This window comes from Burkholderia arboris (assembly GCF_038723655.1).
In the GTDB taxonomy this organism is placed as follows: Bacteria; Pseudomonadota; Gammaproteobacteria; order Burkholderiales; family Burkholderiaceae; genus Burkholderia; species Burkholderia arboris.
Window position 1 is genome coordinate 3,004,477 of the sequence record NZ_CP109821.1, and the last position, 113,308, is coordinate 3,117,784.

Genomic DNA, 113,308 nt, shown 5'->3' on the forward strand with positions numbered 1-113,308 from the left:
TCGCCGATCGACGTGATGCGCGTGAACGGCAAGATCTTCGTGATGTCGGGCGACGTCGAGATCGAGAAGCACGACCACGAACACGAGGACGACGACGGTCACTCGCACGGCGGTGGCGGCGGCCACGGCCATCACCACCACGGACACGCTCATCCCGGGCATTCGCACGATGTTTGAATACGACTTCATGATCAACGCCTTCGCGGCGTCGGGCATCGTCGCGGTGCTCGCGGGCATCGTCGGCTACTTCCTGGTGCTGCGCGGGCAGACCTTCGCGGGCCATGCGCTGTCGCACGTCGGCTTCACGGGCGCGACGGGCGCGGTGCTGCTCGGCATCTCGCCGATCTGGGGGATGGTCGGCTTCACGCTCGCGGCCGGGATCGGGATGGGTGCGCTCGGCGAAAAGCTCGCGGGCCGCGACGTCGCGATCGGCGTGATCCTGTCGGGCGCGCTCGGCTTCGGCCTGCTGTTCCTGCATTTCTATACGTCGTTCGCAACGCAGGTCACCGCGCTGCTGTTCGGCAACGTGCTCGCGGTCAGCCACGACACGCTCGCGGTGCTCGCGGGCATCGGCGCGGTGAGCCTCGCGGCGCTCGCGCTGATCGCACGGCCGCTCTTGTTTGCATCGCTGCAGCCGGAACTGGCCGAAGCCAAGGGCGTGTCGTTGCGCACGGTGTCGATGCTGTTCCTCGCGGTGTGCGCCCTCGCGGTGGCCGCGGCGACGCAGATCGTCGGCGTGCTGCTCGTGTTCACGCTGCTGGTCGGGCCGGCTGCGGCCGCGCAGAACGTGTCGACGCGGCTGTCGATGGGCGTGCTGCTCGCCGCGCTGTTCGCGCTGTTCGAGGCGTGGGCCGGCATCGTGCTCGCCTATCACACCGACTGGCCGACCAGCTTCTGGATCACCGCGCTGTCGGCACTCGTGTACGGCGCGAGCCTGTTGCGGCGCAACTGATCGCCGCCCGACGGATCGCCGCCCGACGCAAATGAAAACGCCGGCGTGCCCGAGGGCAGCGCCGGCGTTTTTTCATGCGTCCGCGAGTTCGCGCAGAACGCCGTACGCGTTATCTGCGTCCCTTCCCGCTCACCGGGCCAGCACCCGCGCGTGATGCGCGAGGTGATCGGCGATGAACGTCGAGATGAAGTAGTAACCGTGGTCGTAGCCCGGATGACGGCGCAGCGTCAGCGGCTGGCCGGCCTTCGCGCACGCGGCCTCGAACACGTCGGGATTCAGCTGGTTCGCGAGGAATTGATCGGCCAGCCCCTGGTCGACGAGGATGCCGTCCGCGAACTTCGGCGCATCGGCGCGCGCGACGAGTTCGCTCGCGTCGTGCGCCTTCCATGCGTCGCGATCGTCGCCGAGGTAACCCGAGAACGCCTTCTCGCCCCACGGGCAGCGCGTCGGCGCGGCGATCGGCGCGAACGCCGACACCGACCGGTACAGGACCGGATGACGCAGCGCGAGGGTCAGCGCGCCATGCCCGCCCATCGAGTGACCGAAGATGCCGAGCCGCGCACCGTCGATCGGCAACTCGGCCGCAACAAGCTCGCGCAGTTCGCCCGTCACGTACGATTCCATCCGGTAATGCGTGGACCACGGTGCCTCGGTCGCATCGACGTAGAAGCCCGCGCCGACGCCGAAATCCCATGCCTCGGTCTCGCCCGGCACGCCCGCACCGCGCGGGCTCGTGTCGGGCATCACGAGTGCGATGCCGTGCTGCGCCGCGTATTGCTGCGCGCCGCCCTTGATCGCGAACGTCTCGTCGGTGCACGTGAGCCCCGCGAGATAGAACAGCGCCGGCACGCGGCCGTGCGCCGCCTGCGGCGGCAGGTACACCGAGAACTTCATCGGCAGGCCGATGGCCGCCGAATCGTGACGGTAGAAGCGCTGCTCGCCGCCGTGGCACGCATGCGAGGAAACGAGTTCGAGCATGGCGATGCGCTCCCGGTCAGTACAGCACGACCGAACGGATCGACTCGCCGGCCTTCATCAGGTCGAAGCCTTCGTTGATTCGCTCGAGCGGCAGCGTATGCGTGATCAGGTCGTCGATGTTGATCTTGCCTTCCATGTACCAGTCGACGATCTTCGGCACGTCGGTACGGCCGCGCGCGCCGCCGAACGCCGAGCCCTTCCACTCGCGGCCCGTCACCAGCTGGAACGGACGCGTGCTGATTTCCTCGCCCGCTGCCGCCACGCCGATGATGAACGACTGGCCCCAGCCCTTGTGCGTGCACTCGAGCGCCTGGCGCATCAGCTTCACGTTGCCGACGCACTCGAACGAGTAGTCGGCGCCGCCGTCGGTCAGTTGCACGATGTGGTCGACGACGTTCTCGACTTCGTTCGGGTTGATGAAGTGCGTCATCCCGAACTTCTTCGCGAGCTCGACGCGCTTCGGATTGATGTCGACGCCGATGATCTTGTCCGCACCGACCATCTTCGCGCCCTGGATCACGTTCAGGCCGATCCCGCCGAGGCCGAACACGACGACGTTCGCGCCCGCCTCGACCTTCGCCGAATACACGACCGCGCCGACGCCCGTCGTCACGCCGCAGCCGATGTAGCAGATCTTGTCGAACGGCGCGTCCTCGCGCACCTTCGCGACCGCGATTTCCGGCACCACGATGTAGTTCGAGAACGTCGACGTGCCCATGTAGTGGAACAGCGGCTTGCCGTCGAGCGAGAAGCGCGACGTCGCGTCGGGCATCAGGCCCTTGCCCTGCGTCGCGCGGATCTTCTGGCACAGGTTGGTCTTGCGCGACAGGCAGAACTTGCACTCGCGGCATTCGGGCGTGTAGAGCGGAATCACGTGATCGCCCTTGCGCAAGGTGCCGACGCCGGGGCCGACGTCGACCACCACGCCCGCGCCTTCATGGCCGAGGATCGCCGGGAAGATCCCTTCCGGATCGGCGCCCGACAGCGTGTAGTAGTCGGTGTGGCAGATGCCCGTCGCCTTCACTTCGATCAGCACTTCGCCTGCGCGCGGCCCTTCGAGATCGACTTCCTCGATCGTCAGCGGCGCACCCGCCTTCCATGCAATCGCGGCTTTCGTTTTCATCGTGTCACTCCTGTGTGTCTGTGAGGTCGGCCCGCACGCGCGTTTCGGCGCCCGCCGGGTTCCATGCAAAGCTGTCGAAGCCGTGCCGCGCGGCATCGCGCGCGACACGAAGAAAGCATCCCGTGCTCGCCATGATGGCCGGTCCCGCCACGCACCGCGTGCGGGAAACGGCCGCCGGCTTGCCACGATGCGTCATCGCTGACGCAAAAGAACAAGTGTTCGAGTTTAAACGCCCGCCGTGAACCATGCATCCGTGCGCGCGTACAGATCGATGAAGCGCGCGTGGCGCGCGGCCAGCAGGCGGTCGTCGCGCGGCGCGGCGACCGGCGACGCGGCCGGCGCCAGCGCGCGCAACGCGTCTTCGCGCCAGTGCCCGATCGCGACGCCCGCGAGCAACGCTGCGCCGCGCGTCGCGGCATTCGGGCAATCGATCGCGTACAGCGACGCGCCGAGCGCGTCGGCGAGCAACTGGCGCCAGCGCGGATCGACCGAGCCGCCGCCCGCGAGACGCAGCGTCGCCACCGGGTCGCCGCGCTCGGCATCGCGGATCGCATCGAGCCCCGCGCGCAACGCGAACGCGACGCCTTCGAACGCGGCGCGCATCATCGCGCCGCGCGTATCGCCGAGCCCGAGGCCGAGCCAGCCGCCGCGCGCATCGGGGTTCATCCACGGCGAACGCTCGCCCGTCAGGTACGGCAGGAAGCACAGCCGTTCCGACGCCGGCTGCGCAAATGCATCGTCATACGCGTCGGCCCATCCCGCATAGCCGAGCCAGCCGCGCACGGCTTCGAGCGCAAGCCCGACGTTCTGCATCGCGGCCATCGTGTAATAGCCGCCGCCGGCCGCGGTGCGATAGCGATGCAGTCCGCGCCGCGCGGGCGGCAGCGCATCCGCGAGCACGACGATCTGGCCGCCGCTGCCGGTCGTCAGCAGTGCGTCGCCTGCGGCGAGCAGCCCGCTGCCGAGTGCCGCGCAGGCGGTGTCGGCCGCGCCCGTCGCAAGCGGCACGCCGGCAGGCAGCCCGAGCGCGGCGGCAGCCTGCGCGCCGAGCGTGCCGCAGCGCGCAGTCGACGCCATCACCGGCGCGAAGCGGTCGGCCGGCAGGCCGAGCGCGTCGATCAACGCGAAATCCCACGCGCCATCGGGTGTCGCAAGCGCGGTCGCGCACGCGTCGCTCGGATCGGCCGCGACGTCGCCGCCGAGCGCGATGCGCAGCCAGTCCTTCGGCTGCACGGCCCAGCGCGCGGTGCGCAGCGCATCGGGTTCGTGCGCGGCCAGCCAGCGCAACAGCGGGCCAGCCATGCCGGGCGCGACGGGATTCGGTGCGACGGGCCAGGCGGCCGTGTCCGCTTCGCGCACCGCGCGCGTGTCGGGCCACAGCAGCGCGGGCCGCACCGGCTGCCCGGCCGCGTCGATCAGCACGGCGCCGTGCATCTGGCCCGAGAAACCGATCGCCGCGACCTGCGCGCGCTCGCCGGCCGGCAGCCGCGCGGCTGCGCGCACGAGCGCCTGCCACCACGCGTCGGGCGCGATCTCGGCCCAGCCGGGCTGCGGTGCCGACAGCGCATAAGGTTCGCTCGCGACTGCCCGCTCGACACCATCGGCATCGAGCGTGACGAGTTTGACGGAGCCGGTGCCGAGGTCGATTCCGAGCAGGCGCATGACGGATAGGCAAATTCGTATGAACGGATCTCGATGATAACGGGATCGCGATGTGCGCCCCGGTTTTTGCCACCACGCGGACGCGTCGAAAGTACGGCCGGCCGCCGGGTTTCACCGGGCTGCACCTTGCGAGCAAAAGCGGCCGTTCGCGGGTTAACCCGGCGCGATTTTTCGACACCCCTTTTTGCCACTATGCGCATCGCCCGATACACACCATAAAGCGGCCTATATTTGACATGGGGGCCGGCGCTATTTTGAAGGGCTATAAAACCGGGGAACCTCACTCCTGCGGCTGTTTCCCGATGATCGACACCCTGTTCCATGCCGAATTGGCATATCGAACCAGCAAAGAACGGAATAGTACCCAGCGCTCTTGTTGCGTGGATTCATTCCGCATAACTTCGTATCACCCCGAAAACAAGATCATGGAGTGAGACAGATGCAATCGAACACGGTCCATCCGTGCGATGAAGTGCTGCCGACCGGCAAGCTGGTTACGCTTGGCCTGCAACACGTCCTCGTCATGTACGCCGGCGCTGTCGCCGTGCCGCTTATCGTTGGCGCGGCGCTCAAGCTGCCGAAAGACCAGATCGCGTTCCTGATCAGCGCCGATCTGTTTTCGTGCGGCATCGCCACGCTGATCCAGACGCTGGGCCTGTGGATCTTCGGGATCCGCCTGCCCGTCATCATGGGCTGCACGTTCGCGGCAGTCGGCCCGATGATCGCGATCGGCACGAACCCCGGCCTCGGGATTCTCGACATCTTCGGTTCAACGATCGCGGCCGGCATCATCGGCATCGTGCTCGCGCCGATGATCGGCAAGCTGTTGCGGTTCTTCCCGCCAGTGGTCGTCGGCACCGTGATCGCGGTGATCGGGTTGTCGCTGATGGAAGTCGGCATCAACTGGGCGGCCGGCGGCGTCGGCAACCCCGAGTACGGTAGCCCCGTCTATCTCGGCCTGTCGCTGCTCGTGCTGACGCTGATCCTGATGATCAACAAGTTCGGCCGCGGCTTCATCGCGAACATCTCGGTGCTGCTCGGCATCGTCGCCGGCTTCGCGATCGCGTTCGCGATCGGCCGCGTCAATACCGACGGCGTCGCGCACGCACCGTGGGTCGGCATCGTGATGCCGTTCCACTTCGGCATGCCGCACTTCGACCCGCTGTCGATCGTGACGATGGTCACGGTGATGTTCGTCACGTTCATCGAATCGACCGGCATGTTCCTCGCGGTCGGCGACATGGTCGATCGCCCGGTCAACCAGGAACGCCTGGTGCGCGGCCTGCGCGTCGACGGCCTCGGCACGCTGATCGGCGGCATCTTCAACTCGTTCCCGCATACGTCGTTCTCGCAGAACGTCGGCCTGATCGGCGTGACGGGCGTGAAGAGCCGGTTCGTGTGTGCAACGGGCGGGGTGATCCTCGTGCTGCTCGGGCTGTTCCCGAAGATGGCGCAGGTCGTCGCATCGGTGCCGCCGTTCGTGCTCGGCGGCGCAGGCATCGTGATGTTCGGGATGGTGGCCGCGAACGGCATCAAGGTGCTGTCGAAGGTCGACTTCGTGAACAACTCGCACAACCTGTTCATCGTCGCCGTGAGCGTCGGCATGGGCCTCGTGCCGGTCGTGTCGCCGCACTTCTTCTCGAAGCTGCCGCCCGCGCTCGCCCCGATCCTGCACAGCGGCATCCTGCTGGCATCGGCCACGGCGGTGATCCTGAACATCGTGTTCAACGGCGTGAAAGGAGAAAAGGATGCGCGCTGCGACATCCGCCGCGCCGGACACGACTTCGACGGGCGTCCCGCCGACGTGCACCACTGATCGCCCCGCGCCGGACGACGGCGCGAAGCGGTAACGCAAAACGCCACGGCATGCCGTGGCGTTTTTGCTTGGTGGGTGCCGGACAGGACCGGCGCACGGGCGATCGCGCCTTGCCCGTGAATACTGGTCGCAGCACGCTGCGCTGGATACCGATGGTCGCGCGGACTGGCGTGACTGGCGTGATTGGCATGTACGGCCCGAACGGCATGTACGGCGCAAGCAGGACGCGACGCACCCATCGTCACGACAACGATCCTCTCCCGCACGATTCGACAGTACAAAAGAAAACGCCACGGATTTGCATCCGTGGCGTTTCGCTTACGCGTACAGCCGGTTCGAAGAACAAGCGCGGTTTCCCGCGCCTGCCCTTCCTTGCGCTTACCCGTTCGTCGCTGCCGCCGACGCCGCCGCCGGAGCGGCCGCCTTGTCGTAGTCGACCGGTGCATCCGGCGCGCGCGGCGTCTCGCCGGCGCGCTGGACCCACCCGCCGCCCAGGGCGCGGTACAGGTCGACCAGGTTCGTCCAGCGCGCCAGACGCGCGCTGATCAGCGTCTGCTGCGCCGAGTACAGGTCCGTCTGCGCGGTCAGCACCGACAGGTAGCTGTCGACGCCGTTCTTGTAACGCAGGTCCGACAGATCGAAACGGCGCTGCTGCGCGTGCTCGTTGCGCTCCAGCGCCGCGATCTGCTGGTCGTACGTGCCGCGTGCGGCCAGGCCATCCGACACTTCGCGGAACGCCGACTGGATCGCCTTCTCGTAGTTCGCGATCTCGATGCGCTTCTGCACGTGCGCAAGATCGAGGTTCGCGATGTTCGCGCCGCCCTCGAAGATCGGCAGTGCGATGTTCGGCGCAAACGACCACGCCGCCGTGCCGGCCTTGAACAGGCCGCCCAGCGTCGGGCTCGCGGTGCCGAACGCCGCCGTCAGCGAGATCTTCGGGAAGAACGCCGCACGCGCCGCGCCGATGTTCGCGTTCGCGGCCAGCAGCGTCTGCTCGGCCTGCATCACGTCCGGACGGCGCGTGAGCAGATCCGACGGCAACCCGGACGGCACGTCCGTCAGCAGGTTCTGCGCGTCGAGCGGCATGCCCGCCGGCAGGTCGTCCGGCAGCGGCTCGCCGATCAGCAGCACCAGCGCGTTCAGCGCCTGTGCGCGGGCACGCGCCTGCGCCTGCTGGTTTGCAAGCGCCGTCTCGACCACCGTCTGCGCCTGACGCAGCTCGAGCTCGGAGCCCGTGCCGTTGTCGAACTGCAGCTTGGTCAGGTCGTACTGCGCCTGAGCGGACTTCAGCGTGTTCTCCGTGACCTGCAGCAGGTCGTCGGTCGACAGCAGCGTCAGGTATTGATCCGCCACCTGCGACACCAGCGAGATCTCCGACGCCTGCCGCGCATACGCGGTCGACAGGTACTGCGCGAGCGCCTGGTCCTTCAGGCTCTGCACGCGGCCGAACAGGTCGAGTTCCCACGATGCGGACAGCCCGACGTTGTAGCTGCGCGTGATCAGCGGCTGCTGCGTCGTCGACACACCGGCCGGCAGGCGCTGGATGTTGCCCGTGCCCGTACCGTTGAGCGTCGGGAACAGGCCCGCGCGCGTGATCTGGTACTGCGCGCGCGCCGCCTCGATGTTCAGCACCGACACGCGCAGGTCGCGGTTGTTCTTCAGCGCGATCTCGATCAGCCGCTGCAGGCGCGGATCGACGAAGAATTCGCGCCAGCCGATGGCGGTCGCCGCCTGGCCGTTCGCGCTGCGCGCGCCGGCCGCACCCGGCTGCGTCGCGTAGACGCCGCCGGCCGGGTACGCCTGCGCGACGGGTGCGTCGGGCCGCTTGTAATGCGGCGCCATCGTGCAGCCCGTGGCAAAAAGCGCGGCGGCCAGTGCGACCGCGGTTGCAGTCAAAGCGTGTTTTTGCATCATCACTGTCCCTTGTTGCCTTCGTCGCCGTTGCCCGGCGTCTCTTCGTGCTTCGCATGCTCCTGAGCCAGACGCAATGCCTCGTCGGCATCTTCCCGCTCGCCGCTGAAAATCGCACGGATCTTCACGAAGAACATCGGGATCAGGAAGATTGCGAGGAACGTTGCCGTGAGCATCCCGCCGATCACGCCCGTGCCGATCGCATGCTGGCTCGCCGAGCCCGCACCGTTGCTGATCGCGAGCGGCATCACGCCGAGAATGAACGCGAGCGACGTCATCAGGATTGGACGCAGCCGCTGGCGCGCCGCTTCCAGCGCGGCTTCGACCGGCCCCATCTTCTCGGTCACCTGCAACTCGCGTGCGAATTCCACGATCAGGATCGCGTTCTTCGCTGACAAGCCCACCGTGGTCAACAGGCCGACCTGGAAGTACACGTCGTTTTCGAGGCCGCGCATCGTCGCCGCGAGCAGTGCGCCGATCACGCCGAGCGGCACCACCATGATCACCGAGAACGGAATCGACCAGCTTTCATACAGTGCCGCGAGACACAGGAACACGACGAGGATCGAGATCGCGTACAGGATCGGCGCCTGCGAACCGGACTGGATTTCCTGGAACGACAGGCCCGTCCACGAATAGCCGATACCGACCGGCAGCTTCTTCGCGAGCCCTTCCATCGCGGTCATCGCCTGACCGGTCGACTTGCCCGGTGCGGCCTGACCCTGGATTTCCATCGCCGACACGCCGTTGTAACGCTCGAGCTTCGGCGAACCGTACGTCCAGTGACCGGTTGAGAACGCGCTGAACGGCACCATCCCGCCCGACCCGTTGCGCACGTACCAGATGTTCATGTCTTCCGGCGTCATCCGGAACGGCGCGTCTGCCTGCACGTAGACCTTCTTGATCCGGCCGTCGGTGTCGAGGAAGTTGTTCACGTACTTCGACGCCCACGCGATCGAGAACGTCTGGTCGATCGCATCCGCCGTCACGCCCAGCGCATTCGCCTTCTCGCGGTCGATGTCGACCTTGTACTGCGGCGTATCGTTCAGGCCGTTCGGACGGACACCCTGCAGCGTCGGATCCTTCGAGGCCATCCCGAGCAGCTGGTTACGCGCGGCCATCAGTGCATCGTGGCCGAGACCGGCATTGTCCGTCAGCTCGAAGTCGAAGCCCGCAGCCGTGCCGAGTTCAGGAATCGACGGCGGGTTGAACGGGATCACGATCGCGTCCTTGTAGCCCGCGTAACGCCCGAACATCCGGCCGATCAGCGCCTGCACCTTCTGGTTCGCATGCTGACGCTGCGAGTAGTCCTTCAGGCGCACGAACACGAGACCGGAGTTCTGGCCGCGGCCCGCGAAGCTGAAGCCGTTGACCGTGAACGCCGACTCGACGATTTCCTTCTCGTCCTTCAGCAGGTAGTCGGAAATGTTCGCGAGCGTCTTCGCGGTCGTTTCCTGCGTCGAACCCGACGGCGTCTGCACGATCACGAACATCAGGCCCTGGTCTTCATCAGGCAGGAACGACTTCGGCAGGCGCACGAACAGCAGCCCGACCGCGACGATCACGACCAGATAGATGATGAGCCAGCGGCCCGAGCGCTTGATCACGTGGTGCACGCCGACGTGGTACTTGTCGCGGCTGTTGTTGAACGTGCGGTTGAACCAGCCGAAGAAACCCTTCTTCTCTTCGTGATGGCCCTGCGGGATCGGCTTGAGGATCGTCGCGCACAAGGCCGGCGTCAGGATCAACGCAACCAGCACCGACAAGATCATCGCCGTCACGATCGTCAGCGAGAACTGCCGATAGATCGCACCGACCGAGCCGCCGGAGAACGCGACCGGCACGAACACGGCCGACAGCACGAGCGCGATACCGACCAGCGCGCCGGTGATCTGGCCCATCGCCTTGCGGGTCGCCTCCTTCGGTGACAAGCCCTCTTCCGCCATCACCCGCTCGACGTTCTCCACCACCACGATCGCATCGTCCACCAGCAGGCCGATCGCGAGCACGAGGCCGAACATCGACAGCGTGTTGATCGAGAAGCCCACCATCGACATGACCGCGAACGTACCGAGCAGCACGACCGGCACCGCGATCGTCGGGATGATCGTCGCCCGCAGGTTCTGCAGGAACAGATACATCACGAGGAACACGAGCACGATACCTTCGAGCAGCGTCTTGACCACTTCCTCGATCGACAGCTTCACGAACGGCGTCGTGTCGTACGGGTACTTCACGACGAGACCGTGCGGGAAGAACGGCGCCAGTTCGTCGATCTTCGCGCGCACGGCCTTCGCAGTGGCGAGGGCGTTCGCGTTGGTCGCGAGCTGGATACCGAGTGCCGCGGTCGGCTGACCGTTGTACTTCGTGTCGAAGTTGTAGTTTTCGCCGCCGAGCTCGATCTTCGCGACGTCCTTCAGGCGAACCTGCGAGCCGTCCTGGTTGACCTTCAGCAGGATGTTGCCGAACTGCGCAGGGGTCTGCAGCAGCGTCGATTCGGTGATCGTCGCCTGCAGCATCGTGCCCGGCGTGGACGGCGTGCCGCCGATCTGGCCGCCCGCGATCTGCACGTTCTGCGCGGCAATCGCGGTCGACACGTCGACCGGCGTGAGGCCGTAGTTGGTCAGGCGGTTCGGGTCGAGCCAGATCCGCATCGCGTACTGCGAGCCGAACAGCGTGACGGTACCGACGCCGTTCAACCGGCTGATCGGATCCTTCACGTGCGACGCCACGAAGTTCGCGAGGTCGTACTTGTTCATGCTGCCGTCTTCGGAGTTGAAGGCGAGCACCAGCAGGAAGCTGCTGCTCGACTTCGTCACCGACAGGCCGAGCTGCTGCACGACCTGCGGCAGAACCGGCGTCGCGAGCGACAGCTTGTTCTGCACCTGGACCTGTGCGATGTCGGCGTTGGTGCCCGGCGCGAAGGTCAGCGTGATCGTCGCGTTGCCCGAGTCGTCACTCGTCGACGACATGTACAGGAAGTTGTCGAGACCGCTCATCTGCTGCTCGATCACCTGCGTCACCGTGTCTTCCACCGTCTTCGCGGAAGCGCCCGGGTAGTTCGCGGTGATCTGGATCGATGGCGGCGCGATCGTCGGATACTGCGAGATCGGCAGCGTGAAGATCGACGCGACCCCGGCCAGCATCAGGATGATGGCGATCACCCACGCGAAGATCGGGCGATCGATAAAAAACTTTGCCATGAAACAGGCTCCCTGTTATTGCGCGCTCGAAGCAGCGGCAGCACTCGCCGGCGCGGCGCCCGATGCAGCGGCACCGGAAGCAGCAGCGGCGCCGGAACCGGCGGCAGCCGGTGCGGCGGAGGCGGCAGCAGCGCCCGGTGCGGCATCGGCCGCCGGCGCGAGCTGGGCGGCAACCGTCTTCACGGTCGCACCCGGGCGCACCTTGTCGACGCCCTGAACGATCACGTGATCGCCCGCTTGCAGACCGCCTTCGACGACCCAGTTCGGGCCCTGCATGCCGGTCGTCTTCAGCGGACGCGGCTCGACCTTGTTGCTGGCGTTCACCACCATCGCGACCGCCTGGCCCTTCTGGTCATGCGTGACGCCGATTTGCGGCACCAGGAACGCGTTCTCGTTCACGCCTTCCTCGATCCGTGCGCGCACGAACATCCCCGGCAGCAGCACGCGGCCCGGGTTCGGGAAGACCGCGCGGATCGTCACCGAGCCGGTGGTCTGGTCGACCGTCACGTCCGAGAACTGCAGCTTGCCCGCTTCCGAGTAGGTCTTGCCGTCTTCCAGGATCAGCGACACCTTCGCCGCGCCCGGGCCGCTCGTCTTCAGGCGGCCGCTCTGCACGTCCTGGCGCAGCTTCAGGCCGTCGAGGCTCGACTGCGTGAGGTCGACGTACACCGGATCGAGCTGCTGCACGGTCGACATCAGCGTGGCCTGGCTCGCCTGCACGTACGCGCCCGGCGTCACTTGCGAAATGCCGACGCGGCCGGTGATCGGCGACACGACATCCGTATAGCCGAGGTTGATCTGCGCGGTGTCGACCGCCGCCTTGCCGGCTGCGACGTCGGCAGCGGCCTGCCCTTGCGTGGCCACCGCGTTGTCGTAGTCCTGCTTGCTGACCGCGTTCGCGGCGACCAGCACCTTGTAGCGCGCGACCAGCGCGTTCTGCGTGACGAGGTTCGCCTGCGCCTTCGCGAGCGTCGCCTTCGCGCTGTTCAGCGCGGCGACGTACGGCGCCGGGTCGATCTTGTAGAGGCGCTGGCCGGCCTTGACGTCGGTGCCTTCGGTGAATTCACGGCGCAGCACGATGCCGTCGACCCGTGCGCGGACCTGCGCGACGAGGAATGCACTGGTGCGGCCCGGCAGGTCGGTGAAGACCGGAACGGCTTGCGGCTGGACGGTGACGACGCCGACTTCCGGCGTTTGCGGCGGCGGTGCCGATTCTTTTTTTCCGCATGCAGCCAGGAAAACCGCGGCTGCCGCGACAGTGATCAAGCGGTATGGAACCCGTTCGACGCGCATGGAGCGACCTCTGTGTATAGCCAATGGAATAAGTGCAGCACCCGGCGGGAGCGCAACACGGATGCGCCTCGCGGCGCAGATCGAACACCTGAATTACTGGACTACTAGATACAGCACGTCGGCACGAGACCTCCGTGCCGACGGGGATGCCGCGAACTGCGGACAGGTACTTTGGCGGGAATCAGCAGAGTGGGATATTAACTGATTGCCACTTGGGTCATTCGATCGTAGGGTGGTATTGTATATACATTCACGAATGTATGTAAAAAGCCCGTTTGTGCCCTGCCGACGGTCCAGTCTTACGGATTGTTACCAGTGGCAAGCATAGCCCGTCTCCATGACGGCTGCGAGGGTTGCAGACCCTATATTCACCTACGACCGATCCATTCAGGCCTGCACATGGTCAGACGTACCAAGGAGGAGGCGCTCGAGACGCGCAACCGCATTCTCGACGCCGCCGAGCACGTGTTCTTCGAGAAGGGTGTGTCGCACACATCGCTCGCGGATATCGCGCAGCACGCCGGCGTGACGCGCGGCGCGATCTACTGGCACTTCGCGAACAAGAGCGAACTGTTCGACGCGATGTTCGACCGCGTATTTCTGCCGATCGACGAACTGAAGCGGATGCCGCTCGACGCGCCGGGCGGCAATCCGCTCGAGAAGGTCCGGCAGATCCTGATCTGGTGCCTGCTCGGCGTGCAGCGCGACTCGCAGCTGCGGCGCGTGTTCAGCATCCTGTTCATGAAGTGCGAGTACGTCGCGGACATGGAGCCGCTGCTGCAGCGCAACCGCGCGGGGATGAGCGAGGCGCTGCACACGATCGACGCCGATCTCGCAGTGGCCGTGCGGCTCAAGCTGCTGCCCGAGCGGCTCGATACGTGGCGGGCGACCCTGATGCTGCACACGCTCGTCAGCGGCTTCGTGCGGGACATGCTGATGCTGCCCGACGAGATCGACGCCGAGCAGCATGCGGAAAAGCTCGTCGACGGCTGTTTCGACATGCTGCGCTACAGCCCGGCGATGCTGAAGGACGGCGACTGACGGCGCGGCCGCCCCCGCCCCTCCGGCCGGGTCAGGCCGCCTTCGCGCGATGCGCGCGGGCCCGCCGGTTCGACGCGGCCACCGAATCGCGCGCCGGCACCGGTGCGCCGGCCAGTCCCGCGATCCACGCGTCGGTCGACATCACCGCCGCGAAATTCGACTGGAACACCACCGTGTACGCGCGGTGAATCTCTTCGGCACTCGCCGCCCCCGCTTCGTTCTCGTAAGGCAGCGCACCCGTCGCGTCGTCCAGGTATTCGACCTTCAGCCCCGCATGCGCCGCGTGATAGACCGTTGCGGCATTGCAGTTGTGCGTCATGTAGCCGGCCACCACGAGCGTGTCGATCCCGTGCGCGTCGAGCCACGCAGCGAGACCGGTGCCGGCGAACGAACTCGCCTGCGCTTTCTCGATCAGGTGCGCGTACGGCCGGCTGGCGACCACCGCGTGCAGCGCGACGCCGTCGCTGCCGGGCGCGAAGATCGGCGCGCCGGCCGGTGCAACGTGCTGGACCGCGATCACCGGCACGCCGGCCGCATGCGCGGCGTCGATCGCGCGGCCGATGTTCGCGAGCGACACATCGAGCGGCGGATACTCGATCGGCAAACTGCCCGTCACGTATTCGTTCTGGACGTCGATCACGATCAGCGCACGGCGGGCAGCAGGCTGGGAAACGGAAGACGGGACGGCGTTCGACATGGCGGGCTCCTGGTCCGGGGGCGCTGCCCCGCCCCGGAACGGGACAGCCAGCAGCGCGATGCGATGCATTGTCGAGCCGCGTCGCCGGTGCGGACAGTGGCCCGATAGCCATTCTTCGATAGAATCGGGCCATCGCCCATCCGGAGCCCGCCATGACCGCCGCTGCATCACCCGCGTCGCCCGCTTCGCCGTTCGCCCCGCCCGTTCCGACCGCACCGACCGTCGTCGCCGTAATCGCATACGACGGCATCAGCCCGTTCCACCTGTCGGTGCCGTCCGTCGTGTTCGGCAAGGAACGCGACGCAGCCGCGTCGCCCGTGTTCGAGTTCCGCGTCTGCTCGGCCGAGCGCGGCCCGCTGTCCACGACGGGCGGCTTCACGATCACCGCGCCGTACGGGCTCGACGCACTCGACGATGCGGACATCGTCATCGTGCCGGCATGGCGCGACCCGGACGAAGCGCCGCCCGACGCGATGCTCGATGCCGTCCGCGCGGTCGCCGCCCGTGGCGCGCAACTCGTCGGGCTGTGCCTCGGCGCGTACGTGCTCGCCGCGGCAGGCCTCCTCGACGGCCGCCCGGCCACCACGCACTGGGCGTGGGCCGACGATTTCGCGCAACGCTTTCCGCGCGTGAAACTCGATCCCGACGTGCTGTACGTGGACGACGGCAACCTGATGACGTCGGCCGGCACGGCCGCGGGGCTCGACTGCTGCCTGCACGTCGTGCGGCGCCGCTTCGGCTCGGACGCCGCGAACCAGATCGCGCGCCGCCTCGTGATCCCGCCGCACCGCCAGGGCGGGCAGGCCCAGTACGTGCCGCAGCCGGTCGCCGCCCACCCGCGCGATGCGCGGCTCGCGGGCCTGCTCGACTGGGTGCGGGCGCATCTCGACGCCGCGCACAGCGTCGATTCGCTCGCCGAACGCGTGCTGATGAGCCGCCGTACGCTCACGCGCCACTTCCGCCAGGCGACGGGCACGACCGTCACCGCGTGGCTGCAGGCCGAGCGGCTCGCGCGTGCGCAGCACCTGCTCGAAACCACCGGGCAATCGATCGACGCGATCGCGCAGGCGGCCGGCTACGGCTCTAGCGTGTCGCTGCGCCAGCATTTCGCGGGCGCGCTCGGCACGTCGCCATCTGCCTATCGAAGGGAATTTCGCGGCGCCGCGGCCTATGCCGATGCGGGACGGTAACGCCCGCCTCGCGGTCGGCGCGCAGGCCGTGAAGTGGAACCGGGGGAACCGGCCGGCCGCTCAGGCGCCGTTGATCCAGCGCGCCGCATAAAGCAGCAGCGCGACGAACACGATCATCGCCGCCCATGCCCAGACGGGCACCGTGCCGGAACCGCGATGCGGGAGCGCACTGGCGGCACGACCGGTCAGCGCGCCGCCGAGATGCGGCGGCAGCGAACGCTTCGTCGCGGCCACCAGCGATGCCGGCCGCAGGAACACGTGCTGGCGCCGCTGCGCGTGCGAGCGCGCGCGATTCGGCGCGAGGCCGTGCTTCGCCTGCACGACTGCGCAAAACTCGCGGAAGAAGGTGTCGGTCCACTCGCGCAGCGCATTGTCGATCTGCCGCCCCGGCAGCTCGGCCAGCGGCCCGCTCGCCGTCGCCCAGACGACATACTCGATGCGCGTGGCGCTCGCGTCGTCGTCCGGCATCAGCACGAGTTCGACCTGGCCGCGCAGCGCGCCGAGGCCGTCGGCCCGCGCCTTGAAGTTGAGCACGCGGCGCGGCTGCCCCTCCGCATCGCCGTGCTCGGCGGCCGCGTGCGCGCGCACGTCGTAGCGGGCGCGCAGCGGCCCGAGCGGCACCGTGATCGTCAACGCGAACTCGCCGTGTGCGAGTTTCACGAACGATTCGCAATGGTCGAAGCTCGCCCGCAGCAATGCGAGATCTTCAAGCGCATCCCGCACGACAGGCGGCGCGAGCGGTACGCGTAACGTGTCGTTCAGTTCCATGACGCCTCCCCGATGAACGCGCGCCGCATCAGGACGTCTCGACGAGACTGTCGATCCGTGCGGCATCGAAGGCGACGTAGTGCGCAAGCACGGACGCCGCCTCCTTCGGTTCTTCGTAACTCCATGCGGCGTTCTCGATCACGCCGTCTTCGGTCTGCAAATCGAAGTGCACGGCTTGCCCCCTGTACGGGCAGGCCGTCGTGGTGCCGGATTTCACGAGCCGGCGCATGTTGACGTCGCTGCGCGGCAGGTAATGGATGTCCGGGAGCCCCGTTTCGCGCACGGTCAGCGCGCCATGCGAATCGGCATACGTGATGCCGCGATGAATCACGCGCACGCGATGACGGTTCGGCACGATTTCGAGTCGAGGGTCGGCTGCATCGGACATCGTTTCTCCTTCGGGCGGCCGGCGGGCCGGGGGCAGGAAACGAAAAAAGCCACGGCACGGGTGCCGTGGCTTTCATTATGGGCGAAACTTCGTCCGATTGCGCGACCCGCGCCCGGGCCGCGCGCGGCGTGCTACTGCGCGCTCCACTGGAACGCGGTTTTCGCGCCGCCCTTCGCGCCGACTGTGACGGCGCGCGACTCGTCGTTGCCCTGGTACGACGCATGCACCGTATAGCGCCCGGGCGGCACCTGCACGAGCATGTACGGCCCGCGCGCGTCGGTCTTCAGCACCTCGGCACCCTTGCCGTCGACGATCCGCACATGGACGTCGGCCAGGAACTCGCCGCCCTTGCCGGTGAAGCGCAGCGCCAGCGGCCACTTCGCTTCGTTGCGCTGGAACGCCGTCGATTCGTCCTGCCCGACGCCGCCGGACACGAAGGTGACGTCGCCCTGCTGGCGCGCGGCGGGCAAGCCGTCCGACTGCGCGTACGCGCCGGTCGCACCGGCTGCGAGGCCGGCGGCCAGCGCCGCCGCGACGGCAAATCGGGACACGTTGCGTAGATATTGCATGGCTCTCTCCTTGGGGTCGGAACACATACGGGGCGCTGCGTCACGCGACCGAGCGGCGGCGGCGCCCGCCGCGGCCGGCCTGGCCGGCCGTCGGCCATACCGGTCAGCTCAGGTCGACCGGCACGAAGATCTGTGCATTATCGCGCTGGATCAGCAGAGCAAGACTGTTGCCCGCTCCCTTGACCGCGTCGCGCAACTGCTCGGGGCTCGTGACCGGGCGGCCGTTGACCGCGAGGATCACGTCGCCGGGCTGGATGCCCGCGTTGGCGGCCGGCCCGCCGGCCTGCTGCACGATCAGCCCGTGCGACAGGTTGTCGGCACTGCGCTCCTGCGGCGACAGCGGCCGCACCGCGACGCCCAGGCGGCCCTGCTCGACCGGCCCGCCGTCGTTCGACGCGAGCTTCGCATCGGCCATCGCGCCGAGCGTCACGCTGAGCGACTTCTTCGACTTGTCGCGCCAGATCTGCAGGTCGGCCTTCGAACCGGGCTTCAGGTTCGCGATCTGCGCGGGCAGCGACGTCGAATCGGCGACCGGCGAACCGTTGACCGACAGGATCACGTCGCCCGGCTGCAGGCCGGCCTTCGCGGCCGGACCGTTCGGGTCGACCGAGCTGACGAGCGCGCCGTCCGGCTTCGGCAGCCCGAACGAACTCGCGAGCGTCTGGTTCAGCCCCTGCACGGCGACGCCGAGGCGGCCGCGGCTCACGTGGCCCGTCTTCACGAGCTCGTCCTTCACCTTGATCGCCTCGTTGATCGGGATCGCGAACGACAGGCCCTGGAAGCCGCCCGTCTGCGAGTAGATCATCGAGTTGATGCCGATCACCTCGCCCTGCAGGTTGAACAGCGGGCCGCCCGAGTTGCCGGGATTCACCGGCACGTCGGTCTGGATGAACGGCGTGTAGTTCTCGTCCGGCAGCGCGCGCGACTTCGCGCTGATGATGCCCGACGTGACCGTGTTGTCGAAGCCGTACGGCGAGCCGATCGCGACGACCCACTGGCCGACCTTGCTCTGCGCCGGATCGCCGATCTTCACGGTCGGCAGGCCGCTCGCGTCGATCTTCAGCACCGCGACGTCGGACTGCTTGTCGGCGCCGACGACCTTCGCCTTGTATTCGCGCTTGTCGGTCAGCTTGACCGTGACGACGTTCGCGCCGTCGATCACGTGCGCATTGGTGAGGATGTACCCGTCGGAACTGATGACGAACCCGGAGCCGAGGCTCGCGCTCGGCTGGTCGTCCGGCTGCGCGTCGCCGCCCATGCCCGGCACCTGGCCGTAGAAGTGCTTGAAGAACTGGTAGAACGGGTCGCTCGGGTCGATCGGCAGCTGCGGCTGCTGCACGCGCCGCGACACCTGCTTCACGACGTGCTTCGCGCTGATGTTCACGACCGCCGGGCCGTAGGTCTCGACGAGCCCGGAGAAATCGGGGATGCCGGTCTTGGCGGCCGCTTCGGCCGGCATCAGTGCGGCAGCCTGCGCGGGCGTGATGATCTGCGGATCGGCGCGACGGGTGCCGGCGAAATAGCCGGCCGACAGGGCGGCCGCCACGGCGACCGCGACGGCGCCGCGCGCAAGGAATCGGGTGTTCATCGTAGGACCTCCTCTTTGTTAGGACGCAGCGTAACGACCCTGACTTAAAGGAGGCTTAATCAGCCTTAAGCGGGGCTTAAGCGGCCGCCGGCGCCCGCCCCGGCGGCACGCTTCACACGGATTCGGACGGTTGCGGCGCCTGGGCCGGCATCTCGGCATCGCGGAACACGACGCTGACGAGCAGGCCGCCCGCGGCCGCATCGCCGAGCGACACCGTCGCGCCCTGCTGCGCCGCCACGCGCTTGACGATCGCAAGCCCGAGGCCGCTGCCCGACACGTCGGTGCGTGCACGTGCCGTGCTGTCGCGATAGAAGCGGTCGAACACGCGCTCGCGCTCGTCCGCCGGAATGCCGGGCCCGCTGTCGCCGATCTGCACGCACGCGCGGCCGGCCGCGTCGCTCGTCAACGACACGTCGATGCGGCCGCCGTCCGGCGTGTACTTCACCGCGTTGTCGAGCAGGTTGCCGAACATCACGCGCAGCGCGCCGACGTCCGCAACGACGCTCGCCGCACGCGTTTCCTCGAAGCCGAGATCGATGTTGTGCCGCTGTGCGAGCGGCGCATGCGCGGCCACGCATTCGGCGAGCAGCGCCTGCAGGTCGACCGGTTCGCGCATCGTCGCGCCGTCCGGCTCGGCGCGTGCGAGCGCGAGCAACTGCTCGGTGAGGCGCGTCGCGCGCGACACGCCGTCCTGGAGATCCGCGACCGCCTCGCGGCGCGATGCATCGTCCTTCGCGCGGGCGACCAGCTGCGCCTGGATCTGCACGGCCGCGAGCGGCGTGCGCAGCTCGTGCGCGGCGTCGGCGACGAACGCCTTCTGCGTATCGAGCGCGGCCGACAGCCGCGCAAGCAGCCCGTTCAGCGCGCGGACGAGCGGCTGCACCTCGAGCGGCAAGCGCGCGTCGGGCAACGGATCGAGCGCTTCCGGCCGGCGCGCCTCGACCGCGCGCGTCACGCGACCGAGCGGCGCGAGCCCGCGACCGACGATCACCCACACGGCAGCACCGAGGAACGGCAGCAGCACGATCAGCGGCCACAGCGTGCGCAGCGCGACGTTCGCCGCCAGCCGGTTGCGCACCGACAGCGGCTGCGCGAGCTGCACGACGTTGTCGCCGACGATCGCACCGTACACGCGCCACTCGCCGCGATCGGTGCGCTCGGTCGAGAAGCCGAGTTCCGCCCGCGGCGCGATCGGCGCACGCGGATGCGAGAAGTACATCAGCACGCCGTTGCGGTTCCAGATCTGGATCACGATGCCTTCGTCGCCGTTGGTGCGCGAGCCGAACACCTGCGAGAACGGCTCCGACGGCAGCGCCGCGGCGATTTCCTGCAGCTGGTAGTCGAACAGTTCGTTCGCTTCCGCGAGCGCCTGCCGGTAGATGAGCCAGCCCGCGATGCCCACGCCCGCGACGACGATCGCGAGCAGCCAGATCAGCAATTGATGACGAATCGACCTCACGCGTCAGCTTTCCTTGACGACCATGTAGCCGAGCCCGCGTACGTTGCGGATCAAGTCCGAACCGAGCTTCTTGCGCAGCGCGTGGATGTAGACCTCGACCGTGTTGCTGCCGATCTCCTCGCCCCAGCCGTACATCTTTTCCTCGAGCTGGCTCTTCGACAGCACCGCGCCCGGCCGCGCGAGCAGCGCCTCGAGCAGCGCGAACTCGCGCGCGGACAGCGCGACGGGCACGCCGTCGAGCGTCACCTGGTGCGAAGCGGGATCGAGCGTCAGCGCGCCGTGGCGGATCAGCGACTCGCTGCGCCCGGCCTGGCGGCGGATCAGCGCGCGCATCCGCGCGCCCAGTTCGTCGAGGTCGAACGGCTTGACGAGGTAGTCGTCGGCGCCCGCGTCGAGCCCCTTCACGCGGTCGGCGACGGCATCGCGCGCGGTGACGATCAGCACCGGCAGCGACAGCCCGCGTGCGCGCAGCGTGCGCAGCACGTCGATGCCGTCGCGCTTCGGCAGGCCGAGATCGAGCAGCAGCAGATCGTACGTCTCGCCGCCGAGCGCCGTGAGCGCCGCGTCGCCGTCCTGCACCCAGTCGACCGCAAAGCCGTCCGAGCGCAGCGCCTTGCGCACGCCCTCGGCAATCATTCGATCATCTTCGACAAGCAGTATCCGCATCGGGACAGGCATCCATGGAGCGAGTCAAACACGCCGACCATTGTAGCGCCGCGAATCGCGTGCGCGGCACCCTGCAATGCAACAGTAAGGCGGACTGCAAGGGGGTTGCGCGGACTTGTCTCTACAATGTGCGCTTCGGCGCCGCCGCGCGCCCTGCCCGAACCCCTGCTTTTCCCGTATTCGCCCATGCCGATTTCCGATCTTTCCACCCGGTTCGCCCCCCGCGCCCGCGTCTGCCTGCGCGCAGCAGCCGTCGTCGCCACCTGCACGGCCCTCGCGTTCGCGCCGTCCGCGCAGGCCCGCAAGAAGTCCCACAAGGAAGCGCGCAAGGCCGTCGTCGTGTCGCCGGCCGCGCGCGCGGCCGGCCTGCCGGCGTCCGTGCTCGTCGCGCTGCAACGCGCGAAGGTGCCGGCCTCGGCGATGAGCGTCGTCGTCGAGCGCGTCGGCGATCCCGAACCGCTGATCGCGTGGAATGCGAGCCGGCCGATGCTGCCGGCCTCGACGATGAAGCTGGTGACGACCTTCTCGGGCCTGTCGATCCTCGGCCCCGACTACCGCTGGCGCACGACCGCGTACGCCGACGGCACGATCGACCCCGACGGCACGCTGCAGGGCAACCTGTACATCAAGGGCACCGGCGATCCGAAGCTCGTGCCCGAAGAGCTGATCGACCTCGTCGACAAGCTCCGCAAGGCCGGCGTCAAGCGCGTGGCCGGCGGCCTCGTGCTCGACAAGAGCTATTTCGCGGCGTCGACGCGCGACCTGCCGTCGTTCGACGACGACGCCAGCGCGCCGTACAACGTCGGCCCCGATCCGCTGCTGTACGCGTTCAAGGCGGTGTCGTTCACGGTCACGCCGGGCGACGACGGCAAGGTGGCCGTCGACGTGCTGCCGCCGCTCGCGGACCTGTCGATCGACAACCAGCTCGTGGAAGGCTCGGGCTCGTGCAGCGCGGCTGCCGCGGCCGCGCGCCCGACGCTGACGGCCGGCGGCGGCATCATGACCGCGTCGTTCGCCGGCGACTACCCGCTGCGCTGCGGCGCGCACACGACCAACCTCGCGATCCTCGATCACACGACGTTCTTCGCGCGTGGCTTCCTCGCGCTGTGGCAGCAGGACGGCGGCACGATCGCGGGGCCCGTGAGCGAAGGCAAGGTGCCGACCACCGCGCGGCCGCTCGCCGTGCATCACAGCCCGGTGCTCGGCAGCATCGTCTACGACATCAACAAGTTCAGCAACAACGTGATGGCGCGCAACCTGTTCCTGACGATCGGCGCGGTCAGCGGCAAGCCGCCCGCGACGCCCGAGCAGTCGAGCCGCGCGATCCAGGCGTTCCTGCAGAAGAGCGGCATCGCGATGCCCGACCTCGTGCTCGAGAACGGTTCGGGCCTGTCGCGCGAAGAGCACGTGAGCGCGCTGTCGCTCGCCGCCCTGCTGCAGGCCGCGAACGCGAGTCCCGTCGCGCAGACGTTCGTCGATTCGCTGCCGATCGCCGGCATCGACGGCACGATGAAGAACCGCCTCACCAACGCCGGCGTGCTCGGCAACGCGCACATCAAGACCGGCACGCTGCGCGACGTGCGCGCGATCGCCGGCTATGTCGGCGGGGCCGACGGCAACAGCTACATCGTCGTCAGCTTCATCAACAACGATCACGCGGAAGGCGCGCGCGCCGCGCACGACACGCTGCTCGAGTGGATCTACGCGGGCGCGCACTGAAGCGCAACGCCGCCCGCAGCGGGTCGCCCTGACGGGCGACCCGCGCAGCCCCGCACCACCTCGCAGGCGGAATTCGGCGCTGCGCGGTTTGAAACGCCCCCCGCCGCCCGCGCACGACGCCCTGCCCGAAAACCGTCCCCACAAAACAGGGCCACACCGCCCGGCCCCGTGCCGCGCGGCTTCCGTAGAAACCCTGTCCTCAGAGGGAACCCTCTACGCTGCCCCCTCGCCTTGCGCGTGGCGATTGCGTAGGCTGTTGGCCTGACCGATATCTACAACGGGCCACACGCCCGGCCTCATGGCTTGCAGGGGAAAGAAGGAGACACGCCCATGCGATTCGACGTCGAATTGCTTCTGCTCGCGCTGGCGCCCGTCTTCCTGCTCTGCATCGCGTGGGAGGCCTGGCACCTCGCCCGCACACGTGCGCAGGACCATGTCTACGCATGGCGCGACACGCTGTGCAACGCGGCGCTCGCCCTGATGCACCAGGGCGCCGACAAGATCGCGTGGCTGTTCGTGATCCCCGTCTATGCGTACTGCTACCAGCACTATCGCCTGTTCACGTGGCACGACAGCTGGCTGTCGTTCGCGGTGCTGTTCGTCGCACAGGATTTCCTCTACTACGTATTCCATCGCGCGAGCCATCGCGTGCGCTGGCTGTGGGCCGCGCACGTCGTGCACCACTCGTCCGAGCGGATGAATTTCTCGACCGCGTTCCGCCAGAGCCTGATGTACCCCGTCGCGGGCATGTGGGTGTTCTGGCTGCCGCTCGCGTTCGCCGGCTTCCCGCCGCAACAGGTGGTCGGCATCGTGCTGATCAACCTCGCGTTCCAGTTCTTCGTGCACACGCAGGCGATCGGCAAGCTCGGCTGGCTCGAGTACGTGCTGAACACGCCGTCGATCCACCGCGCACACCATGCACGCAACGCGCGCTACATCGACCGCAATTACGCAGGCGTCCTGGTGATCTGGGATCGCCTGTTCGGCAGCTATGTCGAGGAGACGCCCGACGATCCGCCGCAGTACGGGATCGTCGAGCGGCTCGGCTCGAACAACCCGCTCGTCGCGACGTTCCACGAGTGGGGTTCGCTGGCGGCCGACGCGTTGCACGTCGACGGATGGCGCAACAAGCTGCGCGCGATTTTCGGCCCGCCCGAATGGGCGAGCGCTTATCATGCGCAGATCGCCGAGGCCGCGAACCAGGATCCGCGCACCGTCCCGCTGGCAGCTGCGCGTGACCAATAAACCGTTTTAGCCAACGGCCGCCGCGCAGCCCGGAACCGAGCAGGCACGCGGCAGATGAGAAACACATCAGGCCATATCTACGAGGAGATCGAACGATGCAGACACAACAACACGCACCTTCCCGCACCCGTCAGCGCATGCTGCGCACCGCGCAGGTCGCGATCGCCGGCGCCGCGCTCGCGCTGCTCGCCGCGTGCGGCGGCGGTGACGACAACAACAGCAGCAGCGCATCGAACACGCCGCCGTCGGGCGTGAAGATGCAGGTCGTGTCGTTCGGCGACAGCCTGTCCGATGCGGGCACCTACTCGCAGATCAAGCTCGGCTTCGGCGGCGGCCGCTTCACGACCAACCCGGGCCAGGTGTGGACGCAGAACGTCGCGCAGTACTACGGCGACACGCTGCAGCCCGCGAACCAGGGCGGCTTCGGCATCCCGCTGCAGGCCACCGGCGGCCTCGGCTACGCGCAGGGCGGCTCGCGCGTGACGCAGCAGCCGGGCATCGGCCACGCGGACGCCAGCGTGCCGAACGCCGACTTCGCGCAGGCAACCACGACGCCGATCGCCGACCAGGTCAAGCAATACGTGTCGCAGCACGGCAGCTTCAACGGCGGCCAGATCGTGCTGCTGAACGGCGGCGCGAACGACATCTTCTACCAGGTCGCGGCACTGCAGGCCGGCGCGATCACGCCGACGCAACTGCAGCAGAACATCGGCGCTGCCGCGCAACAGCTCGCGGGTCTCGTGCAGCAAATCGTCGCCGCCGGCGCGACGCACGTGTTCGTGTCGAACGTGCCGGATATCGGCGGCACGCCGCTCGCGCTGCAAGGCGGCACGCAGACGACCCTCACGCAACTGTCGATGCTGTTCAACGGCACGCTCGCCGCGACGCTGCAGGCACTCAAGGTCGACACGACCAAGTACGTGCTGCTCGACACGTTCACGTGGCAGGACGGCATCCTCGCGAACTACAAGGCGAACGGCTTCGCCGTGTCGAACACCGACACCGCCTGTAACCTGAAGGCGATGGTGCAGGCCGCCACGCAGTACGGTGTCGCGAATGCAACCGCATTCGGCTCGTCGCTGTTCTGCTCGCAGCAGACCTACACGGTCGCGAACGCGGACCAGACCTACATGTTCGCCGACACGGTCCACCCGACGACGCGCCTGCATGCACTGTTCGCGCAGTTCGTCGAACAGCAGATCGCGAAATCCGGCGTCGGCAAGTAAGCCGCCGGCCACGCGCCCAAACGAAAACGCCCGACCGGTTTGCCGGTCGGGCGTTTTCTATTCGTCAAGCGAAACGGGTGTCAGTCGCGTGCTTCGAACGCGGCCGCCGCGCGGCCGAGGCGATCGTTGACCGCGATCCATTCGACCGTTTCGGGCAGCTTCTCGACGAGAATGCGCGCAACCTGCGCACGATCGAGCGCACGCAGCATCCCGTACAGGTCGCGCGCATAGGCTTGCGGATCTTCCGGCGCCGCGACGAAATGCACGCCGTCGGCCTGCGCCCAGCGCCCCGCGCGCGACGCACGGGCGACGAGCGCGACGCGTTCGCCGTCGGTTTGCGCAGCCGCGAGCAGCGGCTCGAGCGCGTCGAACGGCAGCAGCGCGAGCGGCGTGCGCGGCGCGTAATGCGCTTTCAGCGTACCCGACGCGCGCGGTGCGGTCGCATCGCTGCCATCCGGCAGCTGCGGCGCACGGCCGAGCACGTCGGCGATCTGTTGCGGCGTCACGTGGCCCGGGCGCAGCAGCGCCGGGAAACCGCGCGACAGATCGAGGATCGTCGATTCGATGCCGACTTCGGATGCGCCGCCGTCGAGCACGTGCACGGTGTCGCCGAATTCGTCGCGCACGTGCTGTGCGGTCGTCGGGCTCACGTGGCCGAACCGGTTCGCGGACGGTGCCGCGACACCGCCGTGGCCGCCGCGCCGCGCGCTGAACGCGGCCAGCAGCGCCTGCGCGACCGGATGCGACGGGCAGCGCAGCCCGACCGAATCCTGCCCGCCGCTCACGGCGTCCGGAATGCGCGCATGGCGTTTCAGGATCAGCGTCAGCGGGCCCGGCCAGAATGCATCGATCAGCGCGTGCGCATCGGCCGGCAGTTCGTCGGCCCAGTAGCCGGGATCGCCGCCCGGCGGCAGATGCACGATCACCGGATGGTTCGCGGGCCGCCCCTTCGCCGCGTAGATGCGCGCGACGGCTTCGGGATTCGCCGCGTCGCCGCCGAGCCCGTAGACGGTCTCGGTCGGGAACGCGACGAGCTGCCCCGCGTCGAGCAGCGCAGCGGCCGCGTCGATCTGGGCGAGCGTCACGGACTTCGGGAGATCGATGGACATCGGCCGGCGCCTCAGTCGAGCGGCACGCGCAGCAGCTGCGCGCATGCGGAGGCGGCGGCAACGGCTTCGTCGCGCGTCTGCGCAGTGAAGTTCACGTGGCCCATCTTGCGGCCGACGCGCGCGTCCTCCTTGCCGTACAGGTGCAGGTGCGCAGTCGGCATCGCCGCGACCGTGTCCCACGGCGGCGTGACGGCATCGGCCGCCGCACCGTTCGGGAACCACACGTCGCCGAGGATGTTCAGCATCGCGGCCGGCGAATGCTGGCGCGGGTTGCCGAGCGGCATGCGCGTCATCGCGCGCACCTGCTGCTCGAACTGGCTCGTTGCGCACGCATCGACCGTGTAGTGGCCGGAGTTGTGCGGGCGCGGCGCCATTTCGTTCGCGACGAACGAGCCGTCTTCCAGCACGAAGAATTCGACGCACAGCACGCCGACGTAGCCGAGCGTATCGGCAATCCGCACGGCGGCCTGCTGCGCCTCTGCGACACGCGCGGCATCGGCGGCCGGCGCCGGCACGACCGTCAGCGCGAGGATGCCGTTGTGGTGCGCGTTCTGCGCGAGCGGGAAGGCGGCCGAGCGGCCGTCCGCACCGCGCGCGATCAGCGCCGACACTTCGTATTTCAGCGGCAGGCGCTTCTCGAGCACGCACGGCACGCCGCCGAGCGCGGCATGCGCATCGCGCGCTTCCTGCACGGTGCTCACACGCACCTGGCCCTTGCCGTCGTAGCCGAGACGCGCCGTCTTCAGGATGCCCGGCAGCACCGCGTCGAGCGCGGCATCGTCGAGCGCGGCAAGTGCCGCCGACGATTCGATCACGACGTGCGGCGCAACGGGCACGCCCGACGCCTCGATGAAGCGCTTCTCCGCGATCCGGTCCTGCGCGACCGCGACGCAGCGGCCGGCCGGCGCGACAAACGTCGTGCGCGCGAGGAAATCGAGGCTCGCGGCCGGCACGTTCTCGAACTCCGTCGACACGGCGTCGCACAGGTCGGCCAGTTCCGCGAGCGCGGCCTCGTCGTCGTACGCGGCGCGCAGGTGGCGGTCGGCAACCGCGCCGGCGGGGCTCGTCGGATCGGGATCGAGCACGGCGACGCGATAGCCCATCGACTGGGCGGCAAAGCAGAACATGCGGCCGAGCTGGCCACCGCCGACCATGCCCAGCCACGCGCCGGGCAGGATCGGGGAAACGGAATCAGGAGTTGCGGTCATGTCAGTGGTCGGTCGCGGCGGGCGCTGCCCGCCGCAGTGGGGAGGTCAGGCAGCCGCGACGCGCGGCCGCCGGTGCGCCGTCATTCCAGCGGCGGCAGCACCATCGCGTGCGCGGCTTCGTTCTGGCGCACGCGGAACGCGGCGAGCCGGTTCGCATAGTCGACCGAGTTGCCGGACAGGATCGACACGGCGAACAGCGCGGCATTGGCCGCGCCGGCCTCACCGATCGCGAACGTCGCGACGGGCACGCCCTTCGGCATCTGCACGATCGAGTGCAGCGAATCGACGCCCTTCAGATACTTGCTCGCGACCGGCACACCGAGCACCGGCACCGTGGTCTTCGCGGCCAGCATGCCGGGCAGGTGCGCGGCGCCGCCGGCGCCCGCGATGATCGCGCGCAGCCCGCGCTCGCGCGCCTTCTCCGCATAGTCGAACATCTCGTCGGGCATCCGGTGGGCGGACACGACTTTCGCTTCGTACGGTACGCCGAATTCCTGCAGGATCGCGACCGCGTGCTTCATCACGTCCCAGTCGGAACTCGAACCCATCAGCACGCCGATGAGCGGCGCGCTGTGCGTGTGGGCAGTCTGGACTTCGCTCATGTCTTCCTTTCCTCGATCAGGCGAGCGACTGGCCCGTGATGCGCTCGAGCGCTTCCTGGTACTTCGCGGCCGTCTTCTCGACGACGTCGGCCGGCAGCGCCGGCGCCGGCGCCGTCTTGCCCCACGGCTGCGCCTCGAGCCAGTCGCGCACGAACTGCTTGTCGAACGACGGCGGGTTCGTGCCGACTTCGTACTGGTCGGCCGGCCAGAAGCGCGACGAATCGGCCGTCAGCACTTCGTCCATCAGGTACAGCTTGCCGTGGTTGTCGAGGCCGAATTCGAACTTCGTGTCGGCGATGATGATGCCGCGCGTCGCCGCATAATCGGCCGCTTCCTTGTACAGCTTGATCGAGATGTCGCGGATCGTCGCGGCCAGCTCGGTGCCGATGCGGCGCTCGGTTTCCTCGAACGTGATGTTCTCGTCGTGCTCGCCCATCTCGGCCTTCGCGGCCGGCGTGAAAATCGGCTCGGGCAGCTTCTGCGCGTTCTGCAGGCCTTCCGGCAGCTGCACGCCGCATACGGCGCCCGACGCCTGGTACTCCTTCCAGCCGCTGCCGGCCAGGTAGCCGCGCACGACCGCTTCGATCATGATCGGCTCGAGGCGCTTGACGACCACGCCGCGGCCCTTCACCTGCTCGACCTCGTCGGCCGCGACGACTGCTTCCGGCGCGTCGCCCGTCAGGTGGTTCGGCACGATGTGCGCGAGCTTGTCGAACCAGAAGTTCGCCATCTGGTTCAGCACGCGGCCCTTGTTCGGAATCGGCTCGCCCATCACCACGTCGAATGCCGACAGACGGTCGGTCGTGACGATCAGGAGCTTGTCGTTGCCGACCGCGTAGTTATCGCGGACCTTGCCGCGACCGAGGAGCGGCAGCGAGCGGAGCGTGGATTCGTAAAGGGTAGACATCGTCTTTTCGCAGATAAGGAGCCAAACAAAAAGGGAAACGCCGTTCCCCGCGGCAGGCGGGAACGGCGGTCTTGCAATACGTCGGCGAACCGGCGGGCGACAACGCCCGGCGGTTGCCGGCCGGCCCTCGTTCGGCCGGACGGAACGGCTGCCGGGGCCGGATCAGATCCGGCAACCGGGCGGCCAGCCCCGGCCTTGCGGCGGGGCAATCGTACTACAGTCTCAGCGCACGACCTGCGCAAGCGCGCCCGACTTGTACTGCTCGGCGATCTTGTCGAGCGACACCGGCTTGATCTTGCCGGCCTGGCCTTCGCAGCCGAACGCGAGGTAGCGGTCGACGCAAACCTGCTTCGCCGCTTCGCGCGCGGGCTTCAGGTAGTCGCGCGGATCGAACTTGCCCGGGTTCTCGAACAGGTAGCGGCGGATCGCACCGGTGATCGCGAGACGCAGGTCGGTGTCGATGTTGATCTTGCGCACGCCGTGCTTGATGCCTTCCTGGATTTCCTCGACCGGCACGCCGTAGGTTTCCTTCATGTCGCCGCCGAATTCGCGGATCTCGGCCAGCAGCTCCTGCGGCACCGACGACGAGCCGTGCATCACCAGGTGCGTGTTCGGGATGCGCGCGTGGATTTCCTTGATGCGCTGGATCGACAGGATGTCGCCCGTCGGCTTCTTCGAGAACTTGTACGCGCCGTGCGACGTGCCGATCGCGATCGCGAGCGCGTCGCACTGCGTGAGCTTCACGAAGTCGGCGGCCTGCTCCGGATCGGTCAGCAGCTGCTCGCGGGTCATCGTGCCTTCCGCGCCGTGGCCGTCTTCCTTGTCGCCCTTCATCGTCTCGAGCGAGCCGAGCACGCCGAGTTCGGCTTCGACCGTCACGCCGATCGAGTGCGCCATCTCGACGACCTTGCGCGACACGTCGACGTTGTACTCGTACGACGCGACCGTCTTGCCGTCGGCTTCGAGCGAACCGTCCATCATCACGCTCGTGAAGCCGCTGCGGATCGCGCCCATGCAGACTGCCGGCGACTGGCCGTGATCCTGGTGCATCACGACCGGGATGTGCGGGTACGACTCGACTGCTGCTTCGATCAGGTGGCGCAGGAACGGCTCGCCCGCGTACTTACGCGCGCCGGCCGATGCCTGCATGATCACGGGCGCGCCGACCTGGTCCGCCGCCGCCATGATCGCCTGGACCTGCTCCAGGTTGTTCACGTTGAAGGCCGGCAGGCCATAACCTTGCTCTGCCGCGTGGTCCAGCAATTGACGCATTGATACGAGAGGCATTGTGGAACTCCTTGGAATGAAAACCGGTGCGCCCTGACGCCGGCGCGGCATCCGCCCCCGTTTGGACCGGGGTGGCGCGGCGCGGCTGAGCGTCGAATAGCCGCATTTTATCGCGAAGCGCCTCCGATTCCGACCGCCTGGTGGCGCCGACTCGCAATTTGTTACGTTCGCACGGCACAATGCGGGCAAAAAGAAGAAAAAAAGCCGCGCGGGGCTTCGGACCCCACGCGGCTTTTGCGTGAAAAACGGTGCCGGATCCATTTTCAGCCGATCCGGACGGCCGGCCCGCAGGCCGGCCCGATGCTCAGTCGGCGCTCAATAGTGCTCGCCGACCCGCACGATCTTCAGCGTGTTGGTGCCGCCCGCCTGCCCCATCGGCTCGCCGACCGTCAGCACGACCATGTCGCCGTGCTGCACATAGCCCTGCTTGACGACGATCTCGAGCGCGGCCTGCAGCGCCGAATCGCGGTCGCTGTTGAAGTCGACGTGCAGCGGCGTCACGTTGCGGTACAGCGCCATCGTGCGCTCGCTGCCGACGCGCGGCGTCAGTGCGAAGATCGGCACGTGCGTGTAGTGACGCGACATCCACAGCGCGGTCGCGCCCGATTCGGTCAGCGCGATGATGGCCTTCGCGCCGAGGTGGTACGCGGTGAACAGCGCGCCCATCGCGATCGACTGGTCGATCCGCGTGAACGTGCGGTCGAGGAAATCCTTGTCGAGCTCGACGTGTTCCGACTTTTCCGCTTCGACGCAGACGGCCGCCATCGTCTCGATCGTGACGACCGGGTACTTGCCGGCGGCCGTCTCGGCCGACAGCATCACCGCGTCGGTGCCGTCGAGCACCGCGTTCGCGACGTCCGACACTTCCGCGCGGGTCGGCACGGGAGCATGGATCATCGATTCCATCATCTGCGTCGCGGTGATCACGAGCTTGTTCGACTCGCGCGCCATCCGGATCATCCGCTTCTGCAGCGCCGGCACGGCCGCGTTGCCCACTTCCACCGCGAGGTCGCCGCGCGCGACCATGATGCCGTCGGACGCGTCGAGGATGCTTTGCAGCGCCGGGATCGCTTCCGCGCGCTCGATCTTCGCGATCATCTTCGGCTTGATGCCGTACGGCGCGCCCGCGATATTCGCGAGCTGACGCGCCATTTCCATGTCGGTCGCGTTCTTCGGGAACGACACCGCGACGAGGTCCGCGCCGAGCGACATCGCGGTGCGGATGTCTTCCATGTCCTTCGCGGTCAGCGCCGGCGCCGACAGGCCGCCGCCCTGGCGGTTGATCCCCTTGTTGTTCGACAGCTCGCCGCCCACCTTGACGATCGTGTGGATCTCGTCGCCGAGCACGCGCTCGACGGTCAGCACGATCAGGCCGTCGTTCAGCAACAGCAGGTCGCCCGGGCGCAGGTCGCGCGGCAGTTCCTTGTAGTCGAGGCCGACGCGCTCGTCGTTGCCGAGTTCGCAGGCGGCGTCGAGGATGAACGGCTGCCCCGGCACGAGCGTGGTCTTGCCGTTCTCGAACTTGCCGACGCGGATCTTCGGGCCCTGGAGGTCGGCCATGATCGCGATCTCGCGGCCAACCTTGCGGGCGGCCTCGCGCACCATCTCGGCGCGCTGGCGGTGATCGTCGGCCGTGCCGTGCGAAAAATTGAGCCGCACGACGTCGAGGCCCGCCTGCATCATCTGCAGCAGAATCTCCGGCGAACTGGAAGCCGGGCCGATCGTGGCGACTATCTTGGTGGCGCGCTGCATGAAACTCCTCATCTGGATCAAGGTGGATGCGCTGGGTGAAACGCTGCGAGAGCCGGAAGCGGCAGGCCCAGCGGCGGCCGTTCCGGGGGGCGTGCCGGTGCTTGCGCCCGGCATCGCTTTGTTCTGAATCTCGTGGTGCTGTGCGGCCGCGTCGCCGGCAGCCGCCGGTGCGCGCGGGGCGGTGTTCGCCCGCGCGGGCGCGCGTTTGCGCTTGCCCGCGCCGGCCGGCTGCTCCGCTTTCGCGGAGCGCACGGCCTTCGTCACCCCTGCGCGCGCCGCCACGCTCAGGCCGCCCGCGTTTCGAGCACTTCCACCGCCGGCAGCTTCTTCCCCTCGAGGAACTCGAGGAAGGCGCCGCCGCCCGTCGAGATGTAGCTGACCTGGTCGTGGATGCCGTACTTCGCGATGGCCGCGAGCGTGTCGCCGCCGCCTGCGATCGAGAACGCGGACGATTTGGCGATCGCTTCGGCGAGCGTCTTGGTGCCGTTGCCGAACTGGTCGAACTCGAACACGCCGACCGGGCCGTTCCACACGATCGTGCCGGCCTTCTCGAGCTGGCTCGCGAGCGCCTTGGCGGTATCCGGGCCGATGTCGAGGATCATGTCGTCCGCTTCGATGTCGGCGACCTGCTTCACCGTGGCCACGGCCGTCGGCGAGAATTCCTTCGCGGTGACGACGTCGGTCGGGATCGGCACCGACGCGCCGCGCTCGCGCGCTTCGTCGATGATCGCCTTCGCCTCGTTGACGAGGTCGGCTTCCGCGAGCGACTTGCCGATCCGCAGGCCGGCCGCGAGCATGAACGTGTTGGCGATGCCGCCGCCGACGATCAGCTGGTCGACCTTGCCGGCCAGCGACTTCAGGATGGTCAGCTTGGTCGACACCTTCGAACCGGCGACGATCGCCACCAGCGGGCGCGCCGGGTTGCCGAGCGCCTTGCCGAGCGCATCGAGTTCGGCGGCCAGCAGCGGGCCCGCGCACGCGACCGGCGCGTACTTCGCGATCCCGTGGGTGGTCGCTTCCGCGCGGTGTGCGGTGCCGAATGCGTCGTTCACGTACACGTCGCAGAGCTTCGCCATCTTCTGGGCGAGCTCGTCCGAATTCTTCTTCTCGCCCTTGTTGACGCGGCAGTTCTCGAGCAGCACGACCTGGCCCGGCGCGACGTTCACGCCGTTCTCGACCCAGTTCGACACCAGCGGCACGTCACGGCCGAGCAGCTCGGCGAGGCGCTTCGCGACCGGCGCGAGCGAGTCTTCCGGCTTGAATTCGCCTTCGGTCGGACGGCCGAGGTGCGACGTGACCATCACGGCCGCGCCGGCGTCGAGCGCGGCCTGGATGGCCGGCACGGACGCGCGCACGCGCGTGTCTTCGGTGATGTTGCCCTGGTCGTCCTGCGGGACGTTCAGGTCGGCGCGGATGAACACCCGCTTGCCGGCGAGCTGGCCGGCGGCGATCAGGTCGGTAAGACGCTTGACTTGGCTCATGTTGGACAAATTGAAGTAGTGGATGGGGAAAGGGGATTCACGCTGGATGTGCGCGGGCTGCCGCGAAAGGGCGCCGGATGCGGCCGTGGCTGGCGGTTCGCATGACGCGCACGGGTAAAAAATCTCGAACGGGCATTCTAGCCGATCCACCCGGCAGACTGACCCGCGGGCGGCGAATTCCGCCTATTTGGGATCGCGCGCGGCAACGGACACATTGCCGCAACGCAGCAATGCAAGTGCGCGGACGGCCGGCGCCCGGCGGGCCGGAGCGGCAGCCCATCAGAAGACCAGGCGCAGCGCGGTGAACACGAGCATCCCGACGACGATCGTGCCGAGCATGCTGCGCCGCCACAAGAACCAGCCGAGGCCGGCGAGCGCCGCGTAGAACGGATGGTTGGTCAGCGCGAACGACAGCCCGGCCGGCGTTTCGAGCACGTCGGGCAGCACGACGGCGACCAGCGCGGCGGCCGGCGCGTAGCGCAGCGCGCGCTGCGCACGTTCGGGCAGCACGGTGCGCTCGCCGCCGATCAGGAACAGCGCGCGCGTGACGGCCGTGACGACCGTCATCCCGATGATGACGATCCAGATCTCCGTCGCGCTCATTCGATTTCCTTTTCGTGCACGGTTTCGGTGCGGATGCGCCGCCAGTCGGCCCGTTCGACGAAGAAGTCGGCCGTGCAGCCGGCCGCGAGCGCGGCGAGCACCGCGAGCGGCAGCGCGAGCCGGTACGGCAGGTCGAAAGCAACGAGCGACACGATGCCCGCGACCGCGACGGCCGCGAGCGTCGAGCGGTTCGCGACCGCCGACACCATGATCGGGATCAGCGCGAGCGTGCCGGCCAGTTCCAGCCCCCAGCTTGCCGGGAAGAAGCTCGCGAGCAGGATGCCGGCGAGCGACGACACCTGCCACGACACCCAGCTCGCGAGCGCCATCCCCCAGAAATACGCTTCCTTGCCCGGCACGTGGCCGTAGGCAAAGCCCTGTTTCTGAAACAGCAGGTAGATCACGTCGCCGTTGAAATAGCCGATCGCGAGGCGCCGCCACAGCGGCAGGTAGGAAAAATGGGGGGCAAGCCCGGCGCTGAAGATCACGAAGCGCATGTTGACCATCGCGGCCGTGAGCAGCACGGTCCAGATCGGCAGCTTCGCCGCGAGGAGCGGCAGCACCGCGAGCTGCGACGAGCCCGCGTAGACGAAGATCGACATCGCGCTCGCCTGCCCGAGCGTCATGACCGACTTGCTCATCGCGATGCCGGTGACGAGGCCCCAGGACAGGATCGCCATCAATGTCGGGGAATAGTCGCGCGCGCCCTGGATCAGCGCAAAGCGGTCGGTGGCGGACAATCGAGCGAGCATGGGAGAGCGGGCCGCAGCGGGCGGTTCGTCGGGGCGCCGGCGCCTCCTGCCGGTACGTCCCATCGTTATTGGAATCGGTACCGGACGATTATAGCGCCGGCCCCGCGCCGACCGACCGGATCGCCGCCAAATGACGCTAAAATAAGCGTCTTTCCGGCTCAACGCTGCATACAACCGCATCCCAGGAGAAATCTATGTCAATGGCCGACCGCGACGGCAAGATCTGGATGGACGGCAAGCTGATCGACTGGCGCGACGCCAAGATCCACGTCCTGACCCATACGCTGCACTACGGCATGGGCGTCTTCGAGGGCGTGCGCGCGTACAAGGCGGCCGACGGCAGCACCTCGATCTTCCGCCTGCCCGAGCACACCAAACGTCTGCTGAATTCGGCGAAGATCTTCCAGATGGACGTGCCGTTCGACCGCGAGACGCTCGAAGCCGCGCAACTCGAAGTCGTGCGCGAGAACAAGCTCGAGTCGGGCTACCTGCGCCCGATCATCTGGGTCGGCTCGGAAAAGCTCGGCGTGGCCGCGAAGGGCAACACGATCCACGTCGCGATCGCCGCATGGCCGTGGGGCGCGTACCTCGGCGAAGACGGCCTCGCGAAGGGCATCCGCGTGAAGACGTCGTCGTTCACGCGCCACCACGTGAACGTGTCGATGGTGCGCGCGAAGGCGTCGGGCTGGTACGTGAACTCGATCCTGGCGAACCAGGAAGCGACCGCCGACGGCTACGACGAAGCGCTGCTGCTCGACGTCGACGGCTACGTGTCGGAAGGCTCGGGCGAGAACTTCTTCCTCGTGAACAACGGCAAGCTGTACACGCCCGACCTGTCGTCGTGCCTCGACGGCATCACGCGCGACACGATCATCACGCTCGCGAAGGACGCCGGCATCGAAGTGATCGAGAAGCGCATCACGCGCGACGAGGTCTACACGGCCGACGAGGCGTTCTTCACCGGCACCGCCGCCGAAGTCACGCCGATCCGCGAACTCGACAACCGCACGATCGGCAGCGGTGCGCGCGGCCCCGTCACGGAAAAGCTCCAGTCGGCGTTTTTCGATATCGTGTCGGGCAAGAACGCGAAGTACGCGCACTGGCTGACGAAGGTCTGAGCGCGCCGCGCCCCGACCGCCCCACAAAAGAGTGATAAGAGAAAGTCTCATGAGTGAAATCAAGGAAATGCCGCTGGTCGAGCTGACGGCCAAGGATCTTCCCGCCTACTGCCCGAACCCGGCCATGGCACGCTGGAGCGCGCACCCGCGCGTCTTCATCGACGTGTCGCACGGCGAAGCGCGCTGCCCGTACTGCGGCACGCGCTACAAGCTGCGCGACGGCGAGGTCGTCAAGGGCCACTGAGCCCGGGCGGCCGGGCCCGCGGGCCCGCCGACTCGCAAGGCGGCGCCGCCGGAAATCCGGCGCGCCGCCCTTCCCCATTCTGGCAACCCGAACGCGGCGCCCATGCGCCGCGCTTCATTACGACATCGGAAGTCGACCTGATGCGTCGAGCGCTGGTTATCGCACCGAATTGGATCGGTGACGCATTGATGGCGCAGCCGCTTTTTGCGCTGCTGAAAAAGCTCCATCCCCGCATCGCAATCGATGCCGTCGCGCCCTCGTGGGTCGCGCCCGTGCTCGAGCGGATGCCTGAGATCCACGATGTCTACGCGACCGATCTCGCGCATGGCAAGCTGCAGCTGCTGCGCCGCTGGCAGCTCGCGAGCGACCTGCGCGACGTCGGCTACGACGCGGCGTACGTGCTGCCGAATTCGCTGAAGTCCGCGGTGATCCCGTGGCTCGCGAACATCCCGCTGCGGATCGGCTACACGGGCGAGCACCGCTACGGGCTGCTGAACGTGCGGCACGCGAATCCGACCAAGTCGGGCGAGCGGCCGCCGATGACGACCCACTACGCGGCACTTGCCTACGCGCCGGGCGCGAAGCTGCCCGAGTCGATGAAGACGCTGCCCGCGCCGCGCCTCGACGCCGACCTGAACGAGACGGCGCGCGTGTCCGCACGTTTCAATCTCGATACGCGCAAGCCGCTCGTCGTGTTCTGCCCGGGCGCCGAATACGGCCCGGCCAAGCGCTGGCCGCCCGAGCACTTTGCGGCGCTCGCGACGATCGTTCATCAGTCGTTCCCGTATACGCAGATCGTCGCGCTCGGCTCGCAGAAGGACGCGGCAGCCGCGCAGGCGATCGCCGACCACGCACCGAACGTGCGCAACCTGTGCGGACAGACGTCGCTGTCCGAGGCGTGTGCGCTGATCGCGCGCGCGAACGCGGTCGTCACCAACGATTCGGGGCTGATGCACGTCGCCGCCGCGCTGCGCCGGCCGCTCGTCGCGCTGTACGGATCGACCGATCCGCGCCACACCCCTCCGCTGTCGGACCTGGCGAAGGTACAATGGCTGCATCTCGAATGCAGTCCCTGCTTCGAACGCGAGTGCCCGCTCGGCCACCTGAAGTGCCTGCGCGAACTCGGTCCCGAGCAGGTATTCGGCGATTTGCGCGGCATGCTCGTCGGGCAGCGCTGACCCTGACCGGCAGCGTCGCACGGCGCGCCGGGCAATCCGATTCACCGGTGTGCGGCGGCTCCTTGCGGGCCGCCGTGCTGAATACGGCGCGCGACGCGCGCGAGAGACAACCCCGATGCCACGTTTTGCCCGCCTTTTCGAAGCCGCTGCCGATACGCTGAACGCCTACTACCAGGCCGTCGCGGATGCCAATCTCGACGCGCTGCTGGCGTTGTGGATCGACGAGGATTTCGCCAGCTGCGTATGGGCGGACGGCGAGCATCTGCACGGCCTCGACCAGATTCGCAGCGGGCTCGCGAACCGGCTCGCCACGCGCCCCGTGACGATCGAGCCGCTCGACATCCGCGTGTACGACAGCCTCGGCACGGTCGTCTATACGATCGCCGAAGCGCATCAGCAGGCCGACCTGACGGCCGAACCCGACATGGTTTTCGCGACGTACGTGATGATTCACGAACGCGGCGAATGGCGCATCGCGCACATCCACGCGAGCCCGATTCCCGAACAGGCGGCCGGGCAGTTCGCCGCCAAAATCCGTCATGGTCAGGGCCCGCTGCACTGACGAAAAGACGAAGCAACGCATACGCGGGGCGATCATGAGTACGGCTTCTCCGCCCACCTCGCCGCTGACCGGGGCCCCGGCCCCAGACGACGACACACTGCGCTATCGCGCACCGCGCTGGCTACCGAACAGCCATGCGCAAACCATCGTGCCCGCGCTGTTCGCGCGGCGTCCGGTAGTCGCCTACCGGCGAGAGCGATGGGAAACCCCCGACCACGACTTCATCGATCTCGACTGGGTCGCGCATCTCGACAGTGCGGCGCCGGCGCCCGATGCGCCGCTGTTCGTGCTGTTCCACGGCCTCGAAGGCAGTTCCGGCTCGCACTACGCGCTCGAGATGATGGCCGCCGCGCGCGCGAAGGGCTGGCACGCCGTCGTACCGCACTTTCGCAGTTGCAGCGGCGAAATCAACCGCCAGCCGCGCTTCTACCATCTCGCCGACAGCGCCGAAGTCGACTGGATCCTGCGCCGGCTCGCCGCGCAGCATCGCGGGTCGCTCGTCGCGGCCGGCGTGTCGCTTGGCGGCAACGTGCTGCTGCGCTGGCTCGGCGAGCATCGCAGCGACACGTCGATCGTGCACGCCGCCGCCGCGATCTCGACGCCGATCGACGTCCATGCGGGCGGCCGCGCGCTGTCGCAGGGGTTCGCGATGGTCTACACGCGCAGCTTCCTGAAGACGCTCAAGCGCAAGGCGCTCGCGAAGCTCGACCAGTACCCGGGGCTGTTCGACCGCGAAGCGATGCTGCAGGCCGTGACGATGCGCGACTTCGACGAAGTCGTGACCGCGCCGCTGCATGGCTTCGCGGACGCCGACGACTACTGGACGAAGGCGACGACACGACCGCTGCTGCCCGCAATCGACGTGCCGACGCTGATCCTCAACGCCCGCAACGACCCGTTCCTGCCCGAATCGGCGCTGCCCGGCCCGGCCGACGTGTCGCCGGCCGTCGAGCTGGACCAGCCGGCAGCCGGCGGGCACGCGGGATTCATGACCGGGCCGTTCCCCGGCCGCCTCGACTGGTTGTCGGCGCGGGTGTTCGGCTATTGCTCGAAATTCGTCGACCATGGATGACATCGTCAGGCAGGCGCTCGCCAAATGGCCGAACGTGCCGCATTGCACCGGCTGGCTGCTGCTCGACCGGCGCGGCGAATGGCGGCTGCGCGACGACGCGGCGCAGGCGGCCGGCGAACTCGGCTCGCCGATCCGGCATGCGGCGCTGAACGCGTTCATCGGCCGCAACTACGAATGCGACGCGCAAGGCCAGTGGTTCTTCCAGAACGGGCCGCAGCGCGTGTACGTCGAGCTCGCGTATACGCCGTGGGTCGTGCGGCTCGCCGAGCGCGACGGACAGCTCACGCTCACCGACCAGACGGGCGCGTCGTTCGAACCGGACGAAGCCTGGCTCGACGATGGGGGTGGCGTGCTGTTTCGTGCGGCGGGCACGCCGCCGCGCGTCGCGGCGCTGCACGATCACGATCTCGGGTTGTTCGCCGATCACGCGGATTTCGAGGCCGAGCCGCCCGTGCTGCGCTGGCGCGACGGCCACGCGTTGCCGCTCGGCCATATCACGTGCGCCGACGTGCCCGCACGGTTCGGCTACATCGCCAGCCCGGCGCGCCACGCACGCGACGCGGCAGACAGCGGCAACTGACCCGCCGCGGCACCGTCCGCGTGCGCCGCGCGACGGCCGCTACCCGCGGCCGTTCTTCTCGTCGTCGCGCTCTTCCTTGTAGCGCGCCTCGAATTCCAGCAGCCGCGCGCCGATGATCGACTGGTCGTAGAACGACACGTCCTTCGCGTCGCGCGCTTCCTTCAGTTGCCGGATCGCCGACGGCCACGCGCCGTCAAGCGCGAGTTTCTCCGCGAGCGCACGGCGCCGTGCAAGCACGTCGCCCTTGCCGTCGCTCGACTTCGCGAGGTAATCCCACCAGTCCGGCTGCTCGGGATCGGCCTTCGCCTGCGCGCGGGCAAGCGTCTGCGCTTCGGCGAAGCGGCGCGCGGCAATCAGTGCCTGCAGATGCGCGACGATCGCCGCGTGCGACGCCGGCCAGCGCCGCTGCGCGAGCGCCGAGAGCCTGACTGCGTCGTCGGTCCGGCCCGCGCGGCGCGCCATGTCGGCGGCCAGCACGTCGAGGCTCGGCGAACTCGTTTCCGGATCGTCCTCGCGCCGCTCGCGCGCATCGAACGCGGCGCGGGCCGACGTGAGCGCCTTGCCGGCCGCATCGTATTCGGCGAGCAGCACGTTCGCGAGCGCGATGCCGTACCAGTTCGCCGCGACGTTCGGCGCCGTGCGATCGTCGATCTCGAGCTGCATCCGGCGTGCCTCGGCCGAGATGTCGGTCGGCGCCCGGTTCTGCAGGATGCGCAGCCGTGCCCGCACGAACCCGTATTCGGCCGACTGGCGCGGCTGCCGGTACGGCGCGCGGCGCGCGCGATCCTCCATGTCGGCGATCCGCTCGCCGGTCAGCGGATGCGTGCGCGCATAGGCCGGGACGCCCGCGTCGCCCATCGACGCGCGGTCGAGCCGCTCGAAGAAGCCCGGCATCCCGTACGGATCGTAGCCCGCCCCCGCGAGCAGCTGGAAGCCGACGCGATCGGCTTCGCGCTCGGCCGAACGCGAGAAGCGCAGCTGGTTGTCGACCGCGTATGCCTGTCCGCCCACCGCAATGGCACTGCCGAGATCGCCGCTGCGCGCGAGCACACCGGCCAGCACGCCGAGCAGCATCGTCGCGAGCGCCGTGTAGCCGGTCTTCTCGCTCGCGCCGATCATCCGCGCGATATGCCGCTGCAGCACATGGCCCATCTCGTGGCCGACCACCGACGCAAGCTCCGACTCCGTCTGCGTCGTGACGACGAGCCCGCTGTTGATCCCGATGAAGCCGCCCGGCATCGAGAACGCGTTGATCTGCGGATCGCGCACCGGAAACAGGTCGAAATCCGGCGCGTAGCCGCCGATGAAGCGCGCCGCCGCCGCGGCCGCGAGCCGCGCCGCCATCGCGTTCAGGTAGTCGCGCACGAGCCAGTCGTCGAGATAATCGGGATCGCGCCGCACTTCGCGCATCACGCGCTCGCCGAGCCGGCGCTCGGCCCGCGGCGTCAGCGAACCGCCGGAGCCGTCGCCGAGGTCGGGCAGTTCCAGCGCACGCAGCGGCGCGCGCAGGCTCGCGACCGGCGCCGATGCGCCAACGGCGCCCGAGAACCGGCTCTCCGCGCCGCCGTACGTACCGAACACGCCAGTCGCGATGCCGGACGGCACGGTGGAAATCGACGTCGAGCCGCCGGCCGCCGGCTCGAGCGGTGGCGCGGACGCGCTCTGCGCATGGCCGCCCGGCGGCAGCGCGAGCGCCGCCGACAGCGACACGGCAAGCAACTGTTTCACACGCATGGCAGGATGAAAACGACGCCGTCCCGCGCGAGCGGCGCGCATCGCGGCGTTTGGTCTGAATATTCGGGCCATTGTACCGGCGCCGCGGCGACTGTCCCGTGCCGCGCGCGCGTCATCTGCGCCCCCGGGGACGCGAATGCCGCTGCTATGATAGGCGCCCGTTGAGACGCTGGATCGGTTCGTGGCGCCGGTATGGGACTCCGCACCCCGGCCGATCGCGACGCAGGATCGAGGGACGTGCGCGCGCACTCCGCTCCACTAGAGGAAGACATGTCAGGACTTACCCATTTCGATGCCGCCGGCCATGCGCACATGGTCGACGTCGGCGACAAGCAGGAAACCCGTCGCATCGCGATCGCGCGCGGCACGATCCGGATGCTGCCGGCCACGTTCGCATTGATCCGCGACGGCAAGGCCAAGAAAGGCGACGTGCTCGGCGTCGCGCGCATCGCGGCGATCCAGGGCGCCAAGCGCACGGCCGATCTCATTCCGCTGTGCCACCCGCTCGCGCTGACGCGCGTGGCCGTCGAGTTCGAACTCGACGACGCGTTGCCGGGCGTCCACTGCGTCGTGCAGGTCGAGACGTTCGGCCGGACCGGTGTCGAGATGGAAGCGCTGACGGCCGTGCAGGTCGGGTTGCTGACCGTCTACGACATGTGCAAGGCCGTCGATCGCGGGATGGTGATCACCGACGTGAGCGTGCGCGAGAAGCGCGGCGGCAAGTCGGGAGACTGGAAGGCGGAAGACGTCGCAGGCTGATCGCGCGCTTCACCGGGAATCATCGGACGTAACGACGCCGCGTTCGAACGACGGACGACCCGAAAAGCCCATCCATACAAAGAATGAATCGCTGACCTGCGCCGCGCGCGTCACTGGCTGCGTTGCGGTTCGAATACGAATGGCTGGGTCAGCAGGAACGGATTCGCGGTCGCGCCCGTCTGCACGCAGCTTGCGTGCGTCATCGCTTCGACGGCCGCACGGTCGGCTGCCGCATTGCGGCTGCTGGTCGTCACGGTGACGTTCTGCGCTTCGCCGGAGGTCGTCATCAGCGCGCGCACAAGCACGGTCGCCGGCCGCGTGAGCGGCTTCGCGGTGTCCGGATAGACGGCGCGCGGAATGTGGCAGGTGAGCTTGCTTTCCTGCGACGACGACAGCATCGCGCAGCCGGAAAACAGCATCGCGACGGCGGGCAGGATCAGGTAGGTCGAGCGAATGGCCATGGTCGAATATCGTTCTTCAGCACTGTTCTGGACGCACGCGCCACGCACCGGAAGCCCTCCCCCGGCCGCATGGCATGTGTCGCACTGCGCCGCGGCCATCGGACCGGCGCCCCGTTACGGCCGCACGGCCGATCAATGTTCGGCCGCGATCCTGCCCGGTGGACTTCCCGGATAGCCAGGAAGCCTTCCCTGTTCGCGCCGGCTACGCCCCCGCGCAGTCTGGCACGCGAGCGCTTTCGCGCATTGTGCACGCGCCGCCCGGTCAGCGGCGGCGATTTGACAATGATTGACGCGAATCACCGCCCATTCGGCCGGAATCCTTCAATCCGCGAGGTAATCGATACCCGACCGGATTCGCACGGTGCGCGCCGGGCCGCCCTGCCCGGCGTCGGCTTCCCGTTCACCGCGGCGCGACGACCGCCGGCATTCCCCGTTCCGGCGAGCGCCATCGCACATCAATCCGAATCGTCGTCGTCAGAGTCGTCGGCGGCCTCGGCCGGCACTTCCCCGTACTTCGCGACGACAGCCGCCCTGAACGTCTTCAGCGCCGGTTGCTGGTCGCACAGCTTGTACAGCAGCGCCAGTTGCTGCGGCCAGTCCTTCAATTCCTTCGCAAACACATGCAGGCGCGCGACGGTATCGAGCGCATCGGCTTCGCGTCCGGCCAGCGCCTGCAGCACCGCATAGCGGCGCAGCACCGTCTCGCCGGGCAGCAGCGCGATCGCGCGCTCATGCGCGGCGAGCTTGGCCGGCAAATCGTCCGGCGAAATCGTGAGCAGCGTCGCCGCACCGTACTCGCCCCACGCGCCGAACAGCAGCGACGGCGCATCGCGGTACTGCGCGGCCGGATCGCTGCCGTAATAGAGCACTTCCGCGCGCTGGTAGTCGCGCAGCACGGGCACGGCCGCCAGCACGCCGCCGAACGACAGCACCGCGAACAGCCCGAATGCCGCGCGGCCCGGCAGGATGCGCAGCGGCTTCACGTCGAGCAGCCCGATCACGAACATCGTGGGCAGCAGGAAGAACATGTACTGCTGCGGATACTCGACCAGCGCATGCATCAGCAGAATGCCGATCAGCGCGAAGCCGAACACGCGCATGCTCGACTGCGGCGCGCGCACCGCGCGCACGAACCACGTCACGAGCGTGACGACGAGTACACCAAGACCGACGAGACCGGATTTCGCGAGCAGGTCGATGAAGATGTCGTGCGAGTTGTTCGCGATCTCGACGCCGCCGAGCGCGCGCACGAGCGCAAACTGGTGCGACGGGAATTCACCCCAGCCGACCCCGAGCAGCGGATGCTCGCGGAACATCGCGAGCCCGTACTTCCACAGCGCGAGGCGCGGCGCGATCTGCCCCGCGTCGCGCATCCGGTCGGCCGCCGACTCGGCGAGATTCAGGTGATAGTGCACGTTGGCCCAGCGCACCGCGACGTTCACCGCGATGAATGCGACCGCGAGCACGACCGGTATCAGCCATACACGTGCATTGCCCTGCGCGCGACGCGATTCGACCCACGCCATCCAGAAACCCGCGACGACCATCACCGCAACTTGCAGCCACGGCCCGCGCGACACCGTCAGCGCGAGACCGACCGACAGCACGAGCGACAGCACGAACCACGCCCATACCGCGAGCCGGCGCGTCTGCACCAGGTACAGCGCGCCCGCGAGCGCGAACGCGATATAGCTGGCCAGATGGTTCGCCTGCGCCATGTTGCCGTATGGACGGCGGTCGACCGCGACGTTGTACACCACGACGAACGGCGAGACGGCCGACTCGAGGTGGAACAGCTGCACGAACTGGGTGCCGACTGCGAACACGCCGCCGACGAGCAGCGCACCGGCCATCATCCGCGACACGGCTTCCGCCATCCCGTCGCGCGCGAGCGCATAGCCGGCCTGCATCGCGACCAGCGCGGCCGCGAGGTAGCCGACCGCCAGCCAGTTCATCGACGGCACCTTGAGCGGGATCAGCACGGTCTGCGCGATCAGCACCGCGGCAAACCCGAGCGGCACGACGAACGCGGCCGGCGCAGCGAACGGCTGGGCCTGGCGGTTGCTGCGGGTAAGCAGCACAACCGACAGCCCCACCAGCAAATACAGCACCAGCGCGGAAAACTCGGAATAGAAGGTCGGGATCGGATACGTGTGATTCGTGATCGCGTACGGCACGATCAGGGCGACAGCCAGCGCAACGAGCGACAACGAACGGGAAAAAGTAGAAGGCATGAGCGAACCGGATGTCAGCAACCGGCGCACTATACAAAACTTTCCCCCCTCTGTGCGGGGCCATCGCGCCACGACCCGGCGCGGGGTGGCGGCCCCCGCCGGCCGAAGCGGCGGCCGGCCCGTCGCACGCACCGCCGCCGCCTCCTTCCCGCGCTACGCGCGGCACTCCGCAGGCGCATATTTCGCGGGCAGCGTCGCGGCATCACCCGGCAACGGCCCGGCTCCCGGCGCCGGCAGCGACGACGCGTCCTTGCCGGCCGCGAAGCACTCCCACGCGATCGCGCCGGCCTGTATCGCCCCCTTTTTAAGCGGCACACGCGCGGTAGGCGCGTCGACCTTGTCGGGCGCGGACGGCACGAGCACCAGCGTATTCGTGCCGGCCGCGGCGACGCGGGTGGTGAACGCGACGGTGATCTGGCCGGTAGCGGCGTCGATCGCAACGGATTCGACGTTGCGGGTCGCGGCAGGCGGGCTGTAGCCGCCGTCGAGGCTCGCACCGCTCGCCGCGTTGTCGGCGACCGCGAGCCGCGCAGACGACGCGAGCGCGAGCCCCTCGCCGACGCGCGAACGCGCGAGGTAATCCTGGTACGCGGGAATCGCATAGGCGGCGACAACGCCGACGATCGCCAGCACGATCATCAATTCGATCAGCGTGAAGCCGGCCAACCGCCAGCGCGGCACGGGCCGGTTCGCGCGCCGCAGATCGGCGGCAACGCGACGGAACAGGGAAACGGAAAAGGCTTCGAACATGGCAGGCTCCGGAAACGAAAAACGCCTGCCGATCAAGGCAGGCGTTTCGATCGTAGCCAGCGGGCCGCGAAACCGGCAGTCGGCCGGACGGCCAGTCAGTGTGTGCGCGGCGCGCCGTGGCGCTTCTTGAGTGCGAAGCCGATCGCCACGACGAACAGCGCGCCGGCGATGCTCGCACCGTAGAGCACCTGCGGCGTATCGAGCACCGGCCAGCGGTCGCCGACCGGGTCGTTCACGATCAACCCGCCCGCGATCCAGCCGAGCAGCCCGGCGCCGAACGCCACGACGATCGGGAAGCGGTCGAGCAGCTTCAGCACCAGCGTGCTGCCCCACACGATGATCGGCACGCTGACGACGAGCCCGAATATCACGAGCGCGATCCGGTGCGACGGATCGGCCTGTTCGGCCGCGCCGGCGATCGCGATCACGTTGTCGAGGCTCATCACCGCATCGGCGATCACGATCGTCTTCACGGCATCCCACAGCCGGCTGGCTGGCTTGATGTCGTCGTGCGCGTCGCCGGCCGGCGCCATCAGCTTGATGCCGATCCACAACAGCAGCAGCCCGCCGCCGAGCTTCAGGAACGGTACGTCGAGCAGCGCGACCGCGAACGCGATCAGCGCGACACGCAGCAGGATCGCCCCCGCGGTGCCCCAGATGACGCCGCGCAACCGCTGGTTCGCCGGCAGGTTGCGGCAGGCGAGCGCGATCACGACCGCGTTGTCGCCGCCGAGCAGGATATCGATGACGACGATCTGGAGAACGGCGCCCCAATGCAGCGATGTCAGGAATTCGAGCATGGCGGTGAGGACAGGACAGCGGCCGCCTCGCAGGCGGCCCGGTTCATCGCCGGCACATGCGCGATGCATGCCCGGTGCTTACGAATTCATTGCGCGAGCATAACAAAAAACGCCGGCAAAGCCGGCGTTTTCTGCAGGACGAACCCAAGGGAAATATTACAGCGCCTTCTTCAGCAGACGGCCCATTTCCGACGGGTTGCGCGTGACGGTGATGCCGCACGCTTCCATGATTTCCAGCTTCGCTTCGGCCGTATCCGCACCGCCCGAGATCAGCGCGCCGGCGTGGCCCATGCGCTTGCCCGGAGGCGCCGTGACGCCCGCGATGAAGCCGACGACCGGCTTCTTCATGTTGTCCTTGATCCACTCTGCCGCATTGGCTTCGTCCGGACCACCGATTTCGCCGATCATCACGACCGCATCCGTATCCGGATCGTCGTTGAACATCTTCATCACGTCGATGTGCTTCAGACCGTTGATCGGGTCGCCGCCGATACCGACTGCCGACGACTGGCCGAGGCCGAGTGCCGTCAGCTGCGCAACGGCTTCATACGTCAGCGTGCCCGAACGCGACACGACGCCGATGCGGCCCTTGCGGTGGATGTGACCCGGCATGATGCCGATCTTCAGTTCGTCCGGCGTGATCGTGCCCGGGCAGTTCGGCCCGAGCAGCAGCGTCTTGCGGCCTTCGCGACGCATGCGGTCCTTCACTTCGATCATGTCGCGGACGGGGATGCCTTCCGTGATACAGATCGCGAGATCCAGATCGGCTTCGACCGCTTCCCAGATCGCAGCCGCTGCGCCTGCCGGCGGAACGTAGATGACCGACACGGTCGCGCCGGTTTCTGCCTTCGCTTCCTTGACGCTTGCGTAGATCGGAATGCCTTCGAAATCTTCGCCGGCCTTCTTCGGGTTCACGCCCGCGACGAATGCTTCGCGGCCGTTTGCATATTCACGGCAGGCGCGCGTATGGAACTGACCGGTTTTGCCGGTAATGCCCTGCGTGATGACCTTCGTGTCCTTGTTGATCAGAATCGACATGTATTTTGACCTCTGTTCGATTGGCGTCGCGTGCAAACCGCGCCGCCATGCGTGTTCATTAGCGCGCGCTTACTTGCCTGCGGCAGCCGCGACGACCTTCTGCGCAGCTTCTTCCATGCTGTCCGCCGAGATGATCGGCAGGCCCGAATCGGCCAGCATCTTCTTGCCGAGGTCCTCGTTCGTGCCCTTCATGCGCACGACGAGCGGCACGTTCAGGTTCACGGCCTTCGAACCGGCGATCACGCCTTCCGCGATCACGTCGCAGCGCATGATGCCGCCGAAGATGTTCACGAGGATCGCCTTCAGATCCGGGTTCTTCAGCATCAGCTTGAACGCTTCCGTGACCTTCTCGGTCGTCGCGCCACCGCCGACGTCCAGGAAGTTCGCCGGCTCGCCGCCGAACAGCTTGATCGTGTCCATCGTTGCCATCGCGAGGCCTGCGCCGTTCACGAGGCAGCCGATGTTGCCGTCGAGCGAGATGTACGCGAGGTCGAACTTCGACGCTTCGATTTCAGCCGGATCTTCTTCGTCCAGATCGCGGTACGCAACGATTTCCGGATGGCGGAACAGCGCGTTCGAGTCGAAGTTGAACTTTGCGTCGAGTGCGGTGACCTTGCCGTCGCCGGAGACGTTCAGCGGGTTGATTTCAGCCAGCGATGCGTCGGTTTCCCAGAATGCCTTGTACAGGCCTTGCAGGATCGCGCGCGCTTGCGGAATCGAAGCAGCCGGCACGCCGATCTTCGCGGCGAGGTCGTCGGCCTGAGCGTCGAGCAGGCCCGTCGACGGCTCGACGATGACCTTGTGGATCAGTTCCGGGTGCTTTTCGGCGACTTCTTCGATGTCCATGCCGCCTTCGCTCGAACCCATCAGAACGATCTTTTGCGACACGCGATCGACGACGAGGCTGACATACAGTTCCTGCTTGATGTCGGCGCCTTCTTCGATCATCAGACGGTTGACCTTCTGGCCTTCCGGACCGGTCTGGTGCGTGACGAGCTGCATGCCGAGGATCTGGTTCGCGTATTCGCGGACCTGCTCGATCGACTTCGCCACCTTCACGCCGCCGCCCTTGCCACGGCCACCGGCGTGGATCTGAGCCTTAACGACCCATACCGGGCCGCCGAGCTCTTCTGCCACCTTGACGGCTTCTTCAACCGAGAACGCCGGCTTGCCGCGCGGTACCGCGACTCCGAATTTCCGCAGGATTTCCTTACCCTGGTACTCGTGAATCTTCATGCGTGATTCCCTTCAGTCTGAGAGTTGGATGAAAAGTCGCTTAAGACGCTTCTTCGAATGATTTCCGTTCATTCCTTCGTGCTGCCTTCACCGGGCATATCCGGCCGAATCGGGCCATACCAGCGCGGGTAGTACTGCCGCACGACCTCGCCGTCGAACCGCAGCGCACGGCAGCGGCCGAGCTGGAAAGGCGGTTCGGCGTGCGCGCCGTCGTGATCCGGTCCTTCGCCGCCCTCTTCGCGCACGTTCCACACGTCACCGGCGAACGCCTGGATCGCTGCCGTCGGCAGCACGGCGCACAGTTCGGTGAGATGGGAGCAGCCTGCGACGCCAGCGAGCAGCCGGTTCGCGTTGCGGCGGAAATTGCGGAAGAGATTGAGCCCGATGAGGGCCCGATAGGCAGGAGGGGCGGATTGACAGTGACCGGGATAGGGCACCCATTCCGAAGACGCTTCGGCGTCGACGACATTGAGGTCACGATCGATGGTCACGCGCAGCCAGAGTTCGTGGATCGGCAGGCCTTGGGGCCGGATGCCCGACGCAAGCGCGACATCCCGCGGCTTGTGGTCGGTCAGGCAGGCTTCGATGTCCCACAAGCCGTCGCCGCGCTCGTAGGCTTCCGCTCGGATTGCGCGTCGATGTCGCAACTGACGGGGCACGGGCTCGGATAGCGGCATGCTGGAGGTTGAGGCCGAAGAGGAAAACCCACGGATTTTAGCATATTGGGTATTTGAGACAGTTTGACGCGACGGCGGGTATTCCCGCCTGTCCGGAAACGGTTGCATTGCAGCAATATCGCGCGTCACGCGCGCGACCGGCCGCTCAATCGTCGATCGGGAAATCGTCGCCCACTTTCAGCAACTTCACGATGGTCGCGCTCGAGAAGCCGCGCGCGGCGAGAAAGCGTGCCTGCTTCGCACGCTCGGCCGGCGTTTGCGGCAGTGCACCGAATTTCTTGCGCCAGACCGCCTGCGCACGCACCCATTCGGTCTCGCGCAGCTGCGCGTTCACTTCCTCGACGAGCGTGTCGCCGACTGCATGACGCTTCAGCTCGCTGACGATCCGCGCGACGCCGACACGCGATGCGCGGCGATGCACGAGGCTCTCGGCAAAGCGCGCGTCGGACAGCCAGCCTTCCTTTTCCAGCGCATCGAGCACCGGTTCGACGGATTCGTCTTCGCCGACGTAAGGCGCGAGCTTGCGCGCGAGTTCCGCACGACTGTATTCACGCCTCGACAGATAGCCGAGCGCGCGGCCCTTCAACGAGCGTTGCGGTTTTGACGACTTGCGTTCGGTGGCGCCCGGCGTGTCGCCTGATGACGTACTGGAAGAAGCGCCGGACGCACGGTGCGTGCGGCGTGGATGCTGGCTGCTGCGTGTGTAGACGTCTTCCCTTGCCGGCGCCGACGCGTCGGCGGCGCGATCGCCCGGGAAGCGGACACCGGACACGCGACGGCGGGAGCGGTCGTGTGCGTCGAACGATTCGCCGTCGTCGAACGGGTCGTCCGGCGCGGCAATCTCAAACGAAACGAGGGCATCATCGGATGCCCTCGTCGCGGTGCGGTTCGCGGCATGGCTGCCTGCAACCCGCCGGCCGGCGCCCGAGGATCCGGCTCGCCGGCCAGAGCGACCCGCCGCTTCGGGCGCGTCGCTCTCTTCCGGCTCGCCAGCCTGACCTCGGCGCGCAACCATCACTCTTCTTCGTCCATCGCCTCGGCTTCGTGGCTCACGCCATCGGGCATGCTGACGACACCGAGCGATTCGCGGATGCGGTTCTCGATCTCGCGTGCGATTTCCGGATTTTCGCGCAGGAATTCACGCGCGTTGTCCTTGCCCTGGCCGATCTTCTCGCCGTTATAGCTGTACCAGGCGCCCGCCTTGTCGACGATCTTCGCCTGCACGCCGAGATCGATGATCTCGCCCTGGCGCGAAATGCCTTCGCCATACAGGATGTCGAAGATCGCTTCGCGGAACGGCGGCGATACCTTGTTCTTGACGACCTTCACACGGGTTTCGTTGCCGATCACCTCGTCGTTCTTCTTGATCGAGCCGATCCGGCGGATGTCGAGACGCACCGACGAGTAGAACTTCAGCGCGTTGCCGCCCGTCGTGGTTTCCGGGTTGCCGAACATCACGCCGATCTTCATCCGGATCTGGTTGATGAAGATCACGAGGCAGTTCGTGCGCTTGATCGTGCCGGTCAGCTTGCGCAGCGCCTGCGACATCAGGCGGGCCTGCAGACCCGGCAGCGAATCGCCCATCTCGCCTTCGATTTCGGCCTTCGGCACGAGCGCCGCGACCGAGTCGATGACGATCATGTCGATCGAGCCCGAGCGCACCAGCGCGTCGGTGATTTCAAGCGCCTGCTCGCCGGTGTCCGGCTGCGAGATCAGCAGCTCCGGCACGTTCACGCCGAGCTTCGCGGCATATTGAACGTCGAGCGCGTGCTCGGCGTCGATGAACGCTGCGGTGCCGCCCAGCTTCTGCAGTTCGGCGATGACCTGCAGCGTGAGCGTGGTTTTACCCGACGATTCCGGACCGTAGATCTCGACGACCCGGCCACGCGGCAGGCCGCCGACGCCTAGTGCGATATCAAGACCCAGCGAGCCCGTGGAGACGACCTGGATATTCTCGGCCGCCTCGCCGTCGCCCATGCGCATGATCGACCCTTTGCCGAACTGCTTCTCGATCTGCGCGAGTGCGGCCGCCAGCGCCTTGCTCTTCTCGGCGGTCATCCCGGAGCCCTTCTTGCTATCTTCCATGAATCGTCCTTTGCTATGATGAGCAGCGTCTGTTAGAGGCGCGCCCGCTTTCAAGCGCCGCCGAATGCAGACACTGTATAAAAAAACAGTAGTTTATGCAAGCCCGCAATTCAGGGCGTTGTACACGAATAACTCCGGAGACAGCCGCGTCGGCGCGAATGCCCCGCCGGCCATCGGTCAGCAACATGCGAATCCTCATCGCCGAAGATGACAGCATACTCGCGGACGGACTCACCCGGTCACTCCGCCAATCGGGCTATGCGGTCGACCACGTGAAGAGCGGCGTCGATGCCGATACGGCGCTGTCGATGCAGACTTTCGACCTGCTGATCCTCGATCTCGGGCTGCCGAGAATGTCCGGGCTCGACGTGCTCAAGCGCCTGCGCGCCCGCAATTCCAACCTCCCCGTGCTGATCCTGACCGCCGCCGACAGCGTCGACGAACGCGTGAAGGGGCTCGACCTCGGCGCCGACGACTACATGGCCAAGCCATTCGCGCTCAACGAGCTCGAGGCGCGCGTGCGCGCGCTGACCCGGCGCGGCGCGGGCGGCGGCCCGACCGTCGTGCGGCACGGCTCGCTCGCATTCGACCAGGTCGGCCGCATCGCGTATGCGAACGATCACGTGCTCGATCTCTCCGCGCGCGAACTCGGCCTGCTCGAAGTGCTGCTGCAGCGGATCGGCCGGCTCGTGTCGAAGGAGCAGCTCGTCGATCACCTGTGCGAATGGGGCGAGGAAGTCAGCAACAACGCGATCGAAGTCTACGTGCACCGGCTGCGCAAGAAGATCGAGCCGAGCGGTGTGCGGATCTCGACCGTGCGCGGCCTCGGCTATTGCCTCGAGAAGGTCGCGCCTGCCGCGCCGGCCGACGCGACAGCGCCCCAGCCCGCGGTGGCCGGCACGCCGCTGCGCTGACACCGGGCGTCGCCGCGATGGCCACGCCGGCCCACTCCCGCCCCCCGACCGGCGCACCGTCGTCGGCCGCCGACGAAGCCCGCGACGCGCGCTACGAGAACCCGTTCGCGCCGCCCGACGAAACCGAATCGCCCGAGGCACCGCGCCCGCGCTCGCTGTTCGGCGAAATCCTCGACTGGATGCTCGCGCCGCTGCTGCTGCTGTGGCCGATGAGCATCGCCGTCACCTACCTCGTCGCGAAGACGATCGCGAACAGCCCGTTCGACCGCGCGCTCGAAACCAACGCGTACGTGCTCGCCCGGCAGATCCATCCGGTGAACGGCGTCGCCGAGCTGACGCTGCCGGAGCAGACGCGCGACTTCCTGCGCGCGGACAACGTCGACAGCGTTTACTTCCAGGTGCTCGGCACGCGCGGCGAACTGGTCGCGGGCGAAGCCGACATGCCGCTGCCGCGCGACGAGGACCGCCCGCCGCCGGGCGTCGTCGTGTTCCGCGACGACCTGCTGCGCGGCAACGACGTGCGCGTCGCGTATACGACGGTCGCACTGCCGCAATCGGGCGGCACGCAGCCCGTGCTCGTGCAAGTCGGCGAAACGCTCGACAAGCGCAACGCGCTCGCGAACGACATCATCAAGGGCGTGATCCTGCCGCAGTTCGTGATCCTGCCGCTCGCGATCCTGCTCGTGTGGTTCGGGCTGTCGCGCGGGCTCGCGCCGCTCAACGCGCTGCAGGCGCACATCCGCGCGCGGCGGCCCGACGACCTGTCGCCCGTCGAGGCGCAGCGCGCGCCGCCCGAGATCGAGCCGCTCGTCACGTCGTTCAACGACCTGCTCGCGCGTCTCGAACAGAACATGGCGCTGCAGAAGCGCTTCATCGCCGACGCCGCGCACCAGATGAAAACGCCGCTCGCGGGCCTGCGCACGCAGGCCGAGTTCGCGCTGCGCCACCCGGTCCCGCCGGACGTGCAGCGCTCGCTCGAACAGATCGCGACGAGTTCCGAGCAGGCCGCGCGGCTCGTCACGCAATTGCTGGCGCTCGCGCGCGCCGAGAACCGCGCGAGCGGGCTCACGTTCGAACCGGTCGAGATCGCCGCGCTTGCACGGCGCGCGGTGCGCGACTGGGTGCAGGCCGCGCTCGCGAAGCGGATGGATCTCGGCTACGAGGGGCCGCCCGACGACGCACCGCTCGACGTCGACGGCAATCCGGTGATGCTGCGCGAAATGCTCGGCAACCTGATCGACAACGCGATCCGCTACACGCCCGAAGGCGGCCGCATCACCGTGCGCGTGCATGCCGACCCGGCGGCGCGGTTCGTGCATCTCGAAGTCGAGGATACGGGCCCCGGCATCCCGGCCGCCGAACGCGAGCGCGTCGTCGAGCGCTTCTACCGGATCCTCGGCCGCGAAGGCGACGGCAGCGGCCTCGGGCTCGCGATCGTGCGCGAGATCGCCACGCAGCACGGCGGCACGCTGACGCTCGACGATCACGTCTACCAGCGCACGCCGCGCCTTGCCGGCACGCTCGTGCGCGTCAGCCTGCCGCTGACCGGTACGGCCCCGGATTAACCCTGACTCACGCGTCCGCGGCCCGGCGCAATTGCGTCGAAACCAGCAATTTGCCGGACGTTCACCGCATGATCGACACCAGAAGCAGTCGATTCGGCGCGGGTTAACGCGCAGTCGTTTTGTACGCGCGAGTCAGTCCGCCGTAAGTTTCCATGCCAATAATCGTCGACAGGCCCGCCCACCCAAGGCGGCCGCACATCTATATCAAGGGACTTGGAGACGATTCATGGCAACGTTAGGCGGGCAAATTTCGCACTCGCCGATGACGGGCGAAGAGAAGAAGGTGATCTTCGCGTCGTCGCTCGGCACCGTGTTCGAGTGGTACGACTTTTACCTGGCCGGTTCACTCGCGGCCTACATCAGCAAGAGTTTCTTTTCCGGCGTCAATCCGACCGCCGCGTTCATCTTCACGCTGCTCGGTTTTGCCGCCGGCTTCGCGGTGCGGCCGTTCGGCGCGATCGTGTTCGGCCGGCTCGGCGACATGGTCGGCCGCAAGCACACATTCCTCGTGACGATCGTGATCATGGGCGTCTCGACGTTCGTGGTCGGCTTCCTGCCCGGCTACGCGTCGATCGGCATCGCCGCGCCGGTGATCTTCATCGCGATGCGGCTGCTGCAGGGCCTCGCGCTCGGCGGCGAGTACGGCGGCGCGGCGACCTACGTCGCCGAACATGCGCCGGCGAACCGTCGCGGCTTCTATACCGCATGGATCCAGACGACCGCCACGCTCGGCCTGTTCCTGTCGCTGCTCGTGATCCTCGGCGTGCGTACGTTCATCGGCGAGGAAGCATTCGGCAGCTGGGGCTGGCGCGTGCCGTTCGTCGCGTCGATCCTGCTGCTCGCGGTGTCGGTGTGGATCCGGATGCAGCTGAACGAATCGCCGGTGTTCCTGCGCATCAAGGCGGAAGGCAAGACGTCGAAGGCGCCGCTGACCGAAGCGTTCGGCCAGTGGAAGAACCTGAAGATCGTGATCCTCGCGCTCGTCGGCCTGACGGCCGGCCAGGCCGTCGTGTGGTACACGGGCCAGTTCTACGCGCTGTTCTTCCTCACGCAGACGCTGAAGGTCGACGGTGCCAGCGCGAACATCCTGATCGCGATCGCCCTGCTGATCGGCACGCCGTTCTTCCTGTTCTTCGGTTCGCTGTCGGACAAGATCGGCCGCAAGCCGATCATCCTCGCGGGCTGCCTGATCGCGGCGCTGACGTACTTTCCGCTGTTCAAGGCGCTCACGCACTACGCGAACCCGCAGCTCGAGCTCGCGACGCAGAAGGCGCCGATCACGGTCGTCGCCGACCCGGCCACCTGCTCGTTCCAGTTCAACCCGGTGGGCACGTCGAAGTTCACCAGCTCGTGCGACATCGCGAAGAGCGCGCTCTCGAAGGCCGGCCTGAACTACGAGAACGTCGCGGCGCCGGCCGGCACGCAGGCCGAGATCAAGGTCGGCGACACGGTGATCCAGACCTACGACGGCAAGGCGACCGACGCGAAGGCGCAGGGCGCGGCGTTCGACAAGACGCTCGCGTCGACGCTGAAGGGAGCCGGCTACCCGGCGAAGGCTGATCCGGCGCAACTCAACTGGCCAATGACGATCGTGATCCTGACGATCCTCGTGATCTACGTGACGATGGTCTACGGCCCGATCGCGGCGATGCTGGTCGAGATGTTCCCGACACGGATCCGCTACACGTCGATGTCGCTGCCCTATCACATCGGCAACGGCTGGTTCGGCGGCTTCCTGCCGGCGACCGCGTTCGCGATCGTCGCGGCGAAGGGCGACATCTATTCGGGGCTCTGGTATCCGATCGTGATCGCGCTGGCCACGTTCGTGATCGGCCTGCTGTTCGTCAAGGAGACGAAGGACTCGAACATCTACGCGCAGGATTGAGGTTGTACGGGCGGGCGGGAAGCGGTTGCCGGACGGTCGTTCCGGCGGCCGGCAACCCGCCCCGCCGCCAGGTCGCCATGGGCCGGCCGGCAACTTTTTTCACGGAAGATGGAAAAAGCTGTTGACAGCCCGGCGGTATGTCTACATAATTTGATTCTTCACGGCGAATTAGCTCAGTCGGTTAGAGCGACGGAATCATAATCCGCAGGTCCGGGGTTCGAATCCCTGATTCGCCACCAAATGCGAAAAGCCGCTGTTTCGAAAGAAACAGCGGCTTTTTTCATTGCTCCTCAAAGTCACCCGTGCTCCGCGAGCGGCATGCGGCGTCAGCCCCCGTTACTTCCGCCCGGCCTCGTCGCGCAGCCCTACGCCGCCACCGCCGCCTTTTCCTGCACCTTCCCGCGCCAGTTCTCCCCGCCCTCCAGCGACGGCGTCGACTCGAACACCTCGGCAATCCAGTCGGCGAACACGCGCACCTTCTGCGACAGATGGCGGTTGTGCGGATAAACGATCGAGATCGGCTTCGGCTTCGGATTGCAGTCCGGCAGCACCTCGACCAGCGAGCCGTCGAGCAGGTTCGGCAGCACCATGAACAGCGTCGGCTGGATCATCCCGAATCCTTCGAGCCCGCACGTCACATAGGCATCCGAATCGTTGACCGTGACGCCGCCGTTCATCCGTACCTCGAACGGCTTGCCGTCGATCATGAACACCCACGGGATCGCCCGCGCGCCGTGGCTCGACCGAAAATTCACCGCATGGTGTTCGGCGAGATCGGCAATCTCGTGCGGCTCGCCGTGAAGGGCGAGGTAATCGGGCGACGCGCAGGTCACGCGCTTCAGCATCCCGATCCGCCGCGCGACCATCGACGAATCCTCGAGCGGCCCGACGCGGATCATGCAGTCGATGCCCTCCTCGACCGGATCCACATAGCGGTCGGACAGCCCCAGCTCGAGCGTGATGTCCGGATAGCGCTGCCGGAAAATCGACAGCGACGGCAGCACGATGCGGCGCCCGAGCGAGCTCGGCATGTGGACGCGCAGCACGCCGCTCGGCTTGCGGTTGCCGGTCTGGAAACTCGCGTCGGCTTCGGCGATTTCCGAGATGATCTTCATGCAATGCTCGTAGTACGCGGCGCCCTCCGGCGTCAGCGACAGCCGGCGCGTCGTCCGGTGCATCAGGCGCACGCCGAGCAGCGCTTCGAGATTCTGGATGATGGTCGTCACCGACGCGCGCGGCATCGCGAGCGTATCGGCTGCCCGCGTGAAGCTGTTCGCGTCGACCACACGAGTAAAAACTTCCATTGCCTGGATTCGGTCCATGCTGCATCCCCCATCGGATCGCCAACGGAACAGAATAAAGCGCGCGGCAGGCCCGGCACAAGCCCCCGCCTATTGTTCTCCGATCCTGAATAGTTTCGGCATTTCGGACTGGAAACCGACCGGTTTCCGTTCAGTCCCGGACAGGCCGGATAGCAACCGCGCCGGCCCCGGTCACGCGCCGTGCGTCACCGCACGAACCGCTCGCGATAACCCTGCGGCGACACGCCCAGCACGCGCACGAAACTGCGCCGCAGCGTCTCCTCCGAACCGAAGCCGCAACGCGCGGCGATCCGCTTGACGGGCCATGCCGTTTCGCCGAGCAGGCGCTGCGCAGCCTCGACACGGATCTGCTCGACCGCTCGCGCGGGCGTACGGCCGGTTCCCGCCCGATAGTGGCGCACGAAGCTGCGCTCGCTCATGCTTACGCGCCCGGCCAGCGCGGGCACCGACAGGTCGGCCGTCAGGTGCTCGGCCATCCATGCGTGCAGTTCGCCGAACCGGTCGTCGGTGCGTTGCATCGACAGCATCGCGCTGAACTGAGCCTGTCCGCCGGGGCGCTTCAGGAACACGACGAGTTCGCGTGCGACGTCGAGCGCGGTCGCGCGCCCGAGATCCTCCTCGACCAGCGCGAGCGCGAGATCGATGCCGGCCGTCACGCCGGCCGACGTCCACAGCGCGCCTTCGCGGATGAAGATCGGGTCGGATTCGACGCGCACGTTCGGGTAACGCGCCGCGAATTCGTCGCAGCGCGCCCAGTGCGTGACCGCGCGCCGCCCGTCGAGCAGGCCGGCCTCGGCGAGCAGGAACGCGCCGGTGCAAACCGACGCCACGCGCCGTGCGCGCCCGGCCTGCTGCCGCACCCAGCGCACCACCCGCGCATCCTTCGACGCCGCATGCACGCCCTTGCCGCCGGCAACGATCAGCGTATCGGGATGGCGCGCGGCCGAGCGCAGCGACTCGGCCATCACGACGAGGCCCGACGACGTTTCGACGGGCCCCGCTTCGACAGCGACGACGCGCGGCGCATACGGCGCCGGCTGCCCGCGCTCCAGCGCGAGTTCGTTGACGGAGGCGAACACCTGCAGCGGCCCCGTCACGTCGAGCAGTTGTGCACGCGGGAACGCGAGGACCAGGATCGAGCGCGGGGCGGCAGGCATGGCGATTGGCTGAAAACGTGGGTGATATGGCAATTTCGCCAAACACTACGCGCCTAAAATCGATCTGTCCATCCCGTGCCGGCGACGGCGCATGTCACTTCCACACGGAGTTTTCGCATGACCCTGCACATCGGCCTGCTCGTGTTTCCGGGCGTCCAGCAACTCGACCTCACCGGCCCGCACGACGTGCTCGCGTCGCTGCCCGACGCGGCCGTCCATCTGGTCTGGAAATCGCGCGACGCGGTCGCGTCGAGCAGCGGCCTCGCGCTCGCGCCGACCTGCACGTTCGACGACTGCCCGCCGCTCGACGTGATCTGCATTCCGGGCGGGATCGGAATCAACGAGTTGCTGCTCGATGCCGACACGATCGCGTTCGTGCAGGAACGCGCGGCCACCGCGCGCTACGTGACGTCGGTCTGCACGGGCGCGCTGCTGCTCGGCGTGGCCGGCCTGCTGCGCGGTCGGCGCGCGACGACGCACTGGGCGTTCCACGCGCTGCTCGAACCGTTGGGCGCGGTGCCCGTGCGCGCGCGCGTCGTGCGCGACGGCAACCTGATCACCGGCGGCGGCGTGACGGCCGGCATCGACTTCGCGCTGACGATCGCCGCGGAACTGGCCGGCGACGAAGAAGCGCAGGCGATTCAGCTGCAGCTCGAATATGCGCCCGCACCGCCGTTCGACGCCGGTTCGCCCGACACCGCGCCGGCCTTGGTCGTGAAGCGCGTCACCGAACGCTCGGCGGCCGGCTTCGCGAAGCGCAAGGCGATCGTCGAGCAGGCACTGCGCGCGATGTCGCGCTGAATGCGGACCCCGGGGAACCCATCGATGAACATCATCCGGAGTACGAAATTCACGGCGGAGCGCGCGTGGGGCGCGCTCGACATCGCGAACCTGAACGGCATCACGGTCCGGCTGCACTGGACCGACGCGCCCTATCGATGGCACGTGAACGATGGCGAGGAGGTATTCGCGGTGCTCGACGGCCGTGTCGAAATGCGCTACCGCGAAGCCGGCGTCGAGCACGCGACGGTGCTCGAGACAGGTGACGTGTTCCACGCGACGGCCGGTACCGAGCATGTCGCGCATCCGCTCGGCGTGGCACGCATCCTCGTGATCGAAACCGAAGGCAGCGTCTGACGGCTGGCGGCGGCACATCGAGAACGCGTGGATGGGCACCGCATCCGCGCGCCGGGTTTCAGCCCGAAATCGTCCCCGTTCCCTGCGACGGAATCAGTTTCGGCAGCGGCGTGCAGGCGCACTGACACAGGTCGAGTTCGAGCGCGACGACCTTGCCCATCACGGTCATCGTCCGCTCGCCGCCGTCCGACACGATCACGCCCGTCGTCTTGCATGCGGCGCAGAACACCGGTGCGCCGAGATAGGCGAGTTCGCGTCCGTCGAACGACGCATTGGCGATCCCTTCGAGCACCACGCCGCCATGGTCGGTCGTGTCGCCCTTCAGAATGAATTTGCGGCTCATGATGTCGGTTCTTCCCTCGGAAACGCGCCGCAACGCGACAGCGCGGCCGCGCACGGGCAATCGGAATCCGCCCGTCGGTCGCGGGCGTCCCGCGAGCTTATCACCGCCAGCGGCACGCGCGTCCGTCAGAATTTGTGCCGCATGCCGATCCGCGCCTCGAACTGGCGGTCGTTCGCGGACGCGCCGGGGCCGTTGATCGCGGCGACCGCCGCCCGCCCCGTCGAATCGGTGCCCGACGCGCGCTGATAGACGGCGGTCAGGTACACGTCGGTGCGCTTCGACAGGAAGTAGTCGAGTCCCGCCGCGACCTGGTGATAGGTCGCGCCGTCGCGGCCGTTCACGCCACCGCCGCGCGTGTAGTCGTACGCGACACCGCCGAACAGGTAGGGCGTGAACTGGTAGCGCACGCTCGCCTCGACATTGTTGAACACCGCATTGCCGGACACGCCGCCCGGGTTCGGCCCGGACGACAGGTCGCCGAGCTGGCGGAACGACGTGTTCGTGTACATCGCGCCGAACGTCACCGCGCCGATCGCGTACGTGCCGCCCGCCGCCGCGACCTGCAGCGTGCGCGCCGACGCATAGCCGGAATACACGGGCGACAGCATGTTGTTGCCCGGCACGCCGCCCGTGACCGGCGCGGGGCTGCCGGTCGTGCCGAAGAACGACACGTTCGGGTTGCGCGCATTCAGGTAGCCGGCCGCGACCGCGAGCGGCCCGCGCGTGTAGCCGGCCGTCATCGACCACACCTGGTTGCGCGTCGCCGCGCCCGCGATGCCGCCCACGCCGTACATGGCCGCGAAGCGGAATCCGCCGTAGTCGTTGCTCGTGAACTTGATCGCGTTGTTGGTCGAGTTCGCGTTGTTCACGTTGTCGAGGTCGCCGGGGTGCGCAACCATGTAGCCGCCGAACAGCGCGGCGGCCTCGAGCGGCCCGAGGAAGTCGACGTTGGTGTCGTACTGCCGCCCGAGCGTGACGGTGCCGAACGGCCCCGACAGCCCGACGAACGCCTTCTTGCCGAAGATCAGCCCGCCCTGCCCGAGCTTGCCGGTGCTCGGATCGAAGCCGTTCTCGAGCGTGAAGACCGCCGCCAGCCCGCCGCCGAGATCCTCGACGCCGCGCAGCCCCCAGCGGCTCGCCTGCTGCACGCCACCGAGCATCCGCCACGCCGGCTTGCCGCTCACGGTACCGTTCGGGCCGGCGACGGCGAGGTTGCTGGTGTAGGTCAGCCCCTCGTCGATAATGCCGTACAGCGTCACGCTGCTCTGTGCGTGCGCCGCACCCGCGATCAGCGCGACACCCGCGCCTGCCAACAGCCGTTTTTTCATCGGAAGATCTCCATTGCGCGGGTCGAATGGCAAAACGCAGGCGTGCGCGTCCCCCGCAGGCGCGCGGCCTGCTCCGGTGCGAACCGGAACGATCAGGGGTGCATCGGGGAAGACGGCTAGCGCATCGCGTCGGCGACGACCGCCGGCGGGGTCCAGCGGCGGCCAGCCGCGACTTCGTACGCGTGGCCGAACTGCAGCACGCCCCAGTCGTCGCGGTAGCGACCGACGATCTGCATGCCGATCGGCAAACCGGCCGCGCCGAAGCCGCACGGCACCGACAGGATCGGCGCCTCGGTGGACGACAGGTACCAGCACACCCGCATCCAGTCGATGTACGACGTACTCGCGGCGCCCTGCACGTGCGCGGGCGCGCGCAGGTCGACGTCGAACGGCATCACCTGCGTGGTCGGCAGCACGTAGAACGCATGGCGCTGCATGAACGTACGCATCCGCTCGAACAGCCGTGTCTTGCGCACGAACATGCGGCCGAGATCGGCGGCCGTCAGCGAGCGATGCAGCCGGTATTCGTCGTGAATCTCGGGTTTCAGCGCCGCGCGCTGCACATCGTCGAATCCGTCGACCAGCGTGCCGATCATCCATGCGCGCTCGATGCGGAACACGTCCTCCGCATCCGACAGATCGGGATCGTCGAACTCGACTTCACAGCCGAGCGCCGCGAACACGCGCGCCTGCGCGTCGACCGCCTGCTCGATCTCGGGATCGACCGGCACGCCAGGCAAGCCGCGTGACATCGCGATGCGCGTGCCGCGGAAGTCGCGTTCGAGCGGTTGCGCGAAGCGCGCGCCCGGTTCCGCGAGCTCGGTCGCGGTCTCGCCGCTCGGCCCGGCGATCGCTGAAAGCAACAGCGCGGTATCGGCCACGTCGCGCGCCATCGGCCCGTCGACGCCGAGCGTCGTCCAGCCGTTCAGGTCCGGCGCGCGCGGCACCCGGCCCGGCGACGGCCGCAATCCGACGACACTGTTCCAGGCCGCCGGATTGCGCAGCGAGCCGCCCATGTCGCTGCCGCAGGCGAGCGCGTTCATCCCGCACGCGAGCGCGGCCGCAGCGCCGCCGCTGCTGCCGCCCGCGGAACGCGTCAGGTCCCACGGGTTGCGCGTCGCGCCGAACACGTCGTTGAACGTATGCGACCCGGCGCCGAATTCGGGCGTGTTCGACTTGCCGATCGTCAACGCGCCGGCGCTTGCGCAACGGCGCACGACGAGCGCGTCATGCTGCGGCACGTGATCGGCGAACAACGGCGAACCGTAGGTCGTGCGCACGCCGCGCGTCGCGGTGAGATCCTTCTGCGACACCGGCAGCCCGTGCAGCGGCCCCTGCCATTCGCCGCGCATCCAGCGGGCGTCGATGTCACGCGCACGGGCACGCAGCACGTCGGGATCGACGACGGTCACGAGCGCGTTCACGCGCGGGTTGACCGTTGCGATCCGTGCGAGATGCGCGTCGAGCAGGTCGCACGCGCTGATCCGGCGCGTCTTCAGCAGGTCGAGCATCGTGCGGGCTGGCAGGTCGCACAGGTCGCCGGCCGTGACGTCGGCGGGCGGGGACGAAAGCGAAACGGTGGCGGTCATACGGTTCGGAGCGAAGAGGAAAGAAGGAAGCGGCGGCGATCACGCATCGTGTTCGCTGCGATCCGACGCGAACGCGAGCGCGACGAGCGACAGCACGCCGCAGACGATCACGTACCACGCGGGCGCCGCGGGATTGCCGGTCGCGCCGATCATCCACGTGACGATGAATTGCGCGAAGCCGCCGAAGATCGACACGCCGCCCGCATACGCAATCGACAGCGCGGTGGCGCGCGTGCTCTTCGGGAACAGCTCGGCGAGGATCACGCCGTTCGCGCCGGCGTTGACCGAATGCAGCGCGGCCAGCAGCATCACGACCGCATACATCGTCGCGATCGACGGCACCGCGCGGATCAGCCAGAAGCCCGGCAGGATCAGCACGGTCAGCGCGATGCGCGACCACAGTGCGACGCGCTTGCTGCCGATGCGGTCCGACAGCCGCCCGCCGACGGGCGCCGCGACGAACATCACCGCGCCGGACAGGATCCCGCACCACAGCGCGGTATCCATCGGCAGGTGCAGCACCTTGATCGCGTACGTCGACATGTAATACAGCACGATGAAGTGCGCGGCCGTGCCGCCGACCACGAGGCCGAGCGCGGTCAGCACCGCGCCGCCGTCGCGCCGCAGCACGGTGCCGAGCACCGCCGACGAGCGCCGCGCGGCGGCGGCCGGCGCGTGCTGCTCGATCGCGCTGAAGCGTGCGCGCAGGTAGAGGCCGATCGGCGCGATCAGCACGCCCAGCAGGAACGGCACGCGCCAGCCCCACGATTCGAGCGAGGCGGTATCGAGGCAATACGACAGCAGGAAGCCGACGAACGAGCCGGCCAGCGCCGCGGCGCCCTGGCTCGCGAACTGCCAGCTCGTGTAGTAGCCGCGCTCGCCGGCTGGCGCGCGCTCGGCGAGCAGCGACGTCGATACGCCGACCTCGCCACCGGCCGAAAAACCCTGCAGCAGCCGCGCGACGACGACCAGCACGGGCGCCGCGATGCCGATCTGCGCATAGGTCGGCAGCACGCCGATCATCCCGGTGCCGATCGCCATCGTGACGAGCGTGAGGTTCATCGCGGGCACGCGGCCGAAGCGGTCGGCGACGAGCCCGATCGCGACGCCGCCGACCGGCCGCGCGATGAAGCCGACGCCGAAGGTCGCGACCGACATCAGCAACTGCTGCTGCGCGGAGACCGCCGGGAAAAACAGTTTGCCGAGCAGCACCGCGAAGAAGCTGAACACGGTGAGGTCGAAAAATTCGAGGCCGTTGCCGATCGTGATGGCGACGATCAACTGACGATTGGACGGGGATGCGGCAACGTCGCCGACATGCCCGCCGAACATGCTGTCCGCTCGGGGCGCCTTCATGAAGGTGTGTCTCCGTACTGGTTGTGCGTATCGTGTGCGCGGCCCGTTCGACGGCCTGCGCATGCAGTCTAGGCATTCAAAATACGCAGCCCGGAGCGACATTTTTCGATCGTGATAACGCACGGTTATCACGTGCTTTCCACGCGGCGGCGCGGTGTAGGATACGAACGTCGCCACTGCCGCCGCGCCCCGCCACGCCGTGAAACACCACCAGCTCCGGGCACTTGCCGCCATCGCCGAACACGGCAGCCTGCGCGCGGCCGCGCGCGCGATCCACCTGTCGCAGCCCGCTTTGACAAAGGCGATCCGCGAACTCGAACTCGATCTCGGCGTGCCGCTCGTCACGCGCAACGCGCGCGGCGCGCAGCTCACGCGTTTCGGGCAGGCCGTCTACGCACGCGCGCGGCTGATCCTCGCGGAGATGCAGCACGCGCGCGACGATGTGATCCAGTTGTCGGGCGGCAAGGAAGGTGCGCTCGCATGCGCGCTGACGCCGCTGATGTCGCTCGGCTTCCTGCCCGCCGCGCTCGACGCATTCCGCCAGCGGATGCCGACGATCCGCCTCGACGTGCGCGAAGGGTTTCTCGACACCGCGCTGCCGCGGCTGCGCGACGGCTCGCTCGACTTCGTGATTGCGATCGTCGACGCGACACGGCTGTCGCCGGAATTCACGTTCCGGCCGCTGCTCGAATCCGAACTGATCCTGATGACGCGCGCAAGCAATCCGCTGCGTCACTGCACGTCGCTCGCGCAGCTGCAGGATGCGCAGTGGATCCTCAATACGTCACCGGAAAGCATCGGCCGGCTGCTGCAGGACGTGTTCGTCGCGCACGGCTATCCGGCGCCGCAGCCGATCGTCGAATGCACGTCGTTCAGCGCGGCGTTTTCGCTGTCGGTGCATACCGACACCGTGTCGTGCGTGCCGAAGCGCTTCATGGAAGTCGACTGGATTCGCGAGCGGATGGTCGCGATCGACGTGAAAGAAACGATTCCGGCCGTGTCGGTCGGCGTGCTCACGCGCCGTGACGCGCTGAACACGATTGCCTGCGACTACCTGATCCACTGCTTCGTCGAGGCCGTGCGCCGGCACGATCGCGCGAAGCTGCTGTGGCGGTAGCGCCGTCGCTCAGACGAACAGCGCGATGCACAGCGCGGCGCCGCACAGATACGTGCCGAGCGCGCCGATGAAACGCACGGGATTCGGGTTGGCCATCGTCGGCCACGCGAGCAATCCGATCACCAGCAGGCAGCGGCACACGGTTGCCGCGACGATCAGCGCGAGGATTCCGCGCGACGGATCGTGCGCGCCGGAATAGAGAAACAGCACCGCGAGAAACGGCGCGTATTCGGCCGTGTTGCCGTGCGCACGCACGACCTTGTGCAGCCCGTTCTCCGGATCGGGCGCACACCCGCTTCCGGTGGTGTGCCGAAAGCGCGTGACGGACACGACGAGCCCGAGCCCGAACAGCAGCAGCCCGAGGATGGCCGTGCACACGAGCGCGACGGGATGGATCGTCATGAGACTCCGGGCGTCAGCGGAAATGCGCCGCACATCCGGCGATCCTACTCGCCGCCGGCGCGCGCGGCTATCGCGGAAACCCGTAGCGCCGCCATGCGGCGACGACCATTTCCTGAACGGGTTCCGGCCCGATTTGCAGCGATGCCGCAGCGCACGAAACCGGTGCGTCGTCCGCCAGCCCGGCTGCGCGAGCCTGCCCGCCGGCATCCCTGCCGCGCGGACGCGTCCGCGCCAGACGCGCAAACGTTACGCCGCGACGGCGTGCACCACCGCACCGCAGCGCAGGCTGCCGTGCGTCGCAGGCACGCGCGTTGCATCCACGCATCTCGGTAGTCAACCGCCCTTGGCAGCCCGCTGCGGAGGACTACACTAATCCTTAATGGGGTGCGGCCGGACAACCCGCGCCCTCAGGGAGACGCCGCCATGAATCGGCCGCTGAATCGTATCCTGCCGCGTATGACCGGCCTTGCATCGGTCTGGACGTGGGTCAAGTGGTCTTTGCTCGCCGCACTGCTGATCGCGGTGGCGATCGTTGCGCGGCTCGTGCAGACCGAGATCGAAACGTCCCGGATGCAGGCGCACTACCTGTCCGAGCTCACCCGCGACGTCGGCTACACGGTCGAAACGGGCCCGAGCGATCACATCCGCTTCCCCGCGAACGGCCCGTACGACCAGCGCTTCGGTTACGCGCTGATTCCAGCGTTCCAGCAGCGGCTGCTCGCACGCGGCTTCGTCGTCAGCAAGCAGGCGCGCGATTCGCAGCGGATGCTGTCGCTCGGCGATCGCGGGTTGTTCCTCCCTTACGAAGAGAAAGACCAGACGGGCCTGATGCTGTTCGATTCGACCGGCTCGCCGCTGTTCGCGACCGTGTTCCCGCAGCGCGTCTATGCCGACTTCGACACGGTGCCGCACGTGATCACCGACTCGCTGCTGTTCATCGAGGATCGCTACCTGCTCGACGCGAACGAGCCGAACCGCAACCCGGCGATCGACTGGGGGCGCTTCAGCCGCGCGCTCGCCGACCAGGCGCTGCACGTCGTCAACCGCCATCAGGCGCGCCCGGGCGGCAGCACGCTCGCGACGCAGATCGAGAAGTTCCGCCATTCGCCCGAGGGCCGCACCGCGACGCCGCCGGAGAAGCTGCGGCAGATCGCGTCCGCGTCGGTGCGCGCGTACCTGAACGGCCCGCAGACGATGCTCGCGCGCCGCACGATCGTCGTGCGCTACCTGAACTCGGTGCCGCTCGCCGCGCGGCCGCACATCGGCGAAATCACCGGCATCGGCGACGGTCTCGCCGCATGGTACGGCCGCGACCTCAACGACGTGAACCGGATCCTGTCGGCGCCGACCACCGGCGACAACGTCGACGAACAGGGCAAGACGTTCCGCGAGGTGCTGTCGCTGATCATCGCGCAACGCGCGCCGTCGTACTTCCTCAATCGCGGCTACCCGGCGCTGCAGAAGCTGACCGACAGCTACCTGCGGCTGCTGTCGACCGGCGGCGTGATCTCGCCGGCGCTGCGCGATGCCGCGCTCGCCGCGCAGATCGAACGCAGCGCGCCGCCGGCCGCCGCACACGTGCAGTCGTTCGTGTCGCGCAAGGCGGTGACGTCCGCGCGCGCGTCGCTGCTGTCGGCGCTCGGCATCAGCGACCTGTACCAGCTCGACCAGCTCGACCTGCAGGCGACGAGCACGCTCGACAACGGCGTGCAGCAGGCCGTCGCCGCACGGCTCGCGCTGGCGTCGACGCGCGACGGCGCGCAGGCCGCCGGGCTGTACGGATTCGAAATGCTCGCGCCGAAGGACGACCCGTCGCACCTCACGTACAGCTTCACGCTGTACGAGCGCCGCAACGGCGCGAACATGCTGCGCGTGCAGACCGACAGCGTGAACGAGCCGTTCGACGTGAACCGCGGCGGCCGCATCAACCTCGGCTCGACCGCGAAGCTGCGCACGCTGATCACGTACCTGCAGATCGTGTCGCACCTGCATGCGCGTTACGCGAACCTGTCGAACGCGGAGCTTGCGCGCGTGAAGCCCGATCCGATCGACGGGCTGTCGCACTGGGCGCTCGACTACCTGTCGCATACGCGCGACCGCTCGCTGCAGGCGATGCTCGACGCGGCCGTCGAACGCAAGTACTCGGCGAGCCCCGACGTGTTCTACACGGGCGGCGGCGCGCAGGTGTTCTCGAACTTCGAAAAGTCGGACAACGGCCGCATCCTGACGCTGCACGCGGCGTTCGAGCACTCGGTCAACCTGGTGTTCGTGCGGCTGATGCGCGACATCGTCCACTACGAGACGCTGCAGGCGGCCGGCCCGTCGTCGTCGTGGCTCAACGATCCCGTGCAGCGCCAGCACTACCTGCAGCAGTTCGTCGACGGCGAAAGCCAGGTCTACGTGAAGCGCTACTACACGCGCTATGCGGGCAAGGCGCCCGACGAAGCGCTCGCGCTGATGCTGAAGGACGTGCGCAAGTCGCCGCCGAAGATCGCGACGGTGCTGCGCAGCGTCGCGCCGAACGAATCGCTCGCGTGGTTCGATGCGCAGATGCGCGCGCAGCTGAAGGGCACGCCTGCCGCGTCGCTGTCCGACGACGATCTCGCCGTGCTCTACGCGAAGTACGCGATCGACCGCTTCAACCTCAACGACCGCGGTTATATCGCGAGCGTGCATCCGCTCGCACTGTGGACGCTCAACTACCTGCGCGCGCACCCGGCCGCGCCGCTCGCCGACGTCCAGCGCGACAGCCGCGACGCGCGCTTCTACACGTATTCGTGGCTGTACAAGACGCGATACCACGCGACGCAGGACCGGCGCATCCGCCGCATGGTCGAGCTGCGCGCGTATGCGGAGATCACGAAGTCGTGGCGCGCGCTCGGCTACCCGTTCGCGGAAGTCACGCCGTCCTATGCGGCCGCGATCGGCGCATCGGGCGACCAGCCCGATGCGCTCGCGAAACTGATCGGCCTGATCGCAAACGGCGGCCAGAAGGCGCCGACCGAGACGATCACGCGGCTCGATTTCGCGAAGGGCACGCCGTACGAAACGCGCTTCGTGCGCGCGGCTGCCCAGCCGCAGCCGATGCTGTCGCCGGAAATCGTCAACGTCGCGCACACGCTGCTGCGCGACGTCGTGCTCAACGGCACCGCGCGCCGCCTCGCGGGCGGGCTCACGCTGCCGGACGGCAAGACGCTCGATGTATACGGCAAGACGGGCACGGGCGACCAGCGCTTCAACGTCTATGCGCGTGGCGCGCGCCTGATCGAGTCGCGCAAGGTCAACCGCAGCGGCACCTTCGTGTTCGTGATCGGCGACCGGTTCTTCGGCGTGCTGACGGCGACCGCGCACGAGCCGTACGCAGCCCGCTACGACTTCACGAGCGCGATGGCCGTGCAGTTGCTGAAGTCGATGGCGCCGGCACTCGCGCCGCTGATCGAACGTCCGGCCAACGCCGGCACGCGCACCGCCGGCCCCGCGCCGCAAGCGGAAACGCCTGCGCCGGGCACGGCGGCCGTGCAACCGTCCTGATCGCGGCGCGTGTACGCACGCGCCGGCGCGCCGCTCAGTGCGAGCGGCCGTCGTAGTGCGTGACGGGCAGCGCGTCGAGGTCGACGCCCTCGAGGCAGCGCACGTTGATCGCGGCCATCGCGGTGCCGTTCGGATGGACACCCTCGCCGAACGTGTGAATCCCGCAGCGCTTGCAGAAGCGATGCTGGATCACGTGCTTGTTGAACATGTAGGTCGCGAGATTTTCGTCGGGCGTGAGCACCGTCATGTGATCGCGCGGCACGAACCACATCAGCGCGCCCTTGCGCTGGCAGATCGAGCAGTTGCAGGCCATCACGCCCTGCAGGTCGCCTTCCGCCTCGAACTTCACGTCTCCGCAGTGACAGCTGCCACGATAAAGCATGGTCGTCTCCCGGTGCGGCCCGTGCGCATCGACGGCACCCGGGGCGGAACACCGTTGGCCAGGCCGATCCAAACGCGTACAGTAGCGCTCGCATGCGCCGCACGCAATCTCCGGCGGCGCGCGTCCCGACCCTATCCAACCAAGGAAAACCGTCATGCTCGAACTGCGCCCCGGCTGCGAATGCTGCGACAAGGACCTGCCGCCCGATTCGACGGAAGCACGCATCTGCACGTTCGAATGCACGTTCTGCGCGACCTGCGCCGACGACGTGCTGAAGGGCCGTTGCCCGAACTGCGGCGGCGACCTGGTCGCACGCCCGCGGCGCTCTGCGAGCCTGCTCGCGAAGTACCCGGCGTCGACGGAACGCATCGTCAAGCCGGGCGGCTGCGCGAACGCCTGACGGCGCCTCGCCGCCCGCCCCTTTCCGTCACGACATCTCGATTCGCGCGCGCGTCACCGCGAGCAGCGTCGCCATCGCGCGGCGCGCGCCGTCCTCGTCGCGCACGCGGATCGCGTCGCTGACGGCCACGTGCTCGGCGAGCGACGCGTTGTAGACGTCGGCCCGGCGCGCGTTCAGGTGCAGCTGCGCCTCGAGCGTGCGGTCGATCAGCGCGCCGAGCGGCACCAGCAGCTCGTTGCCGCCGGCCTCGAGCACGCTCAGGTGAAAGCGCAGGTCGGCGCGCACCCATTCGTCGACGTTGCGCGCGGCGGCCATCGCGCGCGCCGCGTCGTCGATCGCGACGAATGCTTCGGGCGTATGCGTACGCGCGGCCAGCGCGGCCGCGTACGGCTCGATCATCTCGCGCATCTCTTGCAGCTTCAGCGCGAACGCGAGCGGCGGCGCGACGCGTGCGTACCAGTCGAGCAGATCGGCATCGAGCAGGTTCCACGCGCGGCGCGGCCGCACGCGCGTGCCGACCTTCGGCCGCGATTCGACCAGCCCCTTCGACGTCAGCGTGCGCAGCGCCTCGCGCATCACCGTGCGGCTCACGCCGTACATCTCCATCAGGTCGGGCTCCCTCGGCAGCAGCGATTCGGGCGGATAGTCGCCGCGCAGGATCGCCGTCGCGAGCCGGAAGGCCGTCTGTCCATGCAGGTCGCGTTGAATGATCGTTCTCCGGTGAGCCGGCAGGCCGGCTGCCCACTATCTGCACAATAATGCTATTAATACTATTTTTTATCGGGCTACGCTAGGATAACCGTGAAAGCACGCGACCGTGCGCCGCGCCCGAGCGGCCGCGCCGGTCAACCATGGAGACTCGCGTCATGAAAATCACCCGCCTCGAAACCTTCGTCGTCCCGCCGCGCTGGCTGTTCCTCAAGATCGAAACCGACGAAGGCATCGTCGGCTGGGGCGAGCCGATCGTCGAAGGCCGCGCGCATACGGTCGAGGCCGCCGTGCAGGAGCTGGCCGATTACCTCGTCGGCCGCGACCCGCTGCTGATCGAGGACCACTGGCAGGTGATGTACCGCGCGGGCTTCTACCGCGGCGGCCCGATCATGATGAGCGCGATCGCCGGCGTCGACCAGGCGCTGTGGGACATCAAGGGCAAGCATCACGGCGTGCCGGTGCACGCGCTGCTGGGCGGCCAGGTGCGCGATCGCATCAAGGTGTATTCGTGGATCGGCGGCGACCGGCCGAGCGACGTCGCGAACAATGCGCGCGCGGTCGTCGAGCGCGGCTTCAAGGCCGTGAAGATGAACGGCTCCGAGGAGCTGCAGATCGTCGATACCTACGACAAGGTCGAACAGGTGATCGCGAACGTCTCGGCCGTGCGCGACGCGGTCGGCCCGCACGTCGGGATCGGCGTCGACTTCCACGGCCGCGTGCACAAGCCGATGGCGAAGGTGCTCGCGAAGGAGCTCGACCCGTACAAGCTGATGTTCATCGAGGAACCGGTGCTGTCGGAGAACGCCGAGGCGCTGCGCGACATCGTCAACCAGACCAACACGCCGATCGCGCTCGGCGAGCGGCTGTACTCGCGCTGGGACTTCAAGCACATCCTCGCGGGCGGCTACGTGGACATCATCCAGCCCGACGCGTCGCACGCCGGCGGCATCACCGAGTGCCGCAAGATCGCGACGCTCGCGGAAAGCTACGACGTCGCGCTCGCGCTGCATTGCCCGCTCGGCCCGATCGCGCTCGCCGCGTGCTTGCAGCTCGACGCGGTCAGCTACAACGCGTTCATCCAGGAACAGAGCCTCGGCATCCACTACAACCAGGGCAACGACCTGCTCGACTACCTGCGCAACCCCGAAGTGTTCCGCTACGAGGATGGCTTCGTCGCGATCCCGCAAGGCCCGGGGCTCGGCATCGACGTCAACGAGGAGAAGGTGCGCGAGATGGCGAAGGCGGGCCACCGCTGGCGCAACCCGGTGTGGCGCCATGCGGACGGCAGCGTCGCCGAGTGGTGATGAAGGAATCGGATGAGCCGGCATGCGCGACGATCACGCCGCGCACCGGCTTCGACACGGCCGCCCGACAGGCGGCCGTTTTTGCTTCTGCGATCCGCGGGGCGTCGACAACGAGCATCGCTACGCTGCCCCGCACGGAACCCGCGGTCAGCCGAGCGCCGCGAACCCCGGCACGCTGAACGACAGCACGGCCGCCGCGATGAACACGCCGATCATCGTCATCCCTTCGAGATGCAGGATGTTGCGGAACGTGTGTGCATCCTCGGTCGACGCGGTGCGGCGCAGGCGCGGCAGCGCCGAGAAGCGGTTCAGGCCGCCGAGCACGAGCGCGAGCGCGACGAGCAGCAGCTTCAGCAGCAACACGCGACCCCACGTACTGCCGTCGAGCGGCGCAAGCGAACCGCCAAGCCCGCGGATCGCGTTGAGCACGCCCGTGCCGAGCACGAACACGACCGCGATGATCGACGTGCGCGACAGGTGCTGGCCGATGCGGATCAGCGCGCCGCGCGCGACCGACGAACCCAGCGTCGGCAGCACCGCGAGCCCGCCCGCGAGCACGAGGCCGCCCCACACGGCCGTCGCGAGCAGGTGCAGCGTGTGCACGCCGACCGCCGCGGACAGCGCGCCCGTATCGGCCGCGTGGCCGAGCGACGCCTTGCCCGCCGCGACCACGATCACCGCGAGCCACAGCACCGCGTGTGCGACCCGGCCGTCCGGCTTCGCGAGCGCGACGAGCGCGAGCAGCACGGCACCGGCGAACGCGACGCTCCACGCGAAGCCCGTGTGCGTCTGCATCAGCATGGTCGGAATCGCGGCGAACGCACCGCCGAGCCCCGAGCCGCTCATCGTCGCGGCCTCGTAGACGAGCCAGCCGAGATCGGCGAGCACCAGCGCCAGCGCCGCCGCGACCAGCGAATGTTGCGCGCGCAGCCACGCCGGATGCGACGGCGCGATGACCGGCCGTGCGCCGTCCTTGCCGAGCCACGCCTTGAGCAGCGCCGAGCCGACCGCCATCGCGAACGCGGCGTCCATCAGCGCCGCGAGCGCGACCTGACCGATCCACAAGCTGTCGAACTTCATCGCGCGCCCCCTCCCGACAGCGACGGGCCGGCAAGGCGGCGGCAACGGAACGGACAGCGTGAGGCAAGCAACGGCACGGTAGAAAACGTCATCGATGAATCCGGAAACGGGAGAAATGACTGGACCAGCGGCGGAGGCGGCGCCGCGCGACCCGCGAGTGTACGGTCTTCGATGGTGAAAACGCACGCCGGTTCACACAGCGGCGCAGCAATGCGCGTCAAATTGTCGCAAGTCGCAAACAGACAGGAACCGATGTCCTTTTGCCAAATAGCCGTCATTACCCATCGATGATAGAATGCCGCGTCGCAGCAGCCCGGCTGTCCTGCCGTCCATGCGCCGAGCCGATCGTAGCCCGGACAAGGTCCCCGACGAATAAACATGGAGTCTCGTGTGTCTTCAAGACGCCTCTTCCGTCCGCTGCTCGCCGTTCTGATGATCGGCGGCGCGGGCCTTATGAGCGCTGCCCAAGCGCAGACCAAGCCCACGGAGCAAGCGCACGCCCAGCAGGCGCCGCTCAAGGCACCCGATACCATGGCCGAGCGCGTGCGCGGCTGTACCGCATGCCACGGCGTTCACGGCCAGGGCACGGACAACGATTATTTCCCGCGTCTTGCCGGCAAGCCGGCCGAGTACCTGTACAACCAGCTCGTCAACTTCCGTGACGGCCGGCGCAAGTACCCGCCGATGAACTACCTGCTGACGTACCTGAACGACGACTACCTGCGCGAAATCGCCGAGCACTTCTCGGCCGAACGTCCGCCGTACCCGACGCCGGCGAAGCCGACGCTGCCGGCCGCGACGCTCGCACGCGGCAAGCAGCTCGTCACGCAGGGCGATCCGTCCCGCAAGCTGCCGGCCTGCGTGGCCTGCCACGGCGCAGGGCTGACCGGCATGCAGCCGGCGATCCCGGGCCTCGTCGGCCTGCACGCCGATTACCTGAGCGCGCAGCTCGGCGCCTGGCGCTCGGGCAACCGCCACGCGAAGGCACCGGATTGCATGCACGACATCGCGTCGAAGCTGTCCGACGAAGACGTGACGGCCGTGACCGCATGGCTCGCCGCACAACCGGCGCCCGCCAACCCCGTGCCGGCCCCGGCGCGTTCGATGAAGACTCCGCTCGCCTGCGGCAGCGAACCGCAATAAGGCAAGGGAGACAGACACAATGAAACGCAAGTCCCTGTTTGCACTCTCGGCCGTCGCGATCGTCGCGGCCGCCGCCCTCGTGCCGGTCCTGTGGCCGGGCAACGACACGCTGCACGGCGCTGCCGCCGTCGCGGCCACGCCGGCCGACCAGGCCGCGCTGATCAAGAAGGGCGAATACCTCGCGCGCGTCGGCGACTGTATCGCGTGCCACACCGTGCGCGGCGGCAAGTCGTTCGCGGGCGGCCTGCCGATGGCGACGCCGTTCGGCACGATGTACACGCCGAACATCACGCCGGACGACCAGAACGGTATCGGCAAGTGGACGTCGGACGACTTCTACCGCGCGATGCACACCGGTCGTTCGAAGGACGGCAGCCTGCTGTATCCTGGCTTCCCGTTCGCGAGCTACACGAAGGTCACGCGCTCGGATTCGGACGCGATCTACGCGTACCTGCGCTCGGTCGCACCGGTATCGGTGCCGAGCCGTCCGCACGAACTGAAGTTCCCGTTCAACAACCGCAACCTGCTGATCGGCTGGCGCACGCTGTTCTTCAAGGAAGGCGAGTACAAGCCGGATCCGACGAAATCGGTCGAATGGAACCGCGGCGCCTACCTCGTCGAAGGCCTCGGCCACTGCTCGATGTGCCACACGTCGATCAACATGATGGGCGGCCCGGTGAGCTCGTCGGCGTTCGCCGGCGGCCTGATCCCGCTGCAGAACTGGTATGCGCCGTCGCTGACGAACGACAAGGAACTCGGCCTCGGCGACTGGCACGTGCAGGAGCTGTCCGACCTGCTGCAGGCCGGCGTGTCGAACAAGGGCGCGGTGTTCGGCCCGATGGCGGACGTGGTCCACAACAGCCTGCAGTACATGACCGACGAAGATACGCGCGCAATGTCGACGTACCTGAAGTCGATCCCGCAGAAGGCTGAAGCGCCGAAGAACATGCAATACGAGCCGTCGAAGCAATTCGGCAACGCGCTGTTCGACCAGGGCAAGAAGATCTACGCGGACAACTGCGCGACCTGCCACGCCGAAACCGGCGCGGGCAAGCCGCCTGCTTATCCGCCGCTCGCGGGCAACCACTCGATCATGATGGAATCGGCAGTCAACCCGATCCGCATGGTGCTGAATGGCGGCTATCCGCCGAGCACGTTCAAGAACCCGCGTCCGTACGGCATGCCGCCGTTCGCGCAGTCGCTGTCGAACCAGGAAGTCGCAGCAGTAGTAACGTACATCCGGATGTCGTGGGGCAACAACGGTACGCCGATCTCGCCACAACAGGTGAGTGACCTGCGTTCCGCGCCGCTTGACTAAATAACGCGTGACGCAAACGGGGCGCGGCTGCGGGAAACCGCAGCCGCGCCCCTTTGCTTTTTGCGACGCCAGTCCCCGCGCGGGCCGCGCGAGGTGTCGCCGATCATAAAACTCAAGAGTGGTATCTATGTCTTTCGAATCTCTCGGCCTGGCCGAACCGCTGGTCAAGGCGGTCAACGAGCTCGGCTACACGTCGCCGACTCCGATCCAGCAGCAGGCGATCCCTGCCGTCCTCGGCGGCGGCGACCTGCTCGCCGGCGCGCAAACCGGCACCGGCAAGACCGCCGGCTTCACGCTGCCGATCCTGCAACGCCTGCACACGTTCTACGCGGACAATCGCGGCGCGAAGCGCGCGGTGCGCGCACTGATCCTCACGCCGACGCGCGAACTCGCCGCGCAGGTCGAGGAAAGCGTCCGGGCATACAGCAAGTACCTGAAGCTGCGCTCGACCGTGATGTTCGGCGGCGTCAGCATCAATCCGCAGATCGATGCGCTCAAGCGCGGCGTCGACATCGTCGTCGCGACGCCGGGCCGCCTGCTCGACCACATGCAGCAGAAGACCATCGACCTGTCGGATCTCGACATCCTCGTGCTCGACGAAGCCGACCGGATGCTCGACATGGGCTTCATCCACGACATCAAGCGCGTGCTCGCGAAGCTGCCGCCGGAGCGCCAGAACCTGCTGTTCTCGGCCACCTTCTCCGATGAAATCAAGGCGCTCGCGGACAGCCTGCTCGATTCGCCCGCGCTGATCGAAGTCGCGCGCCGCAACACGACCGCCGAAAGCGTCGCGCAGAAGATCCACCCGGTCGACCGCGATCGCAAGCGCGAGCTGCTCACGCACCTGATCCGCGAACACAACTGGTTCCAGGTGCTCGTGTTCACGCGTACCAAGCACGGCGCGAACCGGCTCGCCGAACAGCTGACGAAGGACGGCATCAGCGCGATGGCGATCCACGGCAACAAGAGCCAGTCGGCCCGTACGCGCGCGCTGGCCGAGTTCAAGAACAGCACGCTGCAGGTGCTCGTCGCGACCGATATCGCCGCGCGCGGGATCGACATCGACCAGCTGCCGCACGTCGTCAACTTCGACCTGCCGAACGTGCCCGAGGATTACGTGCACCGGATCGGCCGCACGGGCCGCGCAGGCGCGACCGGTGAAGCCGTGTCGCTCGTGTGTGTCGACGAAAAGCAGCTGCTGCGCGACATCGAGCGGCTGATCAAGCGCGAGATTCCGCAGGAAGTGATCGCGGGCTTCGAACCCGATCCGCACGCGAAGCCGGAGCCGATCCAGCAGCGCCGCGGCCAGCAGCAACCGCGCGGCGGTGGCGGTGGCGGCGGCGGCGGCGGCGGCAATCGCCAGCCGCGTGCAGGCGGCTCAGGCCAGCCGGCCGCGAAACGCGAAGGCAACGCGCAACCGAAAACGTCGCAGCAGAAGGCCGCGAAGCCGCGCACGCAAGGCGGTGCCGGCGCCGGCGGGAATAGCGGCGGACGTCCGGCGGGTGGCGGCAACGGCGCACGCCCGGCGAACGGCAATGCCGCGCACCCGAACCGCAACCGCTCGTCGCGCAGCGGCCAGCGCGGTCACTGAAGCCGCGCGGCTGCGCGCCGCAGGTGCTCGACCTGGCGTTGCCAGCGTGCGAGCACCGCCGCGCGCTCCCCTTCCAGCGTGAACGTGACGCCAGTCGCGAGGCGCGCATAGCCGACCCGCTGCGCATCGCCGTGCGCGATCGTCGCAGCGAATCCGGCCAGCCCGCCGAAGTCGCCTTCGAGCGGCATCATCTCCAGTTGCGCCTGAAAGAACGCGCCGTCCGCGACGAGCGTCAACGCGGCCGTGCGCCGTTGCGCGATCGCGCGCGCCGCCCGCGACTGCGGCCATAGCGCAATCAGCAGCGTGCGCGCATCGCGCGCATAGATCTCGCCGACACCGAGCAGCGTCGTGCGCAACTGGCCGTCGTCGGTCGCGACGATCAGCGATGCGGCGATGTCGGCATGACGCTCGAGCGCGGTGCCGTCGAACAGCGAAACGACGGCCGGCGGCCACGCGTCGAACGTCCATTGTTCGAGTGCGTGGCGATGGGTATCGGTCATGATGGCGTGGCTCTGGTGCGGATCGGATGCGAAGGCACCAGCATACGCGCGGCAGGCCGCGCCGAGGCGATCAGCGCAGGAAAACGTGCCGCGTGATCTTCGTGAGCGGATAGTGGACGCCCGGCTGGATCTTCGCGGGCAGGTCGAGCGGCTTGAGCAGCATCTTCACGCACATGTCGGCCGACAGGTTGCGCCGGACGAGCGAATTGATGCGCGCGGCACGCTCGCGGTTGTATTGATTGTCGCCGATGCGATCCGGGTAGCGGATCGCGAACACGTGGCGCAGCGCGATCTCGGAATCCTCGTTCTTGATTTCCATCACGCGGCGCATCAGCGCGCCGAGCACCGCGAGCCGGCCGTTGCCTTCGACCTGGTTGTACTTCTTGAAGAACTTGAAGAAGTGCTTGTAGTGGCGCACTTCGTCGGTGCGGATGTTGTCGGTGATTTCCTTCAGCACCGGCTCGTCCGAGCACTCGTTGATCGCGCGATAGAGCGTGGCCGTGCCGGTCTCGACGACGCAGCGCGCGACCATCTCGAGTGCACGGGTCTTCTCGAACGCCTCGACCGAGCAGGTCTTCGAGTACTCGGCGAAGAAATTCGCGAAGGCGGTATCCCAGTCGAACTCGGGCCATACGTGCGCGATGTACGCCTTCAACGCGCGGCCGTGCTGCAATTCTTCGTGCTCCCATGCATTGTTGAGCCATGCGGAGACTTCCGGATCGTCATTGAAGAATGTGCTCAGATTGCTCGTGTAGAGATCCGAGCCGCTTTCGATGAACGACGACGCGCACAGCAGCAGCAGCAGATCCTCGTTCGCGGCCGCACGCTGACGATCGATCCGGTTCAGGTCGATGTCCTCGATACGCCACGGCATCACATGCGTCGTTTTGGTGTCCATGGTGGTGCGCTCCCAGTCGTCGCGCGGGGGCCGGCCCATGCCTTCGGCACAGGCGCCGACCTTCCCGCAGGCGGCGTTTTACGTCGTTTATAGTGAATTGGTCCGGCCGAACCATCCAGGCATCTTAGCCGGACTTTGATGTTCGTGCTCCAGAGCACTGACCATACCGGACAAGCGCAGTTCCACAGCGTCTGTTGCCGTTCGTTAGACGAGTCCTTCAAACCGCTTGCGCACGTTCGATGGTATGGCCGCGCCAAACGAAACGGGCGGCCATTCGGCCGCCCGTCGGGCACGCAAAACGGAAGCGATCCGTCAGAAACCGGCTGCCAGGCCGTCGCGCCGGCTGTCGCTCGCGGCCACGTAGCCGCGCTCGCGATCGTCGCGGTCGAGACGCCAGATGAACTGCCCCGAGCCGAAATCCATGTAAGGATCGTCGATCGACTTGATCGTATGACCGCGTGCGGCCAGCGCGTCGACGGTCGCGCGATTCATCGTGGATTCGACGTCGAGCGTGAAGTCGCGGTTGACCTTCCAGCGCGGCGCATCGCATGCGGCCTGCGGCTGCTGCCCGTAGCCGAGCATCCGCACGACGGTCTGCAGGTGGCCTTGCGGCTGCATGTCGCCGCCCATCACGCCGAAGCTCATCACGGCCTCGGTGCGGCCGTCGACTTCCTCGGTGACGAACGCGGGGATGATCGTGTGGAACGGCCGCTTGCCGCCCGCGACGACGTTCGGCGAAGCCGGGTCCATCGAGAAGCCCTGCCCGCGGTTCTGCAGCGCGATGCCGGTGCCCGGCACGACGAGCCCCGAACCGAAGCCCATGTAGTTCGACTGGATGAAGCTCACCATCATCCCGCGCTCGTCGGCGGCCGACAGGTAGACCGTGCCGCCCGAATGCGGCCGGCCGGCGCCGAAGTGCGTCGCACGCGCGGGGTCGATCAGCTTCGCGCGCCCGGCGAGATACGCATCGTCGAGCATCTGCTCCGGCGTGACGTCCATCGCGCGCGGATCGGCGACGTAACGATAGACGTCCGCGAACGCGAGCTTCATCGCCTCGATCTGCAGATGCTGCGAGTCGACCGAATCGAGCGGCCAATCGGTCACGCCCGCATGTTCGGCAATCCCCAGCGCGATCAGCGCGGCGATGCCCTGCCCGTTCGGCGGGATCTCGTGAATCGTGTGGCGGCCGAAGCGCTTGCCGATCGGCTCGACCCATTCCGGCCGGTACGCACGCAGGTCGGCTTCGGTCATCGCGCCGCCGCCTTCGCGCGAGAACGCCGCGATGCGCTCGGCGAGCGCGCCTTCGTAGAACGAACGGGCACCGTCCTTCGCGAGCGCGCGCAGCGTCCGTGCATGACCGGGCAGGCACATGCGTTCGCCGACGAGCGGCGCACGGCCGCGCGGCATGAAGGTGTCCGCGAAGCCCGGCAGGCCCTGCAGTTCGGGAACGGCCGCCGCCCACTTGTGCGCGACGATCGGCGGCACCGCATAGCCGCGCTCCGCGATCTCGATCGCCGGCTCGAGCAGGTCCGCGAACGGCAGCGAACCGAACTTCGCATGCAGCGCTTCCCAGCCCGCGATCACGCCCGGCACGGTGACGGTGTCCCAGCCGCGCGTCGGCTTGTTCGCGAAGCCGCGCGCATCCTCGCCGTGGCGCTTGCGGAAGTAGTCGACGTTCCACGCGGCCGGCGCGACCCCCGACGCATTCAGCCCGGACAGCCGCTCACCGTCCCACACGAGCGCGAACGCATCGCCGCCGAGCCCGCACGACACGGGCTCGACGACGGTGATCGCAGCCGCGGCGGCCAGCGCCGCGTCGACCGCATTGCCGCCCTTCCACAGCATCCGCAGCCCGGCCTGCGCGGCCAGCGGGTGCGACGTCGACACGACGTTGCGCGCGAATACCGGAATGCGGGTCGTCGGATACGGGTTGTGCCAGTTGAAGCCAGTCATCGATGCCACCTCGTCGAAAGCTGAATGAACGCGCCCGCATGCGCGGGCAATCCGCCATTGCAGCGCGATCGACGGAATCGCACAAATTCATTTGTCACATGAATCCATGCAATTTCCGCATGAATCGAGCGTCGCCGTGCGGGCCGGGCCGGCCGAACGGCGTTGCCGCCCTTACAATACCTGCTCCGTCTCACGACACGACCATCGAGCCATGACCCGAGATCCCCGCCTCACCCTCAACGCGCGCCAGCAGGAATTGCTCGAATGGGTGCAGCGCGACGGCTTCGTGACCGTCGACGATCTCGCCGCGCACTTCGCGGTGACGCCGCAGACGATCCGCCGCGACGTGAACTGGCTCGCCGACCTGAACCTGCTGCGCCGCTACCACGGCGGCGCGAGCCTGCCGACCAGCTCGGAGAACGTGTCGTACACCGCGCGCCAGCGGATGTTCCACGACGAGAAGCGGCGCATCGCGGCGCTCGCGGCGTCGCACATCCCCGACCAGGCATCGCTGTTCATCAACCTCGGCACGACGACCGAGGAAGTCGCGCGCGCGCTGAACCGCCATCACGGGCTGCACGTGATCACGAACAACCTGAACGTCGCGTCGATGATGAGCGGCTACCCCGACTGCGAGGTGCTGATCACGGGCGGCATCGTGCGGCCGTGGGACAAGGGGATCGTCGGCGAGCTCGCGATCGACTTCATCCGGCAGTTCAAGGTCGACTACGCGATCATCGGCACGTCGGCGATCGAGGCCGACGGCACGCTGCGCGACTTCGACACGCGCGAGGTGCGCGTGGCCGAGGCGATCATGCAGCACGCGCGCACGGTCTACCTCGTGGCCGACCATTCGAAGGTCGGCCGCCCGGCGCTGGTGCGCCAGGGCCATCTGAGCCAGGTGCACGCGCTTTTCACCGACAAGCCGCTGCCGCCGGAGATGGCCGATACGGTGGCCGCCGCCGGCACCCAGGTGTACATCGCGGAATGACGGCTGCGATGCTGCACCGCACCTGAAACTTCAAGTGAAATCAAGAAGTTGGCGCCGCGCGCGAACCGCTTGCGGTGCCCGTTCCTGTCAAACGGAAAATTAACGGGGCACGATTTGTCGTTGCCTGCGTGCTCGACTAGACTCCAGTTCCCCGGCCCGTTCGCCCGATCCGCCTGTGCCAGGGCGAGTGCGAACCGCAGGGCCGGCGAATACAGCTTTCCCCCCAAGCCATACCCCGCGGGGTATCGCGCGTCGGCGTGTGCGCCGGCCGCGCGGGCAGTCCGATTGCCATGGAGAGAACGATGCTGAGTCCGCATGAATTCGCCACGCTATTGCTTGTGAAGGACGCGCCTGATCAGCGCGACATGGATCGGGATGAACTGGACATCCTGCTCGAACAGCAGCTCGTTCGCCTGGAAGGGCTCGGTTCGGGGCGCAAATACTGCGTGACCGAGACCGGCGACGCCGCGCTGCGATCCATCAAGTACCGCTATTCGTGAAATTCCGCCGTTCCTGACCTGACCGCGTAGCCGGATCCCCGGCCACGCGGTCGCTTCCGCTCGTCCCGCCCGTTCTCCGCAGCCCGCTTCAACCGCCGCGCAGCGTCGGATCGACCGCCGCCCGCCAGCTGATGGCCTGTGCGCGCGCCCCGTTGAAATACGCGATCCAGCCGGCGCGCGCCGCCGCGTCAGGCGCCACATAGTGGGTCGAAAGTTCGTTTACGAACGCACAATAGTTCGCTTCGGTCAGCCCGCGATACCGTTTCGCCACATACGCGTCGTACAGCGTCGAGTAGACCGGCTGCGCGTCCGCGCCCCAGTCGCGCGCCGTGCCGCCGCACGATGTCTGCAGGTCGACGAACGACGGCGCCCGCCAGTTGCCGGTGAGCGGCGGCATGCCCGCGCTGCACCCCGCCAGAAAGACGGCGCACACGCCGGCCCACATCCCAATACGCATGATTCACCTCGCGAAACGGTCGATTCCGCCAGTATCGTCCGGGATCGCGCCGGACGCTACTGGCCCCGCTTTTTCGAACTTTACTTTTTCGAATTCGTTCGTTAAATTTCGAATTCGAACATTTCGTGTTCACCCCATTTCAACAGACGATAAGGACAGCAGGTGACCCAACCGAATCGCTACGATCTGCTCGTCGTCGGCGGCGGCATCAACGGCGCGGGCATCGCGCGCGATGCGGCCGGCCGCGGCCTGTCGGTCATGCTCTGCGAGCAGGACGACCTCGCGTCGCACACGTCGTCGTCCAGCACGAAGCTGATTCACGGCGGCCTGCGTTACCTCGAGTACAACGAGTTCGGGCTGGTGCGCAAGGCGCTGCAGGAGCGCGAGACACTGCTGCGCGCGGCACCGCACATCATGTGGCCGCTGCGCTTCGTGATGCCGCACATGCCGAACCTGCGTCCGGCCTGGCTGATCCGCATCGGCCTGTTCCTCTACGATCACCTCGCGAAACGCGAACTGCTGCCCGGCTCGCGCGGCATCGACATGCGCCGCCATGCGGCCGGCGCACCGCTGATCGATTCGATCAAGCGCGGCTTCGTGTATTCCGACGGCTGGGTCGACGACGCACGCCTCGTCGTGCTGAACGCGATGGATGCGAAGGAGCGCGGCGCCGAGATCCTGACGCGCACCAAGCTCGTCTCCGCCGAACGCCGCGGCGACGAATGGGAAGCGCGGCTGCAGCACGCCGACGGTTCGATCCGCGTCGTGCATGCGCGCGCGATCGCGAACGCGGCCGGCCCGTGGGTCGGCGACGTGCTGCACGGCGCGCTCGGCCGCGGCGCGCAGCACAGCGTGCGGCTCGTGAAGGGCAGCCACATCATCACGCGCCGCCTGTTCGATCACGATCACGCGTACATCTTCCAGAACCCGGACAAGCGGATCATCTTCGCGATTCCGTACGAACACGACTTCACGCTGATCGGCACGACCGACGTCGAATACACGAACGATCCCGCGAAGGTCGCGATCGATCGCGACGAGACGCAGTACCTGTGCGATTCGATCAACCGCTACTTCAAGCGCAAGATCTCGCCGGCCGACGTGCACTGGACCTACTCGGGCGTGCGCCCGTTGCTCGAAGACGAGAACGCGGCAAACGCGTCGGCCGTCACGCGCGACTACCGCCTCGAGCTCGACGACGGTGCGGGCGCCCCGCTGCTGTCGGTGTTCGGCGGCAAGATCACGACGTTCCGCAAGCTCGCGGAAGAAGCCGGCGACATGCTGTGCCGCGCGCTCGGCCGCGACGCGAAAACCTGGACGGCCGGCGTCGCACTGCCGGGCGGCGACATCGCGAACGCAAAGTTCGACGTGTTCGCCAGCGCGTTCGCGAAACGCCATCCGTGGCTGCCCGCCGCGCTCGCCCGCCGCTATGCGCGTGCATACGGCACGCGCGCGGAGCGCGTGGTCGACGGCGCGACGTCACTCGCCGATCTCGGCGCCGAAATCGCGCCGGGCATCCACGACGCCGAACTGCGCTACCTGCGCGACGCCGAATGGGCGACCTGCGCGCAGGACGTGCTGTGGCGCCGCTCGAAGCTCGGCCTGCACGTCACGCCGGGCACGCTGGACGCGGTGACGGCCGCGGTCGATGCGTGGTTCGCCGCCGCGCACGCGCCGCACGCGTGATCCGATTGCAGTTGCAGTTGTCTTACCGACGTTGATTCACCGACGCGCCGCCCACCATGCGGCGCGCATCACAACTACGCCAATTCACGGATGGAGATGAGAGACATGCAGGATCAGTACATCCTCGCGCTTGACCAGGGCACCACGAGTTCCCGCGCGATGCTGTTCGACCGCCAGGGCAATATCGTATCGATCGCCCAGAAGGAATTCGAACAGATCTACCCGCAACCCGGCTGGGTCGAGCACGACCCGCAGGAAATCTGGTCGACGCAAGCCGGCGTCGCCGCCGAAGCCGTCACGCGCACGGGCATGAACGGCACGTCGATCGCCGCGATCGGCATCACGAACCAGCGCGAGACGACCATCGTCTGGGATCGCGAAACGGGCCAGCCCGTCTACAACGCCATCGTCTGGCAGGACCGCCGCACGGCCGACTTCTGCGACTCGCTGAAAAAGCAGGGTCTCGAAGCGAAGGTGCGCGCGAAGACCGGCCTGCCGATCGACTCGTACTTCTCCGGAACCAAGATCCGCTGGATCCTCGACAACGTGCCGGGCGCACGCGAGAAGGCCAGGCAGGGCAAGCTCGCGTTCGGCACCGTCGACAGCTGGCTCGTGTGGAATTTCACGAAGCACGAACTGCACGTGACCGACGTGACGAACGCATCGCGCACGATGCTGTTCAACATCCACACGCGCGAATGGGACAACGAGCTGCTCGAACTGCTCGACATCCCGCGCAGCATGCTGCCGGAAGTGAAGGCCTCGTCGGAAATCTACGGCCACACGAAGACCACCGTGTTCGCGTCGAAGATCCCGCTCGCGGGTATCGCCGGCGACCAGCAGGCGGCACTGTTCGGCCAGATGTGCACGACCTCCGGCATGGTGAAGAACACCTACGGCACCGGTTGCTTCCTGATGATGAACACCGGCGACAAGCCGATCGAGTCGAAGAACAACCTCGTCACGACGATCGCCTGGCAGATCGGCAACGACGTGCAGTACGCGCTCGAAGGCAGCATCTTCATCGCGGGCGCGGTCGTGCAATGGCTGCGCGACGGCGTCGGCATCATCAAGACGGCCGCTGAAATCGAAGCGCTCGCCGCGAGCGTGCCGCACACCGACGGCGTCTACCTCGTGCCCGCGTTCGCCGGCCTTGGCGCACCGCACTGGAATGCGCGGGCACGCGGCTCGGTGTTCGGCGTCACGCGCGGCACGACCTCCGCGCACCTCGCCCGTGCGGCGCTCGATGCAATCGCGTACCAGTCGCTCGACGTGCTGGCCGCGATGGAAGCCGATTCGGGCATCAGCATCGGCGAGCTGCGGGTGGACGGCGGCGCGAGTGCGAACAACCTGCTGATGCAGTTCCAGGCCGACCTGCTCGGCGTCGACGCGGTGCGTCCGCAGATCACCGAGACGACCGCCCTCGGCGCGGCCTATCTCGCGGGCCTCGCGATCGGCTACTGGAAGAACCTCGACGAAGTGCGCGACCAGTGGCAGCTCGATCGCCGCTTCTCGCCGTCGATGCCGAAGGAGCAGGTCGAACGCTGCATGTCGGGCTGGCAGCGTGCGGTGCGCGCCGCGAAGGCCTGGGCCGACGACGCCCAGTAATCCCGACACTTCCCAACGAAATACAACAACACCGGCGGACCGCGCCACCCGCGAGTCCGCCGCGACATACGAGAGACAACCATGTCACCTTATATTGCAGAATTCATCGGCACAGCGATCCTCGTGCTGCTCGGCAACGGCGCGGTCGCAAACGTGCTGCTTGCAAAGACCAAGGGCAAAGGCGCGGACCTGATCGTGATCGTGATGGGCTGGGCGATGGCCGTCTTCGTCGCCGTCTACGTGACCGCGTCGTTCAGCGGCGCGCACCTGAACCCGATCGTCACGATCAGCCTCGCGCTCGCGGGCAAGTTCGCGTGGTCGAAAGTCGGCGGCTACATCCTCGCGCAGATGCTCGGCGGGATGGCGGGCGCGCTGCTCGTGTGGCTCGCCTATCGCCAGCACTTCGCGAAGGAAGCCGATGCGGACCTGAACCTCGCGGTGTTCTGCACGGCGCCGGCGATCCGCAGCGTCACGCACAACGTGCTGACCGAAGCGATCTGCACGTTCGTGCTGATCCTCGGCGTGCTGTACCTCGCATCGCCGCAGGTCGGCCTCGGCGCACTCGACGCGCTGCCCGTCGGCCTGCTCGTGCTCGGCATCGGCATCTCGCTCGGCGGCCCGACCGGCTATGCGATGAGCCCCGCGCGCGACCTGTCGCCGCGCATCATGCACGCGCTGCTGCCGATCCCCGGCAAGCGCGACAGCGACTGGCGCTATGCATGGGTGCCCGTCGTCGGCCCGCTGCTCGGCGGCGCCGCGGCCGCCGGCCTGTATCTGCACCTGCACACCACGATCTGATCGCGGTTTGAACGAAGCGCGCGGCGTTCGGCGTCGCGCGCTTCATTGCCCCGTCTCGCCTCCCGGCCGCTACCGGTCACTCACGGCCATCACCAGCGATTTCAGCTTCACGTCGACGTCCGCGACAGCTGCCGGCGTCACGTCGATCCCGCGCTCGACCAGCATTCTCGCCACGCGCATTTCCTTGATGAATCCCGATGCACGGCCGAAGCCGCTTGCAGCGACGAGCCGCGTGCCCGCATCGAAATGGAAATGGATTTCAGCATCGTCGTCGAGCACGCGCGCAACCGACCGCTCGCCGAGCGCCGGCTCCCCGGCCACCTGCAACTGCGCGTCGTATTGATCGGACCAGAACCACGGCGTATCGCGATACGGCTCGCCCGCGCCGAGCATGTTGCGGGCCGCGATGCGTGCCTGCGTCTCGGCACCGTGCCACGTCTCCTGCCGAATCGGCCGCCCCGACAGGGCGCTCGGAAACACCGCGACATCGCCAGCCGCGTAAATGCCTTCCGCCGACGTCTCGAGCTGCGCGTTCACGACGATCCCGCGCTCGACCGCGAGGCCCGCGTCGCGCGCCAGTTCGTCGGCCGGTTCGATCCCGACGCCGGCGACGACCGTATCGGCGATCAGCGTGTCGCCATCGTCGAGCATGACCGCCAGCGCACCGCCGGACGTCCGCTCGATCGCAACGGGTTTCCGGTTCACGCGGATCGCCACGCCCTGCGCTTCGTGCAGGGCGTGCACGCGCGCCGCGATCGTCTCCGGTACCGCACGCCCGAGCAGGCGCGGCGCCGCATCGAGCACGCTCACGCGGCAACCGCGCAATCGTGCCGACGCCGCCACTTCGAGACCGATGAAACCACCGCCGATCAGCACGATCCGCGCGTCGGGCACGAGCCGCGCGCCGAGTGCCGCCGCATCGTCGAGTGTGCGCAACGCGAATACGCCATCGAGCGCCGCACCCGGAACAGCCAGGCGGCGCGCGCGGCCGCCGGTCGCGAGCAGCACCGCCTCGTAGCCAAACACCCGCCCGCCCGACACGCGCGCTTCGCGTGCGTGCGGATCGATGCGCTCGACGGTTCCGACCACCGGCTCGATGCCGTCCGCCGCCCATGCGTCCGGATCGCGCAACCGGCATTGCGCCGCACTGCGCTCGCCCGTCAGCACGCCCTTCGACAACGGCGGCCGTTCGTACGGCAGGTGCGCCTCCGCGCCGATCAGCACGATGCGCCCGCGCCAGCCGGACTCGCGCAGCACCTGCGCCGCGCGGCCGCCCGCGTGGCCGGCGCCGACGATCGCCATCACCCGGTCGTCGATCATCGCGTCACACCTCGATCAGGATGCGGCCGTCTTCGATCTTCGCGCGGTACGTGCGCAGCTTCTCGCACGCGGGCGCCGACAGCGGCCGGCCGTCGCGCACGTCGAAGCGCCCGTTGTGCTTCGGGCATTCGATCACGTGATCCATCACGAACCCGTCCGCGAGATGCACCTGCTCGTGCGTGCACAGGCCGTCGCTCGCATAGACCTCGCCGTCGATCCGGTAAATCGCGTAGGTGCGGCCGTCGTGGTCGAAGCGCGCGACGTCTTCATCGTCGATGTCGTCGAGCGCACCGGTGTCGATCCATTGCGTCATGTTGCGTGTCTCCTTGGTGGGCGGGTTCGATGACGGTCATGCACGCGCGGCGTCCGGCACGGGCCGCACGACATAGTCGGACGGGTCGCGCGTCTGCCGGACCAGCGCCGGCACGATCTCCGCGTACGCGGCCAGCGTGCTGCGGTACGGCGGCGGCATGTCGGCCTTCACGGCGTCGTGCAGTTCCGGCAGCGCGTGAAACGGCACCATCGGGAACATGTGGTGCTCGACGTGATAGTTCATGTTCCAGTACAGGAAGCGGAACACCGGATTCATCATCACGGTGCGGCAGTTGCGCCGGTGATCGAGCACGTTCTCGGGCATGCCCGCGTGCTGCGTCAGGCCGAAGTACAGGTACAGCCACGCGCCGTACAGGCTCGGCAGGCCGATGTAGAGCAGCGGCAGGATCGTGTGCCAATACGACGACGCACCGGCCACGAGCGCGTACACCGCGAGATGGATGCGCGACTCGCGCACGACCTTGCGCCATTCCGATTCGGGCACATAGGTGCGCTCCTCGTCGTCGAGCCGGCCGGTGAACGACACCGCGAGCATCTTGCGCAGCTCGCCGGCCACATGCTTCAGCGCGACGACGTTCAGCGCGAGCGCAAGCCAGTCGGTCGGCTTCGGCGCGGCGATTTCGGGATCGCGCCCAACGATCAGCGTATCGGTGTGATGCCGCGCATGGCTCCAGCGCCATGCGGTCGCGCGGCGGAACACCTGGAACGATGCGACCTGGTACAGCGCGTCGTTCATCCAGCGTGTGCGGAACGCGGTGCCGTGCCCGCATTCGTGCCAGCGCGAGTCGGCCGGGCTGCAGTAAAGCGTGCCGTACACGAAGAACGCGGGGATCGCCCACGCCGAATGCGCGCGCCACGCCAGCCACGCGAGCGCGCCGCTGATCGCGATCGCCGCGTACCAGATCAGTGTGTCGCGGATCGCACGCGCATCGCCGCGCTGCATCAGCCGCTTCATCAGCGGCCGCGGCACCGCGCACCGGTACCATGCGGCGTTGACGAGCCCTGCCGCTTGCGCGCGCTCGCCGGCGCCGCCGGTCATTCTGTATTCCTGACGGCGTGCCGCCGTGCGGTCGCGCGCCGGGTGGTCGGGTTGAGCCACGTCTGTCTCCCTGGTTTCTGGTGCGGGGAAAGCGCAACGAGCGCTTCGCCATGGAATCAAAATTAGGCCCCCGGCCTGCGCTGCTCAATCGAAACGTTGACGAAATTTCGCCATCGCTTTAGCGTGTCCGGCAACGCCACGCGATCGATGGCGACCCCAACGTTGGAGACGACCATGGCAGGTGAATCCGGGCCGCGCTGGCGCAAGCGCACCGCGCGCTTCGACGAGATCGCGGCGCTCGCGGGCGTCAGCACGACCACCGTCGACCGCGTGCTGAACGAGCGCGGCAGCGTGTCCGCGCAGGCGCGCGAACGCGTGGTGGCGGCCGCACGGCAGCTCGGCGTGCCGCGGCTGCTGCCCGACACGCGGCACGGGCTGATCCACGTCGACGTGCTGCTGCCGGACACCGACGCGCCGTTCTTCCGGCGGCTCCAGCAGGCGCTGCAGCGCTCGCTGCAGATGCTCGACCGGCGCGTGGTCGTGCACCGGACGATCCTGCCCGCCGCGGACGACGAACGCGCCGCCGCGCTGATCGAACGGCCCGCGTACCGGCGCGCGGCGCTGATCGTCACCGCGCGCGACACGGCCCGCGTGCGCGACGCACTGGCCGGCGCGATCGCGCGCGGCGAGACCGTCGTCACGATGGTCACCGACATCGGCGGCATCGATCGCGCGCACTTCGCCGGCATCGACAACTACCGCGCCGGACGCACGGCCGGCTACTACATCGGCCGCCTCGCGGCGCGCCCCGGCCGCGCGCTGCTGCTCGGCGGGCGCATGGGCTACCGCGCGCACGCCGACCGGATGGCCGGCTGCCGCGACCAGCTCGCCGACGCGTTCGCCGCGATCCGCTGCGACGACGAGCCGGTCGAAACGCTCGACCAGGACGACCGCTGCTACCGCGCGGTGACGAAAGCGCTGCAGGCGCACGACGACGTGGTCGCGATCTACAACAGCGGCGCCGGCTCGGCCGGCATCGAAGCGGCGCTGCGCAAGGCCGGCGCCATCGGGCGCGTCGTGTGGATCGGCCACGAGATGATCGACCAGCACCGCGCCTTCATCGAAGCCGGCGCGATGGATCTCGCGATCGACCAGGATCCGGACGGCCAGGCGATTTCCGCACTGCAGCACGTGCTGCATGCGTGCGGGATCGTCGAACAGCCGCCACCCGGCGACCCGGTCGAATTCCGCGTGTTCTGCCCGGCGAACGTGAGGACGAGCGCGTACCTGCAGCCGTGAATCGCGCCGCGCAACGCGCCGCGTGCGCCTGGCGAAAAAATCGACCGCCGCATTGGCGATTTTTCGTCAACGTCGGTCATGCAGCCCGCGCCGCGCATCCGTACATTGGACAGCCATCCGCAGGACAACAATGGACAGGAGACGATGGCTGAACCGATCCTCATCGGCGTGAACCTCGACGGCGTGCTCGAACACGACGGCCTGCCGTTGCCCGCGCCCGCCGAACGCTTCCGGATGGTCGCCGGCGCCGGCGTGTTCGATTACGTCGAAAAGAACCCGGTGCGCGGTGAAGACCTGTCGCCGTATTTCGCGCGGGTCGACCGCCATGCGCTGCCGATTCGCGTGATCGGCGGCATCTGGTGCGCCGGCCGCGACGAAGCGCACGTCGCCGAGATCGTCGACGCGGGCGCACGCCTCGGCAGCACGGTGCTCAACTGCCAGCTGTTCGCGCATCACGCGGACGGCCATCCGCTGTCGGACCGCGAAGTCGCCGATTTCTACCTGCGTACCTATGAACGCGGCGAGCCGGTTGGCTGCCTGCCGAGCCTCGAAGTGCACGTCGACATGTGGAGCGAGGATTTCGCGCGCGTGGCGCGCGTCGCGCAGCACGTCGAGCAGGCCGGCGCACCGTTCCGGATCACGCTCGATCATTCGCACCTGCTGTTCAAGATCGGCAATCGCCCCGAACTCGATGCATCGGGCCTGCACGAACCCGCCGACGACGGCCGCGCGCGGCTCGACCCGGCTTCGCCCGCGGCCTTCTACACCGACTGGATCGCGCGCGGCTGGGTCCGGCATGCGCATGCGCGCAGCGTCGCGCCGAACAATCCGGACAACCGCTGGATGCGCCGCGCGGACGGCCGGCCCGGGCGCGGCATCCAGTACCCGTTCGTCGCGCCTGCGCCGGGCGCCTATCACGGCGAATGGCACGCGGCGGCGCTCGACACGTGGAAAGCCGCGCTGCGTCAGTTGCTGCGCGCGCAGATTCACGCGCGGCCGACGCAGCTCGAACAGATCAGTTGCGAGTTCATCCCGTTTCCCGACTACGGCGGCGGCGCACGCTATTCGATCTTCGACAACAACGTCGCGTGTGCGCACTGGCTGCGCGACACGTGGCACGCCCTCGCCACGCGCACCGGCACCTGATTCGGACCCCGCCCCCACTCAAGCCCCAAGGACAGAACGATGACGCAAGCCTTCCATTTTTCGCTGAACCGGATGAGCGCGCCGCGCTTGCCGCTCGACCGCTACGTCGCACTGTGCCGGCGCCTCGGCGTCGACACGATCGAGATCCGCAACGATCTCGACGGCGTCGAGATCGCCGACGGCACGCCGGCCGCGGCCGTGCGCGCAACCGCCGAAGCCGGCGGCGTGACGATCCTGACGATCAACGCGCTGCAGCGCTTCGAGCAATGGAACGCCGAGCGCGCGGACGAAGCGACCGTGCTGGCCGACTACGCGGCGCAATGCGGCGCGCGTGCGCTGGTGCTGTGCCCGACCAACAGCCGCAACGACACGCGCGACGCGGACGCGCGCCATGCGGATCTCGTGAAGTCGTTGAAGGCGCTGAAGCCGATCCTCGAAGCACGCAACCTGCTCGGCTTCATCGAGCCGCTCGGCTTCGAGGAATGCGCGCTGCGCCGCAAGTCGGATGCGGTGAAAGGCCTCTACGACGCGGCGGGCGAACAGGTGTTCCGGCTCGTGCACGACACGTTCCACCACCACCTGTCCGGCGAGGACATCTTCTTCCCGAACCTGACGGGCCTCGTGCACATCTCCGGTGTCGAGGAAGCCGACCTGCCGGTCGACCGGATGCGCGACGGCCACCGCGTGCTGGTCGGCCACGCCGACCGGCTCGGCAACCTCCGGCAACTGCGCGAACTGCTTGCACGCGGCTACCGCGGCGCGTTCTCGTTCGAGCCGTTCGCGAGCGAGATCGCCGAGGCCGGCGACATCGAAGCGCAGCTGCGGGCGAGCATCGACTACGTGCGCGGTGAACTGGCGGATCGCTGATACAGCATCAGGGCACGCTGCCGACGCATGTCGCGTGCCTGGAAAACAATCGAATCAACAGGAGAACGGAATGATCGAATTCGCTTTGTTCGGCGCGGGCAGGATCGGCAAGATCCACGCGGCGAATCTCGCGCGCCATCCGGGCGCGAAGCTCAGGTACGTGATCGACCGGCATGCGCCGTCGGCCGAAGCGCTCGCGCACGCGCACGGCGCGCAGGTCGCCGGCATCGAGCGCGCGCTCGGCGACGCGTCGGTGCAGGCTGTCGTGATCGCGTCGAGCACCGACACGCACGCGGACCTGATCGTCGCGGCCGCGAACGCGGGCAAGGCCGTGTTCTGCGAGAAGCCGGTCGACCTGACCGTCGAACGCGCGCGCGCGTGCGCGGACGTCGTGCGGCGCACCGGCGTGACCTGCATGATCGGCTTCCAGCGCCGCTTCGACCCGACGTTCGCGGCGCTGAAGGCACGTGTCGAGCGCGGCGAGATCGGTGCGCCGGAAATGCTGGTCGTCACGAGCCGCGACCCGGGCGCGCCGCCGGCCGACTACCTCCGCAGCTCGGGCGGCATCTTCAAGGACATGCTGATCCACGACTTCGACGTGTTCCGCTGGATCCTCGGCGACGAAGCGCAGACGCTGCACGCAACCGGCAGTTGCCTGACCGACCCGGCCGTACACGAAGCAGGCGACATCGATTCGACGGCCGTGACGATCCGCACGCGGCGCGGGTTGCTGTGCCAGATCAACACGTCGCGGCGCGCGGCCTACGGCTACGACCAGCGCTTCGAGCTGCTCGGCAGCAACGGGATGCTGCAGGCCGGCAACGTGCGGCCGACCGAGGTGAGCGCCTGGCTCGCCGGCGGCATCGCGGCCGACGTGCCGGAGCCGTTCTTCCTCGAGCGCTACCGGCATGCGTACGCGGCCGAGATCGCGCACTTCGTCGACGCGCTGCGCGACGGCACGCCGGTCCGGACGACGATCGACGACGGACTCGCCGCGCTCGAGCTGGCCGAAACCGCGATGACGTCGTGGAAAACGGGGCGCGTGATCGAGCTGTAACGCGACAAACAGCGGCGGCCCGGGCACCCGGACTGCCGCCATCGGGCGATCGGCGCGGCGGCGGCACGGAATGCGGCAACCGCACGCCCGCATCGGGCAAATTTGCCGAAACGTCGCGCGGCACGCGCGTGAAAGCACGTATGATGGCGAATTGATCGGCGTCGCCGGTCTACCGCATTTTCATCACCATGCTCGATCACCTCATCTGCGACTGCGACGGCGTGCTCGTCGACAGCGAAGTCATCGCCGACCGCGTGCTGCTCGATACGCTGTCCGCCACGTTCCCGAACCTCGATTTCGAAGCCGCCGCGAAATCGGCATTCGGCCAGCAGACGTCGCGCTTCCTCGCCGGGATCGAATCCCGCTTCGGGATCGAGATGCCCGCGAACTTCATCGAGACCATCGAGCACAACATCGAGGTCGCGCTCGCACAATCGCTCGCGCCGATCTCCGGCGTGCGCGACGCGCTGCTGAAGGTCACGCTGCCGGCGGCCGTCGTATCGAACAGCCGGCTCGTACGCGTGCGCAACTCGCTGAAACGCGCGGCGCTCACCGAGATCTTCGGCGAGCGCGTATTCAGTTCCGAGCAGGTGGCGCGCCCGAAACCCTACCCCGACGTGTACCTGCATGCGGCCCGGACGCTCGGCGTGGCGCCGGCGCGCTGCATCGTCGTCGAGGACAGCGTATCGGGGTTGAATGCCGCGCGCGCGGCCGGGATGAAGACGATCGCGTTCGTCGGCGCGAGCCACATCCCCGACAACTACGCGGACGCGCTGCGTGCGATGGGCATCACGCGGATCATGCGCAAGATGGACGAATTGCCGTCGCTCGTCGAAGCCGGCATGCGCGGCGAATTCGGCGACGTGCAGTCCTGATTGCCAGTCAGGCCGGATCGGGTCGATCCGGCCCGCCACGGGTGCGCGAACGCACCCGCCTTCCCTTCACTCAGGCCGGTTCGCAGCAGCGCTCGCGCGCGGCCGCCAGCGCCTCGCGAAACTCGACGAGTTCCGCGATCGTCAGCATCGGCAACCCGTGCCGTTGCGCGAAAAGCTCGACCTCGTCGCCGCGCGTCATCGTGCCATCCGGATTCATCAGCTCGCACAGCACGCCGGCCGGCTTCAGGCCCGCGAGGATCGACAGGTCGACCGTGCCTTCGGTGTGACCGCGGCGCGCGAGCACGCCACCCGGTTGCGCACGCAACGGAAATACGTGGCCGGGCCGCACGATGTCGTGCGGCTTTGCGCCTTCCGCGATCGCCGCACGGATCGTCGTCACGCGATCGGCCGCCGACACACCGGTATGCACGCCTTCGCGCGCTTCGATCGACACCGTGAACGCGGTGCCGTTGCGGCTCTCGTTGGTCTGCACCATCGGCGGCAGTTCGAGCGCGCGCACCGTGTCGTCGGTCAGGCACAGGCACACGATGCCGCTGCACTCGCGGATCAGCAGCGCCATCGTCTCGGGCGTGATGCGCTCGGCGGCGACGATCAGGTCGGCTTCGTTCTCGCGATCGTGGTCATCCTGCAGCACGACCGCACGGCCTGCGCGCATCGCATCGAGCGCAGCGGCGATGCGCGGCGGCACCGGTTCGGAATCCAGCAACGGGAGATCGGCAAAGGCGTCGGCGGGTGCCGACGATACGGACATCAAGGACATGTGAAACGCTCCTCGCAAATACGATTTGGGCGAAAAACGTTTCAGGGCATTGCAAACAGACAGAACGACAACCCGCTTCGCATGCGTCGCGAAGCGGCCCTGACGGACATGACTATCTGCACATCTTCTCTCATCCGGACTATGACCGTCGGCTCTGGCATTCGACCAGATCTGCTGACCCCGCGCGGATGCGCGGGCGCTCGCGGGCTCGCCGGCTTACGCCAGCCTACCGCCGGTGGGGAATTTCGCCCCGCCCTGAAGACGCACTGATTGCCGGACGGGGGTTCCCCGTCACCGGCGGGCCAAGCATACCGCAGCCGCGCGCGAAGCGCAGCGAACCACACCTAAAACCTTACTGACGACTCCGTCTAACGGCATCGTCCGAACGGCCGATCACCTGGCCGCGCGCCCGCGCAACAGCGGCAAAGCGGCCGTTCCGTACTCGTACTGCCCGCCCGGTCAGTGGGCCGCGTGCGCCGCGTCGGGCACGAGCCAGCGCGGCGGCACCTCGGGGCTCACCGTCACGCGGAACGCGCGCGCTTCGCTGTCGCCCGGGTTGCGCAGGCTGTACGGCTGGTCGGCATCGAACACGATCGCGTCGCCGGTCGCGAGCAACTGGCGACGGTCGTGCACGCTGACTTCGAGCGTGCCTTCGCTGACGACGAGGTTGACCGTCGTGCCGGGCGCGCGGCGCGCGCCGGGCTCCGTATGCAGCGGCGCGATCCGCAGCTCGTGGAATTCGGCTGCGGCCGGCTCGCCTTCCGGATACAGCGCGCGTGCCGAGAAACGGCCGTTCGAACTGACGACGCGCGAGGCGCGTTCGGCCGCCAGATGCTCGAAGCCGTTCACCGCATGGCGGCGCAGGAACGCAGCGACCGACACCTTCAATGCCGCTGCGATCTTGCAGAGCACCTTGATCGACGGCACGCTGCGCGCCGATTCGATCTGCGCGAGCATCGCGCGCGACACGCCGGACAGCCGCGCGAGCGCATCGAGCGACAGCTGCCGCTCGGCGCGCAAGCGCGCGAGGTTCACGCCGACGACCTGCTCGAGGAGGTCGAGCGACGCGGACGCGCGCAGGTCGGCAGCATTGCCGGACTCGAAGGAAGACACGTCGCGCACGAGCGCCAGGGATGAAGACATAGCATTGCCTCCGGGCCGCTGCGCGGCCCTGCGTATGGGGTAAGCCGGGATCGGAATCGGGTTGCGCCAGCCTTGGCGCGTATCGAAACGCTATCACCCGGCCTTGCACGGGCAAACGAAGTTATCTTCACACCGTTATCAGCATCGCGGAGGAATGCGTTTCTCGCGAACCTTTTCCTGCCGCTATCGCGTCACCGCCTGCTCGCCGCGGCAACGCTCACTGCGCGGCCGGCGCCGCGCCGCGTGCCGGGCCGCGCGCGTCGAGCCGCATCGCGAACCACGTGACGACCAGCGCCGCGAACGTCACCGCAACCGCGACCCACGGCAGCGAGTCGAGCGCGAAGCCGTGTTCCAGCGCGAGGCCGCCGAGCCACGCGCCGCCGGCATTGCCGACGTTGAACGCGCCGATGTTCAGCGTCGACGCGAGATGCGGTGCGCTCGCGGCCTTCTCGACCACGCGCGCCTGCAGCGGCGGCACCGTCGCGAACGCGGCGATCCCCCAGACGAATACGGTGACGGCGGCCGCGACCGGCAGGTGGCTCGTCTTCGCGAACACGGCCATCACGGCCATCAGCGCGACGAGGATCGCGATCAGCGACGGCATCAGCGCGCGGTCGGCGAGCTTGCCGCCGAGCGTGTTGCCGATCGTCAGCCCGGCGCCGAACAGCACGAGGACCAGCGCGACCGCGCGCGGCGAGTAGCCGGACACGGTTTCCAGAATCGGCGCGATGTACGTGAACACGACGAACACGCCGCCGAAGCCGAGCACCGTCATCAGCAGCGCGAGCCATACCTGCGGCTCCTTCAGCACGCGCACTTCGTGACCGAGGCCGACCGGCCCGCCGTCATGACGGTTCGGCACCAGCGCCGCCACGCCGCCGAGCGCCAGCACGCCGAGCGCGGCGACGATCCAGAACGACGCGCGCCAGCCGAGCAGCTGGCCGACGAACGTGCCGAACGGCACGCCGAGCACGTTCGACAGCGTGAGCCCGGTGAACATCAGCGCGATCGCGCTCGCGCGCTTGTCGGTCGGCACGAGCGACGCGGCGACCACCGCGCCGATCCCGAAGAACGATCCGTGCGCGAACGACGTGACGACGCGCGCGACCATCAGCATCGCGTAGCCGGACGCGGTCGCGCACAGCACGTTGCCGACGATGAAGATCGCCATCAGCAGTTGCAGCGCGGCCTTGCGCGGCATGCGGCTCGTCAGCACCGCGAGCAGCGGCGCGCCGGCCGCGACGCCGAGCGCATAGCCGGTGACGAGCAGGCCGGCCGACGGCAGCGACACGGCGAGGTCGTGCGCGACTTCGGGCAGCAGGCCCATGATGATGAATTCGGTGGTGCCGATGGCGAAGGCGCTGATCGCGAGCGCCAGTAACGGAATGGGCATGACGTTCTCCGGAAGGCGGCGGCTGCGGCGACCGGTCGGTGCCGCACCGCACAAGAAGCGGGATGTGCGCGCATTGTCCCGAAGACGCCTATATTTGATAATTGGCGTGGCATTTGAACCATTTTCAAATATTTCTGGAAAATCGCATGGACCGACTGGGCGATATCCGGCTGTTCGTCGAAGCCGCGGAACTGGGCAGCCTGTCGGCCGCCGGGCGCAAGCTGAACCTCACGCCGGCTGCCGCGAGCGCGCGCCTCGCGAAGCTCGAGGCGGCAGTCGCGACCCGGCTGTTCGACCGTTCGACCCGGCAGTTGCGGCTCACCGACGAGGGCCGCCTGTACCTGAACGGGTGCCGGCAGGGGTTGCAGGCGCTCGACGACGCCAACGCGCTGCTGCAGGCCGGCCGCAACGTCGTCGGCGGCCGGGTGCGGCTGTCGGCGACATCCGATTTCGGCCGCCGCCGCTTGCTCGACTGGCTCGACGAATTCACCGTGCGCTACCCGGACGTCACGTTCTCGCTCACGGCGTCCGACTCGACGGTCAACCTGTGGCAGGACGAGATCGATCTCGCGATCCGCTTCGCCGCCCCGCCCGATGGCGCGCTGATCGCCCGCCGGCTCGCCGCGGACCGGCGCGTGCCGTGCGCGGCGCCGTCGTTCGTCGCCCGTCACGGCGCGCCGCGCGATCCTCACGATCTCGCCCGATTTCCCTGCAACGTGATCACGGTCGCGTCCGGGCCGATGAACACGTGGCACTTCACGCGCGACGGCGACGCGCAAACCTGCACGGTGCCGCTCGCCACCGCGTTCGAGACCAACGACGGCGGCCTCGCCCGCGAGTGGGCGCTGCGCGGGCACGGCATCGTGCTGAACTCGATCTGGGATGTCGCCGACGACATACGCGCGGGGCGGCTCACGGTCCTGCTGCCCGACTGGCGGCACCAGGGTGCGCCGCTGCACGCCATCTACCCGGGCAAGCGCTACATGGCGCCGCGCGTGCGCGTGCTGCTCGACTTTCTCGCCGAACGCTTCGCGCGCGAGGAAGCCGCGCTCGACGACCTGCTGAACGCGTGCCGCTGACGGCCGGCGCATCGCCGTTACGGGGTCGGAACCTGACACCCGGCGTCGCGCGGCCGCAACCCGCCGCCCGTCCCGAGCGGCGCGAAAAGCTATAATGGAAGGCTTTCCCGACGGCTTTTCCTGCTCGCTGCGCGCATCTGCGTGCAGCGCACGGCCGTCCCGATTCACCCTTGACGACGCCCCCAGGTCAACCACTGCGAACGGCGAATCCCCATGACCAAGAAAGTTTACGTAAAGACCTTCGGCTGCCAGATGAACGAGTACGACTCGGACAAGATGGTGGACGTGCTCAATGCCTCCGAAGGCCTCGAAAAGACCGACACGCCGGAAGACGCCGACATCATCCTGTTCAACACGTGCTCGGTGCGTGAAAAGGCGCAGGAGAAGGTGTTCTCCGATCTCGGCCGCGTGCGCGAGCTGAAGGCAGCGAAGCCCGGCCTGCTGATCGGCGTCGGCGGCTGCGTCGCGAGCCAGGAAGGTGCGTCGATCGTGTCGCGCGCGCCGTACGTCGACCTCGTGTTCGGCCCGCAAACCCTGCATCGCCTGCCGCAGATGATCGACGCGCGCCGCGAGAGCGGCCGCGCGCAGGTCGACATCTCGTTCCCGGAAATCGAGAAGTTCGACCACCTGCCGCCCGCGCGCGTCGAAGGGCCGAGCGCATTCGTGTCGATCATGGAAGGCTGCTCGAAGTACTGCAGCTACTGCGTGGTGCCGTACACCCGCGGCGATGAGGTGTCGCGCCCGCTCGACGACGTGCTGACCGAAGTGGCCGGCCTCGCCGACCAGGGCGTGCGCGAAGTCACGCTGCTCGGCCAGAACGTGAACGCATACCGCGGCGCGCTGGCGGCCGGCTCGCCGGACATCGCCGATTTCGCGACGCTGATCGAATACGTCGCCGACATCCCCGGCATCGAGCGGATCCGCTATACGACGTCGCACCCGAAGGAATTCACGCAGCGCCTGATCGACACCTACGCGAAGGTGCCGAAGCTCGTGAGCCACCTGCACCTGCCGGTCCAGCACGGCTCCGACCGTATCCTGATGGCGATGAAGCGCGGCTACACGGTGCTCGAATACAAGTCGGTGATCCGCAAGCTGCGCGCGATCCGCCCCGACCTGTCGCTGTCGACCGACATGATCGTCGGCTTCCCCGGCGAGACCGAGGACGATTTCGACAAGATGATGGCGCTGGTGCACGAGATGCGCTACGACACGAGCTTCTCGTTCATCTACAGCCCGCGCCCCGGCACGCCGGCCGCGAACCTGCACGACGACACGCCGCGCGAAGTGAAGCTCAAACGCCTGCAACATCTGCAGGCGACCATCGAGGAAAACGTCGCGCGCATCAGCGAGTCGATGGTCGGGAAGGTCGAGCGGATCCTCGTCGAGGGCCCGTCGCGCAAGGACCCGAACGAACTCGCGGGCCGCACCGAGAACAACCGGGTCGTGAATTTCCCGGCGCCGCTTGCGTCGCACCCGCGCCTGATCGGCCAGATGATCGACGTGAAGATCAACCACGCGTACCCGCACTCGCTGCGCGGCGAGCTCGTGCTCGTCAGCGACGACGCGAGCGCGGCCACCCACTGATTGACGCTCAACAGGAGCCCGACGCTACTTTGAAGACCGTCCAAGCACTGGAATTCACTGCCCCGCGCGACGACAACGCGCGCCTCGCCAACCTCTGCGGCCCGCTCGACGAGAACCTGCGGCAGATCGAACAGGCACTCGACGTCACGCTCGCGCGGCGCGGCCACCGGATCACGATCCGCGGGCGCGGCGCCAAGCTCGCGCTCGCCGCGCTCGAAAACTTCTACAACCGCGCGCGCGATCCGTTGTCGGTCGACGACATCCAGCTCGCGCTGGTCGAAGTGCGCCACACGACCGGCAACGGCCGCCAGGACACGGTCGACGTGCGCTTCCGCGGCGACCCCGACCATCCGTTCGACGAGCCCGTCGTGCAGCTCGACGCCAGCGAGCCGGAAGAAGAGCCCGGGCCGAAGCTGTACACGCGGCGTGCCGACCTGCGCGGCCGCACGCCCGCGCAGCGCGAGTACCTGAAGCAGATCCTGTCGCACGATGTGACGCTCGGCATCGGGCCGGCCGGCACCGGCAAGACCTACCTTGCGGTTGCATGCGCGGTCGACGCGCTCGAGCGCGACCAGGTCAAGCGGATCGTGCTGACGCGCCCGGCCGTCGAGGCCGGCGAACGGCTCGGCTTCCTGCCGGGCGATCTTGCGCAGAAGGTCGACCCGTACCTGCGTCCGCTGTACGACGCGCTGTACGACCTGCTCGGTTTCGACAAGACGGCCAAGATGTTCGAGCGCCAGATGATCGAGATCGCGCCGCTCGCGTACATGCGCGGCCGCACGCTGAACCACGCGTTCATCATCCTCGACGAGGCGCAGAACACGACGCCCGAGCAGATGAAGATGTTCCTCACGCGGATCGGCTTCGGCTCGAAGGCGGTCGTGACCGGCGACACGAGCCAGGTCGACCTGCCGCGCGGCCACAAGAGCGGTCTCGTCGAAGCACAGCAGGTGCTCGGCGGCGTGCGCGGCATCGCACTCACGCGCTTCACGAGCGCGGACGTCGTGCGCCATCCGCTCGTCGCGCGCATCGTCGAGGCATACGACGAGTTCCACGCGCAGCATCAGGACGGCTGAGCGGCCGCGCACGCGTGCTGCCCCGGCCTGCCGGCCCGGCCCGCCACACGGCGCGCCGGGCTTTTTTTCGCCTGGTTGAATTCGGGTGGGATCGGCCGTTTGGTGTATCCTCAACGCGTCCCAATCGCCGCACGCGTCATGAAATCCTCCCGTTCCCGCAAGTCCGGTCGCGCCGAGTCCGCCGCGCCCGAATCTCCCCGCCTTTCGCTGTTCGATGCGAAGGGCAAGGCCCGGACCGTCAACGCACAAGGGCTGCGGATCGACTTCCCGGACGGCCGCAGCCTGATGTTCGACCTGTCGGGCAGCTCGGGCGACGCGGCTGTCGCGATCGTCGCGCAGCACAACGATCCGGCGATGCGCGCGAAGCTCGCGCTGCAGCCCGAGCACTACGACAGCGTGACGCTGCACGTCGGCGCCGAGCTCGCGCCGCGCGAAGACGACCTCGACGATGCGCCGCGCGCGCTGGAACTCGAGCTGTCCGTGCAGTACGGCGACGAGATCACGAGCGACGTGCGCAAGACGCTGCCCAAGCGCAAGCTGATCGCCGAATGGATCGAGCCGGCGCTGTTCGCGAGCGCGCAGCTCACCGTGCGCTTCGTCGGCGAAAACGAAGGCCGCACGCTGAACGCCGGCTACCGCCACAAGGACTACCCGACCAACGTGCTGACCTTCGCGTACGACGCGGCGCCCGACGGCACCGTGATCGGCGATCTCGTGCTGTGCTGCCCGGTCGTCGAGAAGGAAGCGCACGAACAGGGCAAGCCGCTCACGGCCCATTACGCGCACCTGCTGGTGCACGGCGCGCTGCACGCGCAGGGTTACGATCACGAAACGAGCGACGAGGACGCGGCCGAAATGGAAGCGCTCGAAGTCGACATCCTCGCGAAGCTGGGTTTCCCGAACCCGTACCAGTAAGCCGTCCGCACGATGCGCAACACCGCGACGCTGCCGCCCGCCTACCCGCCGTCGATCGGCGCGGGCCGGCTGCTGACGGAAGACGAGCTCGCGGCATCGCTCGCGCACACGATGCGCGACTGGGACGGCCGGCAGGATCTCTGGCTGTTCGGCTATGGCTCGCTGATCTGGAACCCCGGTCTGCCGACCGTCGCCGCCGTGCGCGGCAAGGTGCACGGCTACCATCGCGGCCTCTACCTGTGGTCGCGCGTGAACCGCGGCACCCCCGAGCGCCCGGGCCTCGTGCTCGCGCTCGATCGCGGCGGTTCGTGCTCGGGCATCGCATTCCGGCTCTCCGGCCCGACCGCGCAGCCGCATCTCGAGACGTTGTGGAAGCGCGAAATGCCGATGGGTTCGTACCGGCCCGCGTGGCTGCCGTGCTCGCTCGAGACCGGCGAACGCGTGAACGCGCTCGCGTTCGTGATGCGCCGCGACGTACCGACCTATACGGGCAAGCTGACCGACCCCGTCGTGAAGGAAGTGTTCAGCTGCGCGGCCGGCCGCTACGGCACGACGCTCGACTACGTGAGCCGCACGGTCGACGCGCTGCGCGCGAGCGGCATTCCCGACCGTGCGCTGGAAGGGTTGCTCGCGCGATGCCGGTGATGCGGCACGACGCCCGCGCATTCGAACGAGGACACCGCCAATGAAACCGTCACGCTGGTCGCGTTACCGGATCGCCACGCTGATCGTCGCCGCGAGCGTCGCGCTGTCCGGCTGCGGGATCCTCGGCTGCGGCGGCGCCGCGACCAACGGCGCGGCCGGCGGCGGCTGCTCGGCCGGCATGCGGTTCTGAGCCGCGCACCGGCGGCGCGCGCGTGCGGCAGAATGCCGCCGACACGGGCCGCCTGCCGCGCAGCGCCTCGCCGGTCTTTCCGCCCCCGTTTTTTACCGCTGCTGCGCCTTCGCCCTTTTCTGAGATAGGATGGACCCGAGGACGATGTCGCGCCCGGCGCGGCCGTCCGCGAGCGGGGCCCGCGCGAGCCGCCCACCCTGGCCGTGCGGCCGGGGTGACACGGTCGCGTCGTGCCCTTGGTGTATCCTTGCCTACTCCGTGACCGCGCGCCCCGGCATGACCCGGGCGCACCACCATGAACGATTCGTATCCCAGTCGTAAGCCAACCGACAAACCGCAAGAAAAGCGCTCGCTGCTCGAGCGCCTGACCGACTTCATCTCGCCCGAGCCCGAATCCCGCGGCGAGCTGCTGGAAATCCTCCAGGACGCCCACGAACGCAACCTGATCGACGCCGACTCGCTGTCGATGATCGAAGGCGTGTTCCAGGTATCCGATCTGTGCGCCCGCGACATCATGGTGCCGCGCGCGCAGATGGACGCGATCAACATCGCCGACAAGCCCGAGGATTTCATCCCGTTCGTCCTCGAAAAGGCGCACTCGCGCTACCCGGTGTACGAGGAGAACCGCGACAACGTCATCGGCGTGCTGCTCGCGAAGGATTTGCTGCGCTTCTATGCCGAAGACGAGTTCGACGTACGCGGGATGCTGCGCCCGGCCGTGTTCATTCCGGAATCGAAGCGCCTGAACGTGCTGCTGCACGACTTCCGCGTGAACCGCAATCACCTGGCGATCGTCGTCGACGAATACGGCGGTGTCGCGGGCCTGATCACGATCGAGGACGTGCTCGAACAGATCGTCGGCGACATCGAGGACGAATACGACTTCGACGAGGAAGCCGGCAACATCATCTCGGGGCCGGACGGCCGCTATCGCGTGCGCGCACTCACCGAGATCGAGCAGTTCAACGAGGTATTCGGCACCGATTTCCCCGACGACGAGGTCGATACCATCGGCGGGCTGATCACCCATCATTTCGGACGCGTGCCGCACCGCGGCGAGAAGCTGCAGCTCGGCAACCTCGTGTTCGAAATCCAGCGCGGCGATGCGCGCCAGGTTCACGTGCTGCTGGTGCGCCGCAACCCGCTCGCCAGCCGCCGCGCCGAAACCTCGCACGAAGACTGACCGTTCCGCGCCAGCCGCGCTTCCTTCAACCGCTCGCCCACTTCCGCTTCACATGGACGATCCGATCCCGTCCCGCCCGGCTGGCGGCTTTCTCGCGCCGGCGCCCGGCCGCGCGCTGCCGCGCTGGCACTACCCGGCCGCGCTGCTCGCCGGCGCGGCCAATACGCTCAGCTTCGCACCGACGCCGCATGGCGGCTGGCTGCAGCTCGTCGTATTCGTCTGGTTTTTCGCGCAACTGACGCGCACGTCGAGCTGGCGCGGCGCCGCGCTCACCGGCGGCGCATTCGGCTTCGGCAACTTCATCAGCGGCATCTGGTGGCTCTACATCAGCATGCACGTGTACGGCGAGATGGCCGCGCCACTCGCGGGCGGCGCGCTCGTGCTGTTCGCGCTGTACCTGTCGCTGTACCCGGCGTTCTCGGCCGGGCTGTGGTCGTTCTGCGCGGGCCATGCGTGGCATCGCCGCACCCCCGACCCCCGCCCGTTCTCGCCGACCTGGCACGGCGCGTTCGCCTTCGCGAGCGCGTGGGCGCTCGGCGAATGGCTGCGCGGCACCCTGTTCACCGGCTTTCCGTGGCTCGCCAGCGGCTACCCGCAGGTCGACGGCCCGTTCGCGGGCTTCGCGCCGGTGGTCGGCGTGTACGGGATCGCGTGGGTGCTCGCGTTGTTCGCCGCGCTGGTCGTGCAGGCGCTCGTCGCCGCGCGCCCGTCGCCCGTGCGTGACGACGGGGCGGGCAGCGCGAACGGCTACGCACGCGTGCGCATCGCCGCGCCGGCCGGCGTGGCGGTTGCGCTCGTCGCGGCCGGCCTCGGGCTGTCGCAGGTCACGTGGACCGTGCCCGCGAACGCGCCGCTCACGGTGCGGCTGCTGCAGGGCAACGTGAAGCAGGACATCAAGTTCGAGCAGGAAGGCATCGACGCGGCGATCAAGATGTACCAGCAGATGATCGTCGAAAAGCCGGCCGACCTGATCGTCACGCCCGAAACCGCGATCGCGGTGATGATCCAGGAGCTGCCCGAGCCGTTCGCCGTCGCGATCCGCAAATTCAGCGACACGACGGGCTCGGCCGTGCTGTTCGGCGCGGTCGGCGCGTCGGTGACCGAGGACGGCCACTACGTCGACTATACGAACAGCCTGTACGGCGTGACGCCGAACTCGCGCGACATCTATCACTACGACAAGCACCATCTCGTGCCCTTCGGCGAATTCATCCCGTGGGGCTTCCGCTGGTTCGTCAACCTGATGAAGATGCCGCTCGGCGACTTCGCGCGCGGCGCGCCCGTGCAGAAACCGTTCCTCGTGCACAACCAGCCCGTGATGGCCGACATCTGCTACGAGGACTTGTTCGGCGAGGAAATCGCCGCGACGATCCGCGACAACCCGCAGCCGCCCGGCGTGCTCGTCAACGTGACGAACCTCGCATGGTTCGGCGACACGATCGCGCTCGACCAGCACCTGCAGATCGCGCGGATGCGCTCGCTCGAAACGGGCCGGCCGATGCTGCGCTCGACCAACACGGGCATGACCGCCGCGATCGACGCACACGGGCGCGTGCTCGGCCAGCTGAAGCCGTTCACGATCGGCTCGCTCGACGTGCGGATCGAAGGCACGAGCGGCTTCACGCCGTACGTGACGAGCGGCAACAACATCGTGCTCGCGGTGTCGTTCGTGCTGCTCGCGTTCGGCTTCACGTTCGGGCCGGGGCTGCGCCGGCGCAACGGCCGGCAGAACGGCGACGGCCAGCCCGAATGACGCAGACGGCCGCCGCTGCGTGCGGCAGCCCATGACCGCGAACCGGCCGGCCGCTCAGGCCTGCCGGGCCGGTTGAACCGGCTGCGCGGCCAGGCTTCGCAGGTCGCGACTCACCGCCTCCATCACCGGCGCCCAGGTACCGAACGCCGGCTGCCGGTACAGCGTCGCGGTCGGATACCACGGGCTGTCCGTGCGTTCGAGCAGCCACGGCCAGTGCGGATTCACGTCGAGCAGCACCCACGTGCGCGCGCCGAGCGCGCCCGCCAGGTGCGCGACCGACGTGCACACGGTCATCACGAGATCCAGCGCGCCGATGAACGCGGCCGTATCGTCGAAGCTCGTCAGCTCGGCCGTGAAGTCCTCGATCGCGAAGCCGGTCGCACGAGCCGCCTCGACGTCCGCCTGCGCGCCCGGCTGCAGCGAATAGAACGCGACGCCGTCGATCCCGCGGAACGCATCGGCATAGCGCTCGAGCCCGACGCGCCGGAACGGGTTGCGCTGGTGGCCCGCACTGCCCGTCCACACGAGCCCGACCTTCAGCCGGCGGTCACCCGCGAGCCGCGCGCGCCATGCATCGCGTGCATCCGGGTCGGCCCGCAGGTACGGTACCGACGACGCGAGCGTCGACGCTTCCATCCCGAGCATCAGCGGCAGGCCGATCAGCGGCACCTCGTAATCGAATGCCGGCAGCACGTCGACGCCGCCGCCCGCGCCGAAACCATCCGCATGCGCGCCGAGGCTGCGCTGCATCAGCGTGCCGACCTGCGGGAACGTATTCCACACGAGCCGGCCGCCCTCGCGATGCACGCGCTCGGCGAGCGGCGCGACGTAGCGGCAGAACTGCAGCACATCACCGAGCCCTTGCTCGCCCCACACCAGCAGCGTCTTGCCCGCGAGCGGCTCGCCCTGCCAGCGCGGGCCCGGCAGCGCCGGCAGGCGGCCGCGCAACTCGCCCGCCCCGTCCCAGCGCGCCTCGTGGCCGCGCCAGCCGGCCGCGTAGTTGCCGCGCACGAGCTGGATGATCGCGAGGTTGAAGCGGTACGACGCATCGTCGGGCGCCAGCTCGCACGCGCGTACGGCGCAGCGCTCGGCATCGTCCCAGCGCTGCGCCTCCTTCATCGCCATCGCGACGTTGTTCATCGCGAGCGCGTTGTCGGGCGCGAGGGCGGCCAGCCGCGCGGCGCACGCGAGCGCGCCGTCGAGGTCGTGCGTCGCGATCCGCGCGACGACGAGATTGATCCACGCCTGCACGTCTTGCGGATCGTGCGTCACGGCCGCGTCGAGCAGCGCGATCTCCTCCGCGCGGTCGCCGCCCGACAGCCGCAGCGCGATCGCGAGGTTGTTGCGCAGCGACGGCCGGCCGGCATCGATCGCCAGCGCCGCGCGGTACGGCGCGACGGCATCCGCGTGGCGGCCGGCCATCTGCAGCGCATAGCCGTGATTGAAGTACGTGCCCGCGCCCGGCTGCGCGCGCGCCGCGCATCCGGCAAGCGCCAGCGCGTCGGCGGTGCGCTGCCGCGCGACGAGTGTCGTCGTGAGCTGCGCGAGCGCGTCGGCATCGACCGCATGCAGATGGGCGGCGGCGGCGAGCCACAGGTCGTGCGCGGCGCGCTCGCCGCGCGCCTGCGCGTCGGCGGCCTGCCCGAGCAGTGCGAGGAATGGCGGAAGCAGCGGAATGAGGATGTCGGTCGGGGCGTCCATGCAGTCGGCGTCGGCAAGCGGTGACGCGGCACGCGTGGCGCGCGCCGCAATAGGCGCAATCTTAACGCCCGCGCGAAGCGGCGCGGCATGCGCGTCGCGGCGGGCCGCACGCAGCCGCGCGGCGCCCGCGGGTCGTGCGTGCGCAGGCCGCGGGAAGCCGGCCGGATGCGGCCTCGCCTGCGTTCCGGTCGCATCCGGCCGCCGATCCGGTAAAATTACGCGTTTCAGCACACTAACAAGCCGCGCCGCCGCGCGAGCCGACCCTCCGGGCACTGCCCGGAGCGCCGCCCGCAACGGAGCGCCAGCGCCACGAAGGCTCTTCATGCTTACGTTTCAGCAAATCATCCTGACGCTGCAGTCCTACTGGGACAAGCAGGGTTGCGCCCTGCTCCAGCCCATCGACATGGAAGTCGGCGCGGGTACGTCGCACGTCCACACGTTCCTGCGCGCGATCGGCCCCGAGCCGTGGCGCGCCGCGTACGTGCAGCCGTCGCGCCGCCCGAAGGACGGCCGCTACGGCGAGAACCCGAACCGCCTGCAGCACTACTACCAGTACCAGGTCGTGCTCAAGCCGGCGCCGGAAAACATCCTCGACCTGTACCTCGGCTCGCTCGCAGCGCTCGGCTTCGACCTGAAGCAGAACGACGTGCGCTTCGTCGAGGACGACTGGGAAAACCCGACGCTCGGCGCGTGGGGCCTCGGCTGGGAAGTGTGGCTGAACGGGATGGAAGTCACGCAGTTCACGTACTTCCAGGAAGTCGGCGGCCTCGAATGCAAGCCGGTGCTCGGCGAAATCACGTACGGCCTCGAGCGCCTCGCGATGTACCTGCAGAAGGTCGAGAACGTGTACGACCTCGTGTGGACCGAGTGGGAAGAGCAAGGCCCGAACGGCCCCGAGCTGCGGCGCCTGTCGTATGGCGACGTGTACCACCAGAACGAGGTCGAGCAGTCGACCTACAACTTCGAGCACGCGAACGTCGACCTGCTGTTCACGTTCTTCAACAGCTACGAAGCGGAAGCGAAGAAGATGATCGACGCGCAGCTCGCGCTGCCCGCGTACGAGCTCGTGCTGAAGGCCGGCCACACGTTCAACCTGCTCGACGCGCGCGGCGCGATCTCGGTCACCGAGCGTGCAGCGTACATCGGCCGCATCCGCGCTCTGTCGCGTCTCGTCGCGCAGGCTTACTACGACTCGCGCGAGAAGCTCGGCTTCCCGATGCTCGGCAATCCGCCGGGCGTGCCGGGCCTCACCACCGACGCCCAGGACGCCGCGCAGCCGGCATGGGCGCCGCCGCTCAAGGTCGAACGCAAGATCGATCAGGACTGACGAGACGAGATTTATTCCAATCATGACGCACAATCATCCCGCCCCCCTGCTCGTCGAACTGCTGACCGAAGAGCTGCCGCCGAAGGCCCTCGCGCGCCTCGGCGACGCATTCGCCGAAGGTCTCGCGCAACGCCTCGCGGCGCGCGACCTCGTCGAAGGCGAACTCGTGTTCGAACGCTACGCCACGCCGCGCCGCCTCGCCGTCGTCGTGCAGAACGTGCGCGCGGTCGCGCCTGACCGGCAAGTCCGCGAAAAAGTCCTGCCCGTGTCGGTCGCACTCGACGCCGAAGGCAAGCCGACGGCCCCGCTCGCGAAGAAGCTCGCGGCGCTCGGCCACCCGAACCTGTCGATCGCCGATCTCGAGCGCGCGCAGGACGGCAAGGCCGAGGCGTTCTTCATCAACTACTCGGCGGCCGGCGCCACGCTCGCCGACGGCCTGCAGGCCGCGCTCGACGAAGCGCTCGCGAAGCTGCCGATCCCGAAATTCATGACGTACCAGCGCCCGGACGGCTCGGACGTGAAGTTCGTGCGCCCGGTGCATCGCCTGACGGTGCTGCACGACGACCGCGTCGTGCCCGTCACCGCGTTCGGCGTCGATGCCGGCGACACCACGCTCGGCCACCGCTTCCTGTCCGACGGCCTGGTCGCGATCCAGCATGCGCGCGCGTACGCCGACACGCTGCGCGACAAGGGCCGCGTGATCGCGCACTTCGCCGATCGCCGCGAAACGATCCGCACGCAGTTGAACGAGCATGCAAACGGCGACACGGTCGTGATGCCCGAATCGCTGCTCGACGAAGTGACGTCGCTGGTCGAATGGCCGGTCGTCTATCCGTGCCGCTTCGAGGACGAATTCCTGCAGGTTCCGCAGGAATGCCTGATCCTCACGATGCAGACGAACCAGAAGTATTTCGCGCTGACCGACGTCGCCGGCAAGCTGCGCTCGCGCTTCCTGATCGTGTCGAACATCGAGACGAAGACGCCGGGCGAGATCATCGAAGGCAACGAGCGCGTCGTGCGCCCGCGCCTCGCCGATGCGAAGTTCTTCTTCGAGCAGGACAAGAAGAAGCCGCTCGCCGACCGCGTGCCGCAGCTCGCGAACGTCGTCTATCACAACAAGCTCGGTTCGGCGCTCGCGCGCGTCGAACGCCTCGAGGCGCTGGCCGGCGAGATCGCCCCCGCGATCGGCGCCGACGCCACGCAAGCGAAGCGCGCCGCGCGCCTCGCGAAGGCCGACCTGCTGACCGACATGGTCGGCGAGTTTCCGGAACTGCAGGGCACGATGGGCACGTACTACGCGCGCCACGACGGCGAAGCCGACGACGTCGCGCTCGCCTGCGCCGAGCACTATCAGCCGCGCTTCTCCGGCGACGCGCTGCCGACCACGCCCGTGTCGACCGCCGTCGCGCTTGCCGACAAGCTCGAGACGATCGTCGGCATCTGGGGCATCGGCCTTGCGCCGACCGGCGAGAAGGATCCGTTCGCACTGCGCCGCCACGCGCTCGGCGTGCTGCGCCTGCTGCTCGAGAAGCAGCTGCCGCTCGACCTCGTGTCGCTGTTGCGCACGGCCCACGCGCGCTTCGAAGGCGTGCCGGGCGTCGCCGAGTCGACCGATGCCATCTTCGCGTTCTTCATGGATCGCCTGCGCGGCCTGCTGCGCGAGCGCGGCTATTCGGCCGGCGAAATCGATGCCGTGCTGAGCCTGAACCCGACGCGCATCGACGATCTCGTCGCGCGCCTCGACGCGGTGCGCGAATTCACGCGCCTCGCGGAAGCCGAAGCGCTCGCGGCCGCGAACAAGCGGATCTCGAACATCCTGAAGAAGTCGGAAGGCGGCGCGAGCGGTTCGGTGCAGCCGGCGCTGCTCGTCGAGGCCGCCGAGAAGGCGCTGCACGAACAGCTCGCGGCCGTCACGCCGCACGTTCAGTCGCAGCTCGAGGCGCGGGCGTACACGGGCGCGCTGTCGGCGCTCGCCGCGCTGCGCGCACCGGTCGACACGTTCTTCAACGACGTGATGGTCAACGCGGAAGATCCGGCACTGCGCGCGAACCGTCTCGCGCTGCTGTTCGCGCTGCACCAGCAGATGAACTGCGTCGCCGACATCTCGAAGCTCGCCGCATAAGGGCCGCACGATGCCGACCAGCCCCAACCGAAAGCTCGTCGTCCTCGACCGGGACGGCGTGATCAACGTCGATTCGGATGCGTTCATCAAGACGCCCGACGAATGGATCGCGCTGCCCGGCAGCCTCGAGGCGATCGCCCGGCTCAACCACGCGGGCTATCGCGTGGTCGTCGCGACCAACCAGTCCGGCATCGGTCGCGGGCTGTTCGACATGGCCACCCTCAACGAGATGCACCTGAAGATGCATCGCGCGGCGGCCGCGGTCGGCGCGCGCATCGACGCGGTGTTCTTCTGCCCGCACACGGCCGAGGATCATTGCGACTGCCGCAAGCCGAAACCCGGCATGATGCAGATGATCACCGAGCGCTTCGAGATCGATCCCGATCACACGCCGGTCGTCGGCGATTCGCTGCGCGACCTGCAGGCCGGCGTCGCGGTCGGCTTCCAGCCGCACCTCGTGCTGACCGGCAAGGGCAAGAAGACGCTCGCTGCGGGCAATCTGCCGCCCGGCACGAAGGTGCACGACGACCTGCGCGCGTTCGCGCTCGATTTCCTTTCTCACGAACACGAGTGATGCGGCTGCCGCGCGCATGCTCCCTAACGCCAGACTCACGCCGATGCGCTTCGTCCGCTCCTTGCTGCTGCTGATCTACTTCATCCTGTACACGGTGCCGTACGCCACCGCGTGCTTCATTGCGTTCCCGTTCATGCGCCCCGACGCGCGCTACTGGATGGCGGCCGGCTGGTGCAAGTCGACGCTGTTCGTCGTGCGCTGGCTGAACGGCATCCGCTACCGGATCGAAGGGATGGAGAACCTGCCCGACGGTCCGGCCGTGCTGCTGTCGAAGCACCAGTCCGCGTGGGAAACGCTCGCGTTTCCGGCACTGATGCCGAAGCCGCTCTGCTATGTATTCAAGCGCGAGCTGCTGTACGTGCCGTTCTTCGGCTGGGCGCTCGGGTTGCTGCACATGGTCAACATCAACCGCAAGGAAGGCAAGAACGCGTTCACCTCGGTGATCCGCCAGGGCAAGAAGCGCCTGTCCGAAGGCGCATGGATGATCATGTTCCCCGAAGGCACGCGCACGCCGGTCGGCAAGCAGGGCAAGTACAAGACGGGCGGCGCGCGCTTCGCAATCGAAACCGGCACGCCGGTCGTGCCGATCGCGCACAATGCAGGTCGGGTGTGGCCGCGCAACTCGTTCACGAAATTCCCGGGCGTCGTCACCGTGTCGATCGGCAAGCCGATCCCCAGCGACGGGCTGACGCCCGATGTATTGAACTCGCAGGTCGAAGCATGGATCGAAGCGGAAATGCGCCGCATCGATCCCGATTCCTATCGCCAGGCGGGCAATGCCGGCACGCGCGATGCCGCGCGCGCCTGACGCCCCGGATTGCAGCCGTTGCGTACGACAAAAAGAAGCGAACTGATGAAACAGCGTCCGCGGCCACGGCCTGCCGTCGTGGCCCTCGATCATCGCCAGATGGATCTGCCGCTCTTCGACGGGCCGGCCGCTGCCCCGTCGGCGCCCGCCGCGCCGACAGCGCCGCCTGAAACCTCACCTGCCTCGCCGCCCAAACCGGGCCCGGCACCCGACCGCTCGCGCGTGCGCACGTTCGCGCTCGACAGCCGCATGCTCGAATACCGGCTGAAACGTTCGGCACGCCGTACGATCGGCTTCACGATCGACGGCAGCGGGCTGTCGATCACCGCGCCGCGCTGGGTCACGCTCGCCGACATCGAAGCAGCGATCTCCGAGAAGCAACGCTGGATCTTCGCGAAGCTCGCGG

The 113,308-nt window shown here is 68.0% G+C and carries 104 protein-coding genes, 1 tRNA gene and 1 riboswitch (2 of these 106 running past the window's edge); of the genes, 52 read left to right on the plus strand and 53 right to left on the minus strand.

Translation table 11 applies throughout. The annotated features are described in order from the left end of the window. Both OHZ10_RS14120 and OHZ10_RS14125 read left to right on the plus strand, forming a co-directional pair. Window positions 1-177: the 3' end of an ABC transporter ATP-binding protein gene (locus OHZ10_RS14120; protein ID WP_059233327.1), read on the plus strand. The gene continues 714 nt to the left of window position 1, outside the view; only the last 177 of its 891 coding nucleotides appear in the window; its start codon lies off the left edge, out of view; the stop codon is at window positions 175-177. Then, window positions 170-952, plus strand: coding sequence for a metal ABC transporter permease (locus tag OHZ10_RS14125; protein WP_342702806.1), 783 nt, complete (start codon window positions 170-172; stop codon window positions 950-952). Before OHZ10_RS14120 ends, OHZ10_RS14125 begins: the two co-directional genes overlap by 8 nt. A 129-nt stretch (window positions 953-1,081) precedes the next feature. On the opposite strand, the gene fghA is transcribed toward OHZ10_RS14125, so the two are convergent. The 3 genes from fghA to OHZ10_RS14140 form a co-directional block, all read right to left on the minus strand. Next, entirely contained in the window at window positions 1,082-1,930 is an 849-nt protein-coding gene (fghA, locus tag OHZ10_RS14130; protein ID WP_342702807.1) for an S-formylglutathione hydrolase, read from the minus strand. Window positions 1,931-1,946: 16 nt separating this feature from the next. Further along, complete coding sequence (locus tag OHZ10_RS14135) at window positions 1,947-3,053, minus strand: S-(hydroxymethyl)glutathione dehydrogenase/class III alcohol dehydrogenase (protein WP_011353045.1); 1,107 nt, start codon at window positions 3,051-3,053, stop codon at window positions 1,947-1,949. Window positions 3,054-3,278: 225 nt separating this feature from the next. Then, window positions 3,279-4,715: a xylulokinase gene (locus tag OHZ10_RS14140; RefSeq protein WP_342702808.1), complete on the minus strand. Its 1,437-nt coding sequence runs from the start codon at window positions 4,713-4,715 to the stop codon at window positions 3,279-3,281. Between the two features lie 439 nt (window positions 4,716-5,154). Here OHZ10_RS14140 and OHZ10_RS14145 point away from each other — a divergent pair, with 439 nt between their 5' ends. Beyond that, window positions 5,155-6,531 carry a nucleobase:cation symporter-2 family protein gene (locus OHZ10_RS14145; RefSeq protein ID WP_044844484.1) on the plus strand — a complete coding sequence of 459 codons (1,377 nt, stop codon included), beginning with the start codon at window positions 5,155-5,157 and terminating at the stop codon, window positions 6,529-6,531. Between the two features lie 378 nt (window positions 6,532-6,909). Here OHZ10_RS14145 and OHZ10_RS14150 read toward each other — a convergent pair whose 3' ends face one another. The 3 genes from OHZ10_RS14150 to OHZ10_RS14160 are packed head-to-tail and all read right to left on the minus strand — an operon-like array spanning window position 6,910 to window position 12,938. Next, on the minus strand, window positions 6,910-8,445 hold the full coding sequence (locus tag OHZ10_RS14150; protein WP_342702811.1) for an efflux transporter outer membrane subunit: 1,536 nt from the start codon (window positions 8,443-8,445) through the stop codon (window positions 6,910-6,912). Beyond that, the gene (locus tag OHZ10_RS14155; RefSeq protein WP_059233323.1) at window positions 8,445-11,645 is read right to left on the minus strand and encodes an efflux RND transporter permease subunit; all 3,201 of its coding nucleotides are present in this window, start codon (window positions 11,643-11,645) and stop codon (window positions 8,445-8,447) included. The genes OHZ10_RS14150 and OHZ10_RS14155 overlap by 1 nt, the downstream gene beginning before the upstream one ends. A 15-nt stretch (window positions 11,646-11,660) precedes the next feature. Further along, a complete protein-coding gene (locus OHZ10_RS14160; protein ID WP_059233322.1) occupies window positions 11,661-12,938 on the minus strand; it encodes an efflux RND transporter periplasmic adaptor subunit in 1,278 nt (425 codons plus the stop codon). 399 nt (window positions 12,939-13,337) lie between these two features. Between OHZ10_RS14160 and OHZ10_RS14165 the strand changes: the two genes are divergently transcribed. After that, on the plus strand, window positions 13,338-13,979 hold the full coding sequence (locus OHZ10_RS14165) for a TetR family transcriptional regulator (protein WP_059233321.1): 642 nt from the start codon (window positions 13,338-13,340) through the stop codon (window positions 13,977-13,979). A 31-nt stretch (window positions 13,980-14,010) separates the two neighbouring features. Here the strand turns inward: OHZ10_RS14165 and OHZ10_RS14170 are convergent, their stop codons facing one another. Further along, window positions 14,011-14,676, minus strand: coding sequence for a cysteine hydrolase family protein (locus tag OHZ10_RS14170; protein ID WP_174993142.1), 666 nt, complete (start codon window positions 14,674-14,676; stop codon window positions 14,011-14,013). A gap of 152 nt (window positions 14,677-14,828) precedes the next feature. Here OHZ10_RS14170 and OHZ10_RS14175 point away from each other — a divergent pair, with 152 nt between their 5' ends. Then, window positions 14,829-15,866 carry a helix-turn-helix domain-containing protein gene (locus tag OHZ10_RS14175; protein WP_342702813.1) on the plus strand — a complete coding sequence of 346 codons (1,038 nt, stop codon included), beginning with the start codon at window positions 14,829-14,831 and terminating at the stop codon, window positions 15,864-15,866. Between the two features lie 60 nt (window positions 15,867-15,926). Here OHZ10_RS14175 and OHZ10_RS14180 read toward each other — a convergent pair whose 3' ends face one another. The 6 genes from OHZ10_RS14180 to OHZ10_RS14205 form a co-directional block, all read right to left on the minus strand. Then, the gene (locus tag OHZ10_RS14180; protein ID WP_059233319.1) at window positions 15,927-16,634 is read right to left on the minus strand and encodes a CoxG family protein; all 708 of its coding nucleotides are present in this window, start codon (window positions 16,632-16,634) and stop codon (window positions 15,927-15,929) included. Between the two features lie 28 nt (window positions 16,635-16,662). Then, window positions 16,663-17,022, minus strand: a complete 360-nt coding sequence (locus OHZ10_RS14185) for a DUF427 domain-containing protein (RefSeq protein WP_174993144.1) — start codon at window positions 17,020-17,022, stop codon at window positions 16,663-16,665. Between the two features lie 131 nt (window positions 17,023-17,153). Further along, window positions 17,154-17,591 (minus strand): carboxypeptidase-like regulatory domain-containing protein, encoded by a 438-nt coding sequence (locus tag OHZ10_RS14190; protein WP_059233317.1) that lies wholly within the window; start codon window positions 17,589-17,591, stop codon window positions 17,154-17,156. Window positions 17,592-17,694: 103 nt separating this feature from the next. Continuing rightward, window positions 17,695-19,179 (minus strand): DegQ family serine endoprotease, encoded by a 1,485-nt coding sequence (locus OHZ10_RS14195; protein ID WP_059233316.1) that lies wholly within the window; start codon window positions 19,177-19,179, stop codon window positions 17,695-17,697. A 112-nt stretch (window positions 19,180-19,291) separates the two neighbouring features. After that, the gene (locus OHZ10_RS14200) at window positions 19,292-20,638 is read right to left on the minus strand and encodes an ATP-binding protein (RefSeq protein WP_059233315.1); all 1,347 of its coding nucleotides are present in this window, start codon (window positions 20,636-20,638) and stop codon (window positions 19,292-19,294) included. 3 nt (window positions 20,639-20,641) lie between these two features. Then, complete coding sequence (locus tag OHZ10_RS14205) at window positions 20,642-21,304, minus strand: response regulator (RefSeq protein ID WP_059233314.1); 663 nt, start codon at window positions 21,302-21,304, stop codon at window positions 20,642-20,644. 186 nt (window positions 21,305-21,490) lie between these two features. Between OHZ10_RS14205 and dacB the strand changes: the two genes are divergently transcribed. From dacB to OHZ10_RS14220, 3 genes are all read left to right on the plus strand, one after another. Next, a complete protein-coding gene (gene dacB / locus OHZ10_RS14210) occupies window positions 21,491-23,023 on the plus strand; it encodes a D-alanyl-D-alanine carboxypeptidase/D-alanyl-D-alanine endopeptidase (protein WP_059233313.1) in 1,533 nt (510 codons plus the stop codon). A 330-nt stretch (window positions 23,024-23,353) separates the two neighbouring features. Beyond that, window positions 23,354-24,268, plus strand: a complete 915-nt coding sequence (locus OHZ10_RS14215; protein WP_059233312.1) for a sterol desaturase family protein — start codon at window positions 23,354-23,356, stop codon at window positions 24,266-24,268. 95 nt (window positions 24,269-24,363) lie between these two features. Further along, window positions 24,364-25,494 (plus strand): SGNH/GDSL hydrolase family protein, encoded by a 1,131-nt coding sequence (locus OHZ10_RS14220; RefSeq protein ID WP_059233311.1) that lies wholly within the window; start codon window positions 24,364-24,366, stop codon window positions 25,492-25,494. An 80-nt stretch (window positions 25,495-25,574) separates the two neighbouring features. Here OHZ10_RS14220 and OHZ10_RS14225 read toward each other — a convergent pair whose 3' ends face one another. From OHZ10_RS14225 to pyk, 6 genes are all read right to left on the minus strand, one after another. After that, the gene (locus OHZ10_RS14225; protein WP_174993145.1) at window positions 25,575-26,603 is read right to left on the minus strand and encodes an L-threonylcarbamoyladenylate synthase; all 1,029 of its coding nucleotides are present in this window, start codon (window positions 26,601-26,603) and stop codon (window positions 25,575-25,577) included. An 11-nt stretch (window positions 26,604-26,614) separates the two neighbouring features. Further along, window positions 26,615-27,811, minus strand: a complete 1,197-nt coding sequence (locus OHZ10_RS14230) for a 5-(carboxyamino)imidazole ribonucleotide synthase (RefSeq protein ID WP_342702818.1) — start codon at window positions 27,809-27,811, stop codon at window positions 26,615-26,617. A gap of 80 nt (window positions 27,812-27,891) precedes the next feature. Beyond that, window positions 27,892-28,413: a 5-(carboxyamino)imidazole ribonucleotide mutase gene (gene purE, locus OHZ10_RS14235; protein ID WP_050014544.1), complete on the minus strand. Its 522-nt coding sequence runs from the start codon at window positions 28,411-28,413 to the stop codon at window positions 27,892-27,894. 16 nt (window positions 28,414-28,429) lie between these two features. After that, on the minus strand, window positions 28,430-29,320 hold the full coding sequence (locus tag OHZ10_RS14240) for a phosphoribosylaminoimidazolesuccinocarboxamide synthase (protein ID WP_039360621.1): 891 nt from the start codon (window positions 29,318-29,320) through the stop codon (window positions 28,430-28,432). Between the two features lie 222 nt (window positions 29,321-29,542). Next, window positions 29,543-30,607, minus strand: coding sequence for a class II fructose-bisphosphate aldolase (fba, locus tag OHZ10_RS14245; RefSeq protein ID WP_059233308.1), 1,065 nt, complete (start codon window positions 30,605-30,607; stop codon window positions 29,543-29,545). Between the two features lie 315 nt (window positions 30,608-30,922). Next, window positions 30,923-32,359, minus strand: coding sequence for a pyruvate kinase (gene pyk, locus OHZ10_RS14250; RefSeq protein ID WP_034189082.1), 1,437 nt, complete (start codon window positions 32,357-32,359; stop codon window positions 30,923-30,925). On the opposite strand from pyk, the gene OHZ10_RS14255 reads away from it, so the two are divergent. Continuing rightward, on the plus strand, window positions 32,358-32,486 hold the full coding sequence (locus OHZ10_RS14255; RefSeq protein ID WP_021164118.1) for a hypothetical protein: 129 nt from the start codon (window positions 32,358-32,360) through the stop codon (window positions 32,484-32,486). The two genes, pyk and OHZ10_RS14255, sit on opposite strands and share 2 nt — an antisense overlap. Window positions 32,487-32,643: 157 nt before the next feature. Here the strand turns inward: OHZ10_RS14255 and OHZ10_RS14260 are convergent, their stop codons facing one another. The 3 genes from OHZ10_RS14260 to OHZ10_RS14270 all read right to left on the minus strand — a co-directional run bounded on the left by OHZ10_RS14260 (window position 32,644) and on the right by OHZ10_RS14270 (window position 35,195). After that, a complete protein-coding gene (locus OHZ10_RS14260) occupies window positions 32,644-33,840 on the minus strand; it encodes a phosphoglycerate kinase (RefSeq protein WP_174993147.1) in 1,197 nt (398 codons plus the stop codon). Between the two features lie 279 nt (window positions 33,841-34,119). Then, the gene (locus OHZ10_RS14265; RefSeq protein WP_059233306.1) at window positions 34,120-34,443 is read right to left on the minus strand and encodes an AzlD domain-containing protein; all 324 of its coding nucleotides are present in this window, start codon (window positions 34,441-34,443) and stop codon (window positions 34,120-34,122) included. Continuing rightward, window positions 34,440-35,195: an AzlC family ABC transporter permease gene (locus tag OHZ10_RS14270; RefSeq protein ID WP_059233305.1), complete on the minus strand. Its 756-nt coding sequence runs from the start codon at window positions 35,193-35,195 to the stop codon at window positions 34,440-34,442. The genes OHZ10_RS14265 and OHZ10_RS14270 overlap by 4 nt, the downstream gene beginning before the upstream one ends. A 194-nt stretch (window positions 35,196-35,389) precedes the next feature. Here OHZ10_RS14270 and OHZ10_RS14275 point away from each other — a divergent pair, with 194 nt between their 5' ends. From OHZ10_RS14275 to OHZ10_RS14300, 6 genes are all read left to right on the plus strand, one after another. Further along, a complete protein-coding gene (locus tag OHZ10_RS14275; RefSeq protein ID WP_059233304.1) occupies window positions 35,390-36,313 on the plus strand; it encodes a branched-chain amino acid transaminase in 924 nt (307 codons plus the stop codon). A 49-nt stretch (window positions 36,314-36,362) separates the two neighbouring features. Beyond that, on the plus strand, window positions 36,363-36,557 hold the full coding sequence (locus OHZ10_RS14280) for a zinc-finger domain-containing protein (RefSeq protein WP_006749970.1): 195 nt from the start codon (window positions 36,363-36,365) through the stop codon (window positions 36,555-36,557). A 140-nt stretch (window positions 36,558-36,697) separates the two neighbouring features. Then, a complete protein-coding gene (gene waaF / locus OHZ10_RS14285) occupies window positions 36,698-37,735 on the plus strand; it encodes a lipopolysaccharide heptosyltransferase II (RefSeq protein WP_059233303.1) in 1,038 nt (345 codons plus the stop codon). Between the two features lie 115 nt (window positions 37,736-37,850). Next, window positions 37,851-38,297, plus strand: a complete 447-nt coding sequence (locus tag OHZ10_RS14290; protein WP_034178922.1) for a nuclear transport factor 2 family protein — start codon at window positions 37,851-37,853, stop codon at window positions 38,295-38,297. Window positions 38,298-38,331: 34 nt separating this feature from the next. Further along, window positions 38,332-39,369 (plus strand): hydrolase, encoded by a 1,038-nt coding sequence (locus tag OHZ10_RS14295; protein ID WP_342702827.1) that lies wholly within the window; start codon window positions 38,332-38,334, stop codon window positions 39,367-39,369. Next, window positions 39,362-39,949, plus strand: coding sequence for a DUF2946 family protein (locus OHZ10_RS14300; protein WP_340624421.1), 588 nt, complete (start codon window positions 39,362-39,364; stop codon window positions 39,947-39,949). The genes OHZ10_RS14295 and OHZ10_RS14300 overlap by 8 nt, the downstream gene beginning before the upstream one ends. Window positions 39,950-39,988: 39 nt before the next feature. Here the strand turns inward: OHZ10_RS14300 and OHZ10_RS14305 are convergent, their stop codons facing one another. After that, entirely contained in the window at window positions 39,989-41,683 is a 1,695-nt protein-coding gene (locus OHZ10_RS14305; RefSeq protein ID WP_059233300.1) for a M48 family metalloprotease, read from the minus strand. Between the two features lie 270 nt (window positions 41,684-41,953). On the opposite strand from OHZ10_RS14305, the gene moaC reads away from it, so the two are divergent. Continuing rightward, window positions 41,954-42,442, plus strand: coding sequence for a cyclic pyranopterin monophosphate synthase MoaC (gene moaC / locus OHZ10_RS14310; RefSeq protein ID WP_059233299.1), 489 nt, complete (start codon window positions 41,954-41,956; stop codon window positions 42,440-42,442). A 110-nt stretch (window positions 42,443-42,552) separates the two neighbouring features. On the opposite strand, the gene OHZ10_RS14315 is transcribed toward moaC, so the two are convergent. The 9 genes from OHZ10_RS14315 to recA all read right to left on the minus strand — a co-directional run bounded on the left by OHZ10_RS14315 (window position 42,553) and on the right by recA (window position 51,723). Then, the gene (locus tag OHZ10_RS14315) at window positions 42,553-42,903 is read right to left on the minus strand and encodes a TonB family protein (RefSeq protein ID WP_059233298.1); all 351 of its coding nucleotides are present in this window, start codon (window positions 42,901-42,903) and stop codon (window positions 42,553-42,555) included. 455 nt (window positions 42,904-43,358) lie between these two features. Then, window positions 43,359-45,137, minus strand: coding sequence for a PglL family O-oligosaccharyltransferase (locus OHZ10_RS14320; protein ID WP_342702828.1), 1,779 nt, complete (start codon window positions 45,135-45,137; stop codon window positions 43,359-43,361). Window positions 45,138-45,290: 153 nt separating this feature from the next. Further along, window positions 45,291-45,887: a pilin gene (locus tag OHZ10_RS14325; RefSeq protein WP_059233296.1), complete on the minus strand. Its 597-nt coding sequence runs from the start codon at window positions 45,885-45,887 to the stop codon at window positions 45,291-45,293. Between the two features lie 95 nt (window positions 45,888-45,982). Next, on the minus strand, window positions 45,983-46,687 hold the full coding sequence (locus tag OHZ10_RS14330) for a TerC family protein (protein ID WP_059236632.1): 705 nt from the start codon (window positions 46,685-46,687) through the stop codon (window positions 45,983-45,985). A 156-nt stretch (window positions 46,688-46,843) separates the two neighbouring features. Beyond that, window positions 46,844-47,725 (minus strand): succinate--CoA ligase subunit alpha, encoded by an 882-nt coding sequence (gene sucD / locus OHZ10_RS14335; protein WP_006477916.1) that lies wholly within the window; start codon window positions 47,723-47,725, stop codon window positions 46,844-46,846. 69 nt (window positions 47,726-47,794) lie between these two features. Next, on the minus strand, window positions 47,795-48,961 hold the full coding sequence (gene sucC, locus OHZ10_RS14340; RefSeq protein WP_059233295.1) for an ADP-forming succinate--CoA ligase subunit beta: 1,167 nt from the start codon (window positions 48,959-48,961) through the stop codon (window positions 47,795-47,797). A 68-nt stretch (window positions 48,962-49,029) separates the two neighbouring features. Beyond that, window positions 49,030-49,638 (minus strand): DUF2889 domain-containing protein, encoded by a 609-nt coding sequence (locus OHZ10_RS14345; RefSeq protein ID WP_059233294.1) that lies wholly within the window; start codon window positions 49,636-49,638, stop codon window positions 49,030-49,032. A 145-nt stretch (window positions 49,639-49,783) separates the two neighbouring features. Continuing rightward, window positions 49,784-50,653 carry a recombination regulator RecX gene (recX, locus tag OHZ10_RS14350; RefSeq protein WP_342702830.1) on the minus strand — a complete coding sequence of 290 codons (870 nt, stop codon included), beginning with the start codon at window positions 50,651-50,653 and terminating at the stop codon, window positions 49,784-49,786. After that, window positions 50,653-51,723 (minus strand): recombinase RecA, encoded by a 1,071-nt coding sequence (gene recA, locus OHZ10_RS14355; protein WP_059233292.1) that lies wholly within the window; start codon window positions 51,721-51,723, stop codon window positions 50,653-50,655. Before recA ends, recX begins: the two co-directional genes overlap by 1 nt. A 185-nt stretch (window positions 51,724-51,908) precedes the next feature. Here recA and OHZ10_RS14360 point away from each other — a divergent pair, with 185 nt between their 5' ends. From OHZ10_RS14360 to OHZ10_RS14375, 4 genes are all read left to right on the plus strand, one after another. Further along, window positions 51,909-52,637 carry a response regulator transcription factor gene (locus tag OHZ10_RS14360; RefSeq protein ID WP_256085241.1) on the plus strand — a complete coding sequence of 243 codons (729 nt, stop codon included), beginning with the start codon at window positions 51,909-51,911 and terminating at the stop codon, window positions 52,635-52,637. Between the two features lie 17 nt (window positions 52,638-52,654). Continuing rightward, a complete protein-coding gene (locus OHZ10_RS14365) occupies window positions 52,655-54,202 on the plus strand; it encodes a sensor histidine kinase (RefSeq protein WP_174993150.1) in 1,548 nt (515 codons plus the stop codon). Between the two features lie 226 nt (window positions 54,203-54,428). Beyond that, window positions 54,429-56,087 carry an MFS transporter gene (locus tag OHZ10_RS14370; protein WP_059233289.1) on the plus strand — a complete coding sequence of 553 codons (1,659 nt, stop codon included), beginning with the start codon at window positions 54,429-54,431 and terminating at the stop codon, window positions 56,085-56,087. 162 nt (window positions 56,088-56,249) lie between these two features. After that, a tRNA-Met gene (locus OHZ10_RS14375) sits at window positions 56,250-56,326 on the plus strand. A 126-nt stretch (window positions 56,327-56,452) separates the two neighbouring features. Here the strand turns inward: OHZ10_RS14375 and OHZ10_RS14380 are convergent. Together OHZ10_RS14380 and OHZ10_RS14385 are read right to left on the minus strand one after the other, a co-directional pair. Then, the gene (locus OHZ10_RS14380) at window positions 56,453-57,409 is read right to left on the minus strand and encodes a LysR family transcriptional regulator (protein ID WP_059233288.1); all 957 of its coding nucleotides are present in this window, start codon (window positions 57,407-57,409) and stop codon (window positions 56,453-56,455) included. A gap of 185 nt (window positions 57,410-57,594) precedes the next feature. Then, window positions 57,595-58,566 (minus strand): GlxA family transcriptional regulator, encoded by a 972-nt coding sequence (locus OHZ10_RS14385; protein WP_174993156.1) that lies wholly within the window; start codon window positions 58,564-58,566, stop codon window positions 57,595-57,597. 117 nt (window positions 58,567-58,683) lie between these two features. Here OHZ10_RS14385 and OHZ10_RS14390 point away from each other — a divergent pair, with 117 nt between their 5' ends. Together OHZ10_RS14390 and OHZ10_RS14395 are read left to right on the plus strand one after the other, a co-directional pair. Continuing rightward, window positions 58,684-59,367 (plus strand): DJ-1/PfpI family protein, encoded by a 684-nt coding sequence (locus tag OHZ10_RS14390; protein ID WP_342702833.1) that lies wholly within the window; start codon window positions 58,684-58,686, stop codon window positions 59,365-59,367. Between the two features lie 24 nt (window positions 59,368-59,391). Then, the gene (locus OHZ10_RS14395; RefSeq protein WP_256085244.1) at window positions 59,392-59,703 is read left to right on the plus strand and encodes a cupin domain-containing protein; all 312 of its coding nucleotides are present in this window, start codon (window positions 59,392-59,394) and stop codon (window positions 59,701-59,703) included. A gap of 58 nt (window positions 59,704-59,761) precedes the next feature. Here OHZ10_RS14395 and OHZ10_RS14400 read toward each other — a convergent pair whose 3' ends face one another. The 4 genes from OHZ10_RS14400 to OHZ10_RS14415 all read right to left on the minus strand — a co-directional run bounded on the left by OHZ10_RS14400 (window position 59,762) and on the right by OHZ10_RS14415 (window position 64,319). Then, a complete protein-coding gene (locus OHZ10_RS14400) occupies window positions 59,762-60,046 on the minus strand; it encodes a PAAR domain-containing protein (protein ID WP_342702836.1) in 285 nt (94 codons plus the stop codon). A gap of 125 nt (window positions 60,047-60,171) precedes the next feature. Continuing rightward, on the minus strand, window positions 60,172-61,374 hold the full coding sequence (locus OHZ10_RS14405; protein WP_174993160.1) for a porin: 1,203 nt from the start codon (window positions 61,372-61,374) through the stop codon (window positions 60,172-60,174). Between the two features lie 116 nt (window positions 61,375-61,490). Beyond that, entirely contained in the window at window positions 61,491-62,963 is a 1,473-nt protein-coding gene (locus tag OHZ10_RS14410; RefSeq protein ID WP_081051794.1) for an amidase, read from the minus strand. Between the two features lie 39 nt (window positions 62,964-63,002). After that, a complete protein-coding gene (locus OHZ10_RS14415) occupies window positions 63,003-64,319 on the minus strand; it encodes an MFS transporter (RefSeq protein WP_174993162.1) in 1,317 nt (438 codons plus the stop codon). 199 nt (window positions 64,320-64,518) lie between these two features. On the opposite strand from OHZ10_RS14415, the gene OHZ10_RS14420 reads away from it, so the two are divergent. Beyond that, on the plus strand, window positions 64,519-65,436 hold the full coding sequence (locus OHZ10_RS14420) for a LysR substrate-binding domain-containing protein (protein ID WP_059233281.1): 918 nt from the start codon (window positions 64,519-64,521) through the stop codon (window positions 65,434-65,436). Window positions 65,437-65,445: 9 nt separating this feature from the next. On the opposite strand, the gene OHZ10_RS14425 is transcribed toward OHZ10_RS14420, so the two are convergent. Next, window positions 65,446-65,838 carry an MAPEG family protein gene (locus OHZ10_RS14425; protein ID WP_342702839.1) on the minus strand — a complete coding sequence of 131 codons (393 nt, stop codon included), beginning with the start codon at window positions 65,836-65,838 and terminating at the stop codon, window positions 65,446-65,448. A gap of 423 nt (window positions 65,839-66,261) precedes the next feature. On the opposite strand from OHZ10_RS14425, the gene OHZ10_RS14430 reads away from it, so the two are divergent. Then, window positions 66,262-69,369, plus strand: a complete 3,108-nt coding sequence (locus OHZ10_RS14430; RefSeq protein WP_342702841.1) for a transglycosylase domain-containing protein — start codon at window positions 66,262-66,264, stop codon at window positions 69,367-69,369. A 34-nt stretch (window positions 69,370-69,403) separates the two neighbouring features. Here OHZ10_RS14430 and OHZ10_RS14435 read toward each other — a convergent pair whose 3' ends face one another. After that, the gene (locus tag OHZ10_RS14435) at window positions 69,404-69,751 is read right to left on the minus strand and encodes a GFA family protein (RefSeq protein WP_059233278.1); all 348 of its coding nucleotides are present in this window, start codon (window positions 69,749-69,751) and stop codon (window positions 69,404-69,406) included. Window positions 69,752-69,905: 154 nt separating this feature from the next. On the opposite strand from OHZ10_RS14435, the gene OHZ10_RS14440 reads away from it, so the two are divergent. After that, window positions 69,906-70,151, plus strand: a complete 246-nt coding sequence (locus OHZ10_RS14440) for a DUF1272 domain-containing protein (RefSeq protein ID WP_059233277.1) — start codon at window positions 69,906-69,908, stop codon at window positions 70,149-70,151. Window positions 70,152-70,178: 27 nt separating this feature from the next. Here OHZ10_RS14440 and OHZ10_RS14445 read toward each other — a convergent pair whose 3' ends face one another. Continuing rightward, a complete protein-coding gene (locus OHZ10_RS14445; protein ID WP_059233276.1) occupies window positions 70,179-70,883 on the minus strand; it encodes a FadR/GntR family transcriptional regulator in 705 nt (234 codons plus the stop codon). Between the two features lie 134 nt (window positions 70,884-71,017). Here OHZ10_RS14445 and dgoD point away from each other — a divergent pair, with 134 nt between their 5' ends. Further along, window positions 71,018-72,166, plus strand: coding sequence for a galactonate dehydratase (gene dgoD, locus OHZ10_RS14450; RefSeq protein ID WP_342702844.1), 1,149 nt, complete (start codon window positions 71,018-71,020; stop codon window positions 72,164-72,166). Window positions 72,167-72,313: 147 nt separating this feature from the next. Here dgoD and OHZ10_RS14455 read toward each other — a convergent pair whose 3' ends face one another. Continuing rightward, window positions 72,314-73,246: a CopD family protein gene (locus tag OHZ10_RS14455; RefSeq protein WP_342702845.1), complete on the minus strand. Its 933-nt coding sequence runs from the start codon at window positions 73,244-73,246 to the stop codon at window positions 72,314-72,316. A 378-nt stretch (window positions 73,247-73,624) separates the two neighbouring features. Here OHZ10_RS14455 and OHZ10_RS14460 point away from each other — a divergent pair, with 378 nt between their 5' ends. The 3 genes from OHZ10_RS14460 (at window position 73,625) to OHZ10_RS14470 (ending at window position 77,298) form a co-directional block, all read left to right on the plus strand. Further along, on the plus strand, window positions 73,625-74,389 hold the full coding sequence (locus OHZ10_RS14460; protein ID WP_034189042.1) for a c-type cytochrome: 765 nt from the start codon (window positions 73,625-73,627) through the stop codon (window positions 74,387-74,389). Window positions 74,390-74,408: 19 nt separating this feature from the next. Beyond that, a complete protein-coding gene (locus OHZ10_RS14465; protein ID WP_059233273.1) occupies window positions 74,409-75,707 on the plus strand; it encodes a c-type cytochrome in 1,299 nt (432 codons plus the stop codon). A gap of 127 nt (window positions 75,708-75,834) precedes the next feature. Beyond that, window positions 75,835-77,298, plus strand: coding sequence for a DEAD/DEAH box helicase (locus OHZ10_RS14470; RefSeq protein WP_342702846.1), 1,464 nt, complete (start codon window positions 75,835-75,837; stop codon window positions 77,296-77,298). Here the strand turns inward: OHZ10_RS14470 and OHZ10_RS14475 are convergent. From OHZ10_RS14475 to OHZ10_RS14485, 3 genes are all read right to left on the minus strand, one after another. Continuing rightward, window positions 77,292-77,798, minus strand: coding sequence for a hypothetical protein (locus OHZ10_RS14475; RefSeq protein ID WP_059233271.1), 507 nt, complete (start codon window positions 77,796-77,798; stop codon window positions 77,292-77,294). The genes OHZ10_RS14470 and OHZ10_RS14475 overlap by 7 nt on opposite strands. A gap of 70 nt (window positions 77,799-77,868) precedes the next feature. Beyond that, window positions 77,869-78,696 (minus strand): ferritin-like domain-containing protein, encoded by an 828-nt coding sequence (locus tag OHZ10_RS14480; protein WP_059233270.1) that lies wholly within the window; start codon window positions 78,694-78,696, stop codon window positions 77,869-77,871. Window positions 78,697-79,008: 312 nt separating this feature from the next. Then, window positions 79,009-80,649 carry a gamma-glutamyltransferase family protein gene (locus OHZ10_RS14485; protein WP_342702848.1) on the minus strand — a complete coding sequence of 547 codons (1,641 nt, stop codon included), beginning with the start codon at window positions 80,647-80,649 and terminating at the stop codon, window positions 79,009-79,011. A gap of 211 nt (window positions 80,650-80,860) precedes the next feature. On the opposite strand from OHZ10_RS14485, the gene OHZ10_RS14490 reads away from it, so the two are divergent. Both OHZ10_RS14490 and OHZ10_RS14495 read left to right on the plus strand, forming a co-directional pair. Further along, window positions 80,861-81,640 carry a DeoR/GlpR family DNA-binding transcription regulator gene (locus OHZ10_RS14490; RefSeq protein ID WP_014896128.1) on the plus strand — a complete coding sequence of 260 codons (780 nt, stop codon included), beginning with the start codon at window positions 80,861-80,863 and terminating at the stop codon, window positions 81,638-81,640. Between the two features lie 302 nt (window positions 81,641-81,942). Further along, window positions 81,943-82,140, plus strand: a complete 198-nt coding sequence (locus tag OHZ10_RS14495) for a hypothetical protein (protein WP_006477892.1) — start codon at window positions 81,943-81,945, stop codon at window positions 82,138-82,140. A gap of 88 nt (window positions 82,141-82,228) precedes the next feature. On the opposite strand, the gene OHZ10_RS14500 is transcribed toward OHZ10_RS14495, so the two are convergent. Next, window positions 82,229-82,597, minus strand: a complete 369-nt coding sequence (locus OHZ10_RS14500) for a hypothetical protein (RefSeq protein WP_059233269.1) — start codon at window positions 82,595-82,597, stop codon at window positions 82,229-82,231. 162 nt (window positions 82,598-82,759) lie between these two features. Between OHZ10_RS14500 and glpD the strand changes: the two genes are divergently transcribed. The 3 genes from glpD to OHZ10_RS14515 all read left to right on the plus strand — a co-directional run bounded on the left by glpD (window position 82,760) and on the right by OHZ10_RS14515 (window position 86,689). Further along, a complete protein-coding gene (glpD, locus tag OHZ10_RS14505; protein ID WP_059233268.1) occupies window positions 82,760-84,283 on the plus strand; it encodes a glycerol-3-phosphate dehydrogenase in 1,524 nt (507 codons plus the stop codon). A gap of 105 nt (window positions 84,284-84,388) precedes the next feature. Then, window positions 84,389-85,891 (plus strand): glycerol kinase GlpK, encoded by a 1,503-nt coding sequence (gene glpK, locus OHZ10_RS14510; RefSeq protein ID WP_342702856.1) that lies wholly within the window; start codon window positions 84,389-84,391, stop codon window positions 85,889-85,891. Between the two features lie 81 nt (window positions 85,892-85,972). Beyond that, window positions 85,973-86,689, plus strand: coding sequence for an MIP/aquaporin family protein (locus OHZ10_RS14515; RefSeq protein ID WP_342702857.1), 717 nt, complete (start codon window positions 85,973-85,975; stop codon window positions 86,687-86,689). 69 nt (window positions 86,690-86,758) lie between these two features. On the opposite strand, the gene OHZ10_RS14520 is transcribed toward OHZ10_RS14515, so the two are convergent. Genes OHZ10_RS14520 through OHZ10_RS14530 form a run of 3 tightly spaced genes read right to left on the minus strand, consistent with a single transcriptional unit; the run spans window position 86,759 to window position 89,441 of the window. Beyond that, complete coding sequence (locus OHZ10_RS14520) at window positions 86,759-88,009, minus strand: NAD(P)/FAD-dependent oxidoreductase (RefSeq protein ID WP_342702858.1); 1,251 nt, start codon at window positions 88,007-88,009, stop codon at window positions 86,759-86,761. Window positions 88,010-88,013: 4 nt separating this feature from the next. After that, window positions 88,014-88,322, minus strand: a complete 309-nt coding sequence (locus OHZ10_RS14525; protein ID WP_059233264.1) for a non-heme iron oxygenase ferredoxin subunit — start codon at window positions 88,320-88,322, stop codon at window positions 88,014-88,016. Between the two features lie 36 nt (window positions 88,323-88,358). Then, a complete protein-coding gene (locus OHZ10_RS14530; RefSeq protein ID WP_342702860.1) occupies window positions 88,359-89,441 on the minus strand; it encodes a fatty acid desaturase family protein in 1,083 nt (360 codons plus the stop codon). A gap of 174 nt (window positions 89,442-89,615) precedes the next feature. On the opposite strand from OHZ10_RS14530, the gene OHZ10_RS14535 reads away from it, so the two are divergent. From OHZ10_RS14535 to OHZ10_RS14555, 5 genes are all read left to right on the plus strand, one after another. Further along, on the plus strand, window positions 89,616-90,680 hold the full coding sequence (locus OHZ10_RS14535; protein ID WP_174993170.1) for a LacI family DNA-binding transcriptional regulator: 1,065 nt from the start codon (window positions 89,616-89,618) through the stop codon (window positions 90,678-90,680). Between the two features lie 144 nt (window positions 90,681-90,824). After that, on the plus strand, window positions 90,825-91,826 hold the full coding sequence (locus OHZ10_RS14540) for a xylose isomerase (RefSeq protein ID WP_342702863.1): 1,002 nt from the start codon (window positions 90,825-90,827) through the stop codon (window positions 91,824-91,826). 39 nt (window positions 91,827-91,865) lie between these two features. Beyond that, a complete protein-coding gene (locus tag OHZ10_RS14545; RefSeq protein WP_342702865.1) occupies window positions 91,866-92,693 on the plus strand; it encodes a TIM barrel protein in 828 nt (275 codons plus the stop codon). A 70-nt stretch (window positions 92,694-92,763) separates the two neighbouring features. Continuing rightward, complete coding sequence (iolG, locus tag OHZ10_RS14550; RefSeq protein ID WP_256085254.1) at window positions 92,764-93,750, plus strand: inositol 2-dehydrogenase; 987 nt, start codon at window positions 92,764-92,766, stop codon at window positions 93,748-93,750. Between the two features lie 188 nt (window positions 93,751-93,938). Next, window positions 93,939-94,625, plus strand: coding sequence for an HAD family hydrolase (locus OHZ10_RS14555; RefSeq protein WP_059233259.1), 687 nt, complete (start codon window positions 93,939-93,941; stop codon window positions 94,623-94,625). Window positions 94,626-94,695: 70 nt separating this feature from the next. Here the strand turns inward: OHZ10_RS14555 and ribB are convergent, their stop codons facing one another. From ribB to OHZ10_RS14570, 3 genes are all read right to left on the minus strand, one after another. Then, window positions 94,696-95,406, minus strand: coding sequence for a 3,4-dihydroxy-2-butanone-4-phosphate synthase (ribB, locus tag OHZ10_RS14560; protein ID WP_059233258.1), 711 nt, complete (start codon window positions 95,404-95,406; stop codon window positions 94,696-94,698). Window positions 95,407-95,524: 118 nt separating this feature from the next. Then, window positions 95,525-95,673, minus strand: a riboswitch (FMN riboswitch). A 192-nt stretch (window positions 95,674-95,865) separates the two neighbouring features. Then, window positions 95,866-96,549: a helix-turn-helix domain-containing protein gene (locus OHZ10_RS14565; RefSeq protein ID WP_059233257.1), complete on the minus strand. Its 684-nt coding sequence runs from the start codon at window positions 96,547-96,549 to the stop codon at window positions 95,866-95,868. Window positions 96,550-96,766: 217 nt separating this feature from the next. Then, window positions 96,767-97,942 carry an MFS transporter gene (locus tag OHZ10_RS14570; RefSeq protein ID WP_342702866.1) on the minus strand — a complete coding sequence of 392 codons (1,176 nt, stop codon included), beginning with the start codon at window positions 97,940-97,942 and terminating at the stop codon, window positions 96,767-96,769. 146 nt (window positions 97,943-98,088) lie between these two features. Here OHZ10_RS14570 and OHZ10_RS14575 point away from each other — a divergent pair, with 146 nt between their 5' ends. The 8 genes from OHZ10_RS14575 (at window position 98,089) to lnt (ending at window position 106,370) form a co-directional block, all read left to right on the plus strand. Further along, a complete protein-coding gene (locus OHZ10_RS14575) occupies window positions 98,089-99,021 on the plus strand; it encodes a LysR family transcriptional regulator (protein WP_059233255.1) in 933 nt (310 codons plus the stop codon). A 213-nt stretch (window positions 99,022-99,234) separates the two neighbouring features. Next, entirely contained in the window at window positions 99,235-100,608 is a 1,374-nt protein-coding gene (miaB, locus tag OHZ10_RS14580; protein WP_059233254.1) for a tRNA (N6-isopentenyl adenosine(37)-C2)-methylthiotransferase MiaB, read from the plus strand. Window positions 100,609-100,637: 29 nt separating this feature from the next. Next, window positions 100,638-101,684: a PhoH family protein gene (locus OHZ10_RS14585; RefSeq protein WP_059233253.1), complete on the plus strand. Its 1,047-nt coding sequence runs from the start codon at window positions 100,638-100,640 to the stop codon at window positions 101,682-101,684. 138 nt (window positions 101,685-101,822) lie between these two features. Beyond that, entirely contained in the window at window positions 101,823-102,599 is a 777-nt protein-coding gene (ybeY, locus tag OHZ10_RS14590) for an rRNA maturation RNase YbeY (RefSeq protein ID WP_059233252.1), read from the plus strand. Between the two features lie 12 nt (window positions 102,600-102,611). Next, the gene (locus OHZ10_RS14595; protein ID WP_059233251.1) at window positions 102,612-103,244 is read left to right on the plus strand and encodes a gamma-glutamylcyclotransferase; all 633 of its coding nucleotides are present in this window, start codon (window positions 102,612-102,614) and stop codon (window positions 103,242-103,244) included. A 40-nt stretch (window positions 103,245-103,284) separates the two neighbouring features. Beyond that, on the plus strand, window positions 103,285-103,434 hold the full coding sequence (locus OHZ10_RS14600; protein ID WP_174993177.1) for a hypothetical protein: 150 nt from the start codon (window positions 103,285-103,287) through the stop codon (window positions 103,432-103,434). Window positions 103,435-103,729: 295 nt separating this feature from the next. Beyond that, window positions 103,730-104,617, plus strand: coding sequence for an HlyC/CorC family transporter (locus tag OHZ10_RS14605; RefSeq protein ID WP_059233250.1), 888 nt, complete (start codon window positions 103,730-103,732; stop codon window positions 104,615-104,617). 52 nt (window positions 104,618-104,669) lie between these two features. Next, entirely contained in the window at window positions 104,670-106,370 is a 1,701-nt protein-coding gene (gene lnt, locus OHZ10_RS14610; protein ID WP_256085257.1) for an apolipoprotein N-acyltransferase, read from the plus strand. A 54-nt stretch (window positions 106,371-106,424) separates the two neighbouring features. Here the strand turns inward: lnt and OHZ10_RS14615 are convergent, their stop codons facing one another. Continuing rightward, on the minus strand, window positions 106,425-108,071 hold the full coding sequence (locus OHZ10_RS14615; protein WP_174993179.1) for a hypothetical protein: 1,647 nt from the start codon (window positions 108,069-108,071) through the stop codon (window positions 106,425-106,427). Window positions 108,072-108,393: 322 nt separating this feature from the next. Between OHZ10_RS14615 and glyQ the strand changes: the two genes are divergently transcribed. The 5 genes in view from glyQ to OHZ10_RS14640 are tightly spaced (at most 45 nt apart) and all read left to right on the plus strand, a layout consistent with a single transcriptional unit that may run on beyond the window. Further along, a complete protein-coding gene (gene glyQ / locus OHZ10_RS14620; protein ID WP_081051793.1) occupies window positions 108,394-109,398 on the plus strand; it encodes a glycine--tRNA ligase subunit alpha in 1,005 nt (334 codons plus the stop codon). 22 nt (window positions 109,399-109,420) lie between these two features. Then, window positions 109,421-111,520: a glycine--tRNA ligase subunit beta gene (gene glyS / locus OHZ10_RS14625; protein ID WP_174993180.1), complete on the plus strand. Its 2,100-nt coding sequence runs from the start codon at window positions 109,421-109,423 to the stop codon at window positions 111,518-111,520. A gap of 10 nt (window positions 111,521-111,530) precedes the next feature. Continuing rightward, window positions 111,531-112,094, plus strand: coding sequence for a D-glycero-beta-D-manno-heptose 1,7-bisphosphate 7-phosphatase (gene gmhB / locus OHZ10_RS14630; protein WP_059233246.1), 564 nt, complete (start codon window positions 111,531-111,533; stop codon window positions 112,092-112,094). 43 nt (window positions 112,095-112,137) lie between these two features. Next, entirely contained in the window at window positions 112,138-112,902 is a 765-nt protein-coding gene (locus tag OHZ10_RS14635; RefSeq protein WP_059233245.1) for a lysophospholipid acyltransferase family protein, read from the plus strand. Between the two features lie 45 nt (window positions 112,903-112,947). Then, window positions 112,948-113,308, plus strand: the start of a protein-coding gene (locus OHZ10_RS14640) for a M48 family metallopeptidase (RefSeq protein WP_059233244.1). 527 nt of this gene lie beyond the right edge of the window; only the first 361 of its 888 coding nucleotides appear in the window; the start codon lies at window positions 112,948-112,950; its stop codon lies beyond the right edge, outside the window.

Bases quoted from the DNA above. Each gene is read 5' to 3' on its own strand.
- OHZ10_RS14125 (WP_342702806.1), top strand. From the start codon at position 170: ATGTTTGAATACGACTTCATGATCAACGCCTTCGCGGCGTCGGGCATC.
- fghA (WP_342702807.1), bottom strand. From the start codon at position 1,930: ATGCTCGAACTCGTTTCCTCGCATGCGTGCCACGGCGGCGAGCAGCGC.
- OHZ10_RS14135 (WP_011353045.1), bottom strand. From the start codon at position 3,053: ATGAAAACGAAAGCCGCGATTGCATGGAAGGCGGGTGCGCCGCTGACG.
- OHZ10_RS14140 (WP_342702808.1), bottom strand. From the start codon at position 4,715: ATGCGCCTGCTCGGAATCGACCTCGGCACCGGCTCCGTCAAACTCGTC.
- OHZ10_RS14145 (WP_044844484.1), top strand. From the start codon at position 5,155: ATGCAATCGAACACGGTCCATCCGTGCGATGAAGTGCTGCCGACCGGC.
- OHZ10_RS14150 (WP_342702811.1), bottom strand. From the start codon at position 8,445: ATGATGCAAAAACACGCTTTGACTGCAACCGCGGTCGCACTGGCCGCC.
- OHZ10_RS14155 (WP_059233323.1), bottom strand. From the start codon at position 11,645: ATGGCAAAGTTTTTTATCGATCGCCCGATCTTCGCGTGGGTGATCGCC.
- OHZ10_RS14160 (WP_059233322.1), bottom strand. From the start codon at position 12,938: ATGCGCGTCGAACGGGTTCCATACCGCTTGATCACTGTCGCGGCAGCC.
- OHZ10_RS14165 (WP_059233321.1), top strand. From the start codon at position 13,338: ATGGTCAGACGTACCAAGGAGGAGGCGCTCGAGACGCGCAACCGCATT.
- OHZ10_RS14170 (WP_174993142.1), bottom strand. From the start codon at position 14,676: ATGTCGAACGCCGTCCCGTCTTCCGTTTCCCAGCCTGCTGCCCGCCGT.
- OHZ10_RS14175 (WP_342702813.1), top strand. From the start codon at position 14,829: ATGACCGCCGCTGCATCACCCGCGTCGCCCGCTTCGCCGTTCGCCCCG.
- OHZ10_RS14180 (WP_059233319.1), bottom strand. From the start codon at position 16,634: ATGGAACTGAACGACACGTTACGCGTACCGCTCGCGCCGCCTGTCGTG.
- OHZ10_RS14185 (WP_174993144.1), bottom strand. From the start codon at position 17,022: ATGTCCGATGCAGCCGACCCTCGACTCGAAATCGTGCCGAACCGTCAT.
- OHZ10_RS14190 (WP_059233317.1), bottom strand. From the start codon at position 17,591: ATGCAATATCTACGCAACGTGTCCCGATTTGCCGTCGCGGCGGCGCTG.
- OHZ10_RS14195 (WP_059233316.1), bottom strand. From the start codon at position 19,179: ATGAACACCCGATTCCTTGCGCGCGGCGCCGTCGCGGTCGCCGTGGCG.
- OHZ10_RS14205 (WP_059233314.1), bottom strand. From the start codon at position 21,304: ATGCGGATACTGCTTGTCGAAGATGATCGAATGATTGCCGAGGGCGTG.
- dacB (WP_059233313.1), top strand. From the start codon at position 21,491: ATGCCGATTTCCGATCTTTCCACCCGGTTCGCCCCCCGCGCCCGCGTC.
- OHZ10_RS14215 (WP_059233312.1), top strand. From the start codon at position 23,354: ATGCGATTCGACGTCGAATTGCTTCTGCTCGCGCTGGCGCCCGTCTTC.
- OHZ10_RS14220 (WP_059233311.1), top strand. From the start codon at position 24,364: ATGCAGACACAACAACACGCACCTTCCCGCACCCGTCAGCGCATGCTG.
- OHZ10_RS14225 (WP_174993145.1), bottom strand. From the start codon at position 26,603: ATGTCCATCGATCTCCCGAAGTCCGTGACGCTCGCCCAGATCGACGCG.
- OHZ10_RS14230 (WP_342702818.1), bottom strand. From the start codon at position 27,811: ATGACCGCAACTCCTGATTCCGTTTCCCCGATCCTGCCCGGCGCGTGG.
- purE (WP_050014544.1), bottom strand. From the start codon at position 28,413: ATGAGCGAAGTCCAGACTGCCCACACGCACAGCGCGCCGCTCATCGGC.
- OHZ10_RS14240 (WP_039360621.1), bottom strand. From the start codon at position 29,320: ATGTCTACCCTTTACGAATCCACGCTCCGCTCGCTGCCGCTCCTCGGT.
- fba (WP_059233308.1), bottom strand. From the start codon at position 30,607: ATGCCTCTCGTATCAATGCGTCAATTGCTGGACCACGCGGCAGAGCAA.
- OHZ10_RS14255 (WP_021164118.1), top strand. From the start codon at position 32,358: ATGAAACTCCTCATCTGGATCAAGGTGGATGCGCTGGGTGAAACGCTG.
- pyk (WP_034189082.1), bottom strand. From the start codon at position 32,359: ATGCAGCGCGCCACCAAGATAGTCGCCACGATCGGCCCGGCTTCCAGT.
- OHZ10_RS14260 (WP_174993147.1), bottom strand. From the start codon at position 33,840: ATGAGCCAAGTCAAGCGTCTTACCGACCTGATCGCCGCCGGCCAGCTC.
- OHZ10_RS14265 (WP_059233306.1), bottom strand. From the start codon at position 34,443: ATGAGCGCGACGGAGATCTGGATCGTCATCATCGGGATGACGGTCGTC.
- OHZ10_RS14270 (WP_059233305.1), bottom strand. From the start codon at position 35,195: ATGCTCGCTCGATTGTCCGCCACCGACCGCTTTGCGCTGATCCAGGGC.
- OHZ10_RS14275 (WP_059233304.1), top strand. From the start codon at position 35,390: ATGTCAATGGCCGACCGCGACGGCAAGATCTGGATGGACGGCAAGCTG.
- OHZ10_RS14280 (WP_006749970.1), top strand. From the start codon at position 36,363: ATGAGTGAAATCAAGGAAATGCCGCTGGTCGAGCTGACGGCCAAGGAT.
- waaF (WP_059233303.1), top strand. From the start codon at position 36,698: ATGCGTCGAGCGCTGGTTATCGCACCGAATTGGATCGGTGACGCATTG.
- OHZ10_RS14290 (WP_034178922.1), top strand. From the start codon at position 37,851: ATGCCACGTTTTGCCCGCCTTTTCGAAGCCGCTGCCGATACGCTGAAC.
- OHZ10_RS14295 (WP_342702827.1), top strand. From the start codon at position 38,332: ATGAGTACGGCTTCTCCGCCCACCTCGCCGCTGACCGGGGCCCCGGCC.
- OHZ10_RS14300 (WP_340624421.1), top strand. From the start codon at position 39,362: ATGGATGACATCGTCAGGCAGGCGCTCGCCAAATGGCCGAACGTGCCG.
- OHZ10_RS14305 (WP_059233300.1), bottom strand. From the start codon at position 41,683: ATGCGTGTGAAACAGTTGCTTGCCGTGTCGCTGTCGGCGGCGCTCGCG.
- moaC (WP_059233299.1), top strand. From the start codon at position 41,954: ATGTCAGGACTTACCCATTTCGATGCCGCCGGCCATGCGCACATGGTC.
- OHZ10_RS14315 (WP_059233298.1), bottom strand. From the start codon at position 42,903: ATGGCCATTCGCTCGACCTACCTGATCCTGCCCGCCGTCGCGATGCTG.
- OHZ10_RS14320 (WP_342702828.1), bottom strand. From the start codon at position 45,137: ATGCCTTCTACTTTTTCCCGTTCGTTGTCGCTCGTTGCGCTGGCTGTC.
- OHZ10_RS14325 (WP_059233296.1), bottom strand. From the start codon at position 45,887: ATGTTCGAAGCCTTTTCCGTTTCCCTGTTCCGTCGCGTTGCCGCCGAT.
- OHZ10_RS14330 (WP_059236632.1), bottom strand. From the start codon at position 46,687: ATGCTCGAATTCCTGACATCGCTGCATTGGGGCGCCGTTCTCCAGATC.
- sucD (WP_006477916.1), bottom strand. From the start codon at position 47,725: ATGTCGATTCTGATCAACAAGGACACGAAGGTCATCACGCAGGGCATT.
- sucC (WP_059233295.1), bottom strand. From the start codon at position 48,961: ATGAAGATTCACGAGTACCAGGGTAAGGAAATCCTGCGGAAATTCGGA.
- OHZ10_RS14345 (WP_059233294.1), bottom strand. From the start codon at position 49,638: ATGCCGCTATCCGAGCCCGTGCCCCGTCAGTTGCGACATCGACGCGCA.
- recX (WP_342702830.1), bottom strand. From the start codon at position 50,653: ATGGTTGCGCGCCGAGGTCAGGCTGGCGAGCCGGAAGAGAGCGACGCG.
- recA (WP_059233292.1), bottom strand. From the start codon at position 51,723: ATGGAAGATAGCAAGAAGGGCTCCGGGATGACCGCCGAGAAGAGCAAG.
- OHZ10_RS14360 (WP_256085241.1), top strand. From the start codon at position 51,909: ATGCGAATCCTCATCGCCGAAGATGACAGCATACTCGCGGACGGACTC.
- OHZ10_RS14365 (WP_174993150.1), top strand. From the start codon at position 52,655: ATGGCCACGCCGGCCCACTCCCGCCCCCCGACCGGCGCACCGTCGTCG.
- OHZ10_RS14370 (WP_059233289.1), top strand. From the start codon at position 54,429: ATGGCAACGTTAGGCGGGCAAATTTCGCACTCGCCGATGACGGGCGAA.
- OHZ10_RS14380 (WP_059233288.1), bottom strand. From the start codon at position 57,409: ATGGACCGAATCCAGGCAATGGAAGTTTTTACTCGTGTGGTCGACGCG.
- OHZ10_RS14385 (WP_174993156.1), bottom strand. From the start codon at position 58,566: ATGCCTGCCGCCCCGCGCTCGATCCTGGTCCTCGCGTTCCCGCGTGCA.
- OHZ10_RS14390 (WP_342702833.1), top strand. From the start codon at position 58,684: ATGACCCTGCACATCGGCCTGCTCGTGTTTCCGGGCGTCCAGCAACTC.
- OHZ10_RS14395 (WP_256085244.1), top strand. From the start codon at position 59,392: ATGAACATCATCCGGAGTACGAAATTCACGGCGGAGCGCGCGTGGGGC.
- OHZ10_RS14400 (WP_342702836.1), bottom strand. From the start codon at position 60,046: ATGAGCCGCAAATTCATTCTGAAGGGCGACACGACCGACCATGGCGGC.
- OHZ10_RS14405 (WP_174993160.1), bottom strand. From the start codon at position 61,374: ATGAAAAAACGGCTGTTGGCAGGCGCGGGTGTCGCGCTGATCGCGGGT.
- OHZ10_RS14410 (WP_081051794.1), bottom strand. From the start codon at position 62,963: ATGACCGCCACCGTTTCGCTTTCGTCCCCGCCCGCCGACGTCACGGCC.
- OHZ10_RS14415 (WP_174993162.1), bottom strand. From the start codon at position 64,319: ATGAAGGCGCCCCGAGCGGACAGCATGTTCGGCGGGCATGTCGGCGAC.
- OHZ10_RS14425 (WP_342702839.1), bottom strand. From the start codon at position 65,838: ATGACGATCCATCCCGTCGCGCTCGTGTGCACGGCCATCCTCGGGCTG.
- OHZ10_RS14430 (WP_342702841.1), top strand. From the start codon at position 66,262: ATGAATCGGCCGCTGAATCGTATCCTGCCGCGTATGACCGGCCTTGCA.
- OHZ10_RS14435 (WP_059233278.1), bottom strand. From the start codon at position 69,751: ATGCTTTATCGTGGCAGCTGTCACTGCGGAGACGTGAAGTTCGAGGCG.
- OHZ10_RS14440 (WP_059233277.1), top strand. From the start codon at position 69,906: ATGCTCGAACTGCGCCCCGGCTGCGAATGCTGCGACAAGGACCTGCCG.
- dgoD (WP_342702844.1), top strand. From the start codon at position 71,018: ATGAAAATCACCCGCCTCGAAACCTTCGTCGTCCCGCCGCGCTGGCTG.
- OHZ10_RS14455 (WP_342702845.1), bottom strand. From the start codon at position 73,246: ATGAAGTTCGACAGCTTGTGGATCGGTCAGGTCGCGCTCGCGGCGCTG.
- OHZ10_RS14460 (WP_034189042.1), top strand. From the start codon at position 73,625: ATGGAGTCTCGTGTGTCTTCAAGACGCCTCTTCCGTCCGCTGCTCGCC.
- OHZ10_RS14465 (WP_059233273.1), top strand. From the start codon at position 74,409: ATGAAACGCAAGTCCCTGTTTGCACTCTCGGCCGTCGCGATCGTCGCG.
- OHZ10_RS14470 (WP_342702846.1), top strand. From the start codon at position 75,835: ATGTCTTTCGAATCTCTCGGCCTGGCCGAACCGCTGGTCAAGGCGGTC.
- OHZ10_RS14475 (WP_059233271.1), bottom strand. From the start codon at position 77,798: ATGACCGATACCCATCGCCACGCACTCGAACAATGGACGTTCGACGCG.
- OHZ10_RS14480 (WP_059233270.1), bottom strand. From the start codon at position 78,696: ATGGACACCAAAACGACGCATGTGATGCCGTGGCGTATCGAGGACATC.
- OHZ10_RS14485 (WP_342702848.1), bottom strand. From the start codon at position 80,649: ATGACTGGCTTCAACTGGCACAACCCGTATCCGACGACCCGCATTCCG.
- OHZ10_RS14490 (WP_014896128.1), top strand. From the start codon at position 80,861: ATGACCCGAGATCCCCGCCTCACCCTCAACGCGCGCCAGCAGGAATTG.
- OHZ10_RS14495 (WP_006477892.1), top strand. From the start codon at position 81,943: ATGCTGAGTCCGCATGAATTCGCCACGCTATTGCTTGTGAAGGACGCG.
- OHZ10_RS14500 (WP_059233269.1), bottom strand. From the start codon at position 82,597: ATGCGTATTGGGATGTGGGCCGGCGTGTGCGCCGTCTTTCTGGCGGGG.
- glpK (WP_342702856.1), top strand. From the start codon at position 84,389: ATGCAGGATCAGTACATCCTCGCGCTTGACCAGGGCACCACGAGTTCC.
- OHZ10_RS14515 (WP_342702857.1), top strand. From the start codon at position 85,973: ATGTCACCTTATATTGCAGAATTCATCGGCACAGCGATCCTCGTGCTG.
- OHZ10_RS14520 (WP_342702858.1), bottom strand. From the start codon at position 88,009: ATGATCGACGACCGGGTGATGGCGATCGTCGGCGCCGGCCACGCGGGC.
- OHZ10_RS14525 (WP_059233264.1), bottom strand. From the start codon at position 88,322: ATGACGCAATGGATCGACACCGGTGCGCTCGACGACATCGACGATGAA.
- OHZ10_RS14535 (WP_174993170.1), top strand. From the start codon at position 89,616: ATGGCAGGTGAATCCGGGCCGCGCTGGCGCAAGCGCACCGCGCGCTTC.
- OHZ10_RS14540 (WP_342702863.1), top strand. From the start codon at position 90,825: ATGGCTGAACCGATCCTCATCGGCGTGAACCTCGACGGCGTGCTCGAA.
- OHZ10_RS14545 (WP_342702865.1), top strand. From the start codon at position 91,866: ATGACGCAAGCCTTCCATTTTTCGCTGAACCGGATGAGCGCGCCGCGC.
- iolG (WP_256085254.1), top strand. From the start codon at position 92,764: ATGATCGAATTCGCTTTGTTCGGCGCGGGCAGGATCGGCAAGATCCAC.
- OHZ10_RS14555 (WP_059233259.1), top strand. From the start codon at position 93,939: ATGCTCGATCACCTCATCTGCGACTGCGACGGCGTGCTCGTCGACAGC.
- ribB (WP_059233258.1), bottom strand. From the start codon at position 95,406: ATGTCCTTGATGTCCGTATCGTCGGCACCCGCCGACGCCTTTGCCGAT.
- OHZ10_RS14565 (WP_059233257.1), bottom strand. From the start codon at position 96,549: ATGTCTTCATCCCTGGCGCTCGTGCGCGACGTGTCTTCCTTCGAGTCC.
- OHZ10_RS14570 (WP_342702866.1), bottom strand. From the start codon at position 97,942: ATGCCCATTCCGTTACTGGCGCTCGCGATCAGCGCCTTCGCCATCGGC.
- OHZ10_RS14575 (WP_059233255.1), top strand. From the start codon at position 98,089: ATGGACCGACTGGGCGATATCCGGCTGTTCGTCGAAGCCGCGGAACTG.
- miaB (WP_059233254.1), top strand. From the start codon at position 99,235: ATGACCAAGAAAGTTTACGTAAAGACCTTCGGCTGCCAGATGAACGAG.
- ybeY (WP_059233252.1), top strand. From the start codon at position 101,823: ATGAAATCCTCCCGTTCCCGCAAGTCCGGTCGCGCCGAGTCCGCCGCG.
- OHZ10_RS14595 (WP_059233251.1), top strand. From the start codon at position 102,612: ATGCGCAACACCGCGACGCTGCCGCCCGCCTACCCGCCGTCGATCGGC.
- OHZ10_RS14600 (WP_174993177.1), top strand. From the start codon at position 103,285: ATGAAACCGTCACGCTGGTCGCGTTACCGGATCGCCACGCTGATCGTC.
- OHZ10_RS14605 (WP_059233250.1), top strand. From the start codon at position 103,730: ATGAACGATTCGTATCCCAGTCGTAAGCCAACCGACAAACCGCAAGAA.
- lnt (WP_256085257.1), top strand. From the start codon at position 104,670: ATGGACGATCCGATCCCGTCCCGCCCGGCTGGCGGCTTTCTCGCGCCG.
- OHZ10_RS14615 (WP_174993179.1), bottom strand. From the start codon at position 108,071: ATGGACGCCCCGACCGACATCCTCATTCCGCTGCTTCCGCCATTCCTC.
- glyQ (WP_081051793.1), top strand. From the start codon at position 108,394: ATGCTTACGTTTCAGCAAATCATCCTGACGCTGCAGTCCTACTGGGAC.
- glyS (WP_174993180.1), top strand. From the start codon at position 109,421: ATGACGCACAATCATCCCGCCCCCCTGCTCGTCGAACTGCTGACCGAA.
- gmhB (WP_059233246.1), top strand. From the start codon at position 111,531: ATGCCGACCAGCCCCAACCGAAAGCTCGTCGTCCTCGACCGGGACGGC.
- OHZ10_RS14635 (WP_059233245.1), top strand. From the start codon at position 112,138: ATGCGCTTCGTCCGCTCCTTGCTGCTGCTGATCTACTTCATCCTGTAC.